At 49.3% G+C, this 115,343-nt stretch carries 82 protein-coding genes and 1 riboswitch (1 of these 83 only partly in view); of the genes, 24 read left to right on the top strand and 58 right to left on the bottom strand.

What is annotated here, in order from left to right; genetic code table 11:
* A protein-coding gene (locus PJDR2_RS10405) for an LLM class flavin-dependent oxidoreductase (RefSeq protein ID WP_015843637.1) crosses the window boundary here: on the bottom strand, window positions 1–653 show its 5' portion. The gene continues 370 nt to the left of window position 1, outside the view; 653 of the gene's 1,023 nt are visible here — the first part of the coding sequence; it begins with the start codon at window positions 651–653; its stop codon lies off the left edge, out of view.
* 270 nt (window positions 654–923) lie between these two features.
* Between PJDR2_RS10405 and acnA the strand changes: the two genes are divergently transcribed.
* Complete coding sequence (gene acnA / locus PJDR2_RS10400; protein ID WP_015843636.1) at window positions 924–3,632, top strand: aconitate hydratase AcnA; 2,709 nt, start codon at window positions 924–926, stop codon at window positions 3,630–3,632.
* A 57-nt stretch (window positions 3,633–3,689) separates the two neighbouring features.
* Here the strand turns inward: acnA and PJDR2_RS33730 are convergent, their stop codons facing one another.
* The 3 genes from PJDR2_RS33730 to aroC all read right to left on the bottom strand — a co-directional run bounded on the left by PJDR2_RS33730 (window position 3,690) and on the right by aroC (window position 9,483).
* Entirely contained in the window at window positions 3,690–7,370 is a 3,681-nt protein-coding gene (locus PJDR2_RS33730; protein ID WP_015843635.1) for an OmpL47-type beta-barrel domain-containing protein, read from the bottom strand.
* Window positions 7,371–7,648: 278 nt separating this feature from the next.
* Window positions 7,649–8,338: a TerC family protein gene (locus tag PJDR2_RS10390; protein ID WP_049790040.1), complete on the bottom strand. Its 690-nt coding sequence runs from the start codon at window positions 8,336–8,338 to the stop codon at window positions 7,649–7,651.
* Between the two features lie 89 nt (window positions 8,339–8,427).
* Window positions 8,428–9,483, bottom strand: a complete 1,056-nt coding sequence (aroC, locus tag PJDR2_RS10385) for a chorismate synthase (RefSeq protein ID WP_015843633.1) — start codon at window positions 9,481–9,483, stop codon at window positions 8,428–8,430.
* Window positions 9,484–9,590: 107 nt separating this feature from the next.
* Here aroC and PJDR2_RS10380 point away from each other — a divergent pair, with 107 nt between their 5' ends.
* The 4 genes from PJDR2_RS10380 (at window position 9,591) to PJDR2_RS10365 (ending at window position 12,656) form a co-directional block, all read left to right on the top strand.
* Window positions 9,591–10,484 (top strand): LysR family transcriptional regulator, encoded by an 894-nt coding sequence (locus PJDR2_RS10380; protein ID WP_015843632.1) that lies wholly within the window; start codon window positions 9,591–9,593, stop codon window positions 10,482–10,484.
* Window positions 10,485–10,585: 101 nt separating this feature from the next.
* Window positions 10,586–11,506 (top strand): rhodanese-related sulfurtransferase, encoded by a 921-nt coding sequence (locus PJDR2_RS10375; RefSeq protein WP_015843631.1) that lies wholly within the window; start codon window positions 10,586–10,588, stop codon window positions 11,504–11,506.
* A 6-nt stretch (window positions 11,507–11,512) separates the two neighbouring features.
* Window positions 11,513–11,767 (top strand): DUF1450 domain-containing protein, encoded by a 255-nt coding sequence (locus PJDR2_RS10370; protein ID WP_015843630.1) that lies wholly within the window; start codon window positions 11,513–11,515, stop codon window positions 11,765–11,767.
* Window positions 11,768–11,771: 4 nt separating this feature from the next.
* Window positions 11,772–12,656 carry a rhodanese-related sulfurtransferase gene (locus tag PJDR2_RS10365; protein ID WP_015843629.1) on the top strand — a complete coding sequence of 295 codons (885 nt, stop codon included), beginning with the start codon at window positions 11,772–11,774 and terminating at the stop codon, window positions 12,654–12,656.
* Between the two features lie 518 nt (window positions 12,657–13,174).
* On the opposite strand, the gene PJDR2_RS10360 is transcribed toward PJDR2_RS10365, so the two are convergent.
* Window positions 13,175–13,690: a GNAT family N-acetyltransferase gene (locus tag PJDR2_RS10360; RefSeq protein ID WP_015843628.1), complete on the bottom strand. Its 516-nt coding sequence runs from the start codon at window positions 13,688–13,690 to the stop codon at window positions 13,175–13,177.
* 149 nt (window positions 13,691–13,839) lie between these two features.
* Between PJDR2_RS10360 and PJDR2_RS10355 the strand changes: the two genes are divergently transcribed.
* Entirely contained in the window at window positions 13,840–14,214 is a 375-nt protein-coding gene (locus PJDR2_RS10355) for a MerR family transcriptional regulator (protein ID WP_015843627.1), read from the top strand.
* A complete protein-coding gene (locus PJDR2_RS10350; RefSeq protein ID WP_015843626.1) occupies window positions 14,211–14,972 on the top strand; it encodes an SDR family oxidoreductase in 762 nt (253 codons plus the stop codon). Before PJDR2_RS10355 ends, PJDR2_RS10350 begins: the two co-directional genes overlap by 4 nt.
* 282 nt (window positions 14,973–15,254) lie before the next feature.
* Here PJDR2_RS10350 and PJDR2_RS10345 read toward each other — a convergent pair whose 3' ends face one another.
* Both PJDR2_RS10345 and PJDR2_RS10340 read right to left on the bottom strand, forming a co-directional pair.
* Entirely contained in the window at window positions 15,255–16,868 is a 1,614-nt protein-coding gene (locus PJDR2_RS10345; protein ID WP_015843625.1) for a response regulator transcription factor, read from the bottom strand.
* Window positions 16,865–18,697, bottom strand: a complete 1,833-nt coding sequence (locus PJDR2_RS10340) for a cache domain-containing sensor histidine kinase (protein ID WP_015843624.1) — start codon at window positions 18,695–18,697, stop codon at window positions 16,865–16,867. The genes PJDR2_RS10345 and PJDR2_RS10340 overlap by 4 nt, the downstream gene beginning before the upstream one ends.
* Before the next feature lie 190 nt (window positions 18,698–18,887).
* Between PJDR2_RS10340 and PJDR2_RS10335 the strand changes: the two genes are divergently transcribed.
* From PJDR2_RS10335 to PJDR2_RS10320, 4 genes are all read left to right on the top strand, one after another.
* Entirely contained in the window at window positions 18,888–19,715 is an 828-nt protein-coding gene (locus PJDR2_RS10335) for a carbohydrate ABC transporter permease (protein ID WP_049790134.1), read from the top strand.
* Window positions 19,716–20,546 carry a carbohydrate ABC transporter permease gene (locus tag PJDR2_RS10330; RefSeq protein WP_015843622.1) on the top strand — a complete coding sequence of 277 codons (831 nt, stop codon included), beginning with the start codon at window positions 19,716–19,718 and terminating at the stop codon, window positions 20,544–20,546.
* Window positions 20,547–20,662: 116 nt separating this feature from the next.
* The gene (locus PJDR2_RS10325) at window positions 20,663–21,976 is read left to right on the top strand and encodes an ABC transporter substrate-binding protein (RefSeq protein WP_015843621.1); all 1,314 of its coding nucleotides are present in this window, start codon (window positions 20,663–20,665) and stop codon (window positions 21,974–21,976) included.
* A gap of 141 nt (window positions 21,977–22,117) precedes the next feature.
* Window positions 22,118–23,062 (top strand): ribose-phosphate diphosphokinase, encoded by a 945-nt coding sequence (locus PJDR2_RS10320; RefSeq protein ID WP_015843620.1) that lies wholly within the window; start codon window positions 22,118–22,120, stop codon window positions 23,060–23,062.
* A gap of 519 nt (window positions 23,063–23,581) precedes the next feature.
* On the opposite strand, the gene PJDR2_RS10315 is transcribed toward PJDR2_RS10320, so the two are convergent.
* The 6 genes from PJDR2_RS10315 to PJDR2_RS10290 all read right to left on the bottom strand — a co-directional run bounded on the left by PJDR2_RS10315 (window position 23,582) and on the right by PJDR2_RS10290 (window position 29,789).
* A complete protein-coding gene (locus PJDR2_RS10315) occupies window positions 23,582–24,148 on the bottom strand; it encodes an NUDIX hydrolase (RefSeq protein ID WP_015843619.1) in 567 nt (188 codons plus the stop codon).
* Window positions 24,149–24,399: 251 nt separating this feature from the next.
* Complete coding sequence (locus tag PJDR2_RS10310; RefSeq protein ID WP_015843618.1) at window positions 24,400–25,386, bottom strand: Gfo/Idh/MocA family protein; 987 nt, start codon at window positions 25,384–25,386, stop codon at window positions 24,400–24,402.
* 76 nt (window positions 25,387–25,462) lie between these two features.
* Window positions 25,463–26,395 (bottom strand): DMT family transporter, encoded by a 933-nt coding sequence (locus PJDR2_RS10305; RefSeq protein WP_015843617.1) that lies wholly within the window; start codon window positions 26,393–26,395, stop codon window positions 25,463–25,465.
* A gap of 182 nt (window positions 26,396–26,577) precedes the next feature.
* Window positions 26,578–26,740: riboswitch (FMN riboswitch) on the bottom strand.
* A 91-nt stretch (window positions 26,741–26,831) separates the two neighbouring features.
* Window positions 26,832–27,893 carry an LLM class flavin-dependent oxidoreductase gene (locus PJDR2_RS10300; protein ID WP_015843616.1) on the bottom strand — a complete coding sequence of 354 codons (1,062 nt, stop codon included), beginning with the start codon at window positions 27,891–27,893 and terminating at the stop codon, window positions 26,832–26,834.
* A 207-nt stretch (window positions 27,894–28,100) separates the two neighbouring features.
* Window positions 28,101–28,991 (bottom strand): NAD-dependent epimerase/dehydratase family protein, encoded by an 891-nt coding sequence (locus PJDR2_RS10295; protein WP_041614193.1) that lies wholly within the window; start codon window positions 28,989–28,991, stop codon window positions 28,101–28,103.
* Between the two features lie 39 nt (window positions 28,992–29,030).
* Window positions 29,031–29,789 (bottom strand): glycosyltransferase family 2 protein, encoded by a 759-nt coding sequence (locus PJDR2_RS10290; RefSeq protein WP_015843614.1) that lies wholly within the window; start codon window positions 29,787–29,789, stop codon window positions 29,031–29,033.
* Between the two features lie 319 nt (window positions 29,790–30,108).
* Here PJDR2_RS10290 and PJDR2_RS10285 point away from each other — a divergent pair, with 319 nt between their 5' ends.
* The 5 genes from PJDR2_RS10285 to ptsP all read left to right on the top strand — a co-directional run bounded on the left by PJDR2_RS10285 (window position 30,109) and on the right by ptsP (window position 35,116).
* Complete coding sequence (locus PJDR2_RS10285) at window positions 30,109–30,969, top strand: PRD domain-containing protein (protein WP_015843613.1); 861 nt, start codon at window positions 30,109–30,111, stop codon at window positions 30,967–30,969.
* A gap of 41 nt (window positions 30,970–31,010) precedes the next feature.
* Complete coding sequence (locus PJDR2_RS10280) at window positions 31,011–31,496, top strand: PTS sugar transporter subunit IIA (RefSeq protein ID WP_015843612.1); 486 nt, start codon at window positions 31,011–31,013, stop codon at window positions 31,494–31,496.
* Window positions 31,497–31,520: 24 nt separating this feature from the next.
* A complete protein-coding gene (nagE, locus tag PJDR2_RS10275) occupies window positions 31,521–32,972 on the top strand; it encodes an N-acetylglucosamine-specific PTS transporter subunit IIBC (RefSeq protein WP_015843611.1) in 1,452 nt (483 codons plus the stop codon).
* Window positions 32,973–33,079: 107 nt separating this feature from the next.
* Window positions 33,080–33,340 (top strand): HPr family phosphocarrier protein, encoded by a 261-nt coding sequence (locus PJDR2_RS10270; protein WP_015843610.1) that lies wholly within the window; start codon window positions 33,080–33,082, stop codon window positions 33,338–33,340.
* A 15-nt stretch (window positions 33,341–33,355) separates the two neighbouring features.
* Window positions 33,356–35,116 (top strand): phosphoenolpyruvate--protein phosphotransferase, encoded by a 1,761-nt coding sequence (gene ptsP, locus PJDR2_RS10265; RefSeq protein WP_015843609.1) that lies wholly within the window; start codon window positions 33,356–33,358, stop codon window positions 35,114–35,116.
* A gap of 163 nt (window positions 35,117–35,279) precedes the next feature.
* Here the strand turns inward: ptsP and PJDR2_RS10260 are convergent, their stop codons facing one another.
* The 20 genes from PJDR2_RS10260 to PJDR2_RS10170 all read right to left on the bottom strand — a co-directional run bounded on the left by PJDR2_RS10260 (window position 35,280) and on the right by PJDR2_RS10170 (window position 73,321).
* Entirely contained in the window at window positions 35,280–36,164 is an 885-nt protein-coding gene (locus tag PJDR2_RS10260; protein WP_015843608.1) for a carbohydrate ABC transporter permease, read from the bottom strand.
* 18 nt (window positions 36,165–36,182) lie between these two features.
* Window positions 36,183–37,079 carry a carbohydrate ABC transporter permease gene (locus tag PJDR2_RS10255; protein WP_015843607.1) on the bottom strand — a complete coding sequence of 299 codons (897 nt, stop codon included), beginning with the start codon at window positions 37,077–37,079 and terminating at the stop codon, window positions 36,183–36,185.
* Between the two features lie 85 nt (window positions 37,080–37,164).
* Window positions 37,165–38,592, bottom strand: coding sequence for an ABC transporter substrate-binding protein (locus PJDR2_RS10250; RefSeq protein ID WP_015843606.1), 1,428 nt, complete (start codon window positions 38,590–38,592; stop codon window positions 37,165–37,167).
* 118 nt (window positions 38,593–38,710) lie between these two features.
* On the bottom strand, window positions 38,711–40,327 hold the full coding sequence (locus tag PJDR2_RS10245; protein ID WP_041613402.1) for a response regulator: 1,617 nt from the start codon (window positions 40,325–40,327) through the stop codon (window positions 38,711–38,713).
* Window positions 40,305–41,225: a sensor histidine kinase gene (locus PJDR2_RS31870; RefSeq protein ID WP_083778096.1), complete on the bottom strand. Its 921-nt coding sequence runs from the start codon at window positions 41,223–41,225 to the stop codon at window positions 40,305–40,307. Before PJDR2_RS31870 ends, PJDR2_RS10245 begins: the two co-directional genes overlap by 23 nt.
* Window positions 41,226–41,289: 64 nt before the next feature.
* Window positions 41,290–42,096: a cache domain-containing protein gene (locus PJDR2_RS31865; RefSeq protein ID WP_015843603.1), complete on the bottom strand. Its 807-nt coding sequence runs from the start codon at window positions 42,094–42,096 to the stop codon at window positions 41,290–41,292.
* Window positions 42,097–42,241: 145 nt separating this feature from the next.
* Window positions 42,242–44,830, bottom strand: a complete 2,589-nt coding sequence (locus PJDR2_RS10235) for a glycoside hydrolase family 3 N-terminal domain-containing protein (protein WP_049790039.1) — start codon at window positions 44,828–44,830, stop codon at window positions 42,242–42,244.
* 173 nt (window positions 44,831–45,003) lie between these two features.
* The gene (locus PJDR2_RS10230) at window positions 45,004–46,731 is read right to left on the bottom strand and encodes an S-layer homology domain-containing protein (RefSeq protein WP_015843601.1); all 1,728 of its coding nucleotides are present in this window, start codon (window positions 46,729–46,731) and stop codon (window positions 45,004–45,006) included.
* A gap of 519 nt (window positions 46,732–47,250) precedes the next feature.
* The gene (locus tag PJDR2_RS10225; RefSeq protein ID WP_015843600.1) at window positions 47,251–48,282 is read right to left on the bottom strand and encodes a dienelactone hydrolase family protein; all 1,032 of its coding nucleotides are present in this window, start codon (window positions 48,280–48,282) and stop codon (window positions 47,251–47,253) included.
* A 97-nt stretch (window positions 48,283–48,379) separates the two neighbouring features.
* The gene (locus PJDR2_RS10220) at window positions 48,380–54,697 is read right to left on the bottom strand and encodes an immunoglobulin-like domain-containing protein (protein ID WP_015843599.1); all 6,318 of its coding nucleotides are present in this window, start codon (window positions 54,695–54,697) and stop codon (window positions 48,380–48,382) included.
* A gap of 151 nt (window positions 54,698–54,848) precedes the next feature.
* Window positions 54,849–56,492 carry an ABC transporter substrate-binding protein gene (locus tag PJDR2_RS10215; protein ID WP_015843598.1) on the bottom strand — a complete coding sequence of 548 codons (1,644 nt, stop codon included), beginning with the start codon at window positions 56,490–56,492 and terminating at the stop codon, window positions 54,849–54,851.
* Window positions 56,493–56,574: 82 nt separating this feature from the next.
* Window positions 56,575–57,465 (bottom strand): carbohydrate ABC transporter permease, encoded by an 891-nt coding sequence (locus tag PJDR2_RS10210; RefSeq protein ID WP_265525127.1) that lies wholly within the window; start codon window positions 57,463–57,465, stop codon window positions 56,575–56,577.
* A gap of 17 nt (window positions 57,466–57,482) precedes the next feature.
* Window positions 57,483–58,460, bottom strand: coding sequence for an ABC transporter permease (locus PJDR2_RS10205; RefSeq protein ID WP_015843596.1), 978 nt, complete (start codon window positions 58,458–58,460; stop codon window positions 57,483–57,485).
* A 219-nt stretch (window positions 58,461–58,679) separates the two neighbouring features.
* A complete protein-coding gene (locus PJDR2_RS10200) occupies window positions 58,680–60,989 on the bottom strand; it encodes a hypothetical protein (RefSeq protein WP_015843595.1) in 2,310 nt (769 codons plus the stop codon).
* Window positions 60,990–61,308: 319 nt separating this feature from the next.
* Entirely contained in the window at window positions 61,309–62,895 is a 1,587-nt protein-coding gene (locus tag PJDR2_RS10195; protein WP_015843594.1) for an ABC transporter substrate-binding protein, read from the bottom strand.
* A 12-nt stretch (window positions 62,896–62,907) separates the two neighbouring features.
* Window positions 62,908–64,209 carry an ABC transporter substrate-binding protein gene (locus tag PJDR2_RS10190; protein WP_015843593.1) on the bottom strand — a complete coding sequence of 434 codons (1,302 nt, stop codon included), beginning with the start codon at window positions 64,207–64,209 and terminating at the stop codon, window positions 62,908–62,910.
* Window positions 64,210–64,253: 44 nt separating this feature from the next.
* Complete coding sequence (locus PJDR2_RS10185) at window positions 64,254–65,855, bottom strand: response regulator (protein WP_015843592.1); 1,602 nt, start codon at window positions 65,853–65,855, stop codon at window positions 64,254–64,256.
* On the bottom strand, window positions 65,852–67,630 hold the full coding sequence (locus PJDR2_RS10180; RefSeq protein ID WP_015843591.1) for a cache domain-containing sensor histidine kinase: 1,779 nt from the start codon (window positions 67,628–67,630) through the stop codon (window positions 65,852–65,854). The genes PJDR2_RS10185 and PJDR2_RS10180 overlap by 4 nt, the downstream gene beginning before the upstream one ends.
* A gap of 201 nt (window positions 67,631–67,831) precedes the next feature.
* Entirely contained in the window at window positions 67,832–71,152 is a 3,321-nt protein-coding gene (locus PJDR2_RS10175; protein ID WP_265525125.1) for a hypothetical protein, read from the bottom strand.
* Window positions 71,153–71,440: 288 nt separating this feature from the next.
* On the bottom strand, window positions 71,441–73,321 hold the full coding sequence (locus PJDR2_RS10170) for a beta-L-arabinofuranosidase domain-containing protein (protein WP_015843589.1): 1,881 nt from the start codon (window positions 73,319–73,321) through the stop codon (window positions 71,441–71,443).
* A 118-nt stretch (window positions 73,322–73,439) separates the two neighbouring features.
* On the opposite strand from PJDR2_RS10170, the gene PJDR2_RS10165 reads away from it, so the two are divergent.
* On the top strand, window positions 73,440–74,303 hold the full coding sequence (locus PJDR2_RS10165; protein ID WP_015843588.1) for a helix-turn-helix transcriptional regulator: 864 nt from the start codon (window positions 73,440–73,442) through the stop codon (window positions 74,301–74,303).
* 92 nt (window positions 74,304–74,395) lie between these two features.
* Here PJDR2_RS10165 and PJDR2_RS10160 read toward each other — a convergent pair whose 3' ends face one another.
* Both PJDR2_RS10160 and PJDR2_RS10155 read right to left on the bottom strand, forming a co-directional pair.
* Window positions 74,396–75,550, bottom strand: a complete 1,155-nt coding sequence (locus PJDR2_RS10160) for a glycoside hydrolase family 88 protein (RefSeq protein WP_015843587.1) — start codon at window positions 75,548–75,550, stop codon at window positions 74,396–74,398.
* 17 nt (window positions 75,551–75,567) lie between these two features.
* Complete coding sequence (locus PJDR2_RS10155) at window positions 75,568–78,684, bottom strand: heparinase II/III domain-containing protein (RefSeq protein WP_015843586.1); 3,117 nt, start codon at window positions 78,682–78,684, stop codon at window positions 75,568–75,570.
* 324 nt (window positions 78,685–79,008) lie between these two features.
* Here PJDR2_RS10155 and PJDR2_RS10150 point away from each other — a divergent pair, with 324 nt between their 5' ends.
* The 3 genes from PJDR2_RS10150 to PJDR2_RS10140 all read left to right on the top strand — a co-directional run bounded on the left by PJDR2_RS10150 (window position 79,009) and on the right by PJDR2_RS10140 (window position 82,052).
* Complete coding sequence (locus tag PJDR2_RS10150; protein ID WP_015843585.1) at window positions 79,009–79,893, top strand: pirin family protein; 885 nt, start codon at window positions 79,009–79,011, stop codon at window positions 79,891–79,893.
* Window positions 79,894–80,004: 111 nt separating this feature from the next.
* Window positions 80,005–81,264 carry an oxalate decarboxylase family bicupin gene (locus PJDR2_RS10145; RefSeq protein WP_015843584.1) on the top strand — a complete coding sequence of 420 codons (1,260 nt, stop codon included), beginning with the start codon at window positions 80,005–80,007 and terminating at the stop codon, window positions 81,262–81,264.
* A 68-nt stretch (window positions 81,265–81,332) separates the two neighbouring features.
* Window positions 81,333–82,052 (top strand): cupin domain-containing protein, encoded by a 720-nt coding sequence (locus PJDR2_RS10140; RefSeq protein WP_049790038.1) that lies wholly within the window; start codon window positions 81,333–81,335, stop codon window positions 82,050–82,052.
* A gap of 2,445 nt (window positions 82,053–84,497) precedes the next feature.
* Here PJDR2_RS10140 and PJDR2_RS10135 read toward each other — a convergent pair.
* From PJDR2_RS10135 to PJDR2_RS10125, 3 genes are read right to left on the bottom strand one after another with little or no spacing between them, the layout of a single operon-like run.
* Entirely contained in the window at window positions 84,498–85,583 is a 1,086-nt protein-coding gene (locus tag PJDR2_RS10135; protein WP_015843576.1) for an ABC transporter ATP-binding protein, read from the bottom strand.
* The gene (locus PJDR2_RS10130) at window positions 85,580–87,274 is read right to left on the bottom strand and encodes an ABC transporter permease (protein ID WP_015843575.1); all 1,695 of its coding nucleotides are present in this window, start codon (window positions 87,272–87,274) and stop codon (window positions 85,580–85,582) included. The genes PJDR2_RS10135 and PJDR2_RS10130 overlap by 4 nt, the downstream gene beginning before the upstream one ends.
* Entirely contained in the window at window positions 87,274–88,413 is a 1,140-nt protein-coding gene (locus tag PJDR2_RS10125) for an ABC transporter substrate-binding protein (protein WP_015843574.1), read from the bottom strand. The genes PJDR2_RS10130 and PJDR2_RS10125 overlap by 1 nt, the downstream gene beginning before the upstream one ends.
* A 168-nt stretch (window positions 88,414–88,581) precedes the next feature.
* Here PJDR2_RS10125 and PJDR2_RS10120 point away from each other — a divergent pair, with 168 nt between their 5' ends.
* Window positions 88,582–89,469 carry a LysR family transcriptional regulator gene (locus tag PJDR2_RS10120; RefSeq protein WP_015843573.1) on the top strand — a complete coding sequence of 296 codons (888 nt, stop codon included), beginning with the start codon at window positions 88,582–88,584 and terminating at the stop codon, window positions 89,467–89,469.
* A gap of 83 nt (window positions 89,470–89,552) precedes the next feature.
* On the opposite strand, the gene PJDR2_RS10115 is transcribed toward PJDR2_RS10120, so the two are convergent.
* From PJDR2_RS10115 to PJDR2_RS10095, 5 genes are all read right to left on the bottom strand, one after another.
* On the bottom strand, window positions 89,553–90,410 hold the full coding sequence (locus tag PJDR2_RS10115; RefSeq protein WP_015843572.1) for a TolB family protein: 858 nt from the start codon (window positions 90,408–90,410) through the stop codon (window positions 89,553–89,555).
* Between the two features lie 77 nt (window positions 90,411–90,487).
* Window positions 90,488–91,093 (bottom strand): pentapeptide repeat-containing protein, encoded by a 606-nt coding sequence (locus tag PJDR2_RS10110; RefSeq protein ID WP_015843571.1) that lies wholly within the window; start codon window positions 91,091–91,093, stop codon window positions 90,488–90,490.
* A gap of 84 nt (window positions 91,094–91,177) precedes the next feature.
* A complete protein-coding gene (locus PJDR2_RS10105; RefSeq protein WP_015843570.1) occupies window positions 91,178–92,290 on the bottom strand; it encodes a GerAB/ArcD/ProY family transporter in 1,113 nt (370 codons plus the stop codon).
* Window positions 92,287–93,474 carry a Ger(x)C family spore germination protein gene (locus PJDR2_RS10100; protein ID WP_015843569.1) on the bottom strand — a complete coding sequence of 396 codons (1,188 nt, stop codon included), beginning with the start codon at window positions 93,472–93,474 and terminating at the stop codon, window positions 92,287–92,289. Before PJDR2_RS10100 ends, PJDR2_RS10105 begins: the two co-directional genes overlap by 4 nt.
* 18 nt (window positions 93,475–93,492) lie before the next feature.
* Window positions 93,493–94,962, bottom strand: a complete 1,470-nt coding sequence (locus tag PJDR2_RS10095) for a spore germination protein (RefSeq protein ID WP_015843568.1) — start codon at window positions 94,960–94,962, stop codon at window positions 93,493–93,495.
* A gap of 143 nt (window positions 94,963–95,105) precedes the next feature.
* Between PJDR2_RS10095 and PJDR2_RS33125 the strand changes: the two genes are divergently transcribed.
* Complete coding sequence (locus PJDR2_RS33125; protein ID WP_015843567.1) at window positions 95,106–95,264, top strand: hypothetical protein; 159 nt, start codon at window positions 95,106–95,108, stop codon at window positions 95,262–95,264.
* Between the two features lie 152 nt (window positions 95,265–95,416).
* On the opposite strand, the gene PJDR2_RS10090 is transcribed toward PJDR2_RS33125, so the two are convergent.
* Window positions 95,417–95,803: a GIY-YIG nuclease family protein gene (locus PJDR2_RS10090; RefSeq protein ID WP_015843566.1), complete on the bottom strand. Its 387-nt coding sequence runs from the start codon at window positions 95,801–95,803 to the stop codon at window positions 95,417–95,419.
* A 191-nt stretch (window positions 95,804–95,994) separates the two neighbouring features.
* Between PJDR2_RS10090 and PJDR2_RS31860 the strand changes: the two genes are divergently transcribed.
* Window positions 95,995–96,492: a hypothetical protein gene (locus tag PJDR2_RS31860; protein ID WP_049790037.1), complete on the top strand. Its 498-nt coding sequence runs from the start codon at window positions 95,995–95,997 to the stop codon at window positions 96,490–96,492.
* Window positions 96,493–96,678: 186 nt separating this feature from the next.
* On the opposite strand, the gene PJDR2_RS31855 is transcribed toward PJDR2_RS31860, so the two are convergent.
* From PJDR2_RS31855 to PJDR2_RS10055, 6 genes are all read right to left on the bottom strand, one after another.
* Window positions 96,679–97,131 (bottom strand): SRPBCC domain-containing protein, encoded by a 453-nt coding sequence (locus PJDR2_RS31855; protein WP_015843564.1) that lies wholly within the window; start codon window positions 97,129–97,131, stop codon window positions 96,679–96,681.
* Window positions 97,132–97,236: 105 nt separating this feature from the next.
* A complete protein-coding gene (locus tag PJDR2_RS32410) occupies window positions 97,237–101,583 on the bottom strand; it encodes an S-layer homology domain-containing protein (RefSeq protein ID WP_015843563.1) in 4,347 nt (1,448 codons plus the stop codon).
* Between the two features lie 145 nt (window positions 101,584–101,728).
* Window positions 101,729–102,580: an NAD-dependent epimerase/dehydratase family protein gene (locus tag PJDR2_RS10070; RefSeq protein ID WP_015843562.1), complete on the bottom strand. Its 852-nt coding sequence runs from the start codon at window positions 102,578–102,580 to the stop codon at window positions 101,729–101,731.
* Window positions 102,581–102,611: 31 nt separating this feature from the next.
* Entirely contained in the window at window positions 102,612–103,724 is a 1,113-nt protein-coding gene (locus tag PJDR2_RS10065) for an AbrB family transcriptional regulator (RefSeq protein ID WP_015843561.1), read from the bottom strand.
* Window positions 103,725–103,751: 27 nt separating this feature from the next.
* The gene (locus tag PJDR2_RS10060) at window positions 103,752–104,402 is read right to left on the bottom strand and encodes an MBL fold metallo-hydrolase (protein ID WP_015843560.1); all 651 of its coding nucleotides are present in this window, start codon (window positions 104,400–104,402) and stop codon (window positions 103,752–103,754) included.
* 166 nt (window positions 104,403–104,568) lie between these two features.
* The gene (locus PJDR2_RS10055) at window positions 104,569–104,970 is read right to left on the bottom strand and encodes an Rrf2 family transcriptional regulator (RefSeq protein ID WP_015843559.1); all 402 of its coding nucleotides are present in this window, start codon (window positions 104,968–104,970) and stop codon (window positions 104,569–104,571) included.
* Window positions 104,971–105,113: 143 nt separating this feature from the next.
* Here PJDR2_RS10055 and PJDR2_RS10050 point away from each other — a divergent pair, with 143 nt between their 5' ends.
* The gene (locus PJDR2_RS10050) at window positions 105,114–106,547 is read left to right on the top strand and encodes a PLP-dependent aminotransferase family protein (RefSeq protein ID WP_015843558.1); all 1,434 of its coding nucleotides are present in this window, start codon (window positions 105,114–105,116) and stop codon (window positions 106,545–106,547) included.
* A gap of 56 nt (window positions 106,548–106,603) precedes the next feature.
* On the opposite strand, the gene PJDR2_RS33465 is transcribed toward PJDR2_RS10050, so the two are convergent.
* The 8 genes from PJDR2_RS33465 to iolD form a co-directional block, all read right to left on the bottom strand.
* The gene (locus PJDR2_RS33465) at window positions 106,604–106,732 is read right to left on the bottom strand and encodes a hypothetical protein (RefSeq protein WP_265525124.1); all 129 of its coding nucleotides are present in this window, start codon (window positions 106,730–106,732) and stop codon (window positions 106,604–106,606) included.
* Window positions 106,733–106,879: 147 nt separating this feature from the next.
* The gene (locus tag PJDR2_RS10040) at window positions 106,880–107,887 is read right to left on the bottom strand and encodes a LacI family DNA-binding transcriptional regulator (protein ID WP_015843556.1); all 1,008 of its coding nucleotides are present in this window, start codon (window positions 107,885–107,887) and stop codon (window positions 106,880–106,882) included.
* A gap of 111 nt (window positions 107,888–107,998) precedes the next feature.
* Complete coding sequence (gene iolB / locus PJDR2_RS10035) at window positions 107,999–108,814, bottom strand: 5-deoxy-glucuronate isomerase (protein ID WP_015843555.1); 816 nt, start codon at window positions 108,812–108,814, stop codon at window positions 107,999–108,001.
* A gap of 15 nt (window positions 108,815–108,829) precedes the next feature.
* On the bottom strand, window positions 108,830–109,870 hold the full coding sequence (iolG, locus tag PJDR2_RS10030) for an inositol 2-dehydrogenase (RefSeq protein ID WP_015843554.1): 1,041 nt from the start codon (window positions 109,868–109,870) through the stop codon (window positions 108,830–108,832).
* A gap of 24 nt (window positions 109,871–109,894) precedes the next feature.
* Window positions 109,895–111,340, bottom strand: coding sequence for a CoA-acylating methylmalonate-semialdehyde dehydrogenase (locus PJDR2_RS10025; RefSeq protein WP_015843553.1), 1,446 nt, complete (start codon window positions 111,338–111,340; stop codon window positions 109,895–109,897).
* Window positions 111,341–111,368: 28 nt separating this feature from the next.
* The gene (gene iolC / locus PJDR2_RS10020) at window positions 111,369–112,370 is read right to left on the bottom strand and encodes a 5-dehydro-2-deoxygluconokinase (RefSeq protein ID WP_015843552.1); all 1,002 of its coding nucleotides are present in this window, start codon (window positions 112,368–112,370) and stop codon (window positions 111,369–111,371) included.
* Window positions 112,367–113,284 (bottom strand): myo-inosose-2 dehydratase, encoded by a 918-nt coding sequence (gene iolE / locus PJDR2_RS10015; RefSeq protein ID WP_015843551.1) that lies wholly within the window; start codon window positions 113,282–113,284, stop codon window positions 112,367–112,369. Before iolE ends, iolC begins: the two co-directional genes overlap by 4 nt.
* Window positions 113,285–113,306: 22 nt before the next feature.
* Complete coding sequence (gene iolD / locus PJDR2_RS10010) at window positions 113,307–115,172, bottom strand: 3D-(3,5/4)-trihydroxycyclohexane-1,2-dione acylhydrolase (decyclizing) (RefSeq protein WP_015843550.1); 1,866 nt, start codon at window positions 115,170–115,172, stop codon at window positions 113,307–113,309.
* Window positions 115,173–115,343 lie beyond the last annotated feature (171 nt).

The raw sequence follows: 115,343 nt of genomic DNA, 5'->3' as shown, positions 1-115,343 counted from the left end.
AGATAAGCCGACGGCTTGAAGTTGCTGCGGTAAATATCAAGCGCCGGCAGCGTAAAGTCCGGCGAGAAATGGCTCGCGAAGCCAAAAGGCAAGCCCAGCTCGCCTGCAAGCCTTGCGCTGAAATCACTGGAGCCAAGCAGCCAGATCGGCACATCCAGTCCTTCGCCCGGCACCGCGCGTACCGCTTTCTCCGATTCTGGTCCGCGGAAGAAGCCGCGAAGCTCTTCCAGCATCGCCGGGAAATTCTCCCCGCCGTACAAATCGCGGCGCAGCGCCATCATCGTCTGGCGGTCACTGCCCGGTGCGCGGCCAAGGCCAAGATCAATTCGGCCGGGATACAGCGATTCAAGCGTACCGAATTGCTCCGCGATAACAAGCGGCGCATGGTTCGGCAGCATAATGCCGCCGGAGCCGACGCGTATGGTCGAAGTACCGCCAGCAATATGTCCGATTACTAATGAAGTGGCCGAGCTGGCGATTCCCGGCATGCTATGATGCTCGGCTACCCAATAGCGGGTATAGCCCCATTTTTCCGCATGCTGGGCCAGGTCGAGGCTGTTGCGCAATGCGTCCGAAGCCGTTGAGCCTTCAACAATCGGCGCAAGATCTAATATAGACAGCTTGACGTTGCCAAGCTTTTTCGTTGTTGTCATGACTAAATTCTCCTCTCATGATGACATCATGTCCATTATAACGAAGTTCTATCGGAACTGCTATACAATAGTAAGTGACTACTGGAAAGCAATGATACCTTCTGCCAGCTGCCTGCGAGAATAGCCGCGAATTTCCGCCATTGTCTGCCTTAATCTGCTTTACGAACCCCCTAACTCGAGCTATAATAGAGACATAACGATTTTTGAAATAGAGTTTCACAGAATGAAACAACAAAATCGTCAACATCATTCAAGGAGGAATACCCGAACATGGCAAATCAAGACCATTATTCTGTACGGTCCAGCTTGGACGTCGGCGGCAAATCCTATGCTTACTACAGCCTTCAAGGTCTGGAGAACCAAGGACTTGGCGACATTTCCAAACTTCCATTTTCGATTAAAGTATTGCTCGAAGGCGCTGTTCGTCAATTCGACGGCCGTGCTATCACAAAAGAGCATGTAAAACAACTCGCTGATTGGGCGGCTAACCGCGACGACAAAGAAATTCCTTTCATCCCTTCCCGTATCGTTCTGCAGGACTTGACCGGCGTACCGGTTGTCGTTGACCTTGCAGCAATGCGCGAAACGGTTAAAAAAGCAGGCGGCGACCCTAAAAAAATCAACCCGCTTGTACCCGTCGATCTCGTAATCGACCACTCCGTAATGGTTGACGCGTTTGGTTCCCCGGACGCTCTTGAAATCAACCAACGCATCGAGTTCGAACGGAACGCAGAGCGCTACCGCTTCTTCCGTTGGGCACAAACGGCATTCGATAACTTCCGTGCGGTTCCACCGGATACGGGTATCGTTCACCAAGTCAACCTCGAGTATCTGGCATCCGTTGCAGCTACGAAAACAGTTGACGGCGAAACATTCGTATTCCCGGATTCCCTCGTAGGTACGGACTCCCATACGACTATGATCAACGGTCTCGGTATCGTTGGCTGGGGCGTTGGCGGTATCGAGGCGGAAGCTGGTATGCTTGGACAGCCGCTGTACTTCGTAACTCCGGAAGTTATCGGCTTCAAACTGACTGGCAGCCTGGCAGAAGGCGCTACGGCTACTGACCTTGCCCTGACTATCACTCAAATGCTCCGTAAAAAAGGCGTTGTCGGCAAATTCGTCGAGTTCTTCGGTTCCGGCTTGTCCAACATCAGCCTTCCTGACCGTGCAACGGTTGCCAACATGGCTCCTGAGTACGGCGCAACAATCGGCTTCTTCCCGGTTGACGCAACTACACTCGACTTCCTGCGCGCAACTGGCCGTACAGAAGAGCAAATCGAGCTGGTTGAAGCTTACTACAAAGCGCAAGACATGTTCCGTACGGATGCTACTCCGGACCCTGTCTTTACTGAAGTGGTTGAACTCGATCTGTCGACGGTTGTTCCTTCCCTTGCTGGTCCTAAACGTCCGCAAGACCGTATCGAGCTGACTTCGATGAAGGATGCTTGGAACGAAATCGTTCGCAAGCCAGTCGACAAAGGCGGCTATGGCCTGACTGACGAGAAAACGGAAGAAGTCGTTACGATTAACCACGCTAACGGCAAAGTAAGCGAAATGAAAGCTGGCGCTGTAGTTCTGGCCGCTATCACAAGCTGTACGAACACTTCTAACCCTAGCGTAATGGTAGGCGCAGGCCTTGTGGCGAAGAAAGCTGTCGCTCGCGGTCTCGTTAAACCGGAATACGTGAAGAGCTCGCTGACTCCAGGTTCCCTGGTTGTTACCGACTACCTCGTAAAAGCTGGTCTGCTCGAGTCCCTCGAAGCACTTGGCTTCCACGTTGCTGGTTACGGCTGCGCAACATGTATCGGTAACTCCGGTCCATTGCCGGAAGACGTAAGCCAAGCAATCGCTGACAACGACATGACTGTTGCTGCAGTACTGTCCGGTAACCGTAACTTTGAAGGCCGTATCCACGCGCAAATCAAAGCGAACTACCTGGCATCGCCGCCGCTTGTTGTTGCTTACGCGCTGGCTGGTACAGTTAACATCGACTTTGCAAGCGAGCCAATCGGCTTCGATCCGCAAGGCGAGCCTGTCTTCCTGAAAGACATCTGGCCAACGAACCAGGAAATCGCTGACGCGATGAGCGCTTCGCTGTCCCCGGAAATGTTCCGTGCGAAATACGAAAATGTATACACGCAAAACGAACGTTGGAACGCAATTCCGGTACCGGAAGGCGAATTGTACGAGTGGGATCCAAAATCCACTTACATCGCTAACCCGCCGTTCTTCGACAGCCTTGCTGACGGCATCCGCGACGTCGAAGACATCAAAGCGGCAAAAACTTTGCTTGCTCTCGGCGACTCGGTTACAACTGACCATATCTCGCCTGCAGGCAGCATCCGTCCAGATGCTCCAGGCGGTAAATATCTGATCGCTAACGGCGTTGAGAAGAAAGACTTCAACTCCTACGGCTCCCGCCGCGGTCATCACGAAGTTATGGTTCGCGGTACATTCGCGAACATCCGTATCCGTAACCACATGGCTCCAGGCACGGAAGGCGGCTTCTCGACTTACCAGCCTACCGGCGAAGTGACTTCCGTATACGATGCTTCGATGAAATACCAAGCGGACAAAACTAACCTGGTTGTACTCGGCGGTAAAGAGTACGGTACAGGCAGCTCCCGTGACTGGGCAGCTAAAGGAACGTTCCTCCTCGGCGTTAAAGCCGTTATTACTGAGAGCTTCGAGCGTATCCACCGTTCCAACCTGGTTGGCATGGGCGTTCTTCCTCTCCAGTTCCAAGCTGGCCAAGGCTGGCAGGCACTTGGTCTGACAGGCTTCGAAACCTTCGATATCGTTGGTCTGACGAACGATGTTCAACCTGGTGACCTGGTATCGGTTATCGCTACCAAAGAAGACGGTTCGCAAATCGAATTCAAAGTTATCGTACGCCTCGACTCCCTCGTGGACGTTGACTACTACCGTAACGGCGGTATCCTGCAAACGGTTCTGCGCCAAATGATCAAGAACTAATTCATTTTTTAATAGCAAAACGGTGAGCCCTCGGGCTCACCGTTTTTTATTTATCCTCTATCCCTTATTACCAGATTGATCGTGTGGGACAGTAACCGTAACAGACTTCGCCGTCACGTTGCCCGCTTTGTCTTTCGCCGTGTACTTGATCGTATACGTTCTTCCATTCTTATTGCCGGACATCTCTGCCCTCAGTTTAAAGGCTTGATCAAGCGTACCGAATTCAGCCCCTTGAATATCTGCATTCGTTCCTTCCGCAAGCTTCTCGTTGCTTGTAATAGAGGTTAATACGACCGAATCGATGCCTGACAAAAGGTCCGCGCTTTTCACAACGGCTTTTACGTCAACCAGCTTATGATTAGCCGGCCATAGCACCGTTTTATCCAGCACTGCATTCAATTCAGGCGCTGTCTTATCGATCTGGACCTTAACCGTATTCGGTACTTCCTCATTCCCCTTATGATCTTCGCTCCAATAAACAAGGGTATGGACGCCATCCTCCGTTATTTGAACGGTGCTCCCCTTCTGCTCAGCCCCTCCGTCCAACGTATAATAGGTCGCGGCAACGCCGGAAATGCTGTCATTCGCCGTTAAATTTACCGTTACATTACGATTAACCCAACCTGCTGGCGCATTATCGGTTGTAAAAGGAGCCGTGTTGTCCACGAGGTAAATGTTTGGAGCATCCGGCTTTTCCATTCCGTTACCCAGGTAAAAGCTCGTATGCGGCGGCTGGTTGTAGCCGGTGTTCTGCCAAGCTACGCCTAACCGGTATACGGGATCATGCATCAGCGTGCGGATCTTCTGGTCCGTTACGTCCGTCGTTGTATAAATGCGCAGCGCGCTGCTGTCTTCGGTTCTGACAACCACCTCTTCTCTCCAGTCGCCGAGCAGATCGGCTTGCAGAGACGGGTTGCCTTTTGTTCCGTTATTGGAATACGTACCGGCAAACGTCTCTAACCGGATAAGCGAGCTATTCTCGTAATCCCATTTATCAATTCTAGGAACACCGTTGCCTGTTGCAGCGTTCCAATCATGGTCCAGCAGCTCGCGGCTTAAATCGCCATCCCACCAGATCGCAAAGTTGGAGGTTGGGATTCGGGTAGAGATTTTGCTTCCTTCCGAGTTAAACATAAAGCCGCTCATGTTATTTTCCGTTGCGGCCGACTTCGTGGCGTCAATAGCCCAGGACTCTTCGCCTTCGTATCTTGGATCCACGTCCGCCGACAAGCCACGACCGGTATCCGCGCCGATCTGAGGTTGTCCGTATAATGGCTCCCCTGTTCGCGCGTCAAGCATAGTAGCCGAATACGGTGCTCCGGTCTCTTCCTGCACCGTCCATAGCTCTAGTCCAAGATGGGAAGGAATCAGGTCGCCGAGATGCATAGCGTCGCCATGACCCAGCTTCGTATTCCACAGTAAAGTGCCGTCATCATTAATCGCCGTATTGCCGGTTACAATCTCGTCCTTCCCATCCGCATCGATATCCGCCACGCTCAGCTGATGGTTGCCTTGTCCGTAACCCGGATTTGGCGAATCAAACCGCCACAACTTGCTTAGTTCTCCATCTCTCCAATTGTAAGCAACCAGCACCATCCGCGTGTAATAACCGCGCTGCAGGATCAGGCTTGGATGAACGCCGTCCAAATAAGCAATCGCTGCGCCAAAACGGTCAATCCGGTTGCCGTACGTATCTCCCCAATCTCCGATATTGCCTCTTGGCGGATCATAATCCGCCGTATCCAGAACCTTGCCTGTCGCACCTTCAAAGATCGTAAAGAACTCCGGCCCGTTAAGCACGTAACCGCTTGAATTGCGATAATCGGCGTTTGCGTCGCCTATTACGGTTCCTGCGCCGTCAACCGTTCCGTCGGCGGTACGGGCTGCTACCTCTGCCTTGCCGTCCCCATCCAGGTCATATACCATCGGGTGCAAATAATGGGCACCTGAACGGATATTCGGACCCATGTCGATTCTCCATAGACGTTTACCGTCCATTTTATACGCATCGAGATACGTGTTGCCGGTAATACCCGCTTGAGAGTTGTCCTTCGAGTTGCTCGGATCCCACTTCAATACGATTTCGTATTTGCCGTCCCCGTCCAGATCGCCTACGGATGCGTCATTCGCGCGGTAAGTGTACGCTTCGCCAGCGCTAGTCACGCCATCGGCAGGCTTATCCAGCGGTACGTTCAAATAATTCGTATTCCAAGGCTGTACCGTTTCGGACGGCGTTTGCTCCGAACCGTTCACAACCGCCCGGATCGAATAGGACGAATCTGCCGTTCCATTCTCATCCACATAGTTCGTGCTGTTTTGAACCGGAGCAGAGTTGATTTTAATCCCGTCACGGTATACGTTAAAACCGATATTGCCTGGTTCAGTGCCAAGGAATCGCCAGGAGAGGAAAACATCGCCATCCTGCTCTAAGGCAACCAGCCCACGATCCAAGTCTTCCATTTGCCGGGCCGGCAGCAGCTGCGGTATGGCCGTCACGGTTACGGGAGTTGACGCTGTCAGTTCTTCTCCCTCATAGACGTAAACTCCCTTGACGTTAAACGTATAATCCGTACCATTATCAAGGCCGCCCACAGAAGCGATATACGTTCCTTTTGGCACCGTAGCGGCCAGTGTTTCCGTGCCGTCTCCATTAACGATGTAGATGTTGGCCTCTTTGTAAGCCGGATCGATCGGAGCCTTCCAGCCAATCAGCACCTTGCCGTCATGGCCTTCTGCAGCCAGATCCGTTACAGCGGGGGCCTTGTCCAATTGATTGACATTAATCGTATAAGTACGGGCTACATCCGTATATTGCTTAGAAGCAACCGTAATGCTCACGGGAGATGAAGCGTCGTTAATCGGCACGTCAATCGAGAAACCGCTTTCAACAGCAGAATCGCCGACATTCACCTCAACGCCTTCTGGGTAGCTTGCCGTTGGCGTTACGGTCAGGACGTTTGCGGGATAAGGCACATCGATAGTGTAGTTGTTATTTGTGGGGTCAAAAGCAAAGGAGGGTACATAATCGCCGGCCTTAAGCTGAACATTGGCCAGGGCCAAATCAAGCGCCGTGACTTTCATATTCGCCAGGTTATAGCGGCCTCCGCCCGCAATGGTGAAGAAGCCGAAGCTGCTGATCCGTTCTCTGGCACTATAGAAGTTTTCGCTTGAGTTAATCGTATTGCCCGTATTTAAATCCTGGATCGATAAGGTATATTTTTTCTGCGGAATATTGTAAACGAACGTAAAACGGTACCAATGCGTCGTGTCATACGTAACGAGGGTTGGTCCGTTCTGCATTTTGATCACGCCGCCATCCATCACCATACGGGTAACGGCTGAGGTTGTCGCATTAACCTTCCCTTCCATGACCCAGAAGGTTCCGCCTTTGCTCGTAGGCATATTGACGTCAAACTGCAGAATCATGCCTCCGGTCTGAGGCGTAAAGCGTTGTCCGAAATAAGAGGAGCCGGTCAGATCATGGCTGATTGAAGCGTATTGCTGATTGGTATCCGGATTGTTAACAACCTCGACAACCGGAGCCGTTCCTTCCTTCGTCCAATTGTTACCGCTTCCAATTGTAAGCGGACCAACAGGATAAGCAGAGAAATCTTCATCAACAACAGCCGTGTCTGCGGCAAGTACAGGAGTAATATGAAACGGTACGAGTAAGGCAGAGAGTAAGCAGATAATGAGAAGCTTTGCCAAAGGATGTTTGCTGCGTTTGGCCTGCATCATTTTCAACCTCCGATTCATAGTAACGATCATAGGTAAAGATGGGGAATCCGGGAATCCGTCAGCTCCTCCTTTCTTATCCTGTTGACTTGTACCTGTTACCTGAATTACACGGTATGCTTGTCTTGTTGAAATCCGAACCATGCCTATTGTAAGGGAACAACTGGGAAATCTCTATGCAAATATCAGGGATAAAGGTATAAAAATCAGTGTATTCTTCTTTGGAAAAAAACAAAAAACCGACATTGGAGCCTGTCCGCTCTAACATCGGTCTTTATGCTTTATTCGTGTGCAGCTTGAGGATGCTTCTTCTTCCATTCGTTCGTCCAAAGTCCTGCGCCAAGCACTACAACGACCGCAATAGCGATAACGAGCCACTTGACGACCTGGTTTTCTTCGAACCAATCCTTCCACGCCGGCTCATGAGTAATCATCTTTGATGCCGTATAAGCCAGCACGGCCGAGCCTGCATAGATGATCCAGGGGAATTTGCTAAGCAGCTTGATAAACAAGGTGCTTCCCCATACCACAATCGGAATACTGATAATCAGACCTATAATGACTAACAGCGTATGTCCCTGAGCGGCGCCCGCAACGGCAATTACATTATCCAGCCCCATTGCCGCATCCGCTACAATAATCGTCCACACGGAAGCCCAAAGCGTACTTTCCGCCTTAATGTTCTCATGATCTTCTTCCTGTACAAGCAGCTTGTAAGCGATCCAGAGAAGAATAACTCCTCCCGCAACTAGCAGCCAAGGAATCTGAAGCAGGTACACAACCAGCACGGTTGCAACGATACGAAGCAGAATGGCACCGCAGGTTCCATACAGGATGGCTTTCTTCTGCGTCTCCTTCGGGAGCCGTTTAGCCGCCATCCCGATCACAATCGCATTATCGCCAGCGAGAATAAGATCAATAAATACAATGGACAGCAATGTAGTCAGAAATTCAAACGGCGTCAAGTCCAATTCCCCTTCTTTCTTGCTTGATAAACCATAACACCAATCATTATAGTTTATTTTTCACGAGGGATGTAATATTTATTGATAAAATAAATTTAATCATGTAATGCCGTATGGCGTTTGTACAAATCCTCAAGCACCATGCAAGCCATCGCTTCCACTACCGGCACAACGCGCGGGCAGATGCACGGATCATGGCGTCCAAGCGTTTGGATCGTATGCTCGTTGCCTTCTTCGTCAACCGTTTGCTGCGGGAGCGAGATCGACGACGTTGGTTTTACCGCGATACGGAAAACAATATCCTGCCCCGTGCTGATGCCGCCAACAATCCCGCCGGCATTATTGGTCAAGAAGCCGTTTGCGTCCATTTCATCGTTATGTTCGCTGCCGAACATAGTGGTTGCCGCAAACCCTGCGCCAAATTCAACGCCTTTAACCGCACCGATGGACAGCATCGCTTTTGCAAGCTCCGCGTCAAGCTTATCGAATGCCGGTTCGCCGATACCCGGCTTCACGCCGCGGATAATGCATTCCACCACGCCGCCGCAGCTGTTGCCTTTAGCCGCCAAATCCTCCACGAGCGTTACCATTCTTTCCGCGGCGTTCAGATCAGCTGCGCGCATCGGATTTTTCTCGATAACGGATTCGTCAAACGTCTCGCATTTAATGCCGCCCGCTTCCTTCGTGTAGGCTACGATCGATACGCCGCGGCGTTCAAGAAGCTTGCGCGCAATAGCGCCTGCAGCCACGCGGCCCGCCGTTTCGCGGCCCGAAGCCCGGCCGCTTCCGCGGTGATCGCGGTGGCCGTATTTTTGCACGTAAGTGAAATCGGCATGACCCGGACGGAACAACTTGCGGTTCGCCTCGTAATCCTTGGACTTCATGTCGGTATTGTTCAGCATAACGGCCAGCGGCGCGCCCGTTGTTTTGCCTTCGAACACACCCGACAGGATGCGGATAATATCATATTCTTTGCGCGGTGTCGTAACCGAGGACTGACCCGGCTTGCGGCGGTCCATCTGTACTTGAATATCCGCTTCCGTAAGCTCTACTCCCGGCGTAACGCCGTCAATAATAACGCCTACAGCCTCGCCGTGCGATTCGCCGAACGTGGTCATTTTGAAATGAGTGCCAAAGCTGCTTCCTGACATATGAAAAACCAACCTTTCTCTTTTGACTATCTGGATTAATTTTATTATAATTTCAAATGTGCAATAAATGAAATCACAATTCAATAGCCTTGCAATAGAGAGGGTTTATGCCAAACAAATTAAATAGCTTAGAAAGCTACCGGATTTTTTTGTACACGGCAAGGACGGGCAACTTCACGAAAGCTGCCGAAATTCTTCATGTCACCCAGCCGTCCGTCAGCTATGCGATCAAGCAGCTGGAGGATTCCTTTGGCGTGAAATTGTTCGACCGCGGCTCCAAAGGCGTAAAGCTTACCATGGAAGGTAAAGCGCTGCTGGAGTATATTGAGCAATCCTTCCACCTTATCGAGCGCGGCGAACGCAAGCTGCTGGAGCTTGCCAACTTGCATGGAGGCGACCTTCGCATCGGAGCAAGCGGCCCGATTATCAAGCATATTCTTCTTCCTTATATAGATAAGTTTCATGCCGAGCATCCGAATGTGCGCATCCGTCTTCAGCAAAGCAAGACAAACGAGATTTCCAAGCAGTTGAAGGAAGAAAACATCGATCTCGGCTTTGTCCATTTGCCGTTTGACGATCAGGAATTGGCTATTCAGCCGCTGATGTCCATTCAAGACTGTTTTCTTGTTGGAGAGGCTTATAAGGAGCTGGCAGACGATGCGGTTTCGGTCCGCGAGCTGCTAAAGCTTCCTTTATTATTGCCCACGGCAGGCAGCAGTACCCGGCTCTTTGTCGAGCAATGGCTCGCCGGACACGGTATTTATAAGGAACCGGACATTGAGCTGACCAGCACGGAGATGATTATCGAGTTCGCGCAGAGGGGTTACGGCACCGCTTTTCTTACCCGCCGGTTTGCTCAGCAGGAGCTGAATAACGGAACGTTGTTCGAGGTGAATTTGACGGAGACTTTGCCTTCCCGCGCGATTGGCGTAGTTACCCGAAAAGACGCCACTTTGCCCGCCTGCTCGTCCATTTTCCTCAAAGAGGTAATGAACCAATGAATTGCCATGAATGTTCAAAAGAATGCCTTGGAATCGTTGTTGACTAAGTGATTTAAGAGTTTTAACATATAATGATAATCTTATATAATGGAGCGTTAGACATGAGCGAAAACAAACCTTACCGTATCCTTTTGTACTATAAATATGTTCACATCGACAACCCTGCCGAGCTTACTGCGGAGCATCTTCAATTCTGCAAGGATCTTGGCGTAAAAGGCCGTATCCTGATCTCCGAACAAGGCATCAACGGCACTTGCTCCGGAACAATCGAACAGACGGACGCTTACATCGCGCATATGCGCCAGAATCCGCTGTTTGCCGATATGGTGTACAAAATTGATGAGTCCGAGGGTCATGTATTCAAGAAGATCTTCGTCCGTCACAAGAAAGAGCTTGTTACCCTTCGTTACGACAAAAAGCTGGATCCAAACGTCCTCACGGGCAAGCATCTGTCGCCGAAAGAGTTTCATGATCAGCTGCAGCTCGATGACGTTATTATTATCGACGGCCGCAACGATTATGAATATGATATCGGACACTTCCGCGGCGCCATCCGCCCAACGGTAGAATCATTCCGCGAATTCCCGGAATGGATCCGCAAAAATCTGCCTGAGGACGCGAAGAACAAAAAGATTCTTACGTATTGCACAGGCGGTATCCGCTGCGAGACGCTGACTGGCGTTCTTCTGGAAGAAGGCTTCTCGGATGTTAATCAGCTGGATGGCGGTATCGTCACTTACGGCAAAGACGAAGAGGTAAAGGGTCATCTGTGGGACGGCAAATGTTATGTATTTGATGAGCGTATTTCCGTGCCAATCAACCGGACGGACGAGGATATTATCGTCGGCAAGTGCTATCACTGCGGCAAGCCGGAAGACCGCTACATCAACTGTGCGGACGACCTCTGCCATCGCAAGCATATTTGCTGCCCAGAGTGTGAAGCGGAGCATGAGAGCTACTGCGCGCCGGAATGCAAAGTGAATGACGAAGCAAACAAATTGAAAGTTATTTCTGGTCGGTGATAAATAATGGGACTAGGGCTAGTTGTTGTTGAGGTATGTACCCGCAACGAAATGGCACTGCTGCCTCTTGAGGAGCTTGAGGAGAAATTTCCGGAAGCGGCAGTCATGCGCACGGATTGCCTTAATATGTGCAATTTATGCCGCGCAAGGCCTTATGCGATGGTGAATGAGAACCGGATTTACGCGGGCACCAAGGAAGAATGCCTCAAGCAGGTGGAAGAAGCCGTGCAAGAGGAAATCAAACAGTTTTTTGGAGAGTAAGCCAATGACCGAAAATAAACCTTACCGCATTCTGCTTTATTATAAATACGTGCATATCGAGAATCCCGAGCAGGTAACGGCCGAGCATCTTCGCTTCTGCAAAGAGCTTGGCGTCAAAGGCCGTATTCTCATCTCGGATCAAGGCATTAACGGCACTTGCTCCGGCACCGCCCGGCAGACCGATGCCTATATGGCGCATATGAACGAGCATCCTTTATTCAAGGATATCACTTATAAGATCGACGAGTCCGAAGGACATGCGTTCAAAAAGCTGTTCGTCCGCCATAAGAACGAGCTTGTCACCCTGCGCTACAAGAAAAAGATGGATCCGAATGTTCTGACGGGCAAACGGCTGTCTCCGAAGGAATTTTACGAGCAGCTTCAGCAGGATGATGTCATTATCATCGACGGACGGAACGATTACGAATACGATATCGGTCATTTCCGCGGCGCAATCCGCCCTACGGTAGAGTCGTTCCGCGAGTTCCCGGAATGGATTCGCAAGAACCTGCCTGAGGACGCGAAGAATAAGCCTATTCTTACGTACTGCACCGGCGGTATCCGCTGCGAGACGCTGACTGGCGTTCTTATGGAGGAAGGCTTTACGGACGTAGCCCAGCTGGAGGGCGGTATCGTTACCTACGGCAAGGATGAGGAAGTAAAAGGCCGGTTGTGGGACGGCAAATGTTACGTCTTTGATGATCGGATTTCCGTGCCCATCAACCGGACGGAGGAAGATGTCGTCATCGGCAAATGCCATCATTGCGGCAAACCGGAAGACCGCTACGTCAATTGCGCGAATATGACCTGCGACAAGCGTCATATCTGCTGCGAGGCATGCGAAGCAGAGCATAATCGCCACTGCACGGAAGAATGCAAACCGCATTAATAAACGAGCGCCACAGGATGATTCCCGCGGCGCTTTTTTTCGTCTACTGACTGATTAACTCCTCGCTGATCCCCCTCAATCTTTTCCCTGCCTCGGGATCAAACTTGCCTGCAATAGGCAAGTTCATGCCTTTATCGTTACGATGCATGACGGGGCTTGCATTGACCACGCTCAGAAGAGGTACAGCAAAGGAGTTATGCGGATCCCTCACTAATTAATGAGGTATTACGCGCTCAAACGTACTACATGCGGACATTCTAGCGCAACAGTGAGGTGAGGCTCACAGTTTATGAGGCACAACGTGCCCAGAAGGTAGTTATTCTCACTATTTTGCTTCTGTTGAAGCGTCTAGTGCATCGTTTAGGCAGAGAAGCTCACTAACAGTGAGCTTTTCTGCCGCATTTGAACGGAGGAGTACCCATCGCCAGCCTAAGGTGTCCATACGAAGCAGCGGTAGGTGCCCTATCGTCATGTTACGACCCATGGGACACCTCTTCCTTTTCCTCAGCAATGTTCGTTCACAGCTCTTTCACCAAATAGATCAGCAGCTCATCATCTACAAATACGTCCGTGCCGGGTTTAACCTCGACATTATTGTAGGTCAGCCCGTTGCCGTCCATAACGTATCCCCGTTTACCGTACATTCGTTGGGCATTACCGTAATCCTTATATAATCCGACGCCAAGCCCAATATATTTGAACGTTTCGGATGTTCTGTTCTCGAGCTCGTCCAGCAGTTCGCTGGCGATCCCCTTTCTTCTGTACTCTTGAAATACGCTTAAATCATTTACTTCCGGTATCTTCCGTTCGGCAAAATACGAATATTTGGATTCATAGATCAGATGACAACAACCCGCCAGCTCATCTCCGTAAAAGGCCATCAAGGTTATTCGTTTCCCTGCGCGGTTCTCTTCCAAGCATCTGATATAATAATCGCCTTGCCGATACCACGGAAAATGTGCGGCAAATTCCGTATTCAACATCTCAGCCTCGTCCAGGCTGGATAGCTGTCTTAGTGAAATGGTATTAGTCATTTGATACACCTCCATGTAAAAATAAGCTATATGGAGTATTTTACCATGTCAATCAAATGGCACAATAAATTCTTTTTTCATTCCGCTTGACTTAAACCAAGGTTTAAGTCGTATGATATTCCCGTCGACAACAAATTGGAGGACTCCAGATGAACTATTATTCCATTGGTGAAGCTGCTGCCAAATTAGATATACCTGAATCAACGATTCGTTATTACGAGAAAAAAGGGCTGCTCCCGCTAATTGAGCGTAATCATGCGGGCAGAAGATTATTTTCGGAGCATCAAATGGCATTACTGGGAACGGTTATGTGTTTAAAAAACACGAATATGCCCATCCATGATATTAAGCAATATATCGATTGGGTCATTGAAGGCGCAAGCACGGTTGGTCTTCGTCTTGATATGCTGAACAAGCATAAGCAGGCCGTGCTGGCTGAAATGGCTTTAATGACGGAATCCCTTGAAGGAATTGAAGTGAAGATACAACGTTATATCAAACAAACCCAGGAGGCGCTAATATGAAACTTACGGGAAATACGATACTTATTACAGGCGGAAGCACGGGGATTGGTTTAGCATTCGCGGAACGATTTATGAAAGCCGGAAATACGGTTATTGTAACCGGACGGCGCGAGCAAGTCCTTCAGGCTGCGCAAGAAAAGCTGCCCGGCCTTATTACCAAAGCCAGCGATTTGAGCAATGAAGCGCAGCGGATTGCCCTGTTTGATTGGGTGACTGCGAATTATCCGGAGACCAACGTTTTGGTGAACAATGCGGGGATTCAGCAGCGTTTCAGCGTTTTGAAGGCGGATGTAAAGAGTGACTGGCAGTACTTTAATAAAGAAATTGCAACAAACATTGAAGCGCCTTTCCATCTTGCGATGCTGTTTGCTCCGTTTTTTGCGGCAAAAGAGAACGCGGCTATTATCAATGTGACATCCGGTCTGGCCTTTACGCCATTCGCCATTGCACCGATCTATTCTGCTACGAAAGCTGCTCTCCATTCCTTTACGATCAGCTTGAGACATCAGCTCTCGGCAACTTCCGTAGAGGTCATCGAGGTTGCCCCTCCGGCCGTTAATACCGATCTAGGCGGCTCGGGTCTGCATGTCCACGGCGAACCTCTCGACGCCTTTGCCGACGGCATCTTCCAAGGACTCCAGGAAGGCAAATCCGAGATTGGCTACGGCACCTCCGTAGACCGTCTCCGTATGTCCCGCGACGATATCGATAAATACGCGGAAAGCATGTATCACGCCACCAAAAACATGCTCGACTAACCAACCAATCCTGCTATCCCACAAAAACTAACTAACAAAACAAAGGAGCTGGCGTAATGGCCAGCTCCTTCTTTTTTATTCTTTTTTCTATTGTGAGCGCATTTTTTAAGAAAGGTTAAACAAAAACGGAGAAGCTCAATTGATTCTGAAGAAGCGTAGCGTTCGCCTTTGCTCGGGGATTCCCACCTTATAACATTCCAATCAAGGAATCCCCGAGCAACAGCGATCGGAAGAACATTTGAGTTCGTAGTTTGCAGCATAACCTTACTTAATCCATGCGCATCACAATTTCCTGTACTGGTTAGGCGACTGCCCCTCAAACTTCTTAAACACCTTGCTGAAATATTTATCGTCGTCATAACCGACCATCTCGGCGATCTGGGCGATCTTCAGGTTCGGATTTTGCAGCAGCAGCTTCGCTTTCTCGACGCGGATACGGCCCAGATAATCAAAGACATTCTCCCCCATCTCCTGCTTGAAGCGGCGGGAAATATATTCTCTGCTCAGGTAAAATCTTTCGGATATATCCTGCAGCGTTACCTCGCGATTATAATTCTGCTCCATGTACCTTGCGATATCCCGCATAATGCTATGCTCTTTATTGCCGCCGGCCCCCGTCAATGCCGCAAACGCGGTAAGCCCGTTAAGCAGTTCACGCCTGCAGAGCTCCAGAGACAATCTGCCTTGCTCATCCAGCAATACGTATAAGGGCAGACCGGAAGACGGTTCCGCACCTGCCTGAATGCCCTGCTTGGCCGCAAGCTCCTGCCGCCAGCGGCTCAGCATGGATTCATATTCGAAGCGCCACAGCTCAATCTGCTCTTGGGTAATAACCGGCAGCAGCCTCGCATTCTCCAGGAAGCTGTCGACGGCCGTCTCGATATCCTTCTCCTTGCCGCTCCATACCGCAAGACGGAACCGCTCTTCGTAAGCGGCAATGCTCAAGGAGTGGATTCCCGTTTTAAAACCTTGCTCACTGCAATGAATGTAGCTGTTGTCCTTCAGCAGATTGCGCTGCTTCAGCGCGGCTCTGCCTTCCTGGTACGATAACGATAATCCCGTAGGAAAAGCCTGCTTGTGCCCTACTCCGTAATGGAACCGCCCGTGAATCGACTTGACGATTCCTTCCGTGATTTGCCCCAGCAAGTCTTCCCATTCCGCAAGTCGGTCCCACAACAAGATAATGATTTCATGCTCGCTGTTCCAATAGCGGAACGCAAAGCCGCTATTTTTCGGCTTAAGTATTTCGTTGCACACATTGATTAAGCAAAAAGTGAGCAAATCGCGGTTGCCGTCAAATTTACGGGAGATTTGAGGCTCCAGCATCCCCGTGCTAAGAATGATGACCTGGCACTCCGTGGCACGGTCAAGCCGAAATTCCTCCTTCAGCACGGCCGGAACCGTTACTTGTCCGCCAGCCCCGGCTTCACTGATCATCGTCGAGAACAGCTTATCCCGGTACACGGGCTTAATCTGGTTGATCTCGATGCTGCGCTGCTGATCAAGCCTGCGGGCCTGATCCTCCTGCTCCCAGCTTTGCTTAGCTTTCTGAAGCGCCTCCGTCAGCTGCTCCGGGTCAATCGGCTTCAGCAAATAATCCTGACCGCCGTATTTCATCGAGCTGCGCACCAGATGGAAATCATCGTATCCGCTAATGACAATCGTTTTGCTTTTCCGCCCCTGCTCTTTCATCCAGGCCAGCAGCTCTACCCCATCCCGGTTCGGCATTCGCATATCGGTAATGACAATTTCCGGCTGCATATTCCCGAGCATTTCAATGGCGGAATCGCCGTTATCGGCTTCATAAATTTCTTTGATTCCGAGCTGCTCCCAATCAATCAGCAGCTTAACCGCTTCGCGCACATGCTGTTCATCGTCTACAATGAGTATTTTCATGCTCGTTCCTCCAGCTCTTGCACAGGTATTCGCAAGGTTACGGTAAATCCGCCCGAAGGCGAAGAGTCAATGCTCATTTCCGCTTCCTCGTTGTAATAAAGCTTCAGCCTCATCCACACGTTGCTGATGCCGATGCTCTTCTGCTCCTCAAGCAGCGCTCCGGTAGAACGGAATAACAGCTGTCTCAGCTCCCGCAGCTTATCCGGATCCATCCCGCTTCCGTTATCCTCAATCCGGATCGTCAGCCAGCTTCCGTCGTCGGTTACTTCCGAGAATAACCGGAGAACGCCGCTGCGCCCCGAGGTTTCATAGCCATGCTTGAAGTAGTTCTCGACAAGCGGCTGCAGCAGCATTTTGGGCACCTGTACAGAGAGAGAAGCCGGATCGATATCGTAATGCACGGTAAGCTGTTCGTTGAACCTTTGCTGTTGCAGCTCAAGGTAAGCCTTCGCATGATTCAGCTCCATCGAGAAAGGCACAATGGACTCGCTGGTGTTCATGTTGTACCTCATCATTTTCGCAATAGAGGTGATAAGCGTATATACCTTGGGCGCCCCGGCATGAAGGGCCAGCGTCCCGATCGACTGCAGGGCATTGTACAGAAAATGCGGATTGATCTGCGCTTGCATCGCCCTCAGCTGATTCGTCTTATTGGCAATTTCGAGCCGGTATTCGCTATTAATCAAGTCCCGGATCGTCTGAATCATCGTGTTGAAACGCCTTGCCAATATGCCGATTTCGTCCTTCCGGTCAACCGGCACCACAACGTTGAAATTCCCGGACTGTACCTGATTGATATGCCCGATTAGCCGCTTGATCGGCTTCGTGAACTGGTAGCTGACGAGGAAGCTAGCGATAACCGCAAGTACCATAAAGATTGCGATAACCGACGTATTAATCGTCCGGATCGCCGTTGCGCTCTCGTACAAATACGAGTACGGAAGCTGCTTCACCACGACCCAGTCCATGTAATTGGTACTGAGTGTATCATAAATGACAATGCCGGAAAAAGACTGGTCTTGCCATTTGATCACGCCATTTTCCTGCTTGGAGGCAAGAACCTGGTCGGTCCATTTCAGCCGGTCCTGGTCTTCCTGCCCGTTCACCGAGCACACGAAATTGCGGCTCCGGTCGATAATATACAGCTGCTCTTCGGACGACATCGTCAACTGCCGGCAGATTTGATTCAGCTCATCCGACTTGACGTCCATCGACAAATAACCGATCACTTCGTCGCTTGGCGTCCGTATAATCGGCCGGCGCAAAGTGAAAACGCTTTCCTCTTTGACGGCATGACTCCAATCCAAATTGTAATGCGCGCTCGTATGCGTAGCCTCTACAAACGGCTTCGGGCTCGAGCCATGTTCCGTGGGCCATTCCAGCGGCTGATTGATCCCTCTGCGGAAAAACCCGCGTGCCATCAGATACGTCAGCTTGCCATCCCCGATCTGCAGCTGAATTTGATGGATCCCGTTTGTAGACTGATAAATGTTCAGCATATGGGCGTATATCTGCAAATTATTTTTCTCGTCGAACATCGGTACGTTTACGTTTGGCGACTGGCCCCTCTCGATCAAGGCATACAAGGAATTAGACTTGTTGATGTTCAGGTAGACGTCAAGCGAGTTCTCGTTGATCTTGTCCATATAGCCCAAAATATTGTTTTTGCCAAGCGCCAGCAGGTTCTGATTCTCATGAATCGACTGCTGCGTCACCTTATCCTTGATGTAATAATTCGAGATAATCATCGACACCGTAATCGGAATAATCGTAACGGCAAGCAAGAGCGCCATCAGTTTCCGGTTAATACTTGTTGCGAACGCAAACATGACGTCCTACCCCCAAGGTCAATATATTACACCTAACCCATCATATCTATCGGTGGTTCAAATTTCAATAACTGTTTATAGTCTAGCTATACACCGATGCTTAAAGCCGCATTACGAAGGGGGACTCCAATTGAACTTACGAAAAAGATCAAACGAATGGATACAGCAGCTTGTATTTGTCGGACCCGGCATGATCGTTTTCACGATTATCGTGCTTATTCCGTTCCTGCTTGGCTTCTACTTTTCCTTCACGGAGTGGAATGGCCTAGATCTCGACAAAGCCAAATGGATCGGCATGGATAATATCCACCGCATCTTTACGAACGATGATAAGTTTTGGGCATCCTTTAAATTTACGCTGAAGTTTACCGTCGTGACCGTGGTCGTGACCAATGTTCTTGCTCTTATCTTGGGGCTCCTGCTGACCCGCCCGATGCGGGGACGCAATACGCTCCGTACGATTTTCTTCCTGCCTAACATGATTGGCGGTATCCTGCTTGGTTACATCTGGCAGTTTATTTTTACCAAGGGCTTCAAGACCATCGGCGAAATGACGGGCTGGCACTTCTTCGAGCTTCCATGGCTCGGCACGCCGGAGACCGGCTTCTGGGGACTGGTCATTGTCTTCGTCTGGCAGACGACCGGCTACATGATGGTTATCTACATCGCGGCAATCGTTGGCGTGCCGAAGGATTTGATGGAAGCCGCAACGATTGACGGAGCGACGTATTTCCAAACCGTCCGCAAAGTGATCATGCCGCTTGTTATGCCGGCCATTACGGTCTGCTTGTTCCTGACGACGTCCGGCGCGTTCAAAATGTTCGACCTGAACCTTTCGCTTACCAAAGGCGGTCCGGGTACTTCCACCCAATCGCTAGCTTATAACATTTATGCCGAGGCGCTGGTCAACAACCGTTACGGTCTAGGCACCGCCAAAGCGATGCTGTTCTTCTTCGCCGTCTCCATCATTGCCGTCACGCAAGTGTGGCTGACCAAACGGAAGGAGGTCGAAGCGTAAATGACAGCTTCCCGTTCCCGGCTTTGGGCCGTAGCAGCTGCAGCTATCTTGCTCGCTCTGCTCTTCATAGCTCCTTTTTACTTCGTCCTTGTCAATTCGGTAAAAGGACTTGGCGAGATTATGGTGGACGCCGCCTCTCTCCCGGACAAGTACCTGTTCACGAACTATTCGAAGGTATGGGATATTATTAAATTCCCGAAAGCCTTGCTGAACTCGGTTCTGATTACCGGCATCAGCGTTGCGGGTATTGTTATTATCAGCGCGATGACGGGCTACCGGCTTGTCCGCAAGCCAACCTTATTCAACAAAATCCTGTTCACGGCGTTTATCTCGGCCATGATCATTCCGTTCCAATCGGTCATGCTGCAGCTGGTACGCGTAACAAGCTTCCTGGAGCTTAGGGCTAATATGTTCGGCATTGTCGTCTGTTATCTCGGTTTTGGTCTATCGCTTTCGGTCTTCTTGTTCCACGGCTTTATCAAAAGCGTACCGCTTGAGATTGAAGAAGCGGCGGTAGTGGACGGCTGCTCGCCGTATGGCGTATTCTGGCGCATCGTATTCCCGCTGCTTCGTCCGATTATCGTAACGGTTATTATCCTTAACGGCTTGTGGATCTGGAACGACTACCTGCTGCCGGTGCTGATCATCGGTTCGAACAAGGATTTGACAACCATTCCGCTTGCGATCACCCGCTTCTTCGGGCAATATACGAAGCAATGGGATCTGGCCCTGGCCGGTCTGACAATGGGGATTATGCCGATCATCGTCATGTTCCTGATGCTGCAAAAGCATATTATCGAGGGAATCTCTTCGGGATCGCTTAAAGGGTAAAATCAATATTTTGCACTTTTCACGACAAAAACGTCTGTGTTTCTTGGCTTTAAGCTTCCATATAATCAAACTTGTAAAGAGAACAACCTTTTGACAAAAATGGGGAGGTTAACAAAATGAAAAAGTTTTCTATTCTTCTCGCTGCAGCGATCCTGACTTTAACGGCAGCCGGCTGCGGCAATAACAGCAACAACGGTAATAACTCAGGCTCCGAAGCAAGCAACAAACCTTCTGAATCCGCCAACGCAACATCGGAAGCTTCCACGGCTCCGAAAAAAGACGTAAAAATCAAAGTATTCCAATTCAAAGTGGAAATTGCCGATGCGCTTAACCGTATGGCTGAAGAATATGAGAAAGAAACCGGCGTAAAAGTCGAAGTCGAAACGCATGGCGGCGGCGAAGACTACAATGCCCTGCTGAAGGCTGAAATCGCTTCCGGCTCCGAACCTGAGATCTTTAACTCAGAAGGTTATGCAGCGCTTGAAGCTTACTATGACCGTGCGACAGACTTGTCCGGCGAGCCTTGGGCGAAAGACGTCATCCCTGCTGCTGCAGGACCTGCTCAAGTAGACGGCAAGCTGCTCGGCATGCCGATGAACATCGAGGGCTACGGCATTTTCTATAACAAAGACTTGTTTGAAAAAGCCGGCATCACTACCCTTCCTAAAACATTGACTGAGCTTGAGGACGCAGCGAAAAAACTGCAAGCAGCAGGCATTACGCCGTTCTCGACAACAAACGAATGGTGGTCGATCGGTCATCATACAATCAACGTTGGTCTTGCCGAGCAGCCGGATCCAATTGCCTTCATTAACGGAACAAAAGACGGAAGCGCAAACTTCAAGGACAATGATGTATTCAAGAAATGGATTAACTACGTTGACGTTGTCTTCAAATACAGCCAAAAAGACAAGCTGACTACCGACTATGCGACGCAGGTTGCGAACTTTGCATCCGGCAAAGCAGCGATGATTCAACAAGGTAACTGGATCCAAGGCGACGTGGACAAAGTAGCGAAGCTGAACGTTGGCCTGCTCCCTATTCCGATTGACGACAGCGGCAATGCTCATATCTACACGGGTCCTGCAAACTTCTGGATCGTAAACAGCAAATCCAAAAACGCTGAAGAAGCGAAAAAGTTCCTGGACTGGATGGTTACTTCGGACACGGGCAAATCGTACCTGACAAAAGAATTCAAATTTATCCCTGCATTGACTTCCATTAAACCTACAGCGGATGAAATCGGTCAAATGGGCGTAGCCGTATCCGAGCAAGCGGCAACTGCCGGCGGCTGGCATTGGGGTCGTTACCCAGACGGCGTACCGCAAGGCTGGGGCGCTGCAATGCAAGAGTACCAAGGCGGATCGATTGATAAAGACCAGCTCTTCGACAAGCTGGAAAAAGCAATCCAGGATATCGTAGCGAAATAAGCGTAAACAGGTGGTCTTGAGAGGTCCAGAGCGGACTTTTCAAGACCGCTTTTCTTTTTTGGGCCTACCGGAATTTTGAATTTGCTTGGGGAAAGGCTATAATGGGACTATCTGTATAATGAACGTAAGGAGACAAAGCGGATGCAAAATGTAAAAATTTTTTCCGGCTCCTCTAACCGCCCGCTCGCGGAAGAGCTATGCCGAAAACTTAACGTTCCTCTTGGAGACATTGAAATCTCCAGGCAGGCAAGCGGAGAAATCAGCCTACGATACATAGAGTCGATTCGCTCGGCCCATGTTTATATCATTCAGTCACTGTCTCATCCGGTGAATGAGCATCTTGTTGAACTTATGATTATGATTGATGCTGCCAAACGGGCTTCTGCAAAAACAATCAATATCATTATGCCTTATTACGGTTATGCCCGTCAGGAACGGAAATCCGCTCCACGCGAGCCGATTTCCGCCAAGCTCGTTGCCGATGTCTTGACGACGGTTGGCGCTGACCGCCTCATTACGGTTGACCTGCATGCCGATCCGATTCAGGGCTTTTTCGAAATTCCGGTCGATCATATTACCGCCCTTGATCTGATCACGGATTATTTGAAGAGCAAAAACATTAAAAACCCTGTTGTTGTCTCGCCGGATGCCGGACGCGCAACTACAGCGGAGAAGCTAGCTAACTACATGGACTGTCCGTTCGCGATTATGATCAAGAACCGTCCTGCCCACAATACATCGAAAATCACGCATATTATCGGTGAAGTCGAAGGCATGACGCCGATTATTATCGAGGATTTGATCGATACGGGCGGCACCATTATCAAGGTTGTGGAAGCTTTGAATAAGCGCGGCGCCAATGATGCCTTTATCTGCGCCACGCACGGCCTTTTCTCGGAAAACGCACTCGAGAAGCTGACGCATCCTTTCATTAAAGAGGTCGTAATTACGGATACAATCGCAATTGACCCGAACCATTCGGACAAGTTTGTTGTTCTGCCAATGGCGGATCTGCTGGCGAATGCTTTGCGTATCATTAATAATGGCGGATCGATAAACCGGTTGTTTAAGACGAAGCAGATGTGATGATAAAAGGCATGCTTCAGAAAAGTATCTTCTTCCGGTTGCTGTTGGTCTCGTGGGATTCCGATTGAATTGGATTAGATGTATTCCCACGAGAACAAAGGCAAGCGCTACGCTCCTCCAGAAGATACTTTCCTTACGCACTTTTTAACATCACAAACGCTTCGTCCCACACCTGTTTATCGGGTGTGGGAGTGGGAACAAACAAAGAGCCCCGGATTATTCCGGGGCTCTTTGTAATTTTGATACTTCACATTTCAGACAACAATGACTGCTCGGCGGAGAACTTCACTATTAGTGAGGTATTCTCACCGATTTTCCTTATTTATTAGAATCCTTTGGCACGAAAAGTGAGGTTATACGCCTTATTCGCACGTTCCCCTGCCCCGAGTTTCAGCGCGGTTTGGCTCACTATTTTATGAGCTCGCCTCACTACGTTGAGCAATACTCCCGCTTCGAACAAAAAATGGCCTTCCAGAGTCAATACCGTTAAATCAGCGAAAATGTCCGGTTAGCTCACGGTTACTTAGCCCGATAGAGGCCGTACTTCTTAAGGCTGTCGCGGATTGGTTTGGTGTCCTCGGCCAAGCCGCCATCGCCGCCGTTCAGAGCGACATCGACCTGCCACGCGGTCAAATCGGCGACGTTCATCGATTCCATTTCTTCTATGCTGAAGAAGCCTGCTCCGTCTACTTCTACGCCGTCCGGACAAGGCTCGCCGTCTATGTATTCCATTTCGAAGGTAATGTAGACGTCGTGTACCGAATGTGGCCGGTCGCGTATGCCGATAATTTTGGACACGATCGCGCGTATGCCTGTTTCCTCCAATACCTCGCGGGCTACCGAGCCTCTAATCTGCTCGAACTGTTCAATGTAACCGCCCGGTGTTGTCCAATACCCTTTACCCGGTTCGTGGGCACGGCGTACAAGCAATATTTTGTTATCTCTAACCACGCAAGCACCTACTCCGACGCTGTAGTTGCCCCAATGAACAAAGCTGCAGCTTGGACAAGCTTTGCGGTTCTCCCCGCCAATCTCTCTTACTTCCAGCTTATCTCCGCAAGCCATGCAAAAATTAATATTTTCCATGTGAATTTTCCCCCTCCGGCAATATGGCGAACAATATAGAGATCATTATACCTTAGCTTCATGGACAATAGCCCTTATTTTTTTATGTGAAACTAATGTACTTTTCAGCTTTGTTTAATCTTGGGAGAACATAATTAACCATACTCCCTATTTGATATAGCTTGTCTCTTGGGCCCGTACCCCGAATACGGGCCACTTTTTTATTCTAAGACAAAAAGGACCGGTACAGAACCGGTCCTTTTCTTTATCTATTATTCAAATGGATAACGCAGTCCCCATTGCCCGCGGATTTCGTCCATCGTCCGCATCAGCTGTAGGGTTTCGTCCAGCGAAATAACCTCGCTCTCTAGCTTGCCTTCACGGAGATATTGTCCTGCCGCTTCGGCCTCATACACGTAACCAAGTGTCGTGCGGTCATCCGAGAAGGTTTCTTCCGTACCGTCCGCTGCGATTAGCGTTGCGGATTTGGCATTAAAGAAGGAAGGAATCTTAATGGAGCCTTCCGTCCCCATTATGTAAGCATCGCTGCCCGAGTTCAGACGGATTGCCGAACTCAGCAGGGCGGTCTGACCGCCTTCGTAAGATAGCAGGATGCTGTTCTCCTCGTCTACGCCAGTCTCGCCAAGATGAGCAGTGCTAAGAATCTGCTTCGGTTTTGCGCCAAATAACATGGATGCGAAGGAGAGCGGATAAATGCCGACATCCAGCAGCGCGCCGCCAGCCAAAGCCGGTTTAAATAAACGTCCTTCCGGATTAACTCCGGTACGGAATCCAAAGTCTGCCTTCAGCAGCCGGACTTCGCCGATACGGCCTTCTGCAATCCATTCACGGACCTTGCGGATGACCGGCAGGAACCGCGTCCACATCGCTTCCATCAAGAAAACGCGGTTATCTCTTGCGTATTGCACGACTTCCTCTGCTTCTTTTACATTGACCGTAAACGGCTTCTCGCATAATACCGCTTTGCCTGCGCGAAGACATTGCAGAACGTGTTCCTTATGGGACGGGTGAGGAGTCGCGACATAAATAATGTCGATCTCGGCATCGTTCACCAGCTCCTCATAGCTTCCATACGCGCGTTTACCGCCGAATTTGCCGGCGAACTCTGCCGCCTTCTCAAGCGAGCGGGAGCCTACCGCGCTTAGCTCGGCATCCTGGGCAAAAGCCAAATCGCGGGCGAATTGGGATGCAATCCAGCCTGCGCCGAGAATGCCCCATTTAATCGTTCTATTCTCCATTATTTCCTACACCTCCAACCGCAGTATATCAGCAATTGACCCGATATGAAAGCGGTTAAAAGCGATATGTCCTCGCTTAATTCTGCTGCCTGGAAATGAAAAACAACGTAAACCATATAAACACAAAGCCTGCAATCTGCGCGCTAGTAATCACTTGGCCGAATACCGTCCAGTTCAGGAGAACGCCAACCATCGGGAAGCTTAGCTCGGCGATTGTCGCATAAGAGGCCTTGATCTTGCTTAGGCCTTTATAGTAGACAAGAAGGCTGACGAGCCCAGGAAGCAAAGCCTGAAGCAGCAGATTGACGATAACAGCTACCGGATCCGTCCCTTCCGCCAGCTTCCATGCCGCTCCTTCCGACCAGGTAATGACGAGCAACAATGGCAAGGCCATCATAAATCGCAGAGAGGTAACCGTCTCGTATTTCATGCTGCCAAGCAGATAACGCCCCATAACCGTCGAGCCGCCCCATAACGCCGCAGCGCCTAAGGACAACAGGCTGCCGACCTGAACAAATTCATTGACATGCCCAAAAGGAAGCGTAAATCCAAACGTCAGCAAATAAGTTCCGACAATGGCGAGAACGAGCAACGGACCGATTTTTTTAGGCAGAAGCTCCTTCAATAACATCCTTGCCATCACAATAGCGAAGAGCGGCTGAAGCTTCTGCAGCAGCAGGACCGCGTTGGGATTGCCATGAACGAGACCCTGCGTGAACAGAATCGTTGCCAGAGCCGAGCCGCCCCACGAGACAAACAGCAATGCGCCAAGCTGGCGGAGACGAACATCGCGGAGATCCGCGCGGAACTTCCATAACACTGGGGCTGCGGCGATAAACAAAATGATATGCTCAAGCAGTACAATCTGGGTAGAAGTTAATGTTTTCAGCAAAATAATGCGGAATACCGGATCCACGCCCCACAGCGCGGCTCCAAGGACAACCAGCCAAAACTCCGGCCGAACGGGAGATTTGGTACGAAGAAGTGGTGATGCGGTAATATTGCTCATAATGAGTACCCTTTCTGAATACAGGACGGAGCAAGCGTTACCGTTTGCTCCTTCGGCTAGAAGAGCAGCAGACGGTTTCGCTATGCAATAAAAAGCCCCGATCCGCTTGGTTGTTCGCGAATCGGGGCCAACTCAAATAAACATGCATATTGGCGGTTTCCCGCCTTCTGCAGGCTTACTTAAGCGATCTTCTATCATCCGGACTATACCGTCGGCCTTGGAGTTGCACCAAGTCAGTCCCCTTGCTGTTAGTCAGCTCAGGGAGTCGCGGGCTTTGCTATCCTCTGCCAAGCAGAATTAACGTTTACCGCCGGTCAGGAATTTCACCCTGCCCCGAAGATCCTTATTCCATTAAATTTTTTAAATGATTGGATTGAGTATAACGCTGTTTTTCCGAGTTGTCTAGTATGAATAGTGAGTTTTAGCAATCGTTTAACTACACTTTTATTTGCAGGGCTTCCCGGACAAGCGGCGCAACTTCCTTCGCCAGCAATCGGATCGAAGACTCCACCTGCGCGGCAGGCATGCCGCCAATGTCCATCTGAGCCATAAAGCGGGAATGGCCAAACAGCTTATGCTGAGCAATAATCTTCTCCGCAATCAGCTCCGGACTGCCGATCGCAAGCGAATCCGCCAGCTTCTCAAAGTCCTCCCGCGAGAGTGGAGTTCCGTTCTCCTTGCCGCCCATGAACTGGGAATAGTACACCGAATAGCCGGCATAAAATTCATCCAGCGCCTGCCCGGTTGTCTTCGCAACATAACAGTGACCGGTAATCGCTACCCTCAGCTCTTCTTTCCGGTAGCCCGCTGCGACCCCTGCTTCCTTATAGCAGTCTACAAGATGCTTGTATTTCGACGGTTCTCCGCCAAGCAGCGCCAGTGCCATGCCTGCCCCATGCCGACCGGCCAGAGCCGCGCTTTCCGCCGTGCTGCCTACGCCGACCCAGATCGGGATCGCCGCCTGCTTCGGACGCGGAGCAATTTCCGCATCCTCCAAAGGACTGCGGAGTCGGCCGTTCCATGTAATCCGTTCCGACAAATTAAGCTGTCTCATTAATTCAAGCTTCTCAGCGAACAATTCTTTATAGTCATCCAGCTCAAAGCCAAAGAGCGGAAACGATTCGATATAAGCGCCGCGGCCCGCGATAATCTCAGCACGCCCGTCAGAGATGAGATCCAGCGTCGCAAAATCCTCGAATACCCTTACCGGGTCCGCCGTCCCTAGTACCGTAGTTGCACTTGTAAGACGAATGCGGGAGGTCGCTTGCGCTATTGCGGCAAGAATAACCGGCGGCGAGGATAAAGCAAAGTCCAGGCGGTGATGCTCGCCTACTCCAAATACGTTAATGCCCGCTTCATCCGCAACTTTGGCTGCCCGGATAATCTCCTTCATTCGTTCTCCCGCGTTCTTGAGCCCGCCCGTACGGGAATCAACCGCAAGATCGCCTAAAGTGTAAATGCCAAACTCAAAATTTCCGTCATTCCCTGATGAAACCATCCATATGTCCTCCTCAGCAATGCCACCGTGATCTAATAGTCTAATGATTGACATTGCTTCCATTCCTATTCATGTACGTAAAGTAAGTAGTATACGTATAGTAAGTGAAGTCTCTAGTAAGTAATTGTGCCTAATTATGACGAATTCGTCAAGCTTACTCGCAAAAAAAGAAGAGCTGACCATATCGGACATGGCACAGCACTCCTGTTAAGGCCGATCCGAATACCATTTTATAGTCCGTTCCAAACCTAGGGGCAATGAAAACGCGGGTTTCCACAACACTTCATAATCAAGTCTAGAAATGTCCGCCAATACCACAACTGGCTCCTCCGGCTGCTCATCGCCAATTCTGATATTTGCTTCGCTTCCTATAAGGCTGCCGATCAATCTGACCATGCGCTCCAGTTGAACCGGCTGTCCGCTTGCAATATTTACTGTTCCCTCGCAGGGACTTTCGAATAGACTAACCAGTGCATCCGCCGCGTCCTCGATATACAAATAATCCCGGTACAGACCGCCGTACCTGCAATAAGCTTCTTTCTTGTTCAACAAGGAAGTAATCGTAGACGCCACCAGTCTTTTACCCGGATCATGGGGACCGTACAAATGAAATAACCTGCCCCATGCGCAGCTAAAGCCGGCTATCCGGGCATAGGATTCCAGCCAGACCCGCAGGCTGTTTTTGCAGGCTGCATAAGCATGAATATAAGAATCCGGCGATTCCTTCTCCGACAATCCCCCTTCTCCCCATACATATTCCGCGCCCGTTCCGGCTACAATTATACGCTTGCCGCCGCTTTGGACAAACTGATGAATAAGCGCCATGCTGCACCTTGTCCATTCATAATTGGCCAGGGACCGGTAACATTCCGGAGGAACGGCGTCCCAAGCAAGATGGATTAACGAATCGGGCTTTACCTTCCCGATAAACCGTACCGCCTCGTCCGCGCTCAGCAGATCGACCTGATGCCAAATCCCGCCTAATGCAAGCTTGGATTTTCTGTAAGTGGCATGAACCTCATACCCTTTTGCCAGCAGCAAAGCAACTACATACCGGCCAATCCAGCCGGTTGCGCCAGTCACGGCTACCTTATGCACCACAAGTCATCCCTTCCCTCCGATCAGAAGTAACCTACGCTAACGTAATCTTAACGACCTGAATTCCGGGATACGCCGCAAATCCTCCGTAATTCCCGCAAGAGCTAAATATTTAGCCTCTAGTTCCTGCAAATTAAATAGATGATGGTTTCCCATATTGCTCTTCAAAGCATCTTCCGGAATCGTGGGGCCAATCTGCATTTTTCTTGCACGCATCGCGTGATTCCACGGGCTGAACGAGAACTTCATAATAAAAGCCGGAATCAGAAGCACCTCATAAGGTTTGGTCGTCCAATGCCTGCCTGCCGTGTATCCGCCGCTTCTGTATTTATGAATAAATCTTCCGTGATACAAGGCTTGAGGATCTGCCGGGAATAAGCCGTGATAGCGTTGTTTGACCAGCGGCAGCGCATAGATAGGATCCGTATAGTAACCTGGAGGATCAACCATCGTAATGGTCCGCACCGAATACATTTTTCCGCCAAGCGAATCCAGGATCTGAAATAGCTGAATGCCGTATCGGCTGACGAGAAACTCCGTTGTATTCAGCACGATTTTCCAGCCTGATACCGCCTTCTCGATACTCATCACTTCCTTGTCGACCTTAACGGCATGGAAGTCCGGAACGACGGAATCCCTGATTTCCCAGTGAGGAGCGAGCTTCCGGATAATGTCCGCAGATCTGTCCGTTGACCCTCGGTTAATCATAATGCCATGGTCAAATAAGGGAACATGATGCATCAGCCACCAAGGCAGCAAATATGCCTCATTATAGAAGTGAGAAATAAGCGTCGCCATCTGTTTCACCCCCTATTGACCCTCTAAAACTTAAAGGATGCTTTATCTACTATTATATGAAAACCAACTAGAAGGGTTCTTGTAAGGTAGGTCTCAAGAATCACCGGAGAGGAATAGGAGGAGTGAATATTTTTCAATTGACGTAAACGCTTGCATGATTTATAGTGATAACGAGCCAAATATATAACAAGCCTTTTGGCATGTTACTAGTTCGACTAGGCATGAGCCAAGGAGAGTATCCGCCCGGAATACGGCGGTGTCTTTTCTTGGTTTTTTTGTGCTCAAAATGGGGAATTTACTACTGAGAGGAGGGATTGACGTGGGACTTACGGGACAACTTCGGATCGATCGGATCGTTGGCAACAATGTCATCCTAACGATGGAACCGAAGTCATCGAGGGAATACGTGCTGTTTGGCAAAGGCATTGGCTTCTCATGCAAGGGCCAGAAGTTTATCGATGCCGAAGACCCGCGAATTGAGAAGCGGTACCGGCTTGACGACCGGGATAAAGCGCTGCATTACCATTCTCTACTGGAGGAATTGGACCCGGAAGTGGTGCAAATCTCCGAGCAGATCATTGATGAGATTCGGGAACGGCTGGGAACGCCTGTCGATCCGAAAGTGTACTTCGCCTTACCGAGCCATATCCAGTTTGTCGTCTACCGGTTAAGAAACGGCATGGAAATCGTCAATCCTTTCCTGTATGAAACAAAGATGTGTTATCCCCAGGAGTTCAAGATCGCCGCCAAGGCAGCCAAGATGATCAGCGAGAAATTCGACATCACTATCCCTGAAGATGAAGTTGGTTTTCTAACGTATCACGTGTATTCGGCAGCAGGGTCCGTAACCGCAGGACAGATGGTTCAGCTGACGGAGCTGATGAACGAGATCGTTGAGCGGATCGAAGGCTGGCGGGAAGCGCCATTGTCTAAGAAGAGCTCGGATTATGCCAGGCTGATTATGCATTTGCGTTATATGATGGAACGTATTTTGCAGAATAAGGAAACCGAAAATCCGTTCTCCGCAGAGATTAAAGACAAAATACCTACTGAGCACCAGAAGGCGGAATTAATCGCGCAAATGATCGGAGAAAGACTAAACGTCAAGGTCTCCTCCGACGAGATCGGTTATCTCGCGATGCATTTGTACCGGTTGTTCCGATCGGTGGATGCAGAATGAACATAGACAGACAACAACATGGATAGCAAGGAGTAGATCATATGAAATGGTTTGGCAAAAAATCGAATTCCGTTAGTGTAGCTGCACCTCTTAGCGGCAAGCTTGTTCCGCTGAGCGAAGTGCCTGATGAAGCGTTCGCGCAGGGTTTAATGGGAGAAGGCGTTGCAATCGAGCCAACGGAAGGCCGCGTCATCGCGCCGTTTGACGGCGTAGTAAGTCATTTGATCGATACGCATCATGCCTTGATCATTGAGCATTCGTCCGGACTGCAGCTGCTTATTCACGTTGGCATCAATACTGTCGCCTTAAACGGCGACGGCTTCAAAGCGCTTGTGAAGACAGGCGATTCCTTCAAAGCGGGTCAAACCCTTCTCGAATGCGATCTGGACAAAATCCGCGATGCGGGTTACCCGGTAATAACGCCGGTTATCGTAGCGAACGAAGAAGGCGCGGAGAAAGTGGAATGCACCTTCAAAACCGTAAATGCCGGAGATCCGGATACGATTAAGGTTGTTCTGAAAACCTAAACTATTGACATGGAGTGAGATAAGATGCTCGCATTTTTGCAAAAGATCGGTAAATCTCTAATGCTTCCCGTCGCAGCTTTGCCTGCGGCAGCCCTTCTGCTTCGTTTCGGCAACATCGATTATGTAAAGGATTTCGGATTTGGCCAGTTCGGCGACTTCCTGAACCATTATATCGCTCCGTTCCTTGCAGCGGGAGGCTCCGCGATTTTTGACAACCTGCCTCTCATCTTCGCGATTGGCGTTGCGATCGGGATGGCCGGCGATGCGGTTGCAACGCTTGCCGCCGTTATCGCGTATCTTGTTCTTACGAACGTGCTGGGCAAAATCCCAACCGTATTCACGGGTCTCGTGGATAAAGACACAACGCTTAACATGGGTGTATTGGGCGGTATCATTGCGGGTCTTGTCGCTTCCTACTTCTATAACAAGTACCATGACATCAAGCTTCCGGATTGGCTCGGCTTCTTTGGCGGCAAACGTTTTGTTCCGATTATCACCTCGTTTGCAATGGTTATCGTAGGTCTTATCTTTGGTCTCATCTGGGGACCTGTCCAATCGTGGCTCGATACGTTCGGCCGCTGGATTGTTGACCTTGGCGGCGTCGGCGCGTTTATCTTCATGACGGCCAACCGGCTCCTCATTCCGTTTGGTCTGCACCATGTCATTAACGCAATCGCCTGGTTCCAAATCGGCGACTACACGGATGCTGCCGGCAACGTCGTTCACGGCGACCTGCACCGCTTCTTTGCAGGCGACCCAACTGCAGGCATGTTCATGACAGGCTTCTTCCCGATCATGATGTTCGCCCTCCCGGCTGCTGCCTTTGCGATTATTCATACGGCAAAACCGGAAAAACGCAAGCTTGTCTCTTCCATCTTTATCGGCTCCGCTCTTGCTTCGTTCCTGACGGGTATTACAGAGCCGCTTGAATTCGCGTTTATGTTCGTGGCACCGGTGCTGTACGTGATCCACGCCGTGTTGACCGGTATCTCCGCATGGCTTGTCGTTGAGCTTGGCATTCATCATGGCTTCGGCTTCTCGGCCGGCTTCCTTGACTACGCGATCAACTATCCGCTCTCCACGAAGGGCTGGATGATTATCCCGATTGGTCTCGTTTACGCTGTGGTGTACTATGTCCTGTTCCGCGTCGTAATCGTGAAGCTCAACCTGAAAACGCCAGGCCGCGAAGACGATGACTTGGTGGAAGAAGGCGCCAAGGATGCAGCTCCGGCAGGTGCGGGCGACGATAAAGCGAGTCAGGTCCTTGCTGCGCTCGGCGGTTCCGGCAATATCGAGAGCATCGATGCTTGTATCACCCGCCTCCGTCTGATCGTAAAAGACGAGAAAGCGGTAAACGACGCTGAGCTGAAGCGTCTTGGAGCGGCAGGCGTTATGCGTCTCGGGAAAGGCGCCGTGCAGGCGATTTTCGGTACGCAGTCGGAACGGTTGAAAGAACAAATTAAAAAACGCATGTAATCAGATAAATAATAGGATGAATCACTTAACTTAAACTTACGAAGTAAGAATCACCACAAATAGCCCAAACAAGGCCATTTGCGTGGCAATTCTTTTTAGGAGGATTTATGGTGGAGAAAGCATACGTAGTTATGAACCCGACGGGCGTCCACGCCCGTCCCGCTAAAAAAATCGTTGAAGCTGCTAAAATTTGCGAAGGCACCGTTTACCTGGAGAAAGGCGGACGTAAGGTCAGCGCAAAAAGCCTGGTTAACGTGCTGTCGATCGGAGCCAAGCAAAATGATACGGTAACCGTCAGTGCCGAAGGAGAAAAAGCTGAAGCTGCGGTTGACGCTATTGGTGCTGTACTGGCTTCTGTAGAAGCATAGTAAGGAGGCACTCAAATGATGGCAACCGAGATAAAAGGGATCGCCGCGTCGGAAGGTTATGCAATCGGCCGGGCGATTATCCTCCGCGAAGAGGCTGTTCCTCAAGGGATTACTTATGTCGAAGCAGGTGAAGAAGCGGCTGAACTCAGCCGCTTCGATTCTGCTGTGGCGGCAGCGCGTAGTGAGCTTGAAGAGCTTCATGCCCGCATGATTGCGGACGGGCGCGAGAAGGAAGCCGAAATTTTCGAAGCGCATTTGATGCTGCTTGAAGACGAAGAATTGATTGGCGCGGCACAGGAACGGATCCGCGGACAACGTTACAAGGCGGAATCGGCGATGAACGAATCCGGCGAAGAAGTAGCCGAAATGCTCGCCTCCCTGGATGACGAATATTTGCGGGAGCGCGCGGCGGATGTCCGCGATGTCAGCCGCCGCGTCGTCCGCAAGCTTGGTCACGGCACGGACGCCGATGAATTTGCTTCCGCATCAATAGACGCAAATACAAATGAGAAATCTATCCTGTTCGCCTTCGATCTGACGCCGTCGGATACGGCCCAGCTTGATCCATCTGTCATCGGCGGATTCGTAACCGCTGTCGGTGGGCGTACCTCCCACTCCGCGATAATTGCCCGTTCGGTCGGCATCCCTGCAATTGTAGGCGCCGGTAATGAAGCGATGAATATTGAGGACGGCCAGCTCGTTATCGTAGACGGCGCGGCCGGACTTGTTCTGGTCGAGCCGGAAGACGAAGAGCTGGCCCGTTATCAAGCGCTGCAAGAAAAAGCTGCGGGACAACGCCTGCTTCTTGAGCAATTCCGCGGCAAGCCTTCGGTTAGCGCGGACGGACATCAGGTTGAACTGGTCGCTAACATTGGCTCCGTGCAAGACGCCCGTCAGGCGCATGAACAAGGCGCCGAAGGCGTTGGCCTGTTCCGTACCGAGTTTCTGTACATGGGCCGTCCCGATCTGCCATCCGAAGAGGAGCAGTTCACGGCTTATAAGGAAGCAGCCGAAGCCTTTGGGCAAGATGCCCCCATCGTCATCCGGACGATGGACATCGGCGGCGATAAGGAGCTGCCAAGCCTGCAGCTCGAGAAGGAAGACAATCCGTTCCTCGGCTACCGCGCGATCCGGATTTGTCTGGATCGGCCTGAGCTGTTCAAGACCCAGCTGCGAGCCGTTTTGCGCGCAAGCGCCTACGGCAATCTGAAGGTCATGTTCCCGATGATTGCTACGCTCGGCGAATGGCGCCAGGCCAAAGCTCTGCTCGAGCAAGCCATGGAGGAGCTCAGAGGCGAAAATATCGCTTTCAACGAACAGATTGAAGCTGGCATTATGATTGAAATCCCGGCTGCCGCCCAAATGGCGGACCGGTTCGCCCGGGAAGTCGACTTCTTCAGTATCGGCACCAATGACCTTGTGCAATATACGATGGCGGCAGACCGGATGAATCCGAAGCTTGGTTACTTATCCGATCCCCTCCACCCTCCTGTCCTCAGGCTGATCAATCAGGTAATCAGCGCAGCTCATAATGAAAACAAGTGGGTCGGCATGTGCGGTGAAATGGCGGGAACGCCAATTGCCATTCCGATACTGCTCGGCATGGGACTGGATGAGTTCAGCATGAGCGCATCCGCCGTCCTCCCCGCCCGCTCGCTTCTCTCGCGTCTTGACCGCGCTAAGCTTGCTTCCGTTGCGGAAGCCGTGCTTGATCTCGACGATGCGGAAGCCGTGCGTTCCTTTGTGGAGCAGCAGGTTCCGGAGCTCTTGGCTTAATCAATGAGAAAACAGCTTTCAACCAATCATCACTAACGAAAATCCCGATCAGAACTGCTGATCGGGATTTTTTGGCATTACGACATTTTATCCCCACAATGAAAACACCAAGGAAAATTTCCGCTCTGATCGATTCCCAACGGAATTTGTCATATCCATGTGGTTAACCTTTAACGGAACCGCCTGTTACCTGCATAAAAGATTTATTGGCAAAAACATACACGATTAGAATCGGCAAAATCGATAAGCAGGCACCCGCCATAATTAAGTGGGTTTGGGTTGCTGCAGTCGTACCGTATCTTAAATCTGCTAAACCAACCGTCAAAGTTTGTAATTTAGGGTTTGTCATTGTAAAAACAAGCGGCAGAATATATTCATTCCAAGCATTCCGGAAAGCAAATAATGCCGCAACGCCTAAGCCCGGTTTCAATAACGGAAGAACAATCCGCCAATATACCGAAAAGAAATTACATCCGTCAATATGAGCCGCTTCATCCAAATCCCGAGGGATTCCTTTGAAGAAACCGATTAGAATAAAAAAGGTAGTAGCATGAGCGCTCATTAGAATAAAGATAATCCCCCATAACGAGGAATTCAGATGCAATTTCACCATAAGCTCGAATTGCGGCCTAATGACAACGGCACCAATTGATATAAACATCGTCGCCGCTTGAAGACTAACATAAATGCTCTTTCCGAAAAAATTTCTGCGATCTATCACATAGGCAGCCATCGAGGCCAACAACAGTGTCCCAATCGTCGTAATCGTACTAATAAATAAACTATTCCAAGTGAATTTGGCAAAGTCTGCTTGTTTCCAAGCATCATAGTAGTTAGAGAAATGCCAAACGCTTGGAAGAATGGTAGCACCCGCCGTCAGCTCCGCATTTGTTTTGAAAGAGCCAAATATCGTAATGAGTACTGGAAAAACAGTAAAAACGGCAACTATTCCAAGAAACACCCAAAGAATGAAGCCTGAAAATATACGTTTCGCTCGCCTGCCAATTTTAGTTATCGGAGCGGTATTCGTTGCTGGTGCTGTGTTCATTACAGCTAACCCCCTAGGCTAGAAAATACGGTTTAAACGTTTGGATAACCAGAAATAACCTACCGTGATGAGTCCGACGATTACGGCAGACATAAAGCCTACAGCGCTGCCATAGCCAATTTGTTGAATCATGGTCGAACTAGAGGATATCGGGAAAAACATCCGATAAACGTATAGATACATAACTTCTGTTCGCCCGATTGGCCCGCCTTCTGTTAAGACCATAATACTCTCGTAACCTTTCAGGGATATGGTAATCGCCAGCATAATAATCATTTGAAGCACTGGCCCCAGCATGGGGATGGTAATGTAGAAGAATTTCTGAGAAGCATTCGCTCCGTCTAGCGAAGCGCTCTCATAGACATCATCCGGAATGTTTTGCAGACCGGCGAGAAATAGGAGCATATAGTTTCCTATTGCCCCCCAAATAGCAACGATAATAGAGGTTGCCATGGCTAGATCGGGTCCAAGCCAATCAATGCTATTTGAGATGATATGATATTTTAATAAAAATTGATTTAATATTCCGTTGTAAGAATTGAAAATGTTAAAAAACACGATAGAAATGACCGCGGTACTCAGTACCGTTGGCATAAAATAAATAGCTCTCAAAAAATTTTTACCTTTAAGGCCTTTATTTAAAATCACCGCCAGAATTAAGGATAAAGGAATCGTGATGATAATTTTTCCCATCGCATAGACCGCGGTATTTACAACTGAGCTCCAGTAAGCTCCATCACTCATCAAATTAGCAAAATTACCAAATCCGATAAATACTTCTTCTCCGTATCCTTGATAATCATAAAACATATATCTAATCGCCCATAAAATCGGATAAATCCCTAAAACCACAGTGAATACGAGACTGGGCAAAATAAATGAGTAAGACTCTCCTAATTTGCGTAGACTGGTCATGTTCGATTTCATCTCCTTAAATAACAAGGATAGGGCATACGAAATGCTCCTATCCTTTTTTGGCATGATCCATGCATTAGAAGTATTATTTGACTAACATTCCTTGCATGCTCTTCGCATCAAAGTCCGGCATGGCTTCCGTTGTTACATCTCCAGACGCCCTAGCTTTATCAAGCGCGGCATTGTATCGCGTATTGGCATCCGAAATCATCTTATCCAAATCTCCGCCGCTAATCACATATTTAATAAATAGGTTCGAGAAACTCGTTCCTTCTACCGTCACGCTTGGCGATATAGGCCACAATCCATCGTATTGTGTAGGGAGGAATCCAGCAACACCAGGCATTTCCGGATTTTTAGACTGCGCCACAATTTCCGGTAGAAGAGACATGCCATAGCCATCTTCATAATAGGTTTTCAATACTTCGTCACTGTACATATACTCCAAGAATGTCCATGCTTCTTTTTTATTTTTTGTCTGGCTGCTGATGGAAAGCCATGGACCTGTTTTCCAGTAACCCGCTACTCCTGCAATATTACCGTTAATCGTAGGAGGCAAAGCCGCTGACCAATTCACTTTTGTCGGGAACTGCGTTTGATAGACATATGGCTCCGCGGAAATTGACAGGTACATGCCAATCTTTCCTTCAGCAAATTGAGCACGCAGCGGATCAATGTCCAGAGCTTCTACGCCCGGAAGCATACTGCCGTCATCCTTCATTTGCTTAAATGCCTTCATGATGTCTGTAAATCCTGAAAAATCATATTTGCCTGTTTTGAAATCGTAGCCATAACCGCCAAGGCCGCTCAACTCGGCGATCGACCTTGGAGCTTTCTCAAAAGAGTTGTCTGCTCCTTTAAAGTTAATCGCAAAGCCATAGGCACCAATATCCTTTCCTGCCTCAGTAAGTTTTTTCGCAACCTCAACCATATCGTTTAATGTGGTTGGAGGGCTTGTGATACCGGCTTTTTCAAAAAGATCAACGTTATAAATGAGCCGGCTTGAATAGCCGTAGTTGGGGAGGGAGTAAATTTGGCCATTCATCATATTTGATTTATCAACAAGAGCTGGTTGAAATTTCGTCTTCATCTCATCATTCAAGTATCCATCCAGAGGCTCCAGATACCCCTTCTTCACGAAAGGAATAAAGTTGCTTGGGGTCGTTCTAATAATGTCCGGTGCTTGCTTGCTTGAGAATGCAATATCAACGGACTGGTTATAGTTCTCGGACAGTCCTTTCAGCTCTACTTCAATATTGTCTGTATTGGTTTCGTTAAACCTGTCGACAACTTCTTGAATGTAGGTCAAATCATGCCGATCCTCTGTCCAATAGTTGAGCTTAACCTTTTCGGCTTTCGTTGTTCCCTGCGCAGACGCATCATTAGACGACTGTGGTGCTGCTTCATTTGTCCCCTTCGACGTATTCGTAGAATTCCCGTTGCCTGAGGAACACGCGCTTAAACTAAGAGCAAGGACTGCAGCTACAGCAACGATTCGAGTATTTTTTAACATGAACGTTTCAACCCCTTCGTTTTTTATACCGGTTATATCAATAATTATAGTTAACCAAAACCAATGTCATAATGGGATAAACCTATCTTGAAGGGGGGTTTTCCGACGGTCTTTCCTCCTATTTGTAATAAGCCTGTTTGAACTCTGAGGGGGTCATTCCCGTATTTTTCTTGAATACCTCGCTGAAATACCGCCGATCCTCATAACCAATATCAGCTGCAACCTCCTGCACCTGATGTCCTTTCATTAGCATGAGTTTGGCTTGGTCAATTCGCTCATTCGTTACAAACTGAAGGAACGTTTGACCAGTAACCTTTTTGAACAAATTGCTGAAGTAACTGCTGCTCAAATGCACCAGCGTGGCACATTCATTCACCGATAAGTCCAAATGAAGATTTCCCTTCATGTATTCAATAGCCCTATGTATAATGCGCTCAGCTTCTGTTGTTCTATGTTTATCTTGTAAAACGCAGCCATTCATGCATAGCTGCTCAAGAGATTTTTGCAATTCTAGCAGCGACATTCGGTCTGTCTTCTTATGCGCTTCAATCTCCGCTTTTAACTCCTGCAAATCTTCCTTATGCAGTTTTTCCTCTAATACTCTCAGGACCATATAAACCAATTCATCATACATCGTGATCAGATATTGCGGATTCGGCAGCGGCTGTATTTTAGCGCAATCCTCATAAATCTGCTGCAATACACCAAGAGCCGCCTCCTGATTTCCCGAACGCACGGCAAAAAGAAGCTCCTTTTCCTGGTCTAACGAATACGTGCGTAAATGCTGACTCATTTGGCCAAAATCGCCGTAACGAAATGCCCCGTTGCCGCCCGTATAAAAATTATAAGACAATGCGCTTATGGCCTGCTGATAGCCGAGATGAATTTCCGAAATAAGGTTTGTGCTCAGGCTCACCCCGATGGATACGGTATGACGCGAGTATAGCGCGCAATTATTGCAACAAATCTCGGCTAATGCTCCAGACTCTATCTGATCTGTAGAATTGTAGATGATAACAAGACGGTTCATGCTTTCTCTAAATACGACCCCTTGCGTATATTCGTTAATCGTCTCCTCCAAAATATTTTGCAAAGCGTAACGGGTGAGCTCTACTTCTCCGATAGGCAGCGTTTGAATGGTTTTCGAAAATCGATCGATTTCGGCGACCATCACAACAAAGCCCTCTCTCTTTAAATCAATTTCAAGAAAATCCCACTTTGCCCTGGCACTCTCCTCGCTTGAAGAATAACGAATGAGCAGATTAAAGTATTCCTGCCTGAGGAGAGGCTTGCTCTCTCTCACTCTGGCTTCCATCTCATATATTCTTTTATGCTTGCTCCGCTCAAGCTCAATCTCTTCCGTTGCCTTTAAGACAACCTCTATAATATCCTCCATTGAAAAAGGTTTAGCTACAAAATCAAAAGCCCCGTATCGAATCGCCTGCTGAGCATAGCTGAATTCCGTATAGCCGCTTAGAAGGATGACTTTGCATGCCGGGGACTTTTCTATTATTCTGCGCGTTAATTCAAGACCATCCATGACCGGCATCCTAATATCCGTCAAGAGGATATCCGGATTCAGCTCTAAAGCCATTTTAAGCCCTTCGTCGCCGTCTAAAGCAGTACCAATAATCTCAATTCCATAATTAGCCCAAGGGATTCCAAGGGATATCCCGTCTATTACGCTTATAATATCGTCCAATACACACATGCTAAACCGTTTCTCCATACCCATCTCTTCCCTTCATTGAGATCGTTAGTGTAATAGAAGTTTTCTGATCCGGGATACTTTCAAAGGTCATCTCGGAGTCTTCGCCATAATAAAGCTGCAGCCGGTGATAAATATTACGCAGCGCATATCCCGTCTTCTGGGTGGGTACTTGTAAGCTTTGCTTAATCTCATCCACATTCATGCCTTCCCCATTATCCTCAACGGTAATAACAAGATGCTCCTCCGTTTTTCTAATCCATATATGAATAAGGCCGCCTGATTTACGATTTTTAAAACCATGCAAAATGGAGTTTTCGACCAATGGCTGAAGAATAACTTTGAGGATTGTAATATCGATGATGCTATCATTTTCCAAGTCTATCGTCACTTTATAGTCAAATAGATTCGTATAACATTTTTTTTGAATGAATAAATATTGTTTCACATGCTCAATTTCTTTCTCTAAAGTTGTATAGTCAAATCCATTATTTAAACCGAGCTGGAACATACGCGATAAGGATAGAACCATCTCCTTGACCTCATCGGATTGATGCAATTGCGCTTTCCAATAAATCGTATTTAACGTGTTATATAAAAAATGAGGATCAATTTGCGCTTGCAAGGCTTTGATTTCCGCCTTGCGTTTCTTAATTTCAATTTCTTCCGTTTCCTTGATCGATAGAGCTAACTCCTCCAACATACTATTGAATTTTCTGCCCACCTGGGAGACTTCATCCTGATATTCGCTTTCAAAGCGAACGCTTAAATCATTCGAGTGTTCAACTTTCACCATTAAGTTTCGAAGCTTCAACAATGGCTTCAGCAGAATAGCCGTGAGAATATTAGAATAAATCATGGAAAGCAATAGACATCCAATCATAATTAGTAACGAAACCCATTTAATCAAACGGATTTGTTTCAAGAGATCTGCTTTGGATTGAACACTAAGCAGAATCCAGTCCTCTGCTAAAGACAGGCTTGAATAATTAATTAATTAATAGAGAGTTGTTAGTTCCTCCATATTCAAAACTGCCTCTCGTATCCTGATTTATATTTTCAATAAAACGGCTCTCATGAAAACAGCTCAAAGTACGGGACTCCGAAGAAAATACAAGATCGCCTTTATTTGAGACCAGATAAAATCGTTGTCCTGTTTCCTCTACATTTTTCATTAGCAGGTCAATCAATGCTTGCTCTTTAATATTCACGATAAGGTAAGTCTCATTATTTAGGCTCTCCGTAAGCGGTTGCATGACTAATGAGATCACCTTTTCTTTTCTCCAAAAAAAGGTATCTTCATGTCCTTCTATCCAAATAGCGTGCTGATATTCTGATATGAGCTTGTACATTTCCGTGTTAAAAAAAGAGTTCTCTTTCAACCGCACGTCATTGGTCGGGTAAAATTCGCCTATAGATGTAGTAATAAGAATAGACTGAACAGCTGGCTCCAAGGCTTGAATTTGTGAGAATGGCGTTTGAATGGAAGATAACAGCTGATAATAATTTTGTGTATCGCCCGCACACGCATTATTGAGGATATCCTTGAAAGATTCGCTGATTGTCAGCGTCATGACCGATACGATGATTTGCCTTAGCTTCTCATCGAAGACCTGGGCAGACTTGTTTAGGCTATTCTGACTTAATTCGGAGGCATTTCTATTCAGTATTTTGGCTGCAATAAAATAAGTCATCGTCCCAGTCGTACTGATCGCTAACGTGATTAAAATGACAAACGAAAGCCAGATCCGCTTCTTATACGATAGCTGATACAACCATTGTTTATATTTCGACATCTCTTTCCCCCTGTTTAAAGCCCAACTCTATGTATCGAAATCAATCGTAACAAAAATAAGATAGGTCCGTATATGAACCATGTCCTCATCCTAATCGGCAAAGGAAAAACGAGCCATAGATGCATTCCTAGGGCTCGTTCTGAATTTATTCGATTAATTGTGCAACAGTGGAAAGATCGAAAATATCTATTTTCCCGTCCGTTTTTACATCCGCTGCCTTGTAGTCAGCCCAGTCAGGGCTTTTGTCCGTCTTGCCGAATGCTGCGGCTACGATCCCCAGATCGCCAATGGACACTTTACCATCACCGTTTATGTCGCCTTTGATATAACCAATGTTGATACTTTTAGAAGCTTCGGCAAGCGGTGTTTCAACACCATTCCCGTCAGCCAAAATAATATTAGTCAACTTAACATCAGTAGAAGCTATCTGCGCATTCGATTTTGCCTTAAGCTGTAAGCGTAATAGATCACCATCCGAGTTAATCGCATTCCCAGCTCCTAGGCTCGCGAAAATAATTCGTACTTTCCCTGGCGCCTTTACCTCTTTGCTTACAATTTCCAAGCCTGCTTTCAATGAGGTTGCATCTACAAAGTCTACTTTAGCTGGATCAAAATTAAGGGTCAGCTCCTGTGCATACACATTTTGAGCGACTTTATCGAGACCAAAGTTCAAGTTAAAAGTTTTTCCAGCCGTTACAGAGGTTTCACCGGTGAGCGTTGCACTAATATCAGAAACGTTTGCCTCGTAAGACAAACCAAAACCAAATGTGTAATCGTCACCAGCTGCATTCGTGTAGGTATAATCGAATGCTTCAGCGTAGCCTGGTACGTCCGGTGCATTTTTTTCTACTGCCTCTTGGCTAGCTGGAATCGTAATCGGCAGCTTGCCTGTAGGATTGAAGCGACCGCGCAGCACGTCGAGTAGTGCTTCAGCCTTAACGCTATAGGTAGCCACGACAGCTGCAGCGCCAGGCTCAACCTCGTTGATAACCCACGGATTGGTCATGTTGATTACTAGGGCAGTCGGGACAGCCGCCTCAATCTGTTTAACCTTTGCCACGTCAATACCAGTTAGCTGATTTAATTGGATTTCCACCGTGGAAAGGTCTGGGTATTCATATGGTTTCGGCCGTAAAACCACGAGGGCGGCGTTCGCCTCCTCGAGCGTGTTCACAATGTTTACCGATGGGTCTTCCTTAGCGATGAGTTGCTTCATTGAAGCTGTCTGGGCCGCACTGTTTGCACCGTTGAAAACCTCCACGTACAGCTTCGTAGTAGCGAGTTTTGTATCGGTCAGGGGCAGCATTCCCTTATCGTTGCGCAAAAGTGTAACCGACTTAAGGTGAGCCTCATCAGCCCGTGCCTGATTTGCAGGCGAGTCTGCGATTTCCTGGGCCGCTGCCGGATCAACGTACGGATTCTCGAACAGTCCGAGATCGAACATCTCCGTAAGCAGAAGTGTTAATGAAGGGGTCAGCTCTTCTTCACCCAGCACACCCTTGTTAACGGCTGAGATGAGTCCGCTCGGGTCATTGTTGTCTGAGAAGATACTCGTTCCGGCACGAATTGCTTTTGCGAACCTCTGTTCAATGGTTAAACCCTCGACACCATAAGCCATGCCGGCCAACACGCCGCTGTCGCTGTTCACGTAACCTTTGAAGCCCATCGTGTTCCGCAACAGGTCGGTAATTAAACCTTTGTTGTAGGCACCTGCCACCTGCTCGAATTGCTCGGTTTCCGAGTACCAAAGCTCTTTCGGGAGCTGATCGGCACTCATCTCGTTATTAGGAACGTTATAGAAGGACATAATCGAGCTCGCCCCTGCTTCAATTGCAGCTTGGAATGGAGGAAGTTGGTATTTGAATAAGCTTCCCTCCGTCGGATAGAGCGTATTCTTGCCGTGCGGTAAGTGCGGGTCCAATCCTCGAAGTACCGCACCGTCACCAAAGAAATGCTTGATGGTGTGGACAACAGAATCGTTGTTGATTTTTTCCCCTTGGAAGCCTTTTACAAGCTCAGTCGCTATCATCGAGTTCAGTTCTGGACTCTCGCCGAAAGTTTCACTGATACGACGCCAACGCGGCTCCGTCACAACCTCAACCTGAGATCCATAGATCTTCCGGATACCGGACGCACGCCACTCTTCGCGGGCGATTTCTGCAAAGTCACGGATAAGGGATTGATCTTGCGTTGCTGCCATGCCCAGTGATCCGGGCCAAGTAGAGAACTGTCCAGAGGCCTCTTGGAAGCCGAACTGGAGAGATTCCGCAATGTTGTTTCGCGGATTGGAGGTGAATACGAGCGGGATACCCAGCGGCGTGCCCTCAGCAATCTCCTGATACGCGTTCGCCCGTGTGGCGATATCGAAGGCTGTAGGATTGTCACGGAGGATAAAGTAACGAATGTGCCGATTTTCGATAAAGTCGTTGACGTTAGCAGCATTCGGATTAGAGGTGATCTGCATAAGGCCGGCTTTCTCCGCCACGCTCATGCGCGGAATGAGGTCAGCCACGCGCTCTGCTGTTGGTTTCTCCCAGTTCTCGTAAATGTCCAGTTGACCGTTGCCGTTCAAATCTCTGTATTTCTTGCCTTCAATCGTGAGTATTTCCTTCACATGACTCGAGATTACGGGTTGTACTTTGCCGTCAGCCGCACTTGTGCTTGGTAGTCCAAGTGAAGATAACATTATTGAACCATCTACAAACAACGCAACTGGTTTAGACTTTTTTGACATTGAATTCAAATTTATCCCCTCGCATTAATCATATTTTTATTTTGTAAGCACTTTCAAAACGAACGGTAACTCTCTAATGACCCATACCAAAACTTGATTAACTTCGTTTATTTAAGGATGATGATCACCCCCTTCATCCCGAGCTAACAAATTTGAGAGAAGTGGCCTAATTTCTACTCGTACAATCTTGAATAAATGTTATACATCAAAACAGCTGCTTGAGCTCTATCCGTTGTTCCTTTGGGATCAATTGCGCCATCAACCCCATGAACAAGTCCCATTCTGACCATTGCGGCAACGCTTTGAACAGCGTAATTAGCTATTTTCCCATGATCCTCGAATTGGCTCAGTTGTTCCTCATTCGAGTCTGTTGTCAATTGTTTAACCGCTCGCAACGTACGCTCTGTTAATACAATCATGTCTTCCCTTGTAATTGGCTCTTGAGGCAGGAACTTATTGTTGCCTGCACCCTCCGTAATGCCAAGGCCTCTGGCGATTGTTACAGCATCATGGTAATAATCGCTTTCTTTTACATCCGCAAATTCGCTTCCAGATCCCTTTCTTACGTCAATCTCTAAAGTCCGTACTAACAAGACTAAAAAGTCGGCGCGTGTAACGGACTGGCGAGGAGCAAATGCCTTGTCGGAGATACCGTTGATAATCCCTTTGGATGCCAAAACCTCAATCTGTTTTTTTGCCCAATCCAAAGCAGCAATATCATCAAATGTTTTTTGAACAAATGCAATGGCGTACTTACTTAAGTGTGTGGTTGAAAAAATGACCGCATTTGCATCGGCATCATACCTGCCGTTAGGAACCGGAACCTTTTTACCCTCTTCATTTAAGTACCACACAACGATATGCTCAGGGCTCTTTAATTCATCGGCGCTCGGTGAATATGGTACAGCTACTGTTATTGTGGAATTCGGGTTATTCCAAGCGATTTTTTGGTCTCCGGTATACAGGCTTATCTCTCTGATAGGTCGATCCCCGATTTGCTTCCCTAGAGCTTGGTCAAGTTCACTAGCATCTGCTTTTCCGATTCTCAACCTAATGCTATCGGCAGTTATTACGCCAGCTTCGAACATTTTATTGGTTATCATAATTGTCCCAAGTGGCGAGGTTACCTTTATTTGTACCAAGCCTCCATTAGAGGCGAACGCGGATGTCGGTAATTCAAGTTCGTAAGCTGTTGCGCCTGATAATGCTTTAATAATGACTTCTATACTTTTTGCTCCATCTTCGTTCGCTGCTATCTGCATGATTGCCTTATCCCAAACCGCCTGGTTTACAGTTGCTGTTGCTATTTTTGTTGAAGCATTCATCTTCACGTCCGGGTTTAATTTTCCTGCTGATGACTGATCCATTGGAGGATTTACAACCGTTCCCGTACCTCCAGAGCCAGACTCCCCTGAATTACCGCTTGTAATCGTCGCGCTCACCTTTGTATCCGGAAGATACATATGTCCGGTCAATTGACTATCCACTGTTTGAACGGATTTCAACTGAAGCGTAGCCGTCCCTTGTCGAATCGTTTTGAATGTTAAGGTCGCGAGAGTTAAAGCACCGCTCTCACCGGCCACTTTGTGCAACTTCGTACTGGCAAATCGCAATTGATTACCTTCAAGCATTGGCTTAATTGAAAATCCACTCGATATGCCGCTTTGAGCTCCCTTGTATTCCAGCATGGTTTGATCAAAACTGAGGCTGAATTCATATCCATACACATCTCTCAAATCATTCCCGGTAACGGTAATCAGCAGCTCATTGCCTAACTCGACCTTGGTGCTAGTCACATTTAAAGTAAAGGAAGGCGCTGCATCTGCATACGTAACCATAGGAGGCACGTATACAAAGCACATTAAAAAAATTAAGCTGAGCAAATACGATTTTTTTCTCAAGATGAAGGCTCCTCCCATAGTAGAGACAAGAGGAACGGCTACGTCCTCCCCTTGCTTCTCTGTTGCTCATTGTTGATTTCAATGTCGTACATAAACATTAGGATGACTTACGATTAGGTGGACATCTTAGCAATTCACCTCCGTCTAATTGCTTAGTCATGCGGTGGCTATGTCTTAGTACCCTGGATGCGGTGTTTTTTCTTACTTGCGATAATTTGGCGCCATTTCGTTATCCGGTACATTAGCGATTGCTATGTAAGAGATTAGGTTAATCATAATAGAAGTGCATACGGAACATAACGAGACAAAACTATTGTGATGGGGGGGATTCATGCGCAATGAAGTATTTAACCAAGGTCGCTCCTATATAGGCGCCATTAAACAATAAAAAAACCTACTTCGAATAAGTAGGTTGAATTTATTGTTTAATGGCGCCAGGGGGATCTCGAGCTATTATTTTTATTAAATTTGAATGGCTTTTCAATAATTATCACACAATTTTGTAGGCCATATCTTATTCTACATCCCTGCCGTCAGCTGTCTCTTCAACCAATCAAATGCCCTGCGCCCACTCACTTCATGGATACCTGGGAAGACATCGGAGGAAAAGTTATCCTTCTTCTCATAATTATCGTATACCTGTTGAAGGTCGCTGATCGCTTCGAGCGCCGATTCGGATGGAAAAATCGGATCATTAAACCCCGACTCCACAAACAAAGGGCGTGGCGCAATTAGACTAATCCATTCCGGAAGCTCTGCACGCGTAAGCATTCCAGGAATATAGTTATCTACGCAATGATGGACAGACATGATGGTTCCTTTGAAGGTACCTGGAAAGCCCGAAAGCACAACCGCTTGAAGACGCTCGTCTAGCGCTGCACAGGTCCATGCCAGTAAAGCCCCGCCGGAGAATCCCATTGCTCCAATCCGCCTTGAGTCAACTTGATCATATGACTCCAAATAATCAAGTGCAGCTAGAAGCTCAGTCGTTCGCAGACCGGTGAGGGTTAGCCCTTGAAGCAGCAGACTTGTGGCTAACTTATAACAAGAGCTGTTGCTTCGCGGATCCTTCCCTAAATCCTCAGCCAGCATCCTCTCTCCAAAACCAACCACATCGGGTGCCATAACGATCATTCCCCGCCCAACGAGATCAAGCGCAAATCGATTATGGCAAGTTGGCTCACCGTCATCGGGAGAGCCGTCTGGCAGCAGGCCGATAATCTCCCGGCTTCCATACCCGTGGCCATGAATGGCGAGTACCCCAGGGAGCGGCCCGTCAAGTCCTTTCGGGATAAGGATATAAGCTGCAAAGCTTATTCCCTCTATTCCCGAAAGCTCCACTCGTTCCCGGATATAAGAACCGCAATCCGTCCGTTCAAGCAATCGCGGCTTTTTTCCCTGCGCAATTGTAGGAAAAGCTCCTATTGTGCCTCGTAAGGACTCAAGAAGACTACTTCTCCGTTCTTCATTACTCATTGCTTGGCTCTGTTCCTTATGTTGTTCTATCGTTTCCTTATATAAGCTTTCAAGCAAATCGTCTGGACTCCACATCAAGTTTCCCCTCCTAATATTGGTTGGCCGATCTTATAGTTGAAGGCCGCGAACCTTTCGCGGCCTTCATTCCACTTATCTTATTCTATCAAATGTGCTATTCAGCTACGAACCCTGATTTGGTTAATAGACGTCTTAACATAACTGCCGATTCCGCTCTTGTTGCAGACTCACTTGCCCCAATCCGATCTGTTGATCGACCATTTAAGATTCCGAGGCTTAATGCTTCTGCAAGATCTTTCCGAGCCCATGTAACCTCGCTCTGATCTTTAAATTTACTAAGCCATACGGTTTGCTCTTCAGCGGTAATCGTCGTTGTGATCCCCGCGTAATGAATAGCTCGAACAACCATTACTGCGAGCTCTTGCCGGGAAATCGTTTGATTAGGGCGGAATGAACCGTCATTGTACCCGTTCACAATCCCGGCCTCCACAGCCGTTTCTACAGCTTTGGCATACCATTCACTTCCCTGAATATCTTTAAAGCCAGTTTCACTTATAGATGATTCAGATAAACCAAGTGAACGTACAACTAGCGCTGCGAATTCCGCACGTGTAATTTTGCGATCTGGCTCAAATTTAGTCTGCGATGTACCTGTTACGATCAATTTTCCGGCAAGCAATTTAATATCCTGCTCTGCCCAGTGACCAACGACATCTGCAAAATTCCTCTTCATTTCCACCACCGTATAGATACTGTTTCCTGGACGCATGAATTCCGCAGAGTTCGCAGTCATCTTGCTAGGAACGAAATTAAGCGAATTATTGCTTGAAGCGTATAGAGCGACGGTAGCATTTTGTGGTGGTGCCGTCTTCAGGAAGATCGAGCGCTTCACATAAGTGCTTCCGAAGCTATCTAATGGGATAGATTTACCATCGGCGCTCTCAATGGACACGTTAAAATCGAAAGCATCAGCGATTAGTGTGCCGCCGACGGTATTCACTTTATCGTTCAGCTTCTTGCTCTCATCATCATTAAGCTTCCGGATGTTTATCCGGACGGACAACTTGCCAACTTCGGTCCCAAGCTGCTTCGCCATATCATCAAGCTTCAGCAGACTGAGCGGCAGAGAATACGTCCCGTAAGTACTTGTCAATTTAATAGAAGCCTTCGGATTGATTAACGCATCTGCAAGCGCCGTTCCTGGAAGAATGACAACGCCGTCGTTAGCCTTCACTTCAACATTTGGATTAGCTTTGAATGCGTTTCTAAGTGTATCCGCGTCAACGGCACCGTCGCTTCCAATGTTGTTCAAATCTGTTCCTGCGTTCACGGATGAACCTGCTTGACCGCCTGAATCTGGAACGGTGACATTTGCTTTGTCCTGAAGAACAACCAGTCCATTCGCTTGTACGGTTACGTTTGCTTGCCCATTCTCTAGGGCATATTCTGTACCGGTGTTTAATTCGACAAGCGTATGTTCCGCAGAAATGGAAATCACTTGATCACTGTCATTGTTATTAACAGCGACCGTGATACCCTTGCCATCTTCCGACTGCAAGCGATAGACATCAATGCCTTCAGCGGAGCTTATTTTTTCTGTGTCAAGCCCTGCCTTGCCCTTCGCTTTCGGATAAAGAACGGTCAGATGGTTCTGATTAGCCTCCGCCGGAACGCGGATATAATTCAGCTTTGTCTCCCCGTCAACAGCCGGTACAATTGCCGGTGCACGTCCCCATTCCTGGGTAATAACAGGATTCTCTGGCTGCAGAACGGTAGTCTCGAGATCCATGTTGTAAGGGCCGGTCGACTCTACCTTATTCCCTTCAATCGTGGACAACTTCGAAGCCACTACGGGCAGATTCCAAATGGTTCCTGCACTCGCTCCTTTAACCTGATCCCAAATCACATAAGCTTCCAAGCCTTTCACGTAAGCGAAATGTCTCGTATGCTTGCCGGAAGAGCCGCTGTTCGGATTCGCAATTCGCAGTGACATCGTATCGATCGCATCATTCGTGGAGAATGACTGATTATCGCTGATGAGCGGCGTATCTAGATAAGAGGAATTTCCTGCTTTCTGGAATTGCATGGTACTATGTGACGACGAGCTGGTATACCATGCCTTCGTTGTAGCGAAATAACTCTCCACACCAGGATCTAGTACAAGCGGAGTACTGTCCGCATACAGCGTGAATGAGCCTTGATCGTAATGGGAATGTCCAAGTGGTGTTTTGTTCGCCATGATCGACATGAAGGACTCATTACTGCTGCCATAATGATTGCGGAACAGATAGACGCCTTCCCATTTGTATTTATCCGTTGATTGCAGCTTCATCGGAGTCGTATCGGTAGCAAACCCGATTGGGGTAAAGAAGCTCTCCATCAGAATCGTCTCCACGCCATTAGCCGGCAAGGATTGCCCCGCCTTCACCCAAGTCTGATACATCTGGGCAGCAAGCTTCGGATTGGTGCGAGCAACTTCGTCGTAATAGAGACCAAGCAGCGAGAATTCGTTGCCGCCTAACAACAAGTCATCGCCAAACGCCGGTGTACTAATGCCATTATTGAAATACGCATATGGCGGTGTTTGCATCGACAGCGTATATTCGAACATTTTCACAAGTTTCGGGAAAGCAAAGAAGTCCTCCCCAGTCTCATTTCTAAGCGCCTTCGCATAAACCGCAAGCCGCGAAAGTACGGCATACGAATAACGTATCGATTCCGGCCACTCGCCTTCCGGTCCAATCGTATAGGTGAGTTGTGCCTTCAACAGCTTGTTTGCATTTACAATCAATTGCTTGCTGTCGTTCAGCTCTGGCAATACCATTGCCAGCATTGCTGCGCCAATGACCGCATCCGATTCCCAGTTACTGGCGCCAATCTGAACGGTATAATCGTCAAGCTCTGTGCGATCCCGTCCATCATTAAGAAACGCGTTCATGTAATTGAGCTTAGCAACCAGATCGGCATGCTCTTCTGGCGAGAAGACACCAGCGTTAGCAATGAACGTATACGCCGAAGCAATAATGGAAGCGACCCGACCGCCTTGTACTTTGCCATAGGCATCAATACCATCTGGACGAGCATCGGTCAGCTGCCAATATTCCGCTCCTTGCAGGAAGTCATTCAAGTTCCACAAGATGCGCTCTTTCGCTTTCTTGGCGTACGTAATATCGCCTGTAACGGCATAGACCAGTGCGTCAGCTTGAATACTCAAGTTGGTGTTTGGCCCCATCGTTGCTTTCTTATTACTGAACAGATCGATAGAACCAATTGTTGTACCTGAAGCATTTTTGTAAGTTATGGTTGCCTTCACGCCGTTTTTAAGCTTCCCATCAATTTTGGCAGCAAAACTTAATGTATAACCAAGTCCCGCCGTAAGCGGTATATCATGAGAGTACAGCCATGCCCCTTGATCGGCTGCTGTTGGGTTGGAAATAAATACAGAACGTGTACCGTCGTTGCTATAATGATTGCGATCTTCCCATGACAGGATCGGACTTCCCTTTACTGTCACGGGCTGCCAATCACTTGGTATGTTCCTTCCTTCTTCAAATCCGTTGTTATCAATCTCCAGATCACCTGCATTAGACGGAGTGATCTTGACGGAGTCGATCCAGGCATGACCCAAACCAGCCGCCTCATTATCGACTGATTCGAGTGTAAATTGCAGTGTAGCCGATACGGTTCCCGCAGGCGGTGTAAACGTTAATGTTGGTGAATCGCTCCACAATTTGTACAATGTATTCAGCTGGTCATAGTCCGGTTTGTCAGCTAGGAATACCTTATATTTCTGCAATTGTTCAAGCGATGTCTGATCGGAAATGCTTTTAGCTTCCTCATATTTGGCTTTCAGAGCAGGCGATTGCGCGATCTTGTCCCGCAGCTCCTGCAGGCCAGATTCGTCAAAGTACATCGTTGCATTCGGTTCAACTTCACTACGCATGACCTGTGCGTCACGCATGTCACGCATCGCATTGTCTAAGCGAACAAGTGCAGCTCCAACCGCTTCTGCATGCCCTTCATTTCGTATTTCAACTATCTGAGACACACTTTCCTTAACAGCATCTAAAGCCGACTGCGGAAAATGTCCTGTCCCATTGCCAACAACAGCGCCTTTTACCAACGCATCAGCATCCGAGAGAACACGATCGACCTTATCCTGGAGCTTGGCGTCCACGATCTGATTCAGACTTACCTCCAAGTATGGACGCTTACTGACGTCTGAAGTATTATTCGAATAAATCTCCGAAGCCCATACCGTTCCAGGTGCATTGTCCAAGCTGAGGGAAAGATTCTTGTCGCCCAGCAGTTCGAGTTGAACCTGGCTCGTTAAATCAACAACACCTGCACCAACTGTATCTTTACCGCCAAGCACAAACGTGTTAATAATCGTGCCTAGCACCGGCGCTCCGGTTGATGGATAGAGAAGCGTACCCTCTTGCCAGTCATCATTCGTCTCGTAATGAACTTGTGTTGTATTCGTGTCCCATTTGTAATTCGTTACCCTGAGGTTCGCTTTCAATACGCTTGCTGTAACAGAGGACAAGTCAAACTTCAGATAACTGCTCCGTCCTTCGCCATAAATTAGCGTATTACCGTTATGCGGAGTTGTCTTCTCCGTCACCCATACGAAAGCATCATCCGTTGGATTTAACTTTATCGTATTATAAGTACCCGTTAAAATATGATTGTCCGCGTACCAAGCCATGACTGCCTTTAGCCCATATTTAGTGCCGTATGGATGGGAAGAACGGGCGTAATGATCAATCGCAAACTGAATATCTTCATCCGGCCGTGGTGCAGTGAAAGCACGATTTCTTATAAATGGAACTTGGTATGTTCCGTCAAGTACCGCTTCAGCATGATCAATCTGCTCCTGCACAGCAAGCTTGGCAGCCTTTGTGTACATTTCCGGCTCGATAAGCAGCATCGTTCTTGCCTGCCAGACAAGTCGGGTTAATTCCTGGCGATAAGTAGAATAAGCTAAATTATTCGCAGCCGTATCAACTACGACGTTCGAAATTAGAGCGCTGTTGATAAGGGCAGTACCTGCATCACGCAGGCGGTTCACACCGTAATCGAGGTCTCGGGTATCATCGGACAGCACAAGCTGCGCATTCTCGATTTCACTCTCGAATTTGTCTTTAGCAGCTTGTGAAACCTGCCCAGCACCCGTACCTACGGTATACCGTGCAAGCAGTGCCTGCGCTTCCGTAATAACGCCTTGCATCGTAAGTAGTTTTGATGGTAAACGCTCCGTCATTTTAGGTGCGATAAAGTTCATGTCTACATGGTCGCTAACATCCCCGTATGTTAGCGTTACGGTCATCTTCACAGTAGCATCTTGTTGATCGGATGCTGGTCGATGAACGTCGCCAGTATTAGAAACTACTTCCGGCTTGTTTGATTGCCAATCGATAGTCGAAAAACCGTATGAGCCGACCGTTGGAAGGTTCACATTCTCATTGACAGTCAAGTTGTTGAATTGGGAGAGAATAAGCTCCTTATCTTTGGCTACACGCTGCTCATCGGTAGGGGTCGGCTGCCGCTGAACAGTCACATGCACATCAAGCGTATCCGTTACGTTACCGTAAGTAATCGTTGCGGTAAGCGTCACCGGTTGGTCTGCTTCCGCATACCATTCCGGACGAGTAACAGTCCCGTTAGCACTAATGACAGAAGGCTGATCGGAAGACCAGGAAATTGTCGAATTCATTTCGCCTTCCGTTGGCAATGTTATATTGCCTGTCACAGCCAAACCTTCAAATTGCATCACTAACTTGGCCTTATCATTGGCGACACGCTCAGCTTCCGTCACGCTCTTCAACGTCTCAATCTCCAATACGGGCCTCAAAGCAGCATTGGAATTATCTTTAGAGACTAGATCAAACGACGGTGACACCGTATAGTCTATCGTTCCATCTGCCTTCGTAGGAATTAATGACAAGGTCAGCGTCTTATCGCCCGCAACTTCGGCCTGCACTGCGGAAGTCACATTAATTGGCATTGCTATTCCCGTTCCGTAAGGAGCCAAACACGGATTGACCGAGCAGGCATCCGGGATAGCTGTTCCAAAGTCAGGGCTATTATTCCAGGTAATCGTATTCTCCGACCAATTGTCGTCTTGCCCCTGATAGACCACATAATTCAACGTATTATTGTTGTTCTTATAAAGCTTCAGCGTGGCGCTCTTGATTGGATCTGTAATGGACGACAAGTCGAATTTCAACATGGGCTGATTGTTATTTCCAACAATTAGAATATTATTGGATCCATAATTGTCGTCCCGGGCATCACGCCAACCTACGTATGGATTCACGTATGAATCGTCGGTTGGAGGCAGCTTGACAACAACAACGCTTCCTTGTTCTTCCGCTAATGCCCGGCCGGGTAATGCAGTGCCAAGCAGCAGCGTACACAAAATGACGATTGCGAGCAGCCCCGATATTGGCCGCTTCCAATAATGATGCATATACATTCCTCCATGGTCGAATTGATCGAACTCACCTCTATGATGTAAGCGGTGTCATTTCGCGATATGTATCAGACAGATAAAACCTACTCATAGAAATGCTAAGCCACCTAACTTCCAGCGGCTTAGCATGTTAGACAAATGCGCTTGCTTATTTACCGCCAGCATCAAGGAAAGCTTGAACTTGTTTGATGACTTCCTGACGTACTTTCTCAAGACCATAGGATTCCATTTGCTTATTAACTTTCGCAGCGCTTTGCTTCCAGTTCTTATCTAATCCGTTATTAAAGATTGGATCACGTTGTTGTACAAGCGGCGAGATCTTGGCAATTTCCGATTTAACGGGCTCCGTATTAAACGTGAAGCCAGACATCGGAGTCAGATAATAAGTCTCGTTCTTCGATTGATAATCAAGAAGTTTTAAGGTTTGCTCGTCATTGTCGCCATTGATACGGGACATAGTCGGGTTCCAAGTAAACTCGTAAGACGGGAACACATAATTGGTCGTTTTATCCGTCATTTTATAGTTACGGTCGCCGTCTTTGGTCCAATGTTCCCCTTCAATACCCAGCTCCAGGAGATCATGATTGTCTGAGCTGCTGAACAGCCAGTCGAAGAATTTCATCGTACGTTCTGCGTTCTTGGATGTAACCGGAATTACGATATCATTCCATGCTTTGTAATCCGTGCCGATAGCGGCTGGTTCCATATTGCGGACATGCGAATTGTATACAAACATTTCCAAGTCGGATCCAGGGACGGCAGATTGCAAACGTTGGCGAACTTGAGCCGCACCGTTAATCGTACCTTCATAAGCTGCGGATTTGCCGCCTACGAAGAGAGCCTGGTGATCTTTCTCAGACAATACATCCTTCTGAATATATTTGTTCCATTCTACGAACTTATCGTATTGCGGATAGAAGTAGTATGGATCGTTATAAGGAGCAGGCAAATCCGCGAATTTGGAAGCATCGTCACCCAATGTTGTTGCACCTAATACCTTCTTGCCGTCATCGGACAAATAGACGTTAAATCCCGGTGTCATCGAGATGGCTTTCGCATTTACAATCTTGTCTTCCCGGCCGAACATTTTGTAGAAGCCGCGATCATTCTTGTTCGCCATCGGAATAATGCCCTTCTCGTTTTGTTGTACGTTTTTCAAGTACGTTTCCAGATCATCATAGCTTTGAATCGGCTGCATGCCATATTTTTCGCGCAGATCTTTACGAACATAAATGACGTCAATATCGTAGAATGCGTTTGTTAATGGAATGGAATAAATATGACCGTTAATTTTGTTCGCGTTCAAGTAATCTTCCGGGAATGCTTTCTTGAGCCCCGGGTACTCGTCATTATTGAAATATTTGTCCAATTCTTGATAGTAGCCAAGAGAAACGTTCTGGTTCAAAGACATCCATGGTGCATCAAACGCGGCGTCAACCGATTCACCGGCCGACATCTTAAGCGTCAACTTCTGTTTGTGATCCGCATTAGGATTGTACTCGATGTCCAGCTTGGTGTTCAGCGTATCCTTGGTCTTGTTCTCGAACTCTGTCAGTACTTTATCCATATCAATCGGTTTATCGCCGAATAACATGACCTTTAGCGTAACCGGATCCGGTGCTTTAGCTGTATCTGCCTGTTCCGAGGCCGTCTCGCTAGGTGCTGCAGTAGGCGCATTGGAAGCATTTGCGGAATTGTTTGCCTCATTGTTGTTGCTGCCGCAAGCAGCAAGCGATCCAGCCATCATTGCCGTGACAAGCAGCAGCGATGATTTCTTCATGGATTTCTTCATTTTCTTTCTTCCTCCCTTTTTTGAATAAGCGTATGAATGCTATACTAAACCGCCCGATAAAGGCGTGCTCAGCCGAGTGGAGTCAACCCTTTACAGCGCCAACCATAAGCCCTTTGACAAAATATTTTTGCAGAAACGGATACAAGAAGATGATTGGACCAATAGTCACCACTGTTGTAGCAAGCCGAGTCGTCAATGTAGGCACGACATAATTAGGAAGCGAAATTTGGGTGGAGAGCTGGTTAGCGAACTCTGCATTGCTCATGATCCTCATCACCAAATATTGCAGCGGGAACAGCTTCTCATCCGAAATGTAGAGCATCGCCTCGAACCATTTGTTCCAGAATCCCATGGAGTAAAAGAGTCCTACCGTCGCAAGTGCCGGCATGGATATAGGAAGAATAATCCTGAAGAAGATATAGATATCATTCGCTCCGTCAATCTTCGCCGATTCCGAGAGGGATTCGTCCACGGACTTGAAGAAGTTGCGCAGCAGGAACATGTTCCAAGGGCTGACTAATGCAGGAATGATGAGCACCCATATCGAGTCCTTCATGCCCAAGTACTTGGAAATGAGCAGATAGTTCGCTACAAGTCCGCCATGGAATAACATCGTGAAGTAAATGTAGAAGTTAACCTGACTCTTGTATTTAAGCGTGCGAATGGATAATGGATAGGCCAGCGCACAAGTAACAAGCATTGCGAGCAAGGTGCCAACTAAGGTAACAAAGATCGTTACGCCATAAGAACGATAGATCGTATCGTCACGGAAGATCAGCTTGTAGGCCTCCATTGAGAAATCTTTCGGCAATATCGAATACCCGTCACGGAGAATTGAAGATTCTGTTGTGAGCGAGCTGCTAATGACCGTTATGAACGGGATAAGGCAATAGATCGAGAACAAAATCAGGATGATAAAGATGCCGGCTTTTAACAGGCGATCTCCTTTGCTTTCTTTAATCAATACGTTCACCTGCTTTCAACAGAAATCTAGAATAACGCGGAGTCCGGGCTGAATTTACGGGCTAGTTGGTTGACTGTTACGACCAGAATGAAGCCAATAACCGACTGAAATACGCCAACAGCGGCCGACATCCCCATATCTCCCAGATCCATCAATGCCCGGTACACGTAAGTATCAATGACATCCGTGGTCGGATAGAGCAGAACATTACGTCCTACCAGCGCATAGATCATTCCGAAATCCCCGTAGAAAATCCCGCCAATGGCAAGCAGCATCATAAGGATGATCGTTGGTTTTAAAAGCGGCAGCGTAATGTACCAAATCTTCTTCCAACGGCTGGCTCCGTCTATGGAAGCCGATTCGTAAATCTCCGGGTTAATGCCGGTTATCGTAGCCAGGTATACGATAGCGCCAAATCCAGCACCTTGCCAAATCTTGATAAGCACGAGAATGAATGGCCAAGCTGCCGGTTCGTTAAAGAAAGCGATTGGCCCGATGTGGAAATGGGCCAGCCATTTATTCAGCATCCCTGTATCGCTGGATAATAGCGCCGTTACGAACATGGCGATGACGGTCCAAGAGAGGAAATTCGGCAAAGTCACGATCGTTTGTACGATTCTTTTAAACCATTTCCCCCCCAGCTCCGAGAACATGACGGCAATCGAAACGGAGGCTAATGCTCCGAACAGAATAAAGAGTGCGTTCAGGAATAAGGTATTGAAAATAACATGCAGCACTTCTTTGGATTGGACGAAAAACTCGAAGTTTTTTAATCCTACGAACTCACTGCCCGTTATTCCTTTAATTGCATTGAAGTTTTGGAAGGCAACTACGATCCCTCCCATTGGCAAATATGCAAAAACAAAAACTAATAAAATTCCAGGCAACATTAATAGATACAGTAGGCCATTTCTGCGCATTTCCATTAGGAAAGATTTTGGTTTTACGCGGGCTTGTGTATCATGGGCTCTATTGTTAAGAGCAACTGATGACGTTGATTTCATTGTCGTATTCTCCTTTCTCTCCACGTTGATTGTTTGTGTCGCTGTCCGTGGATACAATGTAGCATGCTGCCTATTCCGCTTTGAATGTTGTTTTTATAGTTAAAATTGCAGTTTTTATAGTACGGAAAATAGGCCGTCGTATAAGCGGTTTGGCTCCATCCCGTGCTTCTAAAATAAAAAACAGCGGTACAAGGAATACTCCTCGCACCGCTGCTATTCTTATTGCAATTTCAAATATAAGAGATTCATGCTCGTGCTTGCGTTTGCCCCTTTAAACACAACATAGATCATATAGTTCCCCGTTACACTGCCGCCAGTTGCGCCTGCTGTCGTGTAAATATTATTGCTAAGAGCGGTGGTTGTGTAAGTGGTAAGACTGCCTGTATTGCTCACGGGAATTGCAGCTAACAGGGTCCCTCTATCCCCATTACTAGCACCGGTGCTATAGTCCTCGGGTTGTCCTTTCAAGGTACCCGTACTGCTTGCCGTTCGGATCTCTAGCGTGCCTGTATCCGTGCTGGAATAATTGATATTGATTTTTGTAACATTGGTAAAGGATGTATACGGCAAAGCTGCGATGGCATTCGATCCCGTGAGGCTAAGCTTACTGTAGTCTCTGGAACTGCCGCTCACGAAGCCGGTGGCATACTCGCCATAAATGTTCGAAGTGCCATTTAACATGGTTGCTACACCACTCGTCAACCAGTTGAGCGCATTGTTCACCGGTGTTACGTTACTCGTGTAATCCGCAGCTCTTGCCGCAACGGAACAGATCAATGCGGCGAGGCCCGTAACATCATAGCTGTTTCGATCCGTTACATATACCGGGTTATTGGCATATTTGGACAGATACGCGTATTCGCCGGATGCGGCACTCGAAGAGAACTTGTAATAATTATAAGCAGCTGCATACATATTATCGTTGAACTTCCCTCTGTCATACGTGGTAATGCCGCTGTCGCTGTGATGATTCCAAGGGTAGGCTGTGACATAAGCATCCACGTTGTAGCCTAGATTATATTGGGCGCTGAAGTTGGTAGCCTTCAATAACAGCCTATTATTAAACTCATATAGGCTGTTATCACCCTGTGTCCACGCCATCTGGGCGATATTGATGAAGGAGGACAAGTTCACTAGAGCGTGGGCTTGGTCTCTGTCACTTTCCTTGCTTTGCCCCGTTGTTGCATTGTAGTTATACAATAAGCTGTATCCGTTGGCACCTTGACTTTTATCGGGCTTTTTCTGCCAAGACGCGGCGCCCTGATTCGTGTAATAGGCCGTACTATTGGCCTTGAAGTCATTTTTCACAAGATTATACAAGGTCGCATCTTCGGCAAAGATAGCATAAGCCATAGATCCTTCTCTTAATATCGCAGCATGTCCATGCGTAATGTTATCCATATCGTAGGTTGCCAGCACAGCTGCATTGGACATCAGTTGGTACATACTCACGGCTGTTCCGCCCGTATTCTTGCCATACATGGCAAGAAGCGAATTCGTATCCCCAACAGACCAACCGCTGTAACTATATCTTAGTAATTCCGCCGCTGCGCTGAACTTGAAGGCAACAACGCCAACATCAAGATTGGTATCATAGACAGAGCCTGTGTCACCGCTCGTGCCTACACCGGTAAAGATGGAAGCATACTTCAGCATGATCGTCCGAGAAGCTTCAGCATAAGTGGTATTGCCGGTAAGGGTGTATAACAAAGCTAAATTATATACCTTAGATGCCGCTAATCTCATCTCGTTATAACTGCCGCTGTTATTATGCGTGATAGCCGTTAGCGTATAATCGCTCGCGGATATAGTGCCGTAGGAAGCAACGGTGCTCGCAAGTACGTTATAAGTGGAGTACCATGGCTCTGTCTGGCTAGCTACCATACTCTTCATCGTTTGTATGCCGGAAGCCGTCTGCATAATACCCGGATGTGCAAATGCCGTGGCGGCTGGCGTAATGGTACCCGTACCATAAAGCGCAATCTCCGAAAGCTGATCCCAGGTATGAATCCAGGTATTAAGCGCCGTATCAGAGCCGCCGATAAGAAGATATCTGTAGGAAGCGGTTACATTAATTTCCGTTGTAACACCTGCGCTTAGTCCGGTTGGAGTAGCAATAGCGGACCAGCTTGAAGCGGATGCGGAAAGGCTGTTCGAGCCGTAAATTTTCCAATTGCCCGTAATAGACCCGCCTGACTTTATCGTTAGCGCAATCTTGGATACGTTAACCGTCGTTGTGCCTAAGTCTAAATAAAGATAGACGTCTTTATTTAGACCCGTGCTCGTACTTGTGTTGCCATCAAATAAAGCGGATGTTGCGTAAGTAATGGAGGACAGGTTCGCTGCACTTGTTGCAAATTCAACCGCAGAATGTCCCTCGGCTGACCAGCCATAATAACCCACTTTTAAATTAGCGGTATTAAGCTTGGGATCCGCTGCTGATACAGGCTCTGCACCAATTGATACACCTGCAAACACCGCTATTACGACAACTGCCATAACAAAAGAAAACCACCTTTTCACTGCCATTTCAAATCCTCCTCCTGTTTATTTGAAATTCCCGCTTACCCACGATCCCCCCTCTTAAATCCACTTTGTCAAAGCTATACTAAACCGCCCTATGAAGGCGAGTTCAGCCAGAACTCAATACAGGATAACTAAGAGAGTTTAGCGAGAGGAATTTCATAGGAAGGATCATGATTAAGAGAAGAAGATTTACAGCCTCGGGGTTCACTTTAACATGAGGAATCAGCCGTTTGAATGTTGCTTTTTAAGGTAAAATCGAGGTTTTTTAAGTTCGTTTTATCATAAAAAAAGAAACCGCCTCTACAAGGAGACGGTTACTCTTCTAATTACCTCCAGCGTCCAAATAAGCCTGAACTTGCCGGATTAATTCCGCACGAATCTTATCCAGACCTAAACCCTTCAACTTCTCGTTGGTTTGTCTGGCTGTCTCCCGCCAGTTGGGATCAAGACCACTATTCAGTACCTGCTCGACCTGATTGGCCATTGGTTGAATCTTCGCGATTTCCGTCTTGACGGGAGCAGGATTAAACACGAAGCCTGCTACGGGCAGCCGATAATAAGAACTTGGGTTTGCAGAATACTGCATGAGCTTAAGGATTTGTTTATCGATATCCACATTGATGCGTGACATCCCTAAATTCCATGTTAGTTCATAAGGGGGGAACAAGTAATTAGCAGATTTGGATGTACTTTTATAAGTCAGCCCTTCCCCTTTGGTCCAATGCTCTCCTTCGATTCCAAGCTCGAACAAGTCGTGATTGTCTTGTTTGGAGAATAACCAGTCCAAGAACTTCATGGTCTCGTCCGCATGCTTTGAAGTAACCGGAATAGCGATATTATTCCATGCTTTAAAGTTTGTACCCATACAGCCTTTTTCCATGTTCCTCATACATGGCACGTATACGAAGCCTTCAAGTTCTGAGCCCGGAACCGAGGTTTTCAGCTTTTGGCTGACCTCCGACCATAACGTAATCGTACTTTCGGCTGCAGCCGCTTTTCCCGCTTCAAAAAGCAATAGTGGATTCCGTTCATTTAGAACATCCTTCTGAACGAATGGGTTCCACTCTACAAACTTATCGAATGAAGAATAGAAGAAGTCCGGGTCGTTTAATGGCGCCGGGTAACCGCTATACATCTCTTCCGGGTCACCCAATGTTGTTGCCCCAAGTACATGTTTACCGTCTTTAGAAAGTGCAATCTGAAAAGGAATACCCGTCCCTGAGATTCCAGTGGGATCAAAACGGGCATTGACCTGCTTGGTTTCATTCCCAAATAAACGATAGAAACCACGATCCCCTTTGAGAGCAAGGGGAATCATATCTGGCTGCTGCTCCTTAACTTTCCGTAAGTATTGCTCCAGCTCATCGTAATTTTCAATGGGTGACATCCCGAACTGTTCCCGCAAATCCTTCCGAATAAAGATCACTTCAATGTCATGGAAATATTGCGTGAGGGGTACGGCAAACAGATGGCCATCGATCTTATTGGCATTCAAGAAATCAACTGGAAAAGCTTTCTTGAGGCCGGGATATTCATCATTATTGAAATAACGATCCAAATTTCGATAATAACCTTGCGCGACGTTACTCTCCAAGCTCATCCAAGAGCCGTCGAACACGCCGTCGATTGCTTCCCCCGAGCTCAGTCTTAACTTAACCTTTTGCTTGAATTCCTCCGGGGCGTCCCAATCCATGTTTAACTTCATATTTAAGGATTGGCTCGTTTGGTTCTCAAATTCCTGTAGCACTTTATCCATATCCGATGGTTTGTCCCCAAAGAACATAAAGTTCAAGGAAGTCGGCGGCAAAGAGGAATCTTTTTCAGCGGCTTGTCTTTGCTTATCACATGCGGAGATGCCAAAGGAAAGAGCTAGACAGATTAATAGAAGGCCTTTTCGTATTACAGCCATTTCACGTTCCCCCTACTGGAGAGATGCCAACTCGGAATCCCACTCTTTATCCGCTGCTTGCATGGCATCCTGAAGTGATATTTTCCCGTCCGTCATATCCAATACCGTTCGGTAAAACCAATCGCGAAACCTAGGCGGAAGGGAGTTGGCTCCTGAGAATAGGTTCATATAAGAGGATTTGCCCGTCTGCTTGTTATTCGCAATAAGAAAAACCTCACTCATCTGTTCCGGTGCTGAATAGGTTACAGGATAGACCGTAGCAGCAATTCCATTGATTGCCTCAAGATAATGAGAATAAGGCTCTTCGCTATAGAAGAAATGAAGAAATTGCTTAATACTGATCAGCTTTTCCGGATCCTTGGCGGCTTCGGCTGAGATCGACCAACCACTCGCGACATTTAATCCCGTCGTACTCACTTTACCCGCACTGTCCGGAAGGGCGAAGAAGCCGAATTCGAATGTTGGATCCGAGGAACGAATCTGATTAAACATCCATGGTCCAGAATAAAGCATAGCCGCCTGTCCTGAAGTCAGAATGGATACCGTCTGGCTGTCAGCCGTGGATAAATACCCTTTCGCAACATCACCGCTGTCCCATAGCTGTTTGAGTTTGCGCATAGCACGCATAGGGGCATCATCCGTCCAACTGACCTTTCCTGCACTCCGTTTCGCATTCCAATCCGGATCCTGAATATAGACTTCATCGATTAAAAACTTATTGACCCAGAAGCCTATATGCCACACATCTTTGCCGCCTACAACAATCGGGTCTATACCTAAGTTCCGAATGCGCTGGCAAACGGCAAGAAACTCTTCATAAGTAGCAGGCGGCTTGTTAATTCCCGCTTTGCGGAATATCGACTTGCTGTAAATAATCCCATTAGGCGGCGGAATGTCCAGCGGCGCATTATAGACATGACCGTTAACAGCCGGAATAGGCTGAAGCAAGTCCGTGATATCGCGTGGGATTTCATACAGCAGCCCCGCGTCCGCGAACAACTGTGTATCTCTCATTTCGACCAGATCGGGAAACTCTCCAACGGCTTCCTTCACCTTCACGAACTCACCGTAAGTACCTGACCACGACTCGTTCACTTCGTTTATCACAATGTTCGGATGAGATTTCTCAAATTCGGCGATCACGGTAGAAACTCCTTGCTTATGAGCCAGATCCCCACCGGGGAATACAACGGTGAATGTGACCGTATCGTCAGAGGTATCGCCACTCCCCCCTTCTCCTTCGCCTTGCGAAGCTTGACCGCATCCCGAAGCCAATACGATTAATGTAAGGAGCAAAGAGATCGTTCGCATCATAGTTGCCGCCTCCTTGCAGAATGATTAAATGAATAACATCGGAATTAAGAACCTTTAAAGCTCTGTTTATACTCCTGAGGCAGCTTGCCATATTTTTTCTTGAACATATCGCTGAACTGTCTGGCATTCTGATAGCCAACGCGCTCCGCAATTTCGTAAACCATAAGCTCGGATTGCAGCAGCAGTCTAAGCGCATGCTTCATTCGCACCTCCGTTAGATACTGCTTGAAATTCTCACCCATATGCTTTTTGAAAAAGCTGCTGAAGTAATAAGGATTCATATAAACAAGGGAAGCCATTGAATCCAGTGTAATGTTCTCCCCATAATGCTCATCGATGTATGCTCTCACTTGAACAAGCTGCAGCACATCTTTGCTGCTATGCCTCTCTGTTGCCTGGACCCTCAAGTCGCAAACCGTACGTTCTACGAATCGAGTCATCATCTCGAAAGTGGGAAAGCTTGAAAGCTGTTCTAATAAACCGTGATTATCCGGATCAGCCTTGTTAACCGAAATGCCTAACTCATTCATCTCTTTCATCAAATAAACAATGCATCCATATACCGAGGTAATCGCCAAGTTTCTATTATATTGAACAAATAGCCTCACTGCTTGAATATAATCACGGAATAACCGGTTTAACTCTTCCGCATCTCCACTTGTCATACTGGCCAACATTCGCTGTTGAAGCGTTTCCAATTCTGCCTTTGCTTCAGCATCCGTTTGAGTGGCCTGACGTGCTTTAATTACTCGGTTCGAGCCTTCGAAGTAACGCGCCTGCAGCGCAAACTCAGCACTTTGAGCGGATTGAATGGCCAGGTCGGGATAGTCAACCGGTTCGCCTAAGCCAATTGTCACGCTAACCTTCAGATACTCATTAATTTTGCTATGCAGTTCGTTTGCTAGTTCGATGGCTTCTACTGGTTCATCATGCTGTATAAAGATACCGTGAAACCGTCCTTTGCGGAAATAAATGCCTATATCGGAATGATCCAAGGATTCCACCAAAATGTTCGCGATCGAGAAGTCAATTAAGCGCTTCTCCTGTTCCTTCCAACGCTTCTCTTCCTGCCAATCCCATTTATCCAACTCACAATAACAAACCGAGATAAACCGACTGCCATGAATAACGCCAAATTTCTTTAACTCCGGCATGGCGCTTGAATCTTCATCCGTTAGACCGGCAAGCATCTCTTCGATCGTATTGTTGCGCTTCTGACGCTCGAATCGAACAACCATCTCTTTCTCCCGATTCCGTTCCGATTGTTCCCCGATCAACCGGGTAACCTTCCGCATAACTTCGTGCAAGCGTTCCTTATCCACGGGCTTAAGCAAATAATCGATTGCCCCATATTTAACGGCATCCTGAGCGTAGGAGAATTCTTGGTAAGCGCTAATGAATACGACCTTAATCTGCCTGCCGGTTTCGTTAATCTCGCGAATGATGTCAATCCCCGTAAGTCCAGGCATATTAATATCGCTGATGACAACATCCGGACGACAGACATCGAGCATCCGCTTTAATTCATTCCCGTCATAAGCTTCGCCCACGATCTCGAATCCCATCTCGTTCCAAGGCAGCAATCTGCGAAGGCCCCTAATAATGACCGGCTCGTCGTCGGCAAAGAGTATCCGAATTTTTCTCATCCCTCTGTCTCCTTTTCTCTCAATGGATATAAGATAAGAACGGCTGTACCGATCTGATGCTTGCTTTCAATGACAATGCCGTAAGGATCGCCACATGAATGTCGAACTCTCTCGTGTACGTTTTTAAACCCGATACTTTTCCCTGACGTCCCTTCCGCTTCTTGCAATTGACGATTAAGCCTAGCAACCGTCTCTTCGTCCATGCCAATTCCATTGTCGTAAACGGTGACGGCCAGATTCCCTCCCTGCGCTCTCTCGGCTGTAATTTGCACGATCCCTTTGTTACCGAGAGGTCTCAGTCCATGTAAAATCGCATTCTCTACAACCGGCTGCAGAGATAACTTGAGAATCTGGGCTTCTCTTAATAAGTCATCTTGAATATCAATCTGGAGTTCAATTCTCCGGTCATAACGAACCTCGATCAGATGAAAATAGTGCTTAACATGCTTGATTTCCTGCTCTAACGTTACCCATTCTTCCCCGTAATCTATCGTATATTGTAATTGATTCGATAACGAATGAATCATATCCGCCACTTCATCATCGCCGTTCGAGACGGCGCTCATTCGAATAACCTCTAATGTGTTATAGAGATAATGCGGCCTGATCTGGCTCTTAAGCGCATTTAATTCCGCCTGCTTCCGTTTAATTTCATTGACGTAAGAGTCGTTAATAAACCATTGCAGACGTGCGATCATACGATTGAAGCCATGCCATAACCGGCCTAATTCATCCTTGCGTTTGAGCTCTGGCCCCGGCTCCAGGTTACCCGATTCGACTTTAATCATTAATCGCATCATATCCAAGATCGGAAGACTGAAACGGCGGGAGAACAAGACGCCAAGAACGACTAGGGCCGCCATACAAATAGCGGCAACAATAATGACCGTTGAACGGATTGGAGTTAAGGAAGCATAAAGATCCCTTTTCGAAATAAGCCCGATCACTTGACCGCCAATAAACGGAATTGGCTCCGAGAACATCAGCATTTCACCGTTTCTCCGTGCGGAATTCTCATCTAACCGCTTGCCAAGCTTGTCTTTCTGATTGGAATACAAGATGTACCCATTCCCATCGACAATAACCATCTGATCATTGTTCGACAGCTCCGCTTGACGGAACAAACGGTCGAATATTTCAAGATCAATATCAAAATACAAAGTACCAAGCAAAGTGGCCTCCGCCCCAAGTTTGCCTGATGTATCGAACAAGTTGCGGGCAAGCGTCACGACCTGATCCGTTGATCCGTAGTACGTTTCAAGATGGGTGGGAATAACGACCAACTTCTTCGGGGTACTCGATAGCGCAAACTTCCAGCTGACCGCTGGAAACGGCTCGTTGGGATCAAGCACCTTGCTGCTCACACGAGATTGATGATAAACCATGCCATCTGATGCCCGTACGAAAAAAGCATTCTGTATATGGCTGTCACTGTATAACACCGATAAGAGAAAATCGTCAATCGACATCAGATTCATCTTGCCCTCCGTATCGATCTCTTCTCTCAAAGTCGCATCCTGACGAGAAGCAACGCCTTCTGAACTGTAATACATGGTTTTCGAGATTTCATTATAGTTAAGCAGAGCGTCGTCTACATTTTTACTCAAATGAATCACTAATTGCTTAAAGCTATTCTCGGTATGTCTCTGGAGCTGACCGGTGAATTGATTCAAAGACAGCGTACTGAGCACAAGCAGAGGAATCATACCTACAACAAGAAATGCCAATGCGAACTTGAAAAACAAACTTTGCCACGCATTTCTCCATTTACCCATTCATTCTCCTCCGCCTACAATGGTGTCCATTCTATCATAAGCGATTCCAGCTAGTGACAAAATGCATTTTTTTTAGCGTAGATGGAGGTTTCTTTAGAACTATTTATAAAATACACAAGACCCTGAGCATAACACTCAGGGTCTTGTCTTAAATCTTGTATAAAATGGATGCCTTCAATCTAAAAGGTTATATCTGATTTCCTATTTGCCCGATGCCGTCTCCTGTCGTATCTTTTTCCCATCCCGATATTCATCCAATTGAAGGGTCTGGTTGTCATGGGCAATGTCATGAACGGTAATGACTTGGGTTCTGCCATCCTTCAAATGAACCGTTACCGAATCCGCATCCGTCGCGTTCACGGACTCGATCATGCTGCCTGTCTCGAATGGTTCCACAATCGTTGTATATCGGCCGATCTTCCCGTTAATCCGCACGGCATATGTTTTGCGGCGCTGCGCTTCATCACCCGGAAAGGCGTCTGCGCCAATCCGTCCAATGAAACGAACCGCATCTAGCCCCGTAAGATCAAGCGTAATAATCCCTTCTTGCTCATGATTAATCGGGCTTGTTGGCACTGCATTCGGATATTCATGGCCAACGATGGTTACTCGTCCGCCTTCGTAATCCTTGCCAATGCCATAACCTGAATCGATATTCTCGCGAAGCAGCTCCAGATCACTTAAACTTCTTATGGATCCATCAGCCAAGACGAGATAAGCCTCGCCCCAGAACAATCCTTGCTTGGTCTTGTATGGATATCTCTGTTCGGTATAGACCGGACCGTTATGTACGCGAAGCTGCAGCTGGGCTGCCCCTTTGACATCGACCTCGCAAGTCCCATCGCTAATCAACCATGCATTAAATTGTTCAGATGCTTTCGTCTCGCCATCTACGACAACTGCGTATTTAAGAGGGATCATGTAACCATGATCTTCCGCCGCTCTGCCGATGATTTGAGTCGATTGCTGCGGCCAAGCGGTATGCACATCCATTTTTAATAGTCCGGGTGTGTTGTGGAAAGACCGAGTACCCCGCAGGTCCTCGCCTTCTCCAAAAATCGTTACAAAGCTCGCCTTGCTCGTTCCTGACACCTCATACCAGCTGCAATCGGTAACGAATTGCCCGTCTGCTAATGGATTGGTCGTTAGCTGGCTTGTATGCTTCACCCATTGCACATCATTTGCCTTTAGACCTTGGTAGCCTTTTATTTGAAATAAGCTGTCATACTGATGTTCCTGCTCGCCTTCTGCATAATCAAACAGCACGATGTAATCATCAAGCACACCCATGACACGCTTCTGTTTAATCGGTTCCGTAAATTCCGATAGCATGCCATGTCCAGGATTATTCTCAAGCCTTGGCAGCCAGGAATGGTTCAGCTCGGCACGTTCCGTGAGCGTTTCGTTGTCTTTGTAGACCATACCGCCGTAAGGCGGATAGGACCAATGCGAGTTCGTCTCGATCGCAACGGCTTGCAGCGCCTCCCCGCTATAAAAGAGAAGACGTTTGGAGTCGCTCGGCACCTGCATTTTCCCGTCTACAACGACCATATTTTTCGTGATTGAATTTTGCACGTAAAATTTGTACATGAAATGGGCGTAGCCCCACCAGACATGTTCCGGATTAAAGAAACTCCGTCCGTAACGCATGACGGACAGCAGGCCGGTTCTATCGAAATGACCATGGGCATAGCCGTGGGAACCATACCTGACCACCGCTTGAATCTGATCCTCTTGCTCCCTGCCCACCGTCTGGCTGCGAAGCATGGCTACTCCAACGTTGTCCGCATAAGCGTTATACTTCTTGTATTTCGATTCATAGTCGGGCAGCTCGCCGTGTCCGAAGATGGGATCGGCATAACTGTTCTGGCGAATAATCGGGATATATTCCGGATCTTTATAATAGGTGTAGGCGAGGTCAAATGTTGAGCCAAAATGGACACCTTCCAGCTTTTTCTCGTCCGAATCGCTGATTCCAAATAAGACGCCCCGGTAATCCAGGAACGGAATGGTCGCATCAAACATGTCCTTAATACAGATATAACTCTTCAGATTACCGCCCCACTTCTTGTTGTACATTCCGAAGCGAAAGGCTGCAGGCTCGCCATTATACGTACTATTCACTTCATCGCTATACGATATCGGGAAGTGAGTATGCAGCAGATTAATGCCAAAAGGCAGCAGCGCATGAGCCACATGAATCATCATGGAAGATACCCATACGTTATAGCCAACGGAGCATTCATGCCACCAGCCGTCGTTAAAGGCGCCGAATCTGAACTGCTGGATGATCCCGCCCGGACCATCTAGAAACCTGAGCGCACGGTCCATATCCTCAATGGCAAGCGCACAATAGAACGCCCCCGTAATTTCGGATAAAAGCCAGTTTGATATATGACCATTTCGAATATGGCGATCGAGAATATCCATATAAATACGAAATACGTTTTCTACGCCTTGATGTTCATTCTCTGTCAGAACGCCAGCATCATAAATAATGTCGTAGGGAATAGCAAGATGCTGGAAGAAATGCCCCTCCTGCACATAACTTTGGCTGCAGCCCTTTTTCTTCTTCGGATATCCGGTCTCCTCTTCGATGAAATAACGCAAGAACGCCGCGACTTTCTCGGCGTATTTCCGCTCCTTTGTCAGCGCATAGGCATACGCAGCAGACATGATATTATGCTCTTCGTGTGTATCGTAGCAATAATCTCGTTCCTCAAGGGGCAATGGAGGCTTGACGATCCAGGCTTCTGCATCAGCGATGATTTGGTCATACCCCGCTTTGAACTGAGGGTAACGATCAATCTTCGCTTTTGTTTCTTCCCATTGCTGTTTGTTGTGATAAATATAGGGATGCTCAAGCTTCCGCAGTGTCTTGAACTCAACCTCTACGCTGCTGCTGCCATCACCGTTGGCAATAAATTGGAGACGTGTAGCCTCATGGCCGCCAGGCACCATCGCATCATGAACGAGAACCTTTACCGTTATATCCTGCTGACCACCTGCCGGTAAAATAAACCGTTTTGGAGTAATCTCGGCAACTAATGACTCCCAGCCCTGGAAGATCTGTTTCACCGCAACGTTTTGCTTGCGATCCGTGCAATTAAGCACCGTCATTTCGTAAGATGCTGTTCCGTCTTGCCCCGCGGATTTGCCCAGCACCCCGGTCACAACGGCAATGGTTTCGCCCCGCTGCAGCTTAGCCGAGATAAGCTCGGCATTTCCTTGAAGCTCGACTGCGGTTAGGAAGCGCCATATATTGCTCTTGGAATGCTCCAATTCAAAATCCGTAAGCTTGATCTTCACCTCATGATAACCTTCACCGGCAAGTGAAGCATGCGCAAAGATACTGCGGTTATCCGCAAATTCAGCTTTCACAGCTAATTCAATCTCTTCCGCATTGGAATGGACAACCAGCTTCAAGCTATCCCAGTTCATCACGTCAAGCGCGGAATCATTACCTCGTTCAAAGCCGATCGGATACCAGCCTACCGCACCATCAGGTGCCGGATAAGTCATACGTATCCCATTCCTCATGCCATAGCCCGAGCTGCTTCTTGGTTCAAGAACCTGCCAATCTGTAAGTAAATTAATACTGGATAACATACGCTCACTCCATCCTTAGTTAGTAAGAGGGGGAATAATTAAAGCATGCGAAGCTTGCTAATTTCTTACCACATTAGCATAGCTTCCAGCCCCTTCCTATGCGGTTTTCTTAACCTTCTCGTGCGGTTTTTTCAGTTGTTCGCTGCAAATAAAAAAACAGCGAAGCTCTCCCTGCTTCTTCGCTGTTAATCCGTACAAATCTTATTTAGTAACGGCGGTTACCGGAAAATAAACCGAATACGCCTCATCTTTAATCTCATATAACGGAATGAACCGGAAACCTCGGTCAAGTTCCTTCGTGCGATAGCAGCCGGGATTCCACCAGCTATGGTTGCGTTCGCGATCGGGAGTCAGCAAGCTGTCCGGCTGAAGGATATCCCCATATAAAGTGCGCTCTTCTTCTGTCAATCCTGCCATAACGATTGGACCGTCGAAGAAGGCATAGGTACCGGTATCCCCAGGCAAAGGTTCCATGGTTAACGTCTTAGGCAGCTCTACCGTCACCACATCACCATTGCTCCACTCCCTCGCAATGGCGGTATAGGAAGATGGCTTCGCCTCATTTTGCTCGACTTGTGATCCGTTTACCCGAATAACGGGTGGCCCGCTCAGCCACCATGGCAAGCGAAGCTTTAATTCAAAGGTCGAGGCATGCTCCAGTCCAATCGTTACCGTATAAACAAACCGGTCAGGACGATGCTCGGGAATAGGCGGCATATCCACTTTCGTTATCGCCGTCATCCCTTTTACTGACCAGTTGTTTAGCGGATACACCCCATATTGGCCGTCTTGTTCGATCCGAATACGAAGATTGCCATCCGCACGGGACAGCTGAAGCTCAGAAGGAATCCATTGACAGATCGCGATGCCGTTCTCGTCCTCCATAAAAATCTGAGACTCATATGCGGCATTCGCCTGCATTAAGGTACCGTGGCAGCACCAGAAATGCTGGGTTGGAGTGCCCCATGATTTCTTGCTGCCCGCTCCCATCCCAAGAAAATAGGAGATCATACCCGTATCCCCATGCTGATGAGCAAGCACCCCATTATAGAACCTTCGTTCCCAATAATCCGCGTAAGCCGGATCGCCGGTCCAGCGCAGCAGCACATGGGCAAGACGCATCATGTTGTAATTGCAGCAATGCTCCTGGCCAACCCCAAGACGTGAGCCCATCTCTCCCCGCGGCATCCATAACTCACCGTTATCGCCTGCACCTGTCGCGACATATCCTCTATCCGTTACTGCTAAGCGCCAGAAGGCTTCCACAATGCGGCGATAGCGATCTTCCCCCGTTACCTCCCATGCTCTCGCTGCACCGAGGATTTCTGGGATTTGCGTATTGGCGTGTTTATTGGTCAGTACATCCTGCCCTTCCAGCAAAGCATCAAAAAATCGCCTCCGATCATACCTTTTCACGAGGTTAAGATGCTTATCTTCCTTTGTTATCCCATACAAATCAGCCCAAACCTCAAGCATCCCTCCGGTCTCGAGATCCAGTAATTCATCCATCTCTTCTTGCGAGAAATTTCCCGTCCACTTGTAAAACCAATCCGCGATTCCACGCATGACACGCAGCGCCTGCTCATTTCCTGCAATCGCGTACATGTCATACAAGCCCATCAGCAGTTTGTGGATTGTATAATGCGGCGCCCAGACAAAGCTTCCTTTGGCAATCCGATGCATGTACGACTCCGGGAAAGCCGCCAGCCATTCTCCGCCATTCGCCTCCTGACAGCGCACCAATTCTTCCACGATATAATCGGCCTTCGCTTTCACAAGCGCATCACTGGTTTGAGCATATATTTGGGCTGCTGCCGACAACCAATGTCCCATGATATGCCCACGAAGCTCACAAGTAACCGATTCCCATCCCCAATGCCAATGCTCCGGTCCATTCATGCTCGTTGTTGTTGCGCTAGTTGTTCCGCCGTTCCCGCTGTAACTCCATAACCCGGCCTCCAGATAAAAGCTCCGAAGCAAATTTTCATTCGTTAAGCTCATGATATAGTTCTTATTCAGGTTAAATCTTGCCTTAAACGGTCCGTCGCCCAGCTTCACGGAGCCAATGATAAGATCATTCACGCCAAAAACCTCCAGCACTTTTTTTGTGATATAATTTATTTTAAATCTCTTATAATTTCAGTAACATGCACGATAATTTGTATTTCCTATACTTTTTTTGTGTAAAAGGAGAGAGAAAGTGAACACATCTTTTCTGCTTACCGCAGACCGTTTTCCACTAGTAAGGGATATCGGCTGGAACCGTACCGATCAGCTCTACACCCATCCTGATCGAATCCTCGACTATGATGTGTTTCTTTATGTCTCCCAAGGAGCCATGCATGTCATTGAAGAGGGTTGTTCTTATACCGTTGGTGAACGAGAGTATATGTTCTTGGAGAAAGGCCGCCACCACTGGGGGCTTCCGGATACGCCTGCGGGCACCGCATGGTATTGGATTCACTTTGCGAACAGAATCGATGCACATATTGAATATAAAGAGAAAGCGCCGCTGCCGGAGCCTGAATATTTTGCTCCCGAACATTATGAGCATCACGTTGCCATTCCCAAGCACGGACAAGCTCCGCCAGGAACGGAAGAAAGGCTCTCCTCTCTTCTCAAGGAATCCTCGCAGTGGACCAGCCAAAGAATGACCCGACTTAGCATCAGCGTTTATCAATTTCTTCTCGATTTTCATGCTCTAACGTTCACTTCCGACAGCCGTCATAGATCTGCCTCCCGTCTGGTAGAACAGGTGATGAATTATTTATCCGCACATGTCGATCAACCCTTCGATGCGAATCATCTTGGACAACAGCTCAATATGAACTACAGTTATATCTCCGCTGCTTTCAGCAAAGCGTCCGGTCAAAGCATTGTGGAAACCCATACCCGACTGAAAATGAATAAGGCCGTCGAGCTCATGCGCAGCTCCGAGTCTCTTACTATTGCACAGATCAGCGAACGGCTGGGTTACCAGAATCCCTTCTATTTCACACGCGTATTTAAGAAGACGTTTGGAGAACCGCCTTCTTCCTTCCTCCGGCAAATCTATAAAACGTAAAAAGAGCTGCCTCAGCCTAGTCCGTCTGGACCCTGAGACAGCTTGTTTTTCTTATGTTAATTCAAAAATTCTGACACAGTAACGTTGATGCTCTACCAAAGGTATAAATCATTGCCTTTCAGCTTGAAGACCGCTTCGATGAAATAATAATCGCCGTAAATAATGGCCGTATGCCGGTTATTGTTGTGGTAAGCCGCTGAGCCATGCGTTAGAATGCAATCCGAGTTATCCGTCCAGTCGCTTCTCGATTCGTCCAGCGCGCGCAGCAGCTTAACAGCAGCTCCAACGTACAAGTCCTTTTCATGCTCGCCAACTGCCTTCGCAATCTCTATGAAACCGCATGCCGCAATAGCCGCAGCCGTCGAGTCCTCGTAGGCCGGCTCCTTCGGCTGTCTGAAATCAATCGGGATAATGCCGTTTTCCGGAATATTCGCGATAAAATAATGCGCAATCCGCTTGGCTGTTGCCAAATATTCTTCTTTGCCCGTATGGATGTAGCTCATCATGAAGCCGTACATCGCCCAAGTCTGGCCTCTTGTCCAAGAGGAGCCTTCTTCATAACCCTGACCGCCATAGGTACGAACAACTCCACCCTCGAACGGATCAAATTCAACAATATGATTAACGGACCCATCCGGTCTAACGAAGGCCGACATGGTTGTATCTGCGTGCTTCATCGCAATCTGCTTAAAGCGCGGATCTCCCGTTTCTTCTGTTGCCCAATAAAGCAGCGGGATGTTAAACATGCAGTCAATAATCGCCCAGCCGCGCGTATCTCCTTCGTCCAGATCATTCCATGCCCGGATAAATCCGCCTGCCAGATTGAATCGGCCAGCTAATAGATTGGCAGCATGCATGGCTCTTTTTCGAGATTCAAGATTTCCCGTTACCCGGTAATTGGCCACGCTTGTCGGCAGCCACATAAATCCAACATCATGATGAAGCCCTGTATAGTCATGGAAGCATTGATCCAGCTTCGCTTCCGACATCCCTGCAATCTCCTTATACTTCTCGTTGCCCGTCTCATGATGCATCAGCCACATCATGCCGCCCCAGAAGCCGTTCGTCCACCAATTAATGCCGTCTGTATCATATCCTGATGGGTTATCTACTGCCCGGTCATCATGCGTTCCGTTAATCGTGGTATAAGGAATCTTGTTGCGGGATTTCTCGCTTACCCAATCCATCTTCGTTCTGATCTTATCAATGACCTGGTTCAACCATACTTGATCGTTCGTCTGCAGCATCTTTATCGTCCTCTCTACTATTCGTGCGCAATATCAAGCTCTAGCAGCTCGTTTTGAATCTTTGCCTGTACAAGTCCATTTTGTTGCAGAAATACTTCGAGCCGTTTTTCATCTGCCCGTTTTGGATACAGCAGAACCGTAAATCCATCCTTCGCATCTGCCTTAGCTCTTATATAATCCATCATGCAGGTATCCCCGCAGTCGAAGACCGGTGTCGAGCGGCCTTTTTCAATCCTCATGGATTTCACCGGACTAAGGAATACCGTCTCAAGATCCACATCATAAATACCGCTGGAGTACACTCGATTCCCCTCTATTTCCGAGTGCTTGGCTGCTACAGGCAGGTTAAACAACAGCTCGCCGTCGTAGCCTTCTACCTTATCTTGAATCAGATAGAGGTCATATCGTTTGTAGTACCGGATATGACGGATATGCTTGCCTTCCCCTTCCGGATTAGCAATCTCAATGGTGATTTGCTCAACATCTCCGCCAATTTGGGAGTCAAGCACTCGGCTCACCCGGGGAACATCGACCCAGCCCCGCTCCAGACTGTACGTGCCTGCGGTTAGATTAATAGCACCTTGCCCGCTCTTATCCACTTGCGTACGTTTCGTTGCAAATTGCATGCACGCATGGGAATAGGAGCTGATATGCCAACTGGTGCTGCTGTCGAAATACCCTTCAATGCCCGAATCCATTACAAGCGGAATCGAGTCCTTGTACAGTACGAAGGAACCTTGATCCAAATGGCCATGGCCAATCGGCTCCGGGCTGGACATAATGGCCATATAGCTCTGCCGCTCAGAATCCATATGGTTACGGAAAATGTAAATGCCCGCATGGACGAGGTCATTGATAGAGTCCAGCTTGAGCGGATGTTCCGGCTCATACGAATCACCTTTGCCTAGCAAATTATCAAGGACAATGCCTTCACCCCATAGTTTCTTGAATGGTTTGCCGGCCAGCCTCCAGGTGTGGTACATCCGATCGGCCAGCTCTTTGTCTAACTGCTCAATATCGCCGATGTAAGGGCCGAAGCTGCCGAACTCCGCGCCGCCGCTCAGAGCATGGTCGCCAAACGGCGGTGTGCCGATGCGGTTATCGAAATATCGGTAAGCCGGGGTTTGCGTTCGCAGGCTGAACCCAAACATGCTGGCGAGCGGGGTGTCTTGGAACCAATTTTCACCCATCATGTGTCTGGTTACTTTCGCATAGCCAGCGAATCGTTCAAGTGCCGCATGATGATACCGAATCGACTCCGGCCATGAAGAATCCGGATTTACGGTCTGCATCAGCTGAGCATGAAGGACAACATGCGCGTTGTAGAGCCATGTTTTTCGATTCGGGAAATCATCCAGCACTAGCATCATATACGCCGTACCCGCGCACATATCGGTCTGCCAGTTGCCGCTGCCATACTGCGCATCATAAGGAGACAACTCCGTGCGGTCTCGCAAATCAATCATGTACCGCAGCAAATACTCCACCATGGCGTACAACCGTGTCTTCTCCTCGGCAGTGAACACGGCCGCTTCCTTAATCATCGAGTAAGTAACGGCCGCGCTGCAGAGCAGCCGCCCGCCCTGTACGGCTCCATAAGAATCGCTGCCCTGCGGTCTTAGATTGGTGATCAGCCAATGCTCAGCACCTTGGCAGAAATCATTCAAGGTATAGAGAAGTGCATGCTTCGCCTTCATTGCGTATTCCCTATGTTTGGTAAACGCATATTGAATCGCATCGCATTGCATTGTCAGTTGGAAGCAGCCATTAGGTAGCGAGGATTTGCGGTTGAAGAGGTAGTCGAACCTTTCCAGCTCCTGGCCGTTCTCGTCCTTAAAGACAATCAACGTCTTTAATCCCTGCTTCAGCTTGCCGTCAATCTTGGCCGCGAACGTCAGCGTATAGCCGATCCCGCCTTGAACACTAAACTCGCCATCATAGACCCACGCCGCTTCATCCTCTCCCGTTGGATTACAGAGATAGAGAGAATGGAAAGCTGTATTTTCCTTATAGGTAAAAGCCGCCTGAGACGATGGATTCGCCGTATCCTGACCGGTCCGGCTTCCGCCTCCGCAGTAAGGATAACGATCTTCCCATTTCATAATGGGAATGCCTTTGCGAGCTTCCGTGCGCCAATAATCGGGACAGCTGCTGCCCTCATCAAACCCATTGTTGCAAATGTCGAAGCTCCCGCCGCTTGCGGACAAAATATCCAAATTGTCGATCCATACATGGCCAAGCCCGTCTTGCTCGTTCTCTATCGATGGAAGAATAAAGGCCAATTCTGCTGTAACAGCCTTCTCGGGCGCAATGAAATTGACGATTTTATCGGTCGTGCTCCAAACGTAAAAATGCTTATTGATCTCGTCATAATCATTTTCATCCTGCATGATCAGCTCAGATGCCTTCTCGATGTACGCCAGACTATAGCTGTCTGCATTCTGCTTTATTTGTTTAGCAAGTGCCTTAATGAGAGGATCGTTCTCGGCATTGCCCTTCACCTCAAGCAGCTGCTCCTTCGTAAGATAAAGCGAGGATTCGGATTCGATATCCGTCCGCAGTACTTTGGAGTAATGCAGCTCTCTTATCCGGTTGAAGCCTTGTACGATAGCCTGTGCCAACAGATCTTTATCCGACAGCGAACCGGCGGAAGATGCCTGTTCCACTTGTTCGATGGCCTGAATCAAGGCTTCTCTAGCGGCAGCATCGTATTGTCCGATCCCGCTTCCAACTTCGGCACCATCCAGCAGTGATCTTGCCTTTTCCACTACAAATTCAGCCTTCTCGGCAAGTGTCTGTTCTTCTTCCCTCCGCATATCTTGCTGCTCAAACCAGGCTAAGGCTGGCTCAAGACCATACGATTGATAGATCTTCGCTCCCGGATTATAGGAAGGAACCATGGTGAACCGCTTATGGGCAAACCGAACAGCCCCCTCGGAAGACGGAGCTATAAATTCCCGGTTTCGGATAAACGGTACCTGCTCTTGCCCTTGCAGCGCTTGTTCCGCAGCCTTAACCATATCCATGAGGGCAAGCTTTGCCCCATCCGTATAATAATTCCCTTCCGATACGAGCAGGTGTATTGCTTGATCAACCAGCTCTTTCAATTGCTCTCTCGGAGTTACTCCCGTCATCCTGTTCGCCTCCACTCTTTCTATCGTTACCCCACAAGGGTAGCACGGAGCAAGGTACAAACAAATGCGATTACTTGATGAATATGTGCGGGTTTTTAAGATGTTTTACTGTTCGATGCACTTTACAACTTAAACATTTATACATAACTATGTATAAAAAAATTTTGACATGGAATGAATAATAAACAAACAATACAAAAATAATAACTAGTTTTGAAGCGAAAATTCCTCCCTCTTTACACACTTACTTTTTTATAGTATAATATCTTTAAATTAAGATAATTATTCAGCAACAAAATTCACATATAAGGAGTTGCTTCAATTATGACAACAACATTCCGGGCAGTAGAAGGCGTATATCACGGGGCTCCAATCCATATGGTCGGCGACGGCTTCCGGGTATCGAATTATTTCCCTGGCGGCACGAACTTCGGCGAGCGCTTTAGTCCCTTTATCCTGATGGATTACAATGCGCCGTTTGTTTTCCCGCAAAGCAATGAGGTTAAAGGCGTTGGCGCCCATCCGCACCGCGGATTCGAGACCGTAACCATCGCTTACGACGGTTACGTCGAGCATCATGACAACACAGGCCATCACGGGATTATCGGCCCCTGGGACGTGCAATGGATGACGGCAGGCTCCGGTCTGCTGCACAAAGAATATCATGAAAAAAACTTCTCCCGGCGAGGCGGTTTATTCCATATCATTCAGCTGTGGATCAATCTCCCCCGCGCGCACAAAATGCATGCACCGAAATATCAGGAGCTGCTCAAATCGGATATGGGATATTCGGAGCTTCCCGACGGCGGCGGTACGGTTCGCGTCATCGCCGGCAGCTTCAACGGCATAACAGGCCCTGCTCAAACCTTCACGCCGGTTAATCTGTTTGATATCTCGTTTAAAGCCGGCGGCCAAGCAAGCGTCGAGCTCCCGGCATCCTACAATACGGCGGTGATGGTATTGAAAGGCAGTGCCATCATTAACGGAGATCGGAAAGCCGCTGAAGGAGATTTTGTCCTCTTCACCAATACAGCAGGAACCATTCAGATTGAAGGTCAGACCGACGATACGCTTGTAATCGTTTTGAGCGGTGAACCAATCGATGAGCCGGTCTTCCAGCAAGGACCGTTTGTCATGAACAGCCGTCAGGAAGTATTCCAGGCTTTTGTTGACTTCCAGGACGGTAAAATGGGACCAGCCGAATTCTAAAAAGCATGACTGCCGGGCAGATTGCCCGGCTTTTTTTCTGCCAGCCTGCCTCATAATAACCAACCCTTCCGTCATATGCATGCTTGAAGAGCTTATATAGGAGGGAAAGGAATGAACGACTCGAACGCCGGCAGCAATGCCAATGCTTCCAATAACCAGCCCGCTGCTTCCAACGTATCTCCTGACGCGAAGGATGGAAAAAGCGAGCCGTTTGCCGTGCCTCAGCCTTACCGGCCAATCGATTGCGCGGGAGGCCCTGACTTAGGTCCGCGGGATATAATGAGGGACTTGGAGAATCCCAATATGCTTCGCCCTCCGATAACCGATTACGGATTGGTGCCAAACCTGAAATTTTCGTTCTCAGATACGCATATGCAGCTCAATCAGGGAGGCTGGTCCCGCGAGATTACGCAGCGCGAAATGCCGATAGCCACAACGCTTGCCGGCGTAAACATGTATCTGACGCCCGGCGGCGTTCGCGAGCTGCATTGGCATCAGCAATCCGAGTGGGCTTACATGATATGGGGAAGCGCGAGGATTACATCCGTCGACCAGGACGGGCGCAATTTTATCGCGGACGTTGAAGCAGGCGACTTATGGTTTTTTCCTGCAGGGCTGCCGCATTCCATACAAGGGCTTGAGCATGGCTGCGAGTTCCTGCTTGTTTTTGACGACGGCAAATTTTCCGACCTGAATACGCTGTCGATCTCCGACTGGTTCGCCCATACGCCAAAAGATGTATTATGCGCCAACTTTGGCGTAACGGAATCGGCCTTTGATTCGATCCCGACGGATCAGCTTTATATTTTCCAGGATGAAGTACCCGGCTCCATCGAAAGCCAACAAGTCCACTCGCCTTACGGCACGGTACCTCAGAGCTTCAAATACCGCCTTCTTGCCCAGACGCCTATCGTAACGCCCGGCGGTACGGTACGGATTGCCGACTCCACCAACTTTCATGCCGCCAAAACGATTGCCGCAGCGCTTGTCGAGATTAAGCCCGGTGCTATGCGGGAGCTGCATTGGCATCCAAACAATGATGAATGGCAATATTATTTAACCGGACAAGGACGGATGACGGTTTTTGCCGGGAACGGGGCTGCAAGAACTTTTGATTACCGGGCGGGGGATGTCGGTTACGTGCCGTTTGCTTATGGGCATTACATTCAGAATACCGGCGACGAGTCTTTATGGTTTCTGGAAATGTTTAAAAGCGACCGATTTATGGACGTATCCCTCAACCAATGGATGGCGCTTACGCCAAGGGATCTGATAAGGGATAATCTGCATGTTGGACCCGAGCTTCTGAACGCGCTGCGCAAGGAGAAGTGGCCGGTTGTGAAGTACCCGGGCAAGTCTTATTTGAAATAGGCGAACGTCGTTCCGGGCGAATGCATAGGATATCCCATTAGTCTAGATTCTGGAAAGGCGGAGAGCTAGTGGCGGTATCCTATATGGACTTTACTTCCCCTAACGTGCAGTTCTGGTACGACGTGAACACAAACACAACGTTCAAGAAAGACAATCGCAACTTCATCAATACTTTGTCGATTGAACAGTTAAATACGCTAGGCAATGTTTCCTTGCTGGATATTTACCTCAGCCGTTCGAATGTAGTTGAACCGCATATTCATCAGAACGCTACCGAGCTGGTCTATTGCATTTCCGGTTCGGCTGTTGTATCGATCATTAATCCGTTTACGAAAAAGCTGCTAAACTTCCCGATAGCGCCCGGTCAAGTCGCCAACGTGCCGCAAGGCTGGCCCCATTACGAAATCGCAACGGTAGATAACACCCATCTGCTTGCGATCTTTGACGCGCCGGTGCCGGAGTTTATCGGTTATTCCGATATGCTGCGCCTGACGCCTCCCGGTGTTCTCGCCCATACTTACTGCCTGAACGAGCAAATGGTCAAAGAAACGCTGGCGCCCATTACGGATACGACATTCATTGGCCCTCCTGCCAATTGCCAGCCGCAGCAAATGATACGCGAGCCGGAAGCGCAGCCGCCCTATTTGCCCTATCCCAATGAACCTCAGAACTATGGCCCATTTGGTCCCTTTCGACCCCAGCACTATCCACAGCAGCAGCAACAGCAACAGCATTATCCGCAAGCCTTCGGCTATCTCCAGCAGCCCAACCCTCCCTATTTCTTCTAACCCGCACTTGTGGTGTTAACGAAAGGGGGTGTCCCATATGTCATGAATATGACGATGGGACACCCCCTTTTCCGTACCAATACAACCTTCGGGAAGCATTTTCATTAATAGTGAGGCTAGACTCGCTGTTAGTGAGGCTTTCCACGCTGAAACCTGCCTCGGCGAGGCATTTGTGCGCAAATAGTGAGGATCGCCTCATAGTTAGTGAGGAGCAACGTGCCTATTAGGCGGAGATTCTCACTATTTCGTGCTTGGTACTGCATCGAGCACCATTTTACGGCGGAAAAGCTCACTATTAGTGAGCTTTTCCGCTTCATACATGCCTTGGACGGGCATTTCTGCACAATAGTGAAGATACTCACTAATTAGTGAGGTCTTCCGCGCTCAAACGTACCTCGGGCCGGCATTTGTACGTAATACTGAGGGTAACCTCATAGTTAGTGAGGAGCAACGTGCGCATTAGGCGGAGATACTCACTATTTCGTACTTGGACCTGCTTCAAGCACCACTTTACGGCTGAATGCCTCACTATTAGTGAGCTTTTCCGCTCCGAACCTGCCTCGGCGAGGCATTTGTGCGCAAATAGTGGGGATAGCCTTATAGTTAGTGAGGAGCAACGTGCACATTAGGCGGAGATACTCACTTTTTCGTGCTTGGTGCTGCCGAAGATACTCACTAATTAGTGAGGTCTTCCGCGCTCAAACGTACCTCGGGCGGGCATTTGTACGTAATAGTGAGGGTAACCTCATAGTTAGTGAGGAGCAACGTGCACATTAGGCGGAGATTCTCACTATTTCGTACTTGGACCTGCTTCAAGCACCATTTTACGGCGGAAAAGCTCACTATTAGTGAGCTTTTCCGCTTCATACATGCCTTGGACGGGCATTTCTGCACAATAGTGAAGATATTCACTAATTAGTGAGGTCTTCCGCGCTCAAACGTTCCTCGGGCGGGCATTTGTGCGTAATAGTGAGGGTAACCTCATAGTTAGTGAGGAGCAACGTGCACATTAGGCGGAGATTCTCACTATTTGGTGCTTGGTGCTGCATCGAGCACCACTTTACGGCGGAAAAGCTCACTATTAGTGATCTTTTCCACTTCATACATACCTTGGACGGGCATTTCTGCACAATAGTGAAGATATTCACTAATTAGTGAGGTCTTCCGCGCTCAAACGTACCTCGGGCGGGCATTTGTACGTAATAGTGAGGGTAACCTCATAGTTAGTGAGGAGCAACGTGCACATTAGGCGGAGATTCTCACTATTTCGTACTTGGACCTGCTTCAAGCACCACTTTACGGCTGAATGCCTCACTATTAGTGAGCTTTTCCGCTCCGAACCTGCCTCGGCGGGGCATTTGTGCGTAATAGTGAGGGTAACCTCATAGTTAGTGAGGAGCAACGTGCGCATTAGGCGGAGATACTCACTATGTCGTGCTTGGTGCTGCATCGAGCACCACTTTACGGCTGAATGCCTCACTATTAGTGAGCTTTTCCGCTCCGAACATGCCTCGGCGGGGCATTTGTGCGTAAATAGTGGGGATAGCCTCATAGTTAGTGAGGAGCAACGTGCGCATTAGGCGGAGATACTCACTATTTGGTGCTTGGTGCTGCCGAAGATACTCACTAATTAGTGAGGTCTTCCGCGCTCAAACGTACCTCGGGCGGGCATTTGTGCGTAATAGTGAGGGTAACCTCATAGTTAGTGAGGTGCAACGTGCACATTAGGCGGAGATTCTCACTATTTCGTACTTGGACCTGCTTCAAGCACCACTTTACGGCTGAATGCCTCACTATTAGTGAGCTTTTCCGCTCCGAACCTGCCTCGGCGAGGCATTTGTGCGCAAATAGTGGGGATAGCCTCATAGTTAGTGAGGAGCAACGTGCACATTAGGCGGAGATTCTCACTATTTCGTGCTTGGTGCTGCATCGAGCACCACTTTACGGTGGAAAAGCTCACTATTAGTGAGCTTTTCCACTTCATACATGCCTTGGACGGGCATTTCTGCACAATAGTGAAGATATTCACTAATTTGTGAGGTCTTCCGCGCTCAAACGTTCCTCGGGCGGGCATTTGTGCGTAATAGTGAGGGTAACCTCATAGTTAGTGAGGTGCAACGTGCACATTAGGCGGAGATTCTCACTATTTCGTACTTGGACCTGCTTCAAGCACCATTTTACGGCGGAAAAGCTCACTATTAGTGAGCTTTTCCGCTTCTTACATGCCTTGGACGGGCATTTCTGCACAATAGTGAAGATACTCACTAATTAGTGAGGGCTTTCGCGCTCAAACGTACCTCGGGCGGGCATTTGTGCGTAATAGTGAGGGCAGCCTCATAGTTAGTGAGGAGCAACGTGCGCATTAGGCGGAGATTCTCACTATTTCGTGCTTGGAGCTGCTTCGAGCACCACTTTACGGCGGAAAATTCTTTTGCCGCTATGCCTTTATGCCGATTGCTGAGGATACACAAACGCGTCGGAAGCGTTAATATGCAGGTTGCCCTCTTCACCCGCATCCAGGTATTCGTCATGCAGGAAGGAGATCGGCTGTCCGTCGGATGTCTTCGCAAGCACGCGCCAGCGTTTCCCTTCGAATACGCTGTGGAGCACATGGACGGGCAGCTGGTTCTCCGAAGCCGTTGTCACGGACTTCCACTCGGCAGAATCCGGTCGGAACAGCAGATCAACCAGCTCTGTTCGTTGAACCTCGGGAGAGCCCGGCGAAGTTCCTACAATTTCTTGTCCCGCAATCCGTACGGTTGTATGCTCCCCTTCCCGCACCAGCTTGCTCTTTAAGCGATTGCCCGCTCCAAGCAGCATGGCTGCGGACAGGGTTGCCGGACGGTCGTAGCAAATTTGCGGACGGTCTATCTGGTCAACGGCGCCGGCCCGCATAATCATGAGACGGTCGGCCATGGCAAAAGCCTCATCGGGATCATGCGTAACATGGAACACGGTTGTACCGAGCTGACGGAACAAATAAGCCATCTCCGAGCGCATCTCGATGCGAAGCCGCATATCCAGATTGGAGAGCGGCTCGTCAAGCAGCAGCAGATCCGGTTTGGTTGCGAGCGCACGCGCTATTGCTACCCGCTGTTGTTGTCCGCCCGACAATTGCGGCGGAAGTCTATCCTCCAGCCCTTCCAGATGCAGCAGCGCTATCAGCTCCGCGATTTGTTCGCGGATTGCGGCTGCCGCCGCCTTTTGCCTGCGGAGTCCGTAAGCGATATTGTCATAGATCGTCATATGCGGCCATAACGCATAATCCTGGAATACCATGTTGATGCCGCGTTTCTCCGGCGGAACATGCCGGGAGACCGTCGCAACCGTTGCGCCGCGCAGGCGGATCTCGCCTTCGTCCGGCTGCTGAAGGCCCGCAATCAGCTGGAGCAGCGTGGATTTTCCGCAGCCGGACGGTCCAAGCACGCTGATAATCTCACCTTGCTTCACCGAGAAATTGATATCCCGCAGCGCGGTATGGGAACCAAATGATTTGCCCAGCCGTTCGACTTCCAGTATCGTATTCGTCATGATTTTACCCGCTTTCTTGAAGGTTTAATAAGCATTTCCATTACGGCAATGATCAAGATGACAATTCCCCCGCCGGTCAGCGTTGCCGCGGCCGCATAGCCAAACTTGAGATCCTCGAATGCCTTGTTAATAACAACCGGAAGCGTCATAAAGTTAGGCGGATACAAAATGGACGAGATCGCCAGATCAAATACGCTTGCTCCAAAAGCGGCCAGACCCGCGTATAGGAGAGCCCCTTTTATTAGAGGCATCAGAATCGTGGTAACTCTCTGGCTGAACGACGCCCCCTGCATCTGTGCCGCCGACAGCAGCTGTCTCGGCACCTTCGCCATTGCCCCGACCACTACGCGCGTAATAACCGGAATCACGCCGGCTACGCTAGCCAGAATCAGAATCCAAGGCGTTCCGTACAGCAGAAGTCCAATCTTCTCAAGCCATGCTTGATTCCAGATGAAGATATACCCGATCCCCAGCACGATCCCGGGTACGGCAAGCGAGACAAGCGAGATGACGTCAATGCTTTTGCGCAGCTTGAATTGCGAATACGTCAGAACGTACGCGACAAGGAATCCTACTAACAAACCAATAACGGCTGCTACGGCCGCAATCTCCAGCGAATGGACAAGACCTTCCAGCAACGTGCGGTTATTACCGGCAAATAAAGCTTTATAATGTTCGAACGTCAACTCGCGCCCTTTGCCGGCGGTCGAGCTGCCCGAAATAGACATCAGCAGGTTGGAGCCAAACGGAATACCGATTACGACGGCAAGAAACACGATATTGCCAATAACGAGATAAATTCCGCCCTTACGCGGTTTCTTCGGTTCTGAGCGCGTTGCCCTCGAAGACAGGAAATCATAACGCGACTTGCGCATGGCATATAACTGAACACTCATCGCCAGGGCAATGAGCAGCACGAGATAGAACGATAACGCCCCGGCCATATCGAACCGGATCGGCGACGTGTACAATGCGGAATAAATCGAATAGGGCAAGGTTGGAAACCGGAAAATGGTAGCGATGGACGCGGGGAGACCAAAGTCGCCTACCGTATCCATAAAGACAAGCATGGCTCCGGAACAGATTGCCGGAAGCAGGAGCGGCGCCTGAATGGTGCGCCATACCGTCCAACTGGACCCTCCGGACAACCGCGCGGCTTCGCTCAGCCGGTCAACCTTCCACTCCAACGCGGAATAGACGGTTAAATAAGCAAGCGGGAACTTGCTGAGCGTCATGACGACAATAAGCCCGATTGGCTGAAAAATAAACGAATGCAGGCTATGCCAGCCCAGCCACTTGGCGGCAAGTCCGTCGGCGGAGGCAAACATAACCCAGCCCTGCGCCAAAATGAAGGATGGCGTAATAATCAGAATCCATACGGCAAAATCAAGCAGCTTCGCGCCGCGGAAGGCCCAGTTCGATCTGGCCATCGCAATGGCCGTACCGATAATAGTGGCCAGCACCGTGGTTCCAAGGCCAAGAATGACCGAATTTTTCAGGGAAACATACCAAAGCGGCCGCCGGAATACATCCAACAAAAGAGATAAATCGCCAAGCTCGAAATGACCAAAAAATACTCCCGGCAGGAGTACCTGAATAACGACGGCAATAAGCGGCAGCAGAATAAGAAGAAACAGGACGGCCAGCACGAGCCAGCCAGTCCGGTTTCCTTGTGATCGAAGTCGCAGCATTATTTCACCGCGTTATCCGCGAACCATTGTTTGATTTCGCCTTCATGCTCGCCCGCCCAGCCAGCTTCCGCTACAAGCAGCTTCGCGTCTGCCGCACGGTCGGCTTTTGCGTTAACGCCTTTTACCGATGGCTCGAAATAGCTCTCGTCGCCTTTATCGATAAGCGCCTGCTGGGTTGCCGGATCAAGGAGGAATTCAACGAATGCTTTTGCCGCTTCTTGATGCTTGGACTCTTTTTGAATGGCTGCCACGCGAACCGATGCCGGTGCGCCTTCTGCCGGCCAGACAATATCAACCGGTTCGCCGGAATTTTTCAGCGTGTAAGCATTGCTTTCTTGAAGAGCTGCCGCTTTGATCTCGCCGTCGGTCAGCGCTTTAGCGACGTTAGGGTTTTTCGGATACACATGAACGCCGTTCTTCAGTAGGCCTTCGAAGTAGCTTTTGCCTTGATCCATCCCTTTGGATTGGAAGAACCACGCAACGAACGGATAGGCAGGTGCCGCAACGGCAGGATCGGCCATGCCTACTACGCCTTTATATTTCGCATTAAGCAGGTCATCCCATGTTTTGGGAGCGCTGTTTGCGTCAAATGCTTTTGTATTATAGACGATAACGGATGCGGCATGCGCGCCTGTAGGGAAGTAAGTGTCGTTCGCGGGAACAACCGTCTTCGCAAAATCCGTCAATCCATCCAGATTACTTGGTGTCCAGTTGTCGAGCAGCTGTCCGTTTTTACCCATTTGGTCGATGGTTGGCATCGAGTCCATCCATACGACATCCCAATGCGGGTTGCCTTTTTCCGCTTCGATACGCGAAGCGATCTCGGCGCCGTTGCCGGATACGATCTCCAGCTTATAGCCTGTCTTCTCTTCGAACATTGGTTTTACGATATCGTCGAAGTCATTCAAATATACAACGAGAGGCTCATCCTTGCTTGCATCCGCCGCAGCCGGGCTAGCGGCAGCATCCGCGGATGGCTCCGTGCTTGCTTCCGTTGTTGCGGAAGTATTCGTTGTGCCGTTACCTGTTGCCGCAGTATTAGCCTCATTATTGCCGTTATTTCCGCACGCCGATAGTGCTGCCGTTACCGCCAAGACGCTGACAAGCATAAGACCCTTCATTTTATATCCGTTTGCCATTTCTCTTACCCCTCCAATGTCTTTTTCTTTCATTCTCAGATTAACGACGGATTGTAAATGGAAGATTAAGTGAATGATAAAGTTATATTAAATAACATCTATCCATATTGATAGCTTCATCGAAATTATCTATAGTATGACAAGAAGAGTTAAGGAGATGAGCCCCAGATGAATATTCAGCAGCTTCGCGTATTTGCCCATGCCGCACGCCTGTCTACCTTAACCGAGGTTGCAGCCGAGCTGCAGCTTAAACAGCCAACGGTCAGCTTTCATTTGAAAAAACTAGAGGAATCGATTGGCGTTGAGCTGTTCTACAAACATCCCCGGCAGCTGCGGCTGACGGATGCGGGACAAACCCTGCTGCCTTACGCCAAGCGGATTTGCGCTTTGCTCGATGAATCCAGCCAACTGATGAAGGAGCACCGGGAGCAAGGCCGGGGGCATCTGAAAATAGGGGCAAGCTATACGCCCGCTACCTATTTCCTTCCACCCTATTTGGCTGCCTTTCAAGCTAAATACGACAAGGTCATGCCGCAAATGACGGTGAAGCAGGCCGGTACCGTTATCAATCTGCTGAGAGAATTCGAGATTGATGTCGCGGTTGTATCGCTGATCGTCCGCCCTTTTGACGATCTCGAGATTATTCCGCTGGCGGATGACGATTTAAAGCTGGTGCTGCCTTATAATCATCCGCTTGCCCACAAAGAAACCATCCTTGTTGAAGATTTAAAGAATGAATCCTTCCTTCTGCATGAGCACGGCTCAACCTCCAGAGAATTGTCCGAGCTATGGGCGAGGGATAACGGTCTGGAATGGACGGTTATCATGGAGCTTGGGGCGATCGAGACGATCAAGGAATCTGTCAAACACGGGATTGGCATTGGCATGCTGCCTTGGCGGAGCGTGACGAGAGAGGTGCAGGCGAAGGAGCTGGTGCTTCGCGAACTGCCGGGAAACGTGCAGCAGCGCCATATTTGCCTAGCCTTCCGGAAGGCCGATATTATGGCTTTCCATGTCCGCTCCTTCATCCAGTTCATGAAGCATTCCTGCTTGTAACCGGCTTGAGGGAGACAGGCAAAAAGCCGCTCTATCTCCTCCTTGTAGAAGGCGGAGATAGAGCGGCTTTTTATTGAGTCAAATTAGGATTCCAAACGATAGCTGACAAAGGCAAGCTTCCGGCTGTCCGGCGACCAGGAATTGACGTTAATCGTCCCTTGTCCGCCAAACAGCTGTACAAGCGTCCGGTATTCTCCGCCATTGCTGTCCATTAGACGGAGCTCCACATGCTTGTTAGCCGGATGATCTCCCGGTGCCACATCGCCTTTCCGGTAAGTAATATAGGCAACCAGCTTGCCGTCCGGCGACACATGGGGGAACCAGCTGTTGCTCTCGTCAAACGTCATTTGCGTCTGCTCGCTGCCGTCGGCCTTCATTCGCCATACCTGCATAAGACCAGTTCTGACGGAATTGAACCAGATATAACCGCCATCCGGCGAGTATTCGGGACCGTCGTCGAGTCCCGGCGTATTCGTCAGCTGCGTCTCTTCGCCGCCGATTGCCGGTATCGTATAAATATCGTACTGTCCTTTTCTCTCCGCGCAATAAGCGAGAGTTCGGCCGTCCGGCGACCAGCCGTGCAGATAGCTGGGTCCCATCGGCGTGACAAGAACGGGATCCCCTCCCTCCAGCGGGAAGGTATAAATACGGGATTGTCCGTCTTCCCTCGTATGGTGGCTGACAGCAAGACGGATATTATCCGGAGACAATACGTGGTCGTTATTGCAATGCACGGCGAACGAGGACGGGATCTCCGTGCTGGATCCCTCTTCGATATGAAAGCTGTAAATCCGGCCCTTGCTGTTATAAATAAGAGTCTTGCCGTCGCTTGTCCAGTTCGGCGCCTCGATTAGATAATCGAATGTCGCCAGAACGCTCCGCTCGCCGGTTTCTACATCCACTGTTTCAAGAAAGCTAGTAATGCCCGCAGATTCCGCCATTTCCGCTTCTCCCCTTATGTATGATGAATGGATAAGTGCTGATAACTCTATCCTAGCAGATTTCTAATGCGCTTTCATCACTCTACCTTGGCGCCTAGCGACCGGAGCAGCGTAATCGCTTGCACGGTATCCATCCGGGCTCCCTTTAAATTAACCGTCTTCCAAGGTACGCCTTCCAGCTCGGCCCCCCGCAAGTCAGCGCCGCTCAAGTTCGTTTGCGTCAGGTTTGCCCTTGTCAGATCGCATTTGCGAAGATCGGATTTCTCGAGCGATGCTCCCATTAAATCGGCTTCCACGAAGCGGATATCCCTCAGATTTTGCTTGTCCAGCTTTACATGCCTGAGGTTCGTATAGGACCAGTCGCCCTTAACAATCGTGATTCCGCTCAGCTCGGCGCCGGCAAAGTCGGAGCCGGTCATTTTGCAAGCCGCGAATTTTGCGACAAACAGATTGGCCCCTTCAAACAAGCAGTTCGTAAACGCCGACTCGGTATGCACGGAAGCATTAAGCGCGGCGCCATGGAAATCGCATTCCTCGAACTTGCAGCCCGTCGTAACTGCTTCCTCCAACCGAGCGCCAATAAACTTGCATTTTATAAACGTGCAACGCGTCAGCTCTGCTTCCCTGAAATCTTCCCCGCTGAAATCAACGCATTCAAACAGCTGGTCGGCATAAGTCTGCATGGCTATTCCCCTCTTCCTTCGTCAAGCTGCAAAATTGTCCCTAAATCCGATTGTAGGTGAACAAAGATAGAGTCGCAAGCTTCTCTACGTTGCGGGCTTCGCCTTTTGAAGCTTTTTGCCGAACATCAACCTCAGAAGAAAAAGCAGCATGGGGAGCCCAAAAGCAATCGGAAGCGCCACTCTTGGCCAATAAAACTCAAGGTATTTGATCGCCCAGAAATGATCGTCCACCACCCAATATCCAAAGGCGCCAAGGATGAAGCATACGGGTATAATCATAGGCTTATTGCTTTTTAATGCGAATATCCTGCTCGCGCATACCGAGGTCGCGTATACGCAGAACATCACTTCGAACAAGGCGGAGATGGAATAAAGGGCAATCATAATCATCTCGTACCGCTGCAGAAAATTGCCGATATGCGCATTGCGAGCCAGCTTCATGCAGGAAAGCGTATATTGGGCGGTAACTTCTCCCGATAACACGGCTCCCTCCAGAATCGCCCAAATGACAATGATCAAACCGCTCGTAACAATCCCGATAATGCCCAGCTTGGCGCCGTATTTCTTCACATCCTTCACATGAGGATAGATCAAGGCCGCTAGCATCGTTGCCATTGCCCAATCCGCGTCAAAGTGCAGACTTGCCGCCGCCGTTTGAGGCAGACCGCTTTCGAGCACCGGAAGCAGATTGCGGATATCAAATTCATGGGTAGAGCCAATGATGATCAGCCCGTTCAGGAAAAAAATAAACAGCAGCCCGACCAAGGCAATCCTCGCAATGACTTCAAGCCCGTAATAGCAGCCAAGCGCCCCAACCAGCAAAGAGGCGATAATAAACAGTGAGATCGGTGCCTCCGGAAGAAAATATTCCTGCAAATGATAAACGTAAGTGATCATAATCGGTCCAAAGGCAGCAAGATAAAAGACGAAAATGATCAACGCGACAAGAGCTGCGAACCATTTTCCCAGCACGGCTCCGCCAAGAGAGATAAAATCCCGGTCGGGCGTTTTCCGGAGGGCCAGATAGGTGACATACATAATGACCACCCCTTGCAGCATCCCGATAAACGTAGCGATCCACATATCCGAGCCGATCACCCGGGCAAGCTCGCCCTGCGTCACGCCAATCGCTTTTACGAATATGAGATTGACGATCATCGCGATAAACATCCCGTTGGATATTCTGAAGGTTTTCATTTAATCCCGTCCCCTGCTGCTTTAACAACCGCCGATTTGACATCCACGTGCGTTTCAATTTCGAATTTAGCGCCGGCGAATACTTGATTCCAGTCTTTGCCTATACGCTTCCATTCCTGAGGATATTTATTCCGAAAGATATCGCCAAGCTTCAGAAAGTCGGAATGATACTGCTTCTGTGCTTTGTCCAGCACATTCTCGATTCGCTGCTTCATCAATTTCTCCAGATTGGCAGCCGCTGCGTCCCGCAATTGTTCTACAGGGGCATTGCATCCGCTCTCCACGATATCCGCGTTCGAACTCAGCCGGATCCGGTACCTTGGGGCCTCATTCTCATAGAACGGCTTCACGGTCATGTGAGCATTCTTGAACTCCAGCGTCAGCCGCCTGTTCTCATTGTTCGGACAGCCTATAACCTCAATCCCGCTCTCCAGCTTCTCGAGGAAAAACAAGGTAGCGCGCGTTTCCTTAGGCGTCAGCCATCCGATCATTTTATCCTCGCGGAATACCGCCGCTCCGGCTAATTCCACCTGTTTGAGCGATCCGTGCTCTTCCGGCTTTTTATTCGAGATTCCCCTAGGCTGCAACTGCAATCTCGCGACAACCGGCTGGGCAGAAGTACTCAACAAAGCCTCCTCCAGGTTCATCATATTGCTGCCCGGCGCCAGTCCGACAATTTGGTTGTTGCGGAACAGCTTGTCTACCGCTTCTCCGGGAACAACCTCGATTCCCGTAATTGTGGAGATCAACTCATCCGGCTTGTCGGACGTAACGGCAACCCAAGTATTCATGCGGAGCTCATGATTACGCGTAAAGAAGTCAACCATATCGCCTATTCCCTGCCGGGCATAGGTTTCGCTCATCACAATCACAAAGTTATGGGCCCAATAAACTCTGCGCGAGGAGACGCGGCCTAAGTTGCGGATCGCATCAAAAATCGTATTTCCTTCCGCCGTAATGGAATAAATCGGCTGTCCGGTGCCTCCGGCAGGAGCGCCGGTCTGACCGCGCGCGTCAGCAGGACGGATAATCTGTGCGGAAAGCTTCACAACTCCCGGTTTATTGCCCGAATCAATGCCAACAGCGGTTACAATAGCCAACTCGTTAATTTGCCTTAATCCCACGCAAGAGCTTTCAAGCAATATCAAGGTACTGATCAGCAGGATTAGAAGAAACCTTCTCATATTAATTCACCCTTTTTGCTACGGCGTTTCAGGCTTCTGATTGTCTCCCATGCGGTCAACATCCTGGGCAAATCCCGGACGCTCATCCAGCATCCACATCGGCAGTCTCAGCATCGTATCCCGCTGATCCGCAGGACGGTAAGGACTTGCCGGCGCCAAATACGATTCGCCAAACGAGCGGATGGATAATGCATGCAGCAGCAACGCAAAAAACATCGTCGAGAAACCAAGCAAACCAAGAAATCCGGATGCGATCAAAAGAGGGAACCGGAACATACGGATCGCAAGCGATGACGAATAGCTTGGAATGGCAAAGGAGGCAATCCCCGTTATGGCGACGATAATAACCATAAACGGCGAGACAAGACCCGCCTGCACGGCAGCTTGCCCGATAATAAGCGAACCAACGATGCTGACCGCTTGACCAATCGGCTTGGGCATTCTTAAACCCGCTTCACGCATCAGTTCAAAGGCAAGCTCCATAATAAGCGCTTCTAGCAGTACCGGGAACGGGACAACCTCCCGGCCGGATGCAATCGTCAAGGCAAGCGAGGTTGGAATCATCTCGTGATGGAATGAGACCAGCATCACATATACGGACGGCAGCATCAGGCTTATCAAGAATGCAAAATACCTTACGATGCGGAAAAAGCTTCCTACCCAGTATCGGTTATAGTAATCATCCGGTGCCTGAATGTACTGCCAGAAGAAGGTCGGAACGATCAGGACAACCGGCGTATTGTCGATAAAGATCGCTACCCTGCCTTCGAGCAGCGCGGAAGCTACCTTGTCAGGCCGTTCCGTACTTTGTACCGTGTTGAACATGGAAAGCGGCGCATCCTCGATAAGTTCTTCGATATACCCGCTCTCCATAACGGAATCGATCTTAATCCGATTCAAGCGGCTTTTGACCTCTTCAACCAGCCCTTCCTTGACAAGATCCGAAATGTAGGCGATGTTCACATCCGTCTGCGACCTGGTGCCAATCACCATCGATTCGAAGCGCAGCATCGGATCTTTAATCCGCCTCCGCACATGAGCCGTATTCGTACGGATGCTTTCCATGAAACCATCCCGCGGCCCGCGCACGTTATTTTCAGAGGAAGGCTCTTCTACTCCGCGGTCCTTCCAGCCCCTCGTGCTGACAAGCAGCGCCTGATCAAGTCCTTCCACAACAACCAGCGTATCGCCCGAGAGGATTCCGTTAATGCCATCCCTCACATTCGGGCAGTCCTTAACGGACGCATTAAACAACAGGCTTGTCCGGATAGACTCCGCCGTTGCGAGCTCTACCGGTTCTCGGTTTAATTGGCTACCGGTCACGACAAGCGCCCGCAAGATGGCCTCCACAATCGTTGTATCCGCAAGTCCATCCATAAAGCAGAGAAGCCCCGGGGAACCGGCTTTGCCGCATAGCAGAAAATCACGCGTTTGAACATCAACGCTATTACCCAGTATCTGATTAAGAGCAGCCGCATTTTCCTTCACGGATGGCTTGAAGGTTCCTTTAAGCAGTTCCTGTATAGGGGACAGAGTCCCTCACCTCTTCCCTTAAGGTGGTATAGGCTTAACCGTGATCGACCACAATAACTGGTAAACATTGGTTCGAGCATTATAAAAGGAGCTAACCTATGAATTTCTATCATTCCTGGATTTATCAGAAAATGCTAAATACCGAATGGTTCCTGTGGTTGATCTTCGGTTCCCTGCTTACTTTGAATTTTCTGTCGCCGGTTATCGTCTGGTACGTGATTAGAAGAAATGCCAAGAACCGCAGCAAGCAAAATTGATTAAGACGAAAACTGGAAATAATGTGAAAAATACTCCGCTAGTATGCTTCCTTGCTGCTTGTTTTATTCGCGCGGAATGCAAAAACAACCCGCAGCCTCCAAAGGAAGTCGCGGGTTGTTCCGTATATTATTGAGTGACAGATTGTTACGATCTAATTCGAACGCGGCCGGCGGTTATAGCCTTTTTCTTCATAGGGCTGCAGCTTCTCGATCCAAAGCTCGAGCAGAGCGTCCACTTCCGCCTGGTATTTTTTCAGCTCGGAACGGTCCGTCACATTCTCCTCGCGCGGCTTGATCGAATCCAGCTCTTCAAAGGCAAAACAGCTTCCCCCGTACTTGTTCCAATCCTGCTGCAATTCAAATACGGTGTTCATATTGGTCTGCTGCATGAAAGCCAGCCGGTTCTTTGCTCCGTCCAAGTCCATCGAACCCAACACCAGAATTTTGTCGTTCTCCGTATTCCGAATCTGATAAACACCCATTCTCCGGAAGGTCTGGGCGTAAGCCGTCCCTAGTTCGCGTTTGCGCTGTTTCTCCATTTCCTTTTCATCTCCTCCATACTTATTTACTAATTTACTAAATAAGTAACGTAGTCAAGATTAGCATACGTTGCAGTTTGGCGTCAACCAATGAGGAACAAGGAACGCTGCTGAAATATCCGCTTCTAGCTTTATTAGATGCTCATCTATAATAAAATAAGAAAATAGCTTCATAGGAGGAATATGTGTATTTGAGGACAAATAACAAAATCAGAGGCTGGAAGCGCCGGATCAGACATATTGAACAATGGAAACAACGCAATATCGTTCTTGACATGGACACACTCGCTGCATTCGGGAGGGATTACGCCAAGCTGTGGATCCCTCCCTTCCACGGCCTTGTCCGCAGAACTCCGCCGATCTGGTATAATCGTCTTCTTCTTGACGCAATGATCGAGGTCTACAATAGCTGGCAAGAGACATTGACCAAGACAGAGGAACCCTTCTACTTAAAAATTTGGCTCTTTGACCCTGAGTTTATAAACTCTCAGATTGTTGCTGCATACCGTGACGGACTTCACTTTTATGACAATGCCTTTGAACCGGCTGTAGATGTAATACCTTTTCCTTACCCAAAGGTTGAGCACTTCAACTGGATGCCGCATATTGACCCTAATTATGATCGGGAAGTGGACTCGGAGGAATTTGTAAAAATAGAGAGCTATGTATGGATTGGACCGTTAAAGTAATTTATTTCCTAATACAGAAATTAAGCAGTTGACCAACTAGCCGAGACAAGCATGGCTGGTTAAGTAAGCCCGGACATAACAAACGAGGCTAGACAAACCTGTCTAGCCTCGCGAAGTAACGAGAAAAAAATTCAGTTATGCGGTCAGCTTGATGATTCTAAGCGATGCTTGCCTCAAAAAAGGCGATTACCGTGATTCCGCAAATTTCTTAATCCCATCCAAATAGTCGGACTCGGGATAAGTGGCCTTGGCGTGCTCATATCCGGCATTGCCAGCCGTCCAGTCGCAGGTAAAAATCAGTCGCGTTGTTCCTTCAGGAAAAATACGGAAGTGCATATCGCAATAGTTTGTCTCATGCTGAGGATCGTAAGCCGGCGCGGCATGCTGTTCATAAGCAAATTCATGGTTGGGTTCATAACTGCGGACAAAACCGTAGACATGAAGCGTGTTGTCTCCGTCCGCCCCTTGCCCGCGGAATTCGATTCGCGCTCCCGGTTCAAAGGTGGATTGCATCGTACAGCCAAATAAGGTTGCTTGAGTCCCTTCTGAGGTGGCAACCGCTGCCCATACATCCTCCGGTGCAGCCTGAATGACAATATTAAACGTAAGCTGATTACGACCTGCTGTAACTTCGGCCATTCTTTCACGTCCCATCATCCTATTAATCTACTTGTTAAGCATACCATGTTTAATATGGAAATTAGTACTAAAAAACCACGCCGGCTGGCGTGGTTTTTTAGATGCCTATTTCTCCAGAAGCCGGAGCAGCAGCACAACAGCTTCCGCACGCGTAGCCGTTCCGTTTGGCACAAACAGATTGCCTCCGCGCCCGTTAAGGATTCCTGCTTGCTTTAACGCTTCGACCGCCTCTTTCGACCATGCCGGAATAGCCGCATCATCGCTAAATCCTGTATTCGCTACAGAAGCTGTCGGCAATGCAAGGATACGCGCAATGATCACCGCCATCTCTGCACGGGTGATGGCAACGTCCGGACGGAAGGTTCCGTCGGCATAGCCGTTAATAATACCGGCATTTACAGCGATTGCAATAGCCTCTGCCGCCCAGTCCTGAATACTTGCTTCGTCAGTGAACGCCACTTCCTTGCTTAAGCTCGGCAGCTGCAGAGCCTTCACGAGCATAACGATAAATTCGGCACGCGTTACGGTATTGTCCGGACGGAACGTACCGTCCGTATATCCGTTCACTATCTTTTTCTCCGCAGCCTGCTTGATCAGTTCCTCCGCCCAATGTCCCTGAAGATCCGTAAAGACCGGAGCTGGAACTGCTACGCGGGTAACGGTCACTTTATACGTTTTTGTATTGCCGTTCTCCGCTGCTACCGTCCACTCCAGCACGTTAACTCCAAGCGACAGATTAACGGAGCTTTGCGATGCCGGAACCTGGCCGTTTACTTTGAGCCCTATTCTTGCTTTGGAATCCGATACAGCCGCGCTTACATCCAATTGATCAGCTTCCGTCTCAGCCGTATATTCGGTTGCAGCCGGGCTGAAAGCAGGAGACAAACGGAGAACTTGCCCCATTGCCGATAGGCTGATCGCTTTCAAATTGGCATCGCTGGATAACGAAGGTCCGCTGGTCACCGGAGGCGGAGCTACTACCCGTACCGTGCGGCTGACTTCGTCGGCGCCATTGCCGGCATCGTCGGTTGCATTATAAAGAATCGTATAGACGCCAACGGTATTTACGTCTACAACATCGCCTGTTGTAACGACGGCATTTAAGTTTCCTTGTCTGCTGTCCGTTGCCGTCGCTCCTTGATCTTGATAGACGGTACCTCTCGTGATCTGAATTTCCGCATCGCCGTTAAGCGTAATAACCGGCTTCACCGTATCTATCGTCCAAGTATAGGATGCGGCTTCTCCTGTTACTTGGCCATTCACGGCATGAGCTTGCAAGGCATGAGGCCCGTCGGCAAGCTGCGATAATAAGAGAGGCGAAGCTGTCGCTGCCCATTCCGAATTATCCAAGCTATATTCGAAGGTCGCATTTTCCTGGTTGCTTATAAAGCTGAAAGAAGCCGAGCTGTTGTTGGTAAGGGCATTGGGCGCACCGGTAATCGTAGCGGAAGGTCCCTCCGACACAACCGGCTCCAGCACGCGGACCGTACGGGTTACGGTAACTGCGGCATTACCGGCGGCATCGGATACGGTGTATTGAACCGTATAGTCTCCTGCCGTCGTTGTATCAACCGTTCCCGTAACCGTAATCTGCCCGGTCAAATCCCCGTCATGGTTATCCGTTGCAGCTGCTCCTGGATCCGTGTAAGCCGCTCCTTTCTCCAATTGAACAACCGGATCGCCGTTAAGCGTAATAACCGGCTTGACCGTATCGATCACCCAAGTATATTGGGCAGGCGTTTCGTCCGTATTGCCAAAAATATCTACCGCGCGTACATACAGCGTATGAGAGCCGTCCGCAAGCTTCGTAAAAGTAACCGGCGATGAACAAGCTGTGTAATACTCGCCATTGTTATCCAGGCTGCACTCAAACGTTGACCCGTCTTCATTGCTGCCGAAAGTAAACGACGGGGTACTGTCACCCGATACTGCTGCCGGTGAAGACGCAAGGGTGGTATCCGGCGCGGTGGTATCCACCTGCGTATTCTGATACACGCCATATACGTTAAATTCATTGATGGACCACCAACTGCTGGATGTACCGGTCTGAACCATTTTAATATAGCGGACGCCCGCGGCCGTAACATTAATCGTTGTTGCACCGCTTGTTCCATTGCCGCTGGCTACGCTGCTTCCCCAATTCGTGCCGTCCGCCGATACGTAAACCTCATAGCTCTTGGCATAATCGGACCCGCTCGATTCCGATACGATCTTCGTAATATCGGCTGCCGTTTTCATATCCACAATAATGTACTGGCCGTTTGCCATCGGAACTCCCGCGCTCCAGCGCGTGCCTGCTCCATCAAACATGTTGGCAGGCGCATCTCCTCCGGATGGCGACGATTCCGCCGTCCAGCCTGTGCGGTCAAGCGCGCCGCCGGATATTTCCGGCGTTACGGCTGTTGCCGGGCTGCTGGCTGCCGAACGGTTGCCGCTGCCGTCCTTTGCTACGATTTTAAACGTATAGCTGGTAGATGCCTTTAATCCCGTACTGTTGTATGCGGCAGCGATCGTAGATCCGATCAGCGTGTTGTTCCGGTATATATCATAGCCCTCAACGCCAACGTTATCTGTCGAAGCCGTCCAGCTGAGGTTAATCTGACTGCTGGATACCGGCGTTGCGGTCAATCCTGTTGGAGCGGTTGGCGCTTCCGCGTCGCCCCCCACGAACAATTTCATCGTTTGTCTCATGTTGCTGCTGGAGGTTACGCTGCCGCCGTTTCCGTTGACAATATGCGTAATCTCGCTGCCTGCGGTTCCGTTGAGCCAAATCGTCGTCAGATTATGCAATTTAATGCCCGGATTAGCCGGCGCTTCAATCGCGTTCTCCAGCTTAACCGCCGCATCCCGGAAGTACGAATAAATGCCAAGTCCCCAAGCTTCATGGCTTGTTACTTGATCGCCGATTTTGTAGGAAGCGTAACCGTTAACCGTTCCGTTATTGCTCATCCAGGATTGCTGGTCCGGAACATCATAGGGGATTTCCGATTGATAGAAATATAACCGTCCGCCGTTGCCGTTCCAGACCGTCTGATATTCATTATGATGCTCGTTAAATAGACCGTAGATCGTAACGTCGTCCCCATTAACGACAAGACCGTTCTTCGAGACATTCGATGTCCACGCTGCTCCGGCTCCGTGGTCGGCGCGCCAGATCCAGAAGTGATCGCCGATAACGTCGTTGCTGTTAATCTCGAGGGCCGTATCATTGCTGCCGTTCACATGGCCGCCGGTGCGGAAGAACACATCGGAGAGCGAGATCGGATTGGCCGAATGATCGGCTGTGCTGCCCGGCTCACCCACCTTCAACAGGGTCGACGAGGTTTTTTCGCCTGCCTCAATGACAAGTCCGGATACGTTAACCCCGTCTACATCGTCAACAACAATAACGTCCTGCCCGTTATCCGGGATCAATGTCGGCAGTCCGATGCCGTAAACAACGGTATCCGGGTTGGTTACGTGAATCGTGTCGCTTAGATGATAGATCCCAGGGGTGAAAAATAAGTTTTTCCCATCTTCCAAAGCGGCGTTGATAGCGGCCGAAGTTGCCGTGTCGGGCCTAGCGATATAGAAATCATCGATGGAGATCGACTGTCCCGGCGTCTGGCCGTTCGCCCAGCTGACGCCTTGCGTATTGGTCTCAAGCGAAGGAACAAACACCCGGTATTGACCTTGATTATCGATATACACATACGGCTTTTCTTTGACAACAGGCGTCTTATCGATGACCGTATACGGCGGATCCGGGAACTCGCCGGAAGGCGCGTTTTTATCGCCGACAAACACCATGTTCCATACGCCGTTCGACCAGCTGTTCCATTCGCTGTTGCGGGAGAACCATTGCTGCTGCGATGCGGGAATAATATTGGCGTCAATCTTGGAATCCGCCAAATATCCGCCGCTCGCCCAGCCGGCATCCCAAGAGGACGTAAAATCAAACAGATGCATGTCTTTGCTGACGACATGCACGCGGCGCATCGGAGCCGCCTGGGAAACGGCATATCTGACGGTCGCGTTCTGATCGCTTGGCGCGATCTTCACGTTCTCGATCGATCGCCAAAAATTCCGGGTCGCATTTCCGTTATCCCATTTGGCATCGACATTTAAAGCGCCCGTTATCGTAACATCATCCGGGTTCTGTCCAAGACCCGCTACGGATGTGTTGAAGCCGACATTCATATTGACGTTGTAGGTGCCCGGCTTGAAGAGCAGCGCATACCGTTCATCGCCAAATTCATTTTGTTCCTGTTCGCCGTACACGGAACTGGTAACGCTTTCAATATCGGCTTTAGACATGGCTGGATCAAAGACATACACATTAGGACCAAAAATCGTGGTGTTAGCGGGGGAACTTGGAATGGCAGCATGCGTGACTGTGGGGTAGACGGTGTTAAGACTGATGGCAAGCGCCACTGCGGAAACGGCGGCTGTCACCTTCTTCATCTTCTTCATAATTGCCTCTTTACCTCCCAAATCTTATTGGATGGAAGTCTAGGTGGCAGGTCTAGCTAAATAATAACGCTTTCATTTCCAGATGTAGGAGGGGGGAACTATAGAATATTGGTGTTGTAAAATTAAGGACTTGATACATAATGTCTCAAGTCCTTAACAATTGATCCCGCCAAGACGGGTATTTAGGCATCCATCCGTATTGCTGTTTAGCCTTTTCGTTCGAGGCCCCCCGCTCGCCGCGGTTCATGCCATCCTGCGCAACCGGCCCCGGCGCGCCAAGCGACTTGGCATATAACGGCAGCCAGACCTTCCCTTCCGCCGGTTCATCATCCACGATATTTACGGGGCCAGCCGGCCAATCAAGCGCCTGAAGGGCGGCGCGGGCAGCGTCCTCGATATGAAGGAACGAGGTTCGGCCATCGGTTGCCGGAACGTTGCCCAGCTTCACCTGCCCGGCAAACATCCCGCTCTCATGATCATAAAACGTACCTGGTCCATACAAAGCCCCGTACCGCAAAATAACGGAATGCGGCATTTCCGCTGCTGCCCGCTCCATCGCAATGACACCGTCCACCGAAATTTTTCGCGGCAACGGCGCTCCTTCATCCAGTTCATCCTTTTCGGTTGCGACCGATTCCCCGGGCTCGTAAGCCCACGAAATGCTCTGCACAATCATTCGCTGCACCTTGGCAGCCAAGGCTGCATCAACCAGGTTACGAGTCCCCTCTATGCGGATTCTCGCATTTTCAGCCAGGTTCCATTCGCTTAAAGCGGTCAACTGATGAATGACAACATCCGGGCGATAATCCTTAAGCAGCTCAAATAGTCTATCCCGGTCGTATACATCGGCAATAGCGGCTGCTGCTCCCGACTGCTTAATTTGCTCCAGCTTTGAAGCACTTCTGGTCAATCCCGTTACCTCGTGCCCTGCTTCGGTCAGCATGGGCAGCAGCAAACGTCCGACAACGCCGGCAGCTCCGGCAACCATAATTTTCATAACGGCTTCGTTCTCCCTTCAACTACGGATTTTATTGCGGCTGCTCCGCGCGCGGGCTTTTCAGCTTGATCCGGAATAACAATCGCAGCAGCGGCGGTACCGCGAAGAAAATAAAGAAAGTGCGGAATAATTGATAACCGGATACCATGGACAGATCCGCGTTAATCTCATGGGCGAGAATCCCCATCTGATCCATCCCGCCTGGCGCTAGACTCAATAACGCGGTGGACCGCGATACCGGATGAAGCAAGGTCATCAGCTCGCTAAGCCCCCATGCGCAGAGCATTAACACCAGACCGCTTCCTATGGCAAAAGAAAACGTCCTAACCTTCCGCCGAAGCTTGCCAGGCTTAAGCAGCAGACCCACGTAAGTACCGATCATAAGCTGGGCGGCGCTTGTTAACGTCGACGGAAGCGATGGACCGTGAAGCCCGATGCCTTGCAGAACAGCCGTAGCAATCGCGGGTCCAAGCAGAAAGGCCGTCGGAAATTTGATCCGGTTGCCTGCAATCGCACAAATGACGCATACCGGAGCGAAGATCAGAATGTTCGGAAATAATGCCGCCCAGTTGTCATGCTTGGCCACGATCGGCATGGCTGCAGCCGCTGCGTCATGCACCTGCCCGAAGATAGGGCTAAATACGAGCAACGGAATCCCTATGACAATAATCATCAGCCGGACGACTTGCGTCACCGTGACAACCGTCAAATTTACGCCTTTGGTCTCCTCGGCAAGCGCAAGCACCTGCGACAAACCGCCGGGTACACTGCCAAGCAAGGCGGTCTTGAAATCCGTATCCGACAGCTTCGACACCACAAAGGCAATTCCGCCGCATAAAAGCAGCAATATAACGGTCATCAGACACATCGTCGGCAGCTGCTCGCCCATCTCTTTCAGCGCCGTTCCCGTCATGGACAAACCGATGGTGTACCCGACGATAATCATGCCGGAATTACGGATTTGACCGGGCCATCTATACTTGCCTTTCCATACGTTCGTTCCGATTAACACCGCAATCATGGGGCCTAGCAGCCACGGTATCGGGGTATTCAATAGGTGAAAAATAATCCCTCCGCCAACGGCGGTTGCGAGAGTTATCAAAAATTTAAATCCGTTTGCTTCCGATCTTGCTTGCCTGCCCATCGTTACGATCCTTCCTTCCCTTACCCGTTAATCATACAGGAAAGTAACGATGCCTGCATAATCCTTCAGCGATTCTTTCTTCACGTCAAGCTCCTTCGCTTCCCGGCTTGGTTTGCCGGCTGCCGAGATAAAAGTTTCCACTTTATCGAACAATAACTTGCCGGGCAGTCCAAGCGCCTTGGTCCGGTAATGCATCGGAATCGTAATGGCAGGCTCGAGCTGATTCATAACCGCCGCGGCATCCGTACCGTTTAAGGTCATTTTCCCTCCAGCCGGAACCATCAGAATATCTATTTTCCCGATTTGCGCGATTTGCTCCGCTGTCAGGAGATGTCCCAGGTCACCGCTATGACATACCGTCAGGTCCCCAGCCTTAATCACATAAACGATATTCGGGCCTCTTTTCTTGCCGCCTACTTTGTCGTGGAAGGTCGGAATGCCTGTGATGGACACATCCTTTTTCACGTATGGTCTAGGCTGATTGACCAGCATGTATTCGCCGGAAGCCACTTGAATCTGGTTATGGTCCTTATGATCATGCGTGACGATAACGATGTCGGACTCAATGTTTTTGGGCATCCTGTAACCAAGCAGACGTCCGTAAGGATCGATCAAGATCCGCGTGCCTTCGTCTGTTGTCAGCAAGAATGAAGATTGGCCATACCATTTGATTTTCATAAAAAATCCCCCTTTGAATATGTGCGTAATTCTGCACATTTTAGAACAAGGTGAAACGGCTTAGCGAAGCGCGTTTCAATCCGGAAAATTCTAAGTCATGTTTATAAGATAAAACTTATGAGAAAACCTCTGTAGAGGCTGCTATCGAATGGATGAACGACTATTTCTAATCCAATAAATCGGATATCGTATAGTTGCCCAGCACAAAATAAACCTGGTCGGAGATATCCGCCATGATTTGCTTGAAAGATTCGTTTACTTTTTTGCCGAAATGATGATTCCCGGTTGTGTCCAGCATGCGGTCCCATGGAGGCTCCTCTTCATGCACGGTCTTATATACCTCGCGGAGCGTAACGAGCTCCGGACGTTTAGCCAGCTGGTAGCCGCCGGTACGCCCTTGCTTCACTTCAATGATACCGCCCTCCACGAGCTGCGACAAAATCTTGCGCAAAGCGGTTGGCTCGCAATGAATCCGTTCTGCAATTTCGCTGCTTGTCAACAGCTCTGTCTGGGAAGCCAATACGATTAACGCCTGTACGCCAAATCCAAACCGTTTCAGTTGTGCCATAGCTGCCGGACCGTTTCCTCCTTCGCAATAATATGTGCTAATTTTAGCACACTTTAATCGGCATGACAAAATCAACGTCATTACCTCACACTTAGACGGATGACTCTTCCGTATAGTATTGTAGTGGTTAAGAGGTGAACAGCATGTGGAGACCGGACAGAAATGATAAAAAACCGTTGTATCAACAAATCGCGGACTACCTGGAGCAAAGAATTTCGTTAGGAGAGCTGCCTCCCGGCAGCCACCTGCCTTCCGAACGCAAGCTGGCCGAGCAATTGGGCGTTAACCGGAGCACCATTGTCCAAGCCTATGAGAATCTACGCGCTTCCGGAATGATCGAAAGCTTGACGGGGAGCGGCACCCGCGTCTGCGGGCATCTATGGGGAATGGATCCCGCGCCGAATTGGAGCCGATACGTGGAGGGCGGTTCGTTCCTGCCTAATTTGCCTTTCATGCGGAGAATCCGTGAAGCGGTTCAAAGCGGAGAGCCGTTTATTAACTTCGCAAACGGTGAACTAGCTCCCGAACTTTCGCCTAACGAAGAGATCGCGGCGATCATGCGGACTCAGCCGTTTCATGAGCCGCTCGGATACGGAGATCCTCAAGGTTATGTCCCGCTCCGCTTGGCAATAACCGGCTTTCTTCAAGAGCAGCGCGGCATTCAGGCCACCGATGATTCCATTCTGGTTACATCGGGCTCGCAGCAATCCTTGTACCTCATCACGCAATGCCTGCTGAATCCGGGTGATGCCATTGCGATAGAAAACCCGTCGTATTGCTACTCCCTGCCCATGTTCCAATCGGCGGGCATCCGCTTGTTCGGATTAACGGTTAATGAAGATGGGGTTGACCCGGAGGAAATCCGGGCTCTATATAAGCAGCACCGGATCCGCATGGTATTTCTCAATCCGAATTTTCAGAATCCGACCGGAATGGTCATGAGCGCCAAGCGGAGAGAAGAGATTTTGAGTTGCTGTGAACAGCTCGGAATACCTATCGTTGAGGATGATCCGTTCAGCTTGACCTCCTACGATGACGCCGCTCCTCCTCCTATCAAGGCCATAGACCGGAACGGAAGCGTGTTATATATCGGATCCTTATCGAAGGTAGCGGCTTCCGGCCTTCGGATCGGCTGGATGGCAGCGCCTCATACGGTTATCCAGCGTCTGTCGGATGCACGGCAGCAGATGGATTTTGGCCTTAGCATGTTCCCGCAATGGATAGCAACGCATTTGCTCGAGTCCGCTTCGCTTACTCCGCATCTGGAACGGCTGAGGGATTCGCTTCGTCTTAGGCGCGACATGATGGCGGAGGCGCTGCAGACGAAGCTTGGGAACGAGGTCTCCTTCCATTTACCCCAAGGCGGGTTAAATCTCTGGTGTAAAATCAATCGGAATATCAAAGATTACCGCCTGCTTACTAATGGGATCAAACATGGCGTATTGTTCATTCCGGGCAGCGTGTTCGGCACTGAGCCGGGATTTGTGCGATTATCCTATGCCCGTTCTTCCGTGGACGAAATTGTGACGGGGATTGATAAATTTGCCCTGGCGTTGCGAGAGACGATGTTTGATTAAAAAAAAAGACGTATGCCATGTCCTCATTCCGGACACAAAGCATACGTCTTTTTATTTTAATGCGCCTTCTGCTCCGCTTCCAGAAGCTCCTCGCCGTGTACAGCCATACGACCGAATAAGACAATAAGAAACGGACCGGAGATAAACGCCGCCGTCAGAAATATAAAGGAGATTAGTTCCTTCATGCGTACCACCCTTTGCTTTATGATGTTAGTGACCTCATCATAAAGTCCGGGCATACTTCTGTAACCAGCCAATTTTGCGTAACTTAAGCCATCCAATCCGGCCAGGAACAAACATGAAATGCCTCCCGGCTTACAGGAGGCATTTCATCAGCTCTTTGCTTTTGCCGTCGATTGACGGATATGGATTTCCGGCCGCAGCACGATTCTTTTTTTGACCGGCTCGGCTTCGTCCAGATTGGAGATCATCAATTGGAACGCCTGCTTCGCCATGCTGGCAATCGGCTGTGCCACCGTAGTAAGCGGCGGATCTACGACAGTTGCCAAGATTGTATCGTCAAAGCCTACAATCGACAGCTCCTCGGGCACCTTGATCCCGAGACTCCTCGCTTCCTGTAACGCCCCGATTGCAAGCACGTCGTTACAGCAGAATATCGCCGTTGGACGATCCTCGCGGCCCAGCAGCTCGCCGGCGCCGCGGCGTCCTTCCTCTACCATGTAATCGCAGATGACGAGATTGCGATCGTTGAATGAAATCTGCCGGTCCCGCAGCCCTTGCTTGAAGCCGCGGATCCTTTCCCGGGCGCTGCTTACCTTCAATTGCTCGGACAAGATGGCGATTCGGGTATGTCCCATCTCCGCCAAATGCTGCGCAGCCATCAACCCGCCAACGTAATCGTCGGCTACAACCGTATCTACTTCCAGAGCTGACGCTTCACGCGAGATCATCACAATCGGAATTTTTCTGGCTTGCAGGTTGGTCAGGATGTCCAGATTGTCTACCCCTGTTCCAATCAGGATGCCGTCGACGTTCTTTTGCTCCAGCAGGGCAATATAACGTTCTACCCTCTCGTCTTTATTGTCCGTGCTGCACATGATCACGCTGTAGCCCAATTGATGCGCTTGATCTTCGATAGCCCGCGCGATCTCGGAGAAGAACGGGTTGGATATATCCGGTATAAGCAATCCCAGCGTGTAGGTCTTCTTCCCCATCAGGGCGGAAGCATTTACGTTCGGCTGGTAATTCATCTGCTCCATTATTTTAAAGATTTGTTCCCGTCTTTTCTTGCTGACATTGCCTTTTCCGTTAATGGCATTGGAGACAGTGGCAATCGAGACCCCTGCTTCTTTGGCCACATCGTATATGGTTGCTTTCATGCCGAATCCCTCTGAAAAGTAAGATGGGGGATAGATGACCTATCCCCATGATTTCCTATTATGAGTGTTTCTATCAGCAGTTGCAACCGCTCGGAGCGCCAATTGCCGGGCTTACTTGGCCGTAGAGTTCAATATCCATTGATGATCGGGATCATTGTGGAATTTCCATACACGGCGCGGTCCCGCCATGACATTCAGGTAATAGACTTCATAGCCGGGAGGTGCCGCAACCGGATGATAGCCTCGCGGAACAAGCACGGCTTCGCCGTTCTTCACGACCAGCGTCTCATCCAGATCCCTTTCATCCGTATAGACACGCTGAATCGCGTATCCTTGTCCGGGATCTACCTTGAAATAATAGGTTTCCTCCAGAAACGATTCCTCCGGAAGGTTATCCCGGTCATGCTTGTGAGGCGGATAACTGGACCAGTGGCCGCTTGGCGTAAACACTTCAACCACAAGCAGGCTGTCGGCCGGCTCCTGCTCCGGCAAAATATTCTGGACAAGACGTTCGATATTGCCGGAGCCCCGTACTTCCGTTCCTACTTGTTCAGGCGCGATCAGACGCGCTTCATGGTTTCCGTAGCCGGGCGCGGAGCAGACGGCAACCTCCAAGTCCGTAAGGGCCTCGATTCCGTAAGATTGGCCATTTGGGACATAGACCGAATACGGAGGGATTTTCTCGAAAACACTCATCCGTCGGCCGATATCGCTCCATTCCTTGCCGGCAGCCTTTACGTTCGCCAGTCCGCTCAGCAGAACCAGGCATACTTCTTGGTCTTCCGTTTGTCTCTCGACGGTCTGGCCCTTCCGCAATTTCAGAACTTCAAAACCGACATATTCCCATCCAGCCGATTCAGGCGTAATGGACAGGACGGAGCCGTCCGGACCCGATGCTCTCTCTGGAGTGACGATAAGCTTGGACATGTTCGCATACCTCCGTTATTGTGTGGCAGACTGCAACAGCAATTCGTCCAGCTCTGCCAGCTTGATCGATCGGTTCAGCTTGCAGGACAGCTTCGCGGCAAGCGCGATCCGTTCTGCCTGCAATCCGTCTTCTCCGGTTACCGGCAGTGCCGTGCCGTGAATCAGACTGTCGATAAACTGCTTCGACTCATCCGCGTAAGCAACCATATAACGTTCCAGGAAGAAATGCAGCGGTTTGTCGGAGATAATTCCCTCCGCCGTGCTCACAACAGCCGTATTCGGATGGTCGTTGGCAATCGCAACGCAGCCTTTGGAACCGAATACTTCAACGCGTTGATCGTAGCCATACACAGCCTGGCGGCTGTTATCGATGACGCCAAGAGCGCCGTTTGCGAACTTCAAAGTAACAATCGCGGTATCGATATCGCCGCATTCTTCAAATACGGGATCTACGAGGACGCTGCCTTGCGCGAATACTTCCACAACCTCGCTGCCCGATACGAAACGCGCGATATCGAAATCGTGAATGGCCATGTCCATAAACAATCCGCCGGAAACTTTAATGTATTCCTTGGACGGCGGATTCGGATCGCGGGAAGTAATCTTTACGATATGCAAATCCCCGATGGTTCCCGCTTCCACATGCTCTCTTACCCGCTTGAAGTTATGATCGAAGCGGCGGTTGAATCCGATCTGCAGCTTAACCCCGGCTTCCTTCACCGCTTTAATCGCTTCAGCCGTTTCCAAGACGGACATGCTGACCGGCTTCTCGCAGAAAATATGCTTGCCGGCTTGCGCCGCCTGCTTGATCAGCGGCACATGCGTATCGGTGGAGGAGCAAATAAAGATAGCATCGATATCCGGATGCCCGATAATCGCATCGGAATCTTTGGACAAAAGGCCAATGCCCTTTGCCGCCGCCCAAGCTTCAAGCTCCGGTCCGGCGAACAGATCGCTGACGCCAACGATCTCGACTTCCGGATGCTTAAGCAGATTTTCCGCGTGTATTTTACCAATTCGGCCAGCGCCGATGATGCCGATTTTCACTTTTGACATCGAGTAGACCTCCCGTATGATCGATTACCAGCGTGTTGTGACCATTTTCTTGCGCGTGAAGAACTCGACGCCGTCGGTGCCGTTTGCGTGCAGGTCGCCGTAGAACGATTTCTTCCAGCCCGAGAACGGGAAGAAGGCCATTGGAGCCGGTACGCCCAGGTTAACGCCAAGCATGCCTGCATCAATCGTTTCGCGGAATTGGCGCATCGACGCCCCGCTTTGCGTGAATAGGCAAGCGCCATTCGCGAATTCGGAACGGTTAGCCAGCTCGATCGCTTCGTCCAGCGTGTCTACGCGTACAATCGACAGGACGGGAGCGAAAATTTCGTCCTCCCAAATTTTCATCTCGCATTGCACCTTGTCAAAGATTGTTGGGCCAACAAAGTAGCCTTGACCGTCTGAAGCCGCATCCTTCCGACCGTCGCGGATCAGCAAAGCGCCTTCCTTCTCGCCGATGTCGATATATTTGAGCGTGCGTTCCTTATGAGGACCGCGAATAACGGGACCAAGAAACACGCCGTCTTCCATGCCGTTGCCGATCGTAATGTTGTCCGCAGCTTCCTTAAGCTTGCCGACAAGCGTGTCGCCAACCTCGCCTACGGCCACAACGACGGAGCACGCCATGCAGCGCTCGCCCGCGGAGCCAAAGGCCGCGTTTACGATTTCTTTTACCGTCAGATTCAGATCCGCATCCGGCATAACGATCGAATGGTTTTTCGCGCCGGCAAGCGCCTGGACGCGTTTCCCGTGTGCCGAAGCCGTTTTGTACACATATTCGGCTACAGGCTGGGAGCCAACGAACGAAATCGCCTTAATCGCCCTATGCTCCAGCATGCCGTTTACGACATCGTGAGCGCCGTGAACGATATTAAACACGCCTTCGGGAAGTCCAGCTTCCTGCAGAAGCTCAGCCAGACGGTTAGCCAGAAGCGGCGTACGCTCCGAAGGCTTCAGAACAAAGGTATTGCCGCAGGCAATCGCAAGCGGGAACATCCAGCAAGGCACCATCATCGGGAAGTTGAACGGCGTAATGCCGCCAACAACGCCAATCGGGTAGCGGTACATTCCGGATTCCAGGTTGGTTGCGATGTCGGGAAGCTGTTTGCCCATCATCAGGTTTGGCGCGCCGGCTGCAAACTCCACGCATTCGATCCCCCGAAGCACCTCGCCGTAAGCTTCGCCGTAGCTTTTGCCGTTCTCCAGCGTTACCAGCTTCGCAAGCTCATCCCAGTTGTCTACAAGAAGCTGCTGATATTTGAAAAGAATACGCGCTCTCTTTGGCACCGGCGTGCGGCTCCAAGTTTTGAATGCTTCGGCAGCCGTGCGTACGGCCAGATCAACGTCTTCTTTCGTAGACAAAGGAACGTTTGCTAGAACTTCTTCGGTAGCCGGGTTGTAGACGGGCTCGCTTTGCGTTGCTGCAGCTTCTACCCACTGACCGCCGATCCAGTTTTTTAATTGTTGTGTCATAGGAGCACCTCTTCCTTGTATTTGCGAATCAGACTACAATTTCACCGCGCTCGCAGCGGGCGATATAATCATGAACCTGCTCTGCTCTTGGCATGGCATCCGAGCAGCTGTGGCTGGAAATAACGATACACGCGGACGCGCTGCCGAATTCCATGCTTTTTTCGAGCGTCCAGCCCTGCATAACGCCGTACAAGAAACCTGCGGCATAGGAGTCGCCGGCGCCAAAAGTCTTGATCACCTTTGCCGGGAACGACTTGGCGCGGTGGCTTGCCCCGTCCTTCGTGTAAGCGATGGAGCCTTCTTTGCCATGTTTGATAATGACGATTTGCGCGGAATGATTGAACCATCTCGATGCGGTGCTATGATCGTTATGCTCCTGCTCGAAGCATTCCATCATATCGAACTCTTCCCGCGTACCGAGGATAATGTCGCATTTCTCGGCGGCGAGATTATAATAAACGGCCGTTTCCTCTTGCGATTTCCATGTATAAGGGCGGTAGTCCAGATCAAAAGCAATAACCGTGCCATGCTTCTTCGCATATTGAAGCGCCTGGAACACCGCTTCGCGCGAAGGGCTTTGGGCAAGCGCCGTTCCGGAAATAAGAAGCAGCTTGGATTTCGCGATCAGCTCCTCATCCACTTCGCCTGGCGTAAGCAGCAGATCGGCCACGTTGTCTCGGTACATCAGGATACTGCAATCCGTTGGACTCTTGATCTCGGTAAAAGCAAGACCGGTAACCGCGCCCGTGTAGTCGTTTACGACATTGCTTGTATCAATCTGGTTCTTCTTCAGATAATCGCGGATAAAGCGGCCCATCTGATCATTGGCGATTTTTCCGATAAATGCGGTCTTCAGATCGAACCTCGACATGCCGATCGTAATATTAGCCGGAGATCCGCCCACATATTTCGTGAATGTACTCGTCTCTTCCATCGGACGGTTAATTTCGTTCGCATTCAGATCGATGCAGAGACGGCCGATTGCCGTGAAGTCGAGAGACCGGCCAGCCGGAAACTTGATGTCGTTCATTGGGATTCCCCCGCTTTCGTAGGAAGTAGCGACTCCAGATAAGTAATGGCTTTGGACGCGAATTCGAATGCCGGAGATTTCGCAGGATCCTGTTCCCCCTCGAGCATTGCCCAGCCGTTATAACCGCGGGCCAGCAGCTCCTCCACAACCGGGCGGAAATCAAGATCGCCGGTTCCCGGAACCGTAAATACGCCTTTGCGAATACATGTGATGAAATCGGCTTTTTCCGCACGCGCTTCATCCAGCACCTGCTGCCGTACATCCTTCAGATGAATGTAGGCGATCCGGTTATAATGCTTGCGAAGCACTTCAAGCGGATTCGCTCCGCCATAGTAGGCATGCCCGGTATCAAACAGCAGGTGCACGAGGTCCGGGTCGGTCAGCTCCATCAGACGGTCGATTTCTTCCGGGCTTTCCACGGCCGTTCCGCCATGATGATGGTAGGTCAGCTTAAGGCCATGTTGCTTGGCCAATGCTCCGGCTGCGTTCAGCCCTTCGGCAAGACTCTTCCAGCCTGCTTCGTCAAGCGGAATAACTTCCTTCTCGTGAGGCGTGCGGCGCGGATCGAAATGCAGCGAACCGCCTACCTCGCATGTGCTGATCACCGTACTGCCCATTTCCTTGAGGAATTTAACATGCTGCTCGTAAGCCGCAAGCTCTTCCTCCCGGTAAGCCGGATCGGAGAACAGCACGGATTTCCACTGGGATACCAGCTGCAGGTTTCTTTTCGCAAGCTCTTGCTTCAGAACCTCAATTTCAGTCGGATACTTGCGTCCCATCTCGGTTCCGGTCAAACCTAACCGCTGCATATCATCCATAATCTGCTCGTAAGTGGTATCGGCACCGTGCTCCTTCACGTCTTCTCCGACCCAGTTGATCGGATGGGCGCCAATCTTGAACGGCAATGTCTTCATCAGACTCAGCTCCCTTAGCGTCTTATATCGTTCTTGCTGCGCGGATCCGTTGTTTCATGTCCACATGCGCGTCCAGCACTTTATTGCTGACCGATACTTCCGGCACTCCAACGTTCCACCAGGATTCGTAACCGGCTGTATTGGTACCCGGCACGACAGGAATTTCGATCAAGGTCGATACCGTCTCTTGCTTGGCTTGAAGGAGCGCTGCCTTAAGCTCTTCCGCGGAATTCGCCTTATAGGCTTTCGCCCCTAGGCTGCGGGCATGTGCCGTGAAGTCAATCGGCATATAGCTGCCGGTAAGTCGTCCCGTAGCATTATCGCGGTAGCGGAATTCGTTGCCGAAGCCTTCGCTTCCGTGGCCGCGCTGCAGGTTATGAATACACTGGAAGCCGTGGTTATCGAATAACAAGATGGTGATTTTGACGCCTTCCTGCAGGCTTGTAATCAGTTCGGAATGAAGCATGAAGTAGCTTCCGTCCCCAACAACGGCATAGACTTCCCGTTCACCGGCTGTTGCCAGTGCCGCGCCAAAAGCTCCGCTCACCTCATAGCCCATGCACGAAAAACCATATTCCATATGGTACGTCTTCGGCTGGGCCGGTCTCCACAAGCGGTGCAGATCCCCCGGCAGGCTGCCTGCCGCGCAGACAATGACGGAGCTTGGATCAATCGTGTTCTGAATAACGCCAAGCGCATGGGTCTGGGCAAGTCCTTGCTCATGCTTCAAGGAGTATAACCGGTCTACCTCGGCATCCCAGGTCTTCTTCAGATCCGCAACTTCATGGCCGCCGTAAGCGGTTTGGTAGCCGGATGCCGCAAGAGCCTCGGCAAGCTGCGTAAGTCCCGGCTTGGCATCGCCTGTCAAGGCAGCACCGCCCCATTTGGCGGAATCCAGCGGACTTACGTTAATATTTATAAATTGAACATCATCCGCAAAAGCCGATTTGGAAGATGTGGTAAAGTCGGAATACCTTGTTCCTACCCCGATGATGACATCCGCTTGCTTGGCAAGCAGGTTGGCTGCCAGCGTTCCCGTTACTCCAACGCCGCCAACATTGAGCGGATGATTCCATGGGAGTACGCTTTTCCCGGCCTGCGTCTCCGCCACAGGAATGCCGTACGTCTCCGCCAAGTCTTGAAGCTCGCTCACGGCCGACGCGTACAATACGCCTCCGCCGGCAATAATAAGCGGCTTCTTCTTGCCTTTTAGCAGATCTGCCGCGCGTTGCACCGCACCTTCGGCAGGCGGACGGCGGTCGATATAATGAATGCGCTTACTAAAAAACGCTTCCGGGTAATCATAAGCTTCTGCCTGAACATCCTGTGGCAGTGCCAAGGTTACCGCCCCCGTCTCGGCCGGATCCGTCAACACGCGCATCGCTTGGAGCGCTGCCGACATGAGCTGCTCGGGCCGTACGATACGGTCCCAATATTTGCTGACCGGTTTGAAAGCATCCGTAGCGGACACCGTATAATCGGAAGCGACTTCCAGCTGCTGAAGCACCGGATCCGGTTGGCGGGATGCAAAGTTGTCCCCTGGCAGCAACAGTACGGGTATGCGGTTAACGGTAGCGGTACCAGCGGCGGTTACCATATTCAGCGCGCCAGGTCCGATAGAAGAGGTGCAAGCATAGATTTGCAGGCGGTTCTTTTGCTTCGCAAAGGCCGCAGCCGCATGCACCATGCCTTGCTCGTTTTTGCCCTGAATCAAAGTCAGACTGCCGGGGCTATACTCCAGCGCCTCGCCGATCCCCGTCACATTGCCGTGTCCAAAAATCCCCATGACGCCTTGAACGAACTTGATCTCCTCGCCATCGATTGAAACATACTGCGCATCGAGGAACCGAACCAAAGCCTGGGCCATCGTCAATCGAATAGTAGTCATAGTACCTCCCGTTTAGTTAATCGCTTAATTAGACATAAAATAAGTAAATGCAAAGACTTTATTCGACAATATAAAACAAAGTTAAGTAAAATTAGTTAAGCGCTTAACTCCATTATACATACCGCCCCGTATTTTTCAATTCCTTTTGGAAAGAAAATTTCATTCGCTGCT

It is taken from the genome of Paenibacillus sp. JDR-2, from assembly GCF_000023585.1.
Classification (GTDB): Bacteria; Bacillota; Bacilli; order Paenibacillales; family Paenibacillaceae; genus Pristimantibacillus.
Note: the sequence above shows the minus strand (reverse complement) of the source record. Positions and strands in the feature narration are given on the sequence as shown.

Excerpts from the sequence above, each read along its gene's own strand:
- PJDR2_RS10370 (WP_015843630.1), top strand. The coding sequence starts at position 11,513 with ATGGGACTAGGGCTAGTTGTTGTTGAGGTATGTACCCGCAACGAAATG.
- iolG (WP_015843554.1), bottom strand. The coding sequence starts at position 109,870 with ATGTCAAAAGTGAAAATCGGCATCATCGGCGCTGGCCGAATTGGTAAA.
- PJDR2_RS10155 (WP_015843586.1), bottom strand. The coding sequence starts at position 78,684 with ATGACGGGAGTAACTCCGAGAGAGCAATTGAAAGAGCTGGTTGATCAA.
- PJDR2_RS10070 (WP_015843562.1), bottom strand. The coding sequence starts at position 102,580 with ATGAAAATTATGGTTGCCGGAGCTGCCGGCGTTGTCGGACGTTTGCTG.
- PJDR2_RS32410 (WP_015843563.1), bottom strand. The coding sequence starts at position 101,583 with ATGAAGAAGATGAAGAAGGTGACAGCCGCCGTTTCCGCAGTGGCGCTT.
- PJDR2_RS33730 (WP_015843635.1), bottom strand. The coding sequence starts at position 7,370 with ATGATGCAGGCCAAACGCAGCAAACATCCTTTGGCAAAGCTTCTCATT.
- PJDR2_RS10310 (WP_015843618.1), bottom strand. The coding sequence starts at position 25,386 with ATGGAGAATAGAACGATTAAATGGGGCATTCTCGGCGCAGGCTGGATT.
- PJDR2_RS10105 (WP_015843570.1), bottom strand. The coding sequence starts at position 92,290 with ATGAAAACCTTCAGAATATCCAACGGGATGTTTATCGCGATGATCGTC.
- PJDR2_RS10090 (WP_015843566.1), bottom strand. The coding sequence starts at position 95,803 with ATGGAGAAACAGCGCAAACGCGAACTAGGGACGGCTTACGCCCAGACC.
- PJDR2_RS33125 (WP_015843567.1), top strand. The coding sequence starts at position 95,106 with ATGAATTTCTATCATTCCTGGATTTATCAGAAAATGCTAAATACCGAA.
- PJDR2_RS10125 (WP_015843574.1), bottom strand. The coding sequence starts at position 88,413 with ATGGCAAACGGATATAAAATGAAGGGTCTTATGCTTGTCAGCGTCTTG.
- PJDR2_RS10260 (WP_015843608.1), bottom strand. The coding sequence starts at position 36,164 with ATGAACACAGCACCAGCAACGAATACCGCTCCGATAACTAAAATTGGC.
- PJDR2_RS10255 (WP_015843607.1), bottom strand. The coding sequence starts at position 37,079 with ATGACCAGTCTACGCAAATTAGGAGAGTCTTACTCATTTATTTTGCCC.
- PJDR2_RS10340 (WP_015843624.1), bottom strand. The coding sequence starts at position 18,697 with ATGTTTGCGTTCGCAACAAGTATTAACCGGAAACTGATGGCGCTCTTG.
- PJDR2_RS10250 (WP_015843606.1), bottom strand. The coding sequence starts at position 38,592 with ATGTTAAAAAATACTCGAATCGTTGCTGTAGCTGCAGTCCTTGCTCTT.
- PJDR2_RS10220 (WP_015843599.1), bottom strand. The coding sequence starts at position 54,697 with ATGCATCATTATTGGAAGCGGCCAATATCGGGGCTGCTCGCAATCGTC.
- PJDR2_RS10195 (WP_015843594.1), bottom strand. The coding sequence starts at position 62,895 with ATGGCTGTAATACGAAAAGGCCTTCTATTAATCTGTCTAGCTCTTTCC.
- PJDR2_RS10065 (WP_015843561.1), bottom strand. The coding sequence starts at position 103,724 with ATGGGCAGGCAAGCAAGATCGGAAGCAAACGGATTTAAATTTTTGATA.
- PJDR2_RS10185 (WP_015843592.1), bottom strand. The coding sequence starts at position 65,855 with ATGAGAAAAATTCGGATACTCTTTGCCGACGACGAGCCGGTCATTATT.
- PJDR2_RS10060 (WP_015843560.1), bottom strand. The coding sequence starts at position 104,402 with ATGAAAATCAAATGGTATGGCCAATCTTCATTCTTGCTGACAACAGAC.
- PJDR2_RS10290 (WP_015843614.1), bottom strand. The coding sequence starts at position 29,789 with ATGGCGACGCTTATTTCTCACTTCTATAATGAGGCATATTTGCTGCCT.
- PJDR2_RS10355 (WP_015843627.1), top strand. The coding sequence starts at position 13,840 with ATGAACTATTATTCCATTGGTGAAGCTGCTGCCAAATTAGATATACCT.
- PJDR2_RS10380 (WP_015843632.1), top strand. The coding sequence starts at position 9,591 with ATGCCAAACAAATTAAATAGCTTAGAAAGCTACCGGATTTTTTTGTAC.
- PJDR2_RS10325 (WP_015843621.1), top strand. The coding sequence starts at position 20,663 with ATGAAAAAGTTTTCTATTCTTCTCGCTGCAGCGATCCTGACTTTAACG.
- PJDR2_RS10120 (WP_015843573.1), top strand. The coding sequence starts at position 88,582 with ATGAATATTCAGCAGCTTCGCGTATTTGCCCATGCCGCACGCCTGTCT.
- PJDR2_RS10365 (WP_015843629.1), top strand. The coding sequence starts at position 11,772 with ATGACCGAAAATAAACCTTACCGCATTCTGCTTTATTATAAATACGTG.
- PJDR2_RS10305 (WP_015843617.1), bottom strand. The coding sequence starts at position 26,395 with ATGAGCAATATTACCGCATCACCACTTCTTCGTACCAAATCTCCCGTT.
- PJDR2_RS10160 (WP_015843587.1), bottom strand. The coding sequence starts at position 75,550 with ATGCTGCAGACGAACGATCAAGTATGGTTGAACCAGGTCATTGATAAG.
- PJDR2_RS10190 (WP_015843593.1), bottom strand. The coding sequence starts at position 64,209 with ATGATGCGAACGATCTCTTTGCTCCTTACATTAATCGTATTGGCTTCG.
- acnA (WP_015843636.1), top strand. The coding sequence starts at position 924 with ATGGCAAATCAAGACCATTATTCTGTACGGTCCAGCTTGGACGTCGGC.
- PJDR2_RS10225 (WP_015843600.1), bottom strand. The coding sequence starts at position 48,282 with ATGTGGAGTCCAGACGATTTGCTTGAAAGCTTATATAAGGAAACGATA.
- PJDR2_RS10130 (WP_015843575.1), bottom strand. The coding sequence starts at position 87,274 with ATGCTGCGACTTCGATCACAAGGAAACCGGACTGGCTGGCTCGTGCTG.
- PJDR2_RS10055 (WP_015843559.1), bottom strand. The coding sequence starts at position 104,970 with ATGGCACAACTGAAACGGTTTGGATTTGGCGTACAGGCGTTAATCGTA.
- PJDR2_RS10145 (WP_015843584.1), top strand. The coding sequence starts at position 80,005 with ATGAACGACTCGAACGCCGGCAGCAATGCCAATGCTTCCAATAACCAG.
- PJDR2_RS31855 (WP_015843564.1), bottom strand. The coding sequence starts at position 97,131 with ATGGCCGAAGTTACAGCAGGTCGTAATCAGCTTACGTTTAATATTGTC.
- PJDR2_RS10115 (WP_015843572.1), bottom strand. The coding sequence starts at position 90,410 with ATGGCGGAATCTGCGGGCATTACTAGCTTTCTTGAAACAGTGGATGTA.
- PJDR2_RS10040 (WP_015843556.1), bottom strand. The coding sequence starts at position 107,887 with ATGAAAGCAACCATATACGATGTGGCCAAAGAAGCAGGGGTCTCGATT.
- PJDR2_RS10315 (WP_015843619.1), bottom strand. The coding sequence starts at position 24,148 with ATGGAAAATATTAATTTTTGCATGGCTTGCGGAGATAAGCTGGAAGTA.
- PJDR2_RS10280 (WP_015843612.1), top strand. The coding sequence starts at position 31,011 with ATGAAATGGTTTGGCAAAAAATCGAATTCCGTTAGTGTAGCTGCACCT.
- PJDR2_RS10330 (WP_015843622.1), top strand. The coding sequence starts at position 19,716 with ATGACAGCTTCCCGTTCCCGGCTTTGGGCCGTAGCAGCTGCAGCTATC.
- PJDR2_RS10050 (WP_015843558.1), top strand. The coding sequence starts at position 105,114 with ATGTGGAGACCGGACAGAAATGATAAAAAACCGTTGTATCAACAAATC.
- iolB (WP_015843555.1), bottom strand. The coding sequence starts at position 108,814 with ATGTCCAAGCTTATCGTCACTCCAGAGAGAGCATCGGGTCCGGACGGC.
- nagE (WP_015843611.1), top strand. The coding sequence starts at position 31,521 with ATGCTCGCATTTTTGCAAAAGATCGGTAAATCTCTAATGCTTCCCGTC.
- PJDR2_RS10175 (WP_265525125.1), bottom strand. The coding sequence starts at position 71,152 with ATGACTTATCCGGCACCTGATGGTGCGGTAGGCTGGTATCCGATCGGC.
- PJDR2_RS10245 (WP_041613402.1), bottom strand. The coding sequence starts at position 40,327 with ATGGGTATGGAGAAACGGTTTAGCATGTGTGTATTGGACGATATTATA.
- iolD (WP_015843550.1), bottom strand. The coding sequence starts at position 115,172 with ATGACTACTATTCGATTGACGATGGCCCAGGCTTTGGTTCGGTTCCTC.
- ptsP (WP_015843609.1), top strand. The coding sequence starts at position 33,356 with ATGATGGCAACCGAGATAAAAGGGATCGCCGCGTCGGAAGGTTATGCA.
- PJDR2_RS10360 (WP_015843628.1), bottom strand. The coding sequence starts at position 13,690 with ATGACTAATACCATTTCACTAAGACAGCTATCCAGCCTGGACGAGGCT.
- PJDR2_RS10235 (WP_049790039.1), bottom strand. The coding sequence starts at position 44,830 with ATGTCAAAAAAGTCTAAACCAGTTGCGTTGTTTGTAGATGGTTCAATA.
- iolC (WP_015843552.1), bottom strand. The coding sequence starts at position 112,370 with ATGAACGACATCAAGTTTCCGGCTGGCCGGTCTCTCGACTTCACGGCA.
- PJDR2_RS10350 (WP_015843626.1), top strand. The coding sequence starts at position 14,211 with ATGAAACTTACGGGAAATACGATACTTATTACAGGCGGAAGCACGGGG.
- PJDR2_RS10150 (WP_015843585.1), top strand. The coding sequence starts at position 79,009 with ATGACAACAACATTCCGGGCAGTAGAAGGCGTATATCACGGGGCTCCA.
- PJDR2_RS10135 (WP_015843576.1), bottom strand. The coding sequence starts at position 85,583 with ATGACGAATACGATACTGGAAGTCGAACGGCTGGGCAAATCATTTGGT.
- PJDR2_RS10025 (WP_015843553.1), bottom strand. The coding sequence starts at position 111,340 with ATGACACAACAATTAAAAAACTGGATCGGCGGTCAGTGGGTAGAAGCT.
- PJDR2_RS10100 (WP_015843569.1), bottom strand. The coding sequence starts at position 93,474 with ATGAGAAGGTTTCTTCTAATCCTGCTGATCAGTACCTTGATATTGCTT.
- PJDR2_RS10180 (WP_015843591.1), bottom strand. The coding sequence starts at position 67,630 with ATGGGTAAATGGAGAAATGCGTGGCAAAGTTTGTTTTTCAAGTTCGCA.
- PJDR2_RS10270 (WP_015843610.1), top strand. The coding sequence starts at position 33,080 with ATGGTGGAGAAAGCATACGTAGTTATGAACCCGACGGGCGTCCACGCC.
- aroC (WP_015843633.1), bottom strand. The coding sequence starts at position 9,483 with ATGTCAGGAAGCAGCTTTGGCACTCATTTCAAAATGACCACGTTCGGC.
- PJDR2_RS31865 (WP_015843603.1), bottom strand. The coding sequence starts at position 42,096 with ATGTCGAAATATAAACAATGGTTGTATCAGCTATCGTATAAGAAGCGG.
- PJDR2_RS10110 (WP_015843571.1), bottom strand. The coding sequence starts at position 91,093 with ATGCAGACTTATGCCGACCAGCTGTTTGAATGCGTTGATTTCAGCGGG.
- PJDR2_RS10335 (WP_049790134.1), top strand. The coding sequence starts at position 18,888 with ATGATCGTTTTCACGATTATCGTGCTTATTCCGTTCCTGCTTGGCTTC.
- PJDR2_RS10345 (WP_015843625.1), bottom strand. The coding sequence starts at position 16,868 with ATGAAAATACTCATTGTAGACGATGAACAGCATGTGCGCGAAGCGGTT.
- PJDR2_RS33465 (WP_265525124.1), bottom strand. The coding sequence starts at position 106,732 with ATGAAGGAACTAATCTCCTTTATATTTCTGACGGCGGCGTTTATCTCC.
- PJDR2_RS10375 (WP_015843631.1), top strand. The coding sequence starts at position 10,586 with ATGAGCGAAAACAAACCTTACCGTATCCTTTTGTACTATAAATATGTT.
- PJDR2_RS10215 (WP_015843598.1), bottom strand. The coding sequence starts at position 56,492 with ATGAAGAAATCCATGAAGAAATCATCGCTGCTGCTTGTCACGGCAATG.
- PJDR2_RS10320 (WP_015843620.1), top strand. The coding sequence starts at position 22,118 with ATGCAAAATGTAAAAATTTTTTCCGGCTCCTCTAACCGCCCGCTCGCG.
- PJDR2_RS10205 (WP_015843596.1), bottom strand. The coding sequence starts at position 58,460 with ATGAAATCAACGTCATCAGTTGCTCTTAACAATAGAGCCCATGATACA.
- PJDR2_RS10300 (WP_015843616.1), bottom strand. The coding sequence starts at position 27,893 with ATGGTTTCATCAGGGAATGACGGAAATTTTGAGTTTGGCATTTACACT.
- PJDR2_RS10200 (WP_015843595.1), bottom strand. The coding sequence starts at position 60,989 with ATGGCAGTGAAAAGGTGGTTTTCTTTTGTTATGGCAGTTGTCGTAATA.
- iolE (WP_015843551.1), bottom strand. The coding sequence starts at position 113,284 with ATGAAGACATTGCCGTTCAAGATTGGCGCCCATCCGATCAACTGGGTC.